The 115343-nt window shown below is 39.5% G+C and carries 93 protein-coding genes and 6 tRNA genes (1 of these 99 running past the window's edge); 43 read left to right on the forward strand and 56 right to left on the reverse strand.

Annotated features, from left to right (window positions below; translation table 11 throughout):
- The 10 genes from NU887_RS16315 to NU887_RS16360 form a co-directional block, all read left to right on the forward strand.
- The coding region (locus tag NU887_RS16315) for a T9SS type A sorting domain-containing protein (RefSeq protein ID WP_258424452.1) at positions 1–829 on the forward strand (829 nt) is incomplete at its 5' end.
- A 90-nt stretch (positions 830–919) separates the two neighbouring features.
- The gene (locus NU887_RS16320) at positions 920–1375 is read left to right on the forward strand and encodes a hypothetical protein (protein ID WP_258424453.1); all 456 of its coding nucleotides are present in this window, start codon (positions 920–922) and stop codon (positions 1373–1375) included.
- Positions 1376–1549: 174 nt separating this feature from the next.
- On the forward strand, positions 1550–2386 hold the full coding sequence (locus tag NU887_RS16325; protein WP_258424454.1) for an amidohydrolase family protein: 837 nt from the start codon (positions 1550–1552) through the stop codon (positions 2384–2386).
- 149 nt (positions 2387–2535) lie between these two features.
- Positions 2536–3522, forward strand: a complete 987-nt coding sequence (locus NU887_RS16330; RefSeq protein WP_258424455.1) for an SAM-dependent methyltransferase — start codon at positions 2536–2538, stop codon at positions 3520–3522.
- 243 nt (positions 3523–3765) lie between these two features.
- Positions 3766–4764 carry a DUF922 domain-containing protein gene (locus NU887_RS16335; RefSeq protein WP_258424456.1) on the forward strand — a complete coding sequence of 333 codons (999 nt, stop codon included), beginning with the start codon at positions 3766–3768 and terminating at the stop codon, positions 4762–4764.
- Between the two features lie 143 nt (positions 4765–4907).
- Complete coding sequence (locus NU887_RS16340) at positions 4908–6425, forward strand: serine hydrolase domain-containing protein (protein ID WP_258424457.1); 1518 nt, start codon at positions 4908–4910, stop codon at positions 6423–6425.
- An 87-nt stretch (positions 6426–6512) separates the two neighbouring features.
- A complete protein-coding gene (locus tag NU887_RS16345; RefSeq protein ID WP_258424458.1) occupies positions 6513–7028 on the forward strand; it encodes a hypothetical protein in 516 nt (171 codons plus the stop codon).
- Positions 7029–7261: 233 nt separating this feature from the next.
- A complete protein-coding gene (locus NU887_RS16350; RefSeq protein ID WP_258424459.1) occupies positions 7262–7729 on the forward strand; it encodes a GAF domain-containing protein in 468 nt (155 codons plus the stop codon).
- 279 nt (positions 7730–8008) lie between these two features.
- Positions 8009–8842, forward strand: a complete 834-nt coding sequence (locus NU887_RS16355; RefSeq protein WP_258424460.1) for a restriction endonuclease — start codon at positions 8009–8011, stop codon at positions 8840–8842.
- 155 nt (positions 8843–8997) lie between these two features.
- Positions 8998–10635: a M1 family metallopeptidase gene (locus NU887_RS16360; RefSeq protein ID WP_258424461.1), complete on the forward strand. Its 1638-nt coding sequence runs from the start codon at positions 8998–9000 to the stop codon at positions 10633–10635.
- A gap of 94 nt (positions 10636–10729) precedes the next feature.
- On the opposite strand, the gene NU887_RS16365 is transcribed toward NU887_RS16360, so the two are convergent.
- Positions 10730–13393: a VPS10 domain-containing protein gene (locus NU887_RS16365; protein ID WP_258424462.1), complete on the reverse strand. Its 2664-nt coding sequence runs from the start codon at positions 13391–13393 to the stop codon at positions 10730–10732.
- A gap of 77 nt (positions 13394–13470) precedes the next feature.
- Here NU887_RS16365 and NU887_RS16370 point away from each other — a divergent pair, with 77 nt between their 5' ends.
- A complete protein-coding gene (locus tag NU887_RS16370) occupies positions 13471–14355 on the forward strand; it encodes a sulfite exporter TauE/SafE family protein (RefSeq protein ID WP_258424463.1) in 885 nt (294 codons plus the stop codon).
- 18 nt (positions 14356–14373) lie between these two features.
- Here NU887_RS16370 and greB read toward each other — a convergent pair whose 3' ends face one another.
- The 6 genes from greB to NU887_RS16400 all read right to left on the reverse strand — a co-directional run bounded on the left by greB (position 14374) and on the right by NU887_RS16400 (position 25045).
- The gene (gene greB, locus NU887_RS16375) at positions 14374–14889 is read right to left on the reverse strand and encodes a transcription elongation factor GreB (protein ID WP_258424464.1); all 516 of its coding nucleotides are present in this window, start codon (positions 14887–14889) and stop codon (positions 14374–14376) included.
- A gap of 306 nt (positions 14890–15195) precedes the next feature.
- Positions 15196–16080 (reverse strand): glycoside hydrolase family 17 protein, encoded by an 885-nt coding sequence (locus NU887_RS16380; protein ID WP_258424465.1) that lies wholly within the window; start codon positions 16078–16080, stop codon positions 15196–15198.
- A gap of 2 nt (positions 16081–16082) precedes the next feature.
- Positions 16083–18425, reverse strand: a complete 2343-nt coding sequence (locus NU887_RS16385) for an MFS transporter (protein WP_258424466.1) — start codon at positions 18423–18425, stop codon at positions 16083–16085.
- Between the two features lie 62 nt (positions 18426–18487).
- A complete protein-coding gene (locus tag NU887_RS16390; RefSeq protein ID WP_258424467.1) occupies positions 18488–19753 on the reverse strand; it encodes a glycosyl hydrolase family 17 protein in 1266 nt (421 codons plus the stop codon).
- A gap of 44 nt (positions 19754–19797) precedes the next feature.
- Entirely contained in the window at positions 19798–21543 is a 1746-nt protein-coding gene (locus tag NU887_RS16395) for a glycoside hydrolase family 3 protein (protein ID WP_258424468.1), read from the reverse strand.
- A gap of 61 nt (positions 21544–21604) precedes the next feature.
- Positions 21605–25045, reverse strand: a complete 3441-nt coding sequence (locus NU887_RS16400; protein ID WP_258424469.1) for a hypothetical protein — start codon at positions 25043–25045, stop codon at positions 21605–21607.
- A gap of 383 nt (positions 25046–25428) precedes the next feature.
- Between NU887_RS16400 and NU887_RS16405 the strand changes: the two genes are divergently transcribed.
- On the forward strand, positions 25429–26895 hold the full coding sequence (locus tag NU887_RS16405; protein ID WP_258424470.1) for an SLC13 family permease: 1467 nt from the start codon (positions 25429–25431) through the stop codon (positions 26893–26895).
- A gap of 34 nt (positions 26896–26929) precedes the next feature.
- Here the strand turns inward: NU887_RS16405 and NU887_RS16410 are convergent, their stop codons facing one another.
- The 6 genes from NU887_RS16410 to NU887_RS16435 all read right to left on the reverse strand — a co-directional run bounded on the left by NU887_RS16410 (position 26930) and on the right by NU887_RS16435 (position 32308).
- Positions 26930–27418 carry a phage tail protein gene (locus NU887_RS16410; RefSeq protein WP_258424471.1) on the reverse strand — a complete coding sequence of 163 codons (489 nt, stop codon included), beginning with the start codon at positions 27416–27418 and terminating at the stop codon, positions 26930–26932.
- A gap of 5 nt (positions 27419–27423) precedes the next feature.
- Entirely contained in the window at positions 27424–27876 is a 453-nt protein-coding gene (locus NU887_RS16415; RefSeq protein WP_258424472.1) for a phage tail protein, read from the reverse strand.
- Positions 27877–27955: 79 nt separating this feature from the next.
- On the reverse strand, positions 27956–29503 hold the full coding sequence (locus tag NU887_RS21215; protein ID WP_258424473.1) for a phage tail sheath family protein: 1548 nt from the start codon (positions 29501–29503) through the stop codon (positions 27956–27958).
- Positions 29504–29630: 127 nt separating this feature from the next.
- Positions 29631–29703, reverse strand: a tRNA-Thr gene (locus NU887_RS16425).
- Between the two features lie 127 nt (positions 29704–29830).
- A complete protein-coding gene (locus NU887_RS16430; protein ID WP_258424474.1) occupies positions 29831–31684 on the reverse strand; it encodes a DUF349 domain-containing protein in 1854 nt (617 codons plus the stop codon).
- A gap of 54 nt (positions 31685–31738) precedes the next feature.
- On the reverse strand, positions 31739–32308 hold the full coding sequence (locus tag NU887_RS16435) for a YqgE/AlgH family protein (protein WP_258424475.1): 570 nt from the start codon (positions 32306–32308) through the stop codon (positions 31739–31741).
- A 90-nt stretch (positions 32309–32398) separates the two neighbouring features.
- Between NU887_RS16435 and pdxH the strand changes: the two genes are divergently transcribed.
- Complete coding sequence (gene pdxH, locus NU887_RS16440) at positions 32399–33034, forward strand: pyridoxamine 5'-phosphate oxidase (protein WP_258424476.1); 636 nt, start codon at positions 32399–32401, stop codon at positions 33032–33034.
- 21 nt (positions 33035–33055) lie between these two features.
- Here pdxH and bshB1 read toward each other — a convergent pair whose 3' ends face one another.
- The 8 genes from bshB1 to NU887_RS16480 form a co-directional block, all read right to left on the reverse strand.
- Positions 33056–33772: a bacillithiol biosynthesis deacetylase BshB1 gene (bshB1, locus tag NU887_RS16445; protein WP_258424477.1), complete on the reverse strand. Its 717-nt coding sequence runs from the start codon at positions 33770–33772 to the stop codon at positions 33056–33058.
- Positions 33773–33814: 42 nt separating this feature from the next.
- A complete protein-coding gene (locus NU887_RS16450; protein ID WP_258424478.1) occupies positions 33815–34849 on the reverse strand; it encodes a M23 family metallopeptidase in 1035 nt (344 codons plus the stop codon).
- Positions 34850–34858: 9 nt separating this feature from the next.
- A complete protein-coding gene (gene trxB, locus NU887_RS16455; protein WP_258424479.1) occupies positions 34859–35803 on the reverse strand; it encodes a thioredoxin-disulfide reductase in 945 nt (314 codons plus the stop codon).
- A 195-nt stretch (positions 35804–35998) separates the two neighbouring features.
- On the reverse strand, positions 35999–36862 hold the full coding sequence (locus tag NU887_RS16460; protein WP_113922161.1) for a sigma-70 family RNA polymerase sigma factor: 864 nt from the start codon (positions 36860–36862) through the stop codon (positions 35999–36001).
- A gap of 85 nt (positions 36863–36947) precedes the next feature.
- The gene (gene pnp, locus NU887_RS16465; protein ID WP_258424480.1) at positions 36948–39089 is read right to left on the reverse strand and encodes a polyribonucleotide nucleotidyltransferase; all 2142 of its coding nucleotides are present in this window, start codon (positions 39087–39089) and stop codon (positions 36948–36950) included.
- Between the two features lie 109 nt (positions 39090–39198).
- Complete coding sequence (gene rpsO / locus NU887_RS16470) at positions 39199–39474, reverse strand: 30S ribosomal protein S15 (protein ID WP_113922163.1); 276 nt, start codon at positions 39472–39474, stop codon at positions 39199–39201.
- Positions 39475–39539: 65 nt separating this feature from the next.
- Complete coding sequence (locus NU887_RS16475; protein ID WP_258424481.1) at positions 39540–41408, reverse strand: LptF/LptG family permease; 1869 nt, start codon at positions 41406–41408, stop codon at positions 39540–39542.
- A 76-nt stretch (positions 41409–41484) separates the two neighbouring features.
- Entirely contained in the window at positions 41485–41880 is a 396-nt protein-coding gene (locus tag NU887_RS16480; protein WP_258424482.1) for an START-like domain-containing protein, read from the reverse strand.
- 92 nt (positions 41881–41972) lie between these two features.
- On the opposite strand from NU887_RS16480, the gene NU887_RS16485 reads away from it, so the two are divergent.
- From NU887_RS16485 to NU887_RS16495, 3 genes are all read left to right on the forward strand, one after another.
- Positions 41973–42046, forward strand: a tRNA-Met gene (locus NU887_RS16485).
- 50 nt (positions 42047–42096) lie between these two features.
- Positions 42097–42351 carry a GIY-YIG nuclease family protein gene (locus NU887_RS16490; RefSeq protein WP_258424483.1) on the forward strand — a complete coding sequence of 85 codons (255 nt, stop codon included), beginning with the start codon at positions 42097–42099 and terminating at the stop codon, positions 42349–42351.
- A 102-nt stretch (positions 42352–42453) separates the two neighbouring features.
- Complete coding sequence (locus tag NU887_RS16495; RefSeq protein ID WP_258424483.1) at positions 42454–42708, forward strand: GIY-YIG nuclease family protein; 255 nt, start codon at positions 42454–42456, stop codon at positions 42706–42708.
- Positions 42709–43053: 345 nt separating this feature from the next.
- On the opposite strand, the gene rplT is transcribed toward NU887_RS16495, so the two are convergent.
- From rplT to NU887_RS16520, 5 genes are all read right to left on the reverse strand, one after another.
- On the reverse strand, positions 43054–43398 hold the full coding sequence (rplT, locus tag NU887_RS16500) for a 50S ribosomal protein L20 (RefSeq protein ID WP_258424484.1): 345 nt from the start codon (positions 43396–43398) through the stop codon (positions 43054–43056).
- Positions 43399–43509: 111 nt separating this feature from the next.
- On the reverse strand, positions 43510–43707 hold the full coding sequence (rpmI, locus tag NU887_RS16505; protein WP_258424485.1) for a 50S ribosomal protein L35: 198 nt from the start codon (positions 43705–43707) through the stop codon (positions 43510–43512).
- Positions 43708–43728: 21 nt separating this feature from the next.
- Positions 43729–44280 (reverse strand): translation initiation factor IF-3, encoded by a 552-nt coding sequence (infC, locus tag NU887_RS16510; protein ID WP_258424486.1) that lies wholly within the window; start codon positions 44278–44280, stop codon positions 43729–43731.
- An 86-nt stretch (positions 44281–44366) separates the two neighbouring features.
- On the reverse strand, positions 44367–46316 hold the full coding sequence (gene thrS / locus NU887_RS16515; protein WP_258424487.1) for a threonine--tRNA ligase: 1950 nt from the start codon (positions 46314–46316) through the stop codon (positions 44367–44369).
- 165 nt (positions 46317–46481) lie between these two features.
- A complete protein-coding gene (locus NU887_RS16520) occupies positions 46482–48962 on the reverse strand; it encodes a DUF5686 and carboxypeptidase-like regulatory domain-containing protein (protein ID WP_258424488.1) in 2481 nt (826 codons plus the stop codon).
- 160 nt (positions 48963–49122) lie between these two features.
- Here NU887_RS16520 and lhgO point away from each other — a divergent pair, with 160 nt between their 5' ends.
- Entirely contained in the window at positions 49123–50328 is a 1206-nt protein-coding gene (gene lhgO / locus NU887_RS16525) for an L-2-hydroxyglutarate oxidase (protein WP_258424489.1), read from the forward strand.
- A 309-nt stretch (positions 50329–50637) separates the two neighbouring features.
- On the opposite strand, the gene NU887_RS16530 is transcribed toward lhgO, so the two are convergent.
- On the reverse strand, positions 50638–52488 hold the full coding sequence (locus NU887_RS16530; protein ID WP_258424490.1) for a serine hydrolase domain-containing protein: 1851 nt from the start codon (positions 52486–52488) through the stop codon (positions 50638–50640).
- Between the two features lie 376 nt (positions 52489–52864).
- Between NU887_RS16530 and NU887_RS16535 the strand changes: the two genes are divergently transcribed.
- The gene (locus NU887_RS16535; protein WP_258424491.1) at positions 52865–54595 is read left to right on the forward strand and encodes an amidohydrolase; all 1731 of its coding nucleotides are present in this window, start codon (positions 52865–52867) and stop codon (positions 54593–54595) included.
- A gap of 266 nt (positions 54596–54861) precedes the next feature.
- On the opposite strand, the gene NU887_RS16540 is transcribed toward NU887_RS16535, so the two are convergent.
- Positions 54862–55833 carry a YheT family hydrolase gene (locus tag NU887_RS16540; RefSeq protein WP_258424492.1) on the reverse strand — a complete coding sequence of 324 codons (972 nt, stop codon included), beginning with the start codon at positions 55831–55833 and terminating at the stop codon, positions 54862–54864.
- A 94-nt stretch (positions 55834–55927) separates the two neighbouring features.
- Here NU887_RS16540 and NU887_RS16545 point away from each other — a divergent pair, with 94 nt between their 5' ends.
- Complete coding sequence (locus tag NU887_RS16545; protein ID WP_258424493.1) at positions 55928–57271, forward strand: amidohydrolase; 1344 nt, start codon at positions 55928–55930, stop codon at positions 57269–57271.
- Between the two features lie 198 nt (positions 57272–57469).
- Here the strand turns inward: NU887_RS16545 and NU887_RS16550 are convergent, their stop codons facing one another.
- The 3 genes from NU887_RS16550 to NU887_RS16560 are packed head-to-tail and all read right to left on the reverse strand — an operon-like array spanning position 57470 to position 59415.
- Positions 57470–58156, reverse strand: coding sequence for a TIGR04283 family arsenosugar biosynthesis glycosyltransferase (locus NU887_RS16550; protein ID WP_258424494.1), 687 nt, complete (start codon positions 58154–58156; stop codon positions 57470–57472).
- Between the two features lie 7 nt (positions 58157–58163).
- A complete protein-coding gene (locus NU887_RS16555; RefSeq protein WP_258424495.1) occupies positions 58164–58757 on the reverse strand; it encodes a DUF6134 family protein in 594 nt (197 codons plus the stop codon).
- Positions 58758–58815: 58 nt separating this feature from the next.
- Positions 58816–59415: a TIGR04282 family arsenosugar biosynthesis glycosyltransferase gene (locus NU887_RS16560; protein WP_258424496.1), complete on the reverse strand. Its 600-nt coding sequence runs from the start codon at positions 59413–59415 to the stop codon at positions 58816–58818.
- Between the two features lie 182 nt (positions 59416–59597).
- On the opposite strand from NU887_RS16560, the gene NU887_RS16565 reads away from it, so the two are divergent.
- Positions 59598–60233: a peroxiredoxin gene (locus tag NU887_RS16565; protein WP_258424497.1), complete on the forward strand. Its 636-nt coding sequence runs from the start codon at positions 59598–59600 to the stop codon at positions 60231–60233.
- A 114-nt stretch (positions 60234–60347) separates the two neighbouring features.
- Positions 60348–61424: a 3-oxoacyl-ACP synthase III family protein gene (locus tag NU887_RS16570; protein WP_258424498.1), complete on the forward strand. Its 1077-nt coding sequence runs from the start codon at positions 60348–60350 to the stop codon at positions 61422–61424.
- A gap of 7 nt (positions 61425–61431) precedes the next feature.
- Here NU887_RS16570 and NU887_RS16575 read toward each other — a convergent pair whose 3' ends face one another.
- The 3 genes from NU887_RS16575 to NU887_RS16585 form a co-directional block, all read right to left on the reverse strand.
- Positions 61432–62217 (reverse strand): PhzF family phenazine biosynthesis protein, encoded by a 786-nt coding sequence (locus NU887_RS16575; RefSeq protein ID WP_258424499.1) that lies wholly within the window; start codon positions 62215–62217, stop codon positions 61432–61434.
- A 155-nt stretch (positions 62218–62372) separates the two neighbouring features.
- Complete coding sequence (locus NU887_RS16580) at positions 62373–63368, reverse strand: bile acid:sodium symporter family protein (RefSeq protein ID WP_258424500.1); 996 nt, start codon at positions 63366–63368, stop codon at positions 62373–62375.
- A 19-nt stretch (positions 63369–63387) separates the two neighbouring features.
- Positions 63388–64134 carry an RNA methyltransferase gene (locus tag NU887_RS16585; protein WP_258424501.1) on the reverse strand — a complete coding sequence of 249 codons (747 nt, stop codon included), beginning with the start codon at positions 64132–64134 and terminating at the stop codon, positions 63388–63390.
- Positions 64135–64152: 18 nt separating this feature from the next.
- On the opposite strand from NU887_RS16585, the gene tamL reads away from it, so the two are divergent.
- The gene (gene tamL / locus NU887_RS16590; RefSeq protein ID WP_258424503.1) at positions 64153–66567 is read left to right on the forward strand and encodes a translocation and assembly module lipoprotein TamL; all 2415 of its coding nucleotides are present in this window, start codon (positions 64153–64155) and stop codon (positions 66565–66567) included.
- Positions 66568–66593: 26 nt separating this feature from the next.
- Positions 66594–66887, forward strand: coding sequence for a hypothetical protein (locus tag NU887_RS16595; RefSeq protein WP_258424504.1), 294 nt, complete (start codon positions 66594–66596; stop codon positions 66885–66887).
- A 50-nt stretch (positions 66888–66937) separates the two neighbouring features.
- Here the strand turns inward: NU887_RS16595 and NU887_RS16600 are convergent, their stop codons facing one another.
- Positions 66938–67894, reverse strand: coding sequence for an aldo/keto reductase (locus NU887_RS16600; RefSeq protein ID WP_258424505.1), 957 nt, complete (start codon positions 67892–67894; stop codon positions 66938–66940).
- 207 nt (positions 67895–68101) lie between these two features.
- Between NU887_RS16600 and NU887_RS16605 the strand changes: the two genes are divergently transcribed.
- Positions 68102–68326, forward strand: a complete 225-nt coding sequence (locus NU887_RS16605; RefSeq protein WP_258424506.1) for a DUF3820 family protein — start codon at positions 68102–68104, stop codon at positions 68324–68326.
- Between the two features lie 36 nt (positions 68327–68362).
- Here the strand turns inward: NU887_RS16605 and NU887_RS16610 are convergent, their stop codons facing one another.
- Complete coding sequence (locus NU887_RS16610) at positions 68363–69580, reverse strand: S8 family serine peptidase (protein WP_258424507.1); 1218 nt, start codon at positions 69578–69580, stop codon at positions 68363–68365.
- A gap of 316 nt (positions 69581–69896) precedes the next feature.
- On the opposite strand from NU887_RS16610, the gene NU887_RS16615 reads away from it, so the two are divergent.
- The 3 genes from NU887_RS16615 (at position 69897) to NU887_RS16625 (ending at position 73320) form a co-directional block, all read left to right on the forward strand.
- Positions 69897–72203 carry a TonB-dependent receptor gene (locus tag NU887_RS16615; protein WP_258424508.1) on the forward strand — a complete coding sequence of 769 codons (2307 nt, stop codon included), beginning with the start codon at positions 69897–69899 and terminating at the stop codon, positions 72201–72203.
- Between the two features lie 27 nt (positions 72204–72230).
- Positions 72231–72824, forward strand: coding sequence for a hypothetical protein (locus NU887_RS16620; RefSeq protein WP_258424509.1), 594 nt, complete (start codon positions 72231–72233; stop codon positions 72822–72824).
- Between the two features lie 70 nt (positions 72825–72894).
- Positions 72895–73320: a hypothetical protein gene (locus tag NU887_RS16625; protein WP_258424510.1), complete on the forward strand. Its 426-nt coding sequence runs from the start codon at positions 72895–72897 to the stop codon at positions 73318–73320.
- A gap of 28 nt (positions 73321–73348) precedes the next feature.
- Here the strand turns inward: NU887_RS16625 and NU887_RS16630 are convergent, their stop codons facing one another.
- The gene (locus tag NU887_RS16630) at positions 73349–73864 is read right to left on the reverse strand and encodes a hypothetical protein (protein ID WP_258424511.1); all 516 of its coding nucleotides are present in this window, start codon (positions 73862–73864) and stop codon (positions 73349–73351) included.
- 138 nt (positions 73865–74002) lie between these two features.
- Between NU887_RS16630 and NU887_RS16635 the strand changes: the two genes are divergently transcribed.
- From NU887_RS16635 to NU887_RS21220, 3 genes are all read left to right on the forward strand, one after another.
- A complete protein-coding gene (locus NU887_RS16635) occupies positions 74003–75595 on the forward strand; it encodes an ATP-dependent DNA ligase (protein WP_258424512.1) in 1593 nt (530 codons plus the stop codon).
- Positions 75585–78038, forward strand: a complete 2454-nt coding sequence (locus tag NU887_RS16640; protein ID WP_258424513.1) for a ligase-associated DNA damage response DEXH box helicase — start codon at positions 75585–75587, stop codon at positions 78036–78038. The genes NU887_RS16635 and NU887_RS16640 overlap by 11 nt, the downstream gene beginning before the upstream one ends.
- Before the next feature lie 180 nt (positions 78039–78218).
- A complete protein-coding gene (locus NU887_RS21220; RefSeq protein WP_258424514.1) occupies positions 78219–80126 on the forward strand; it encodes a tetratricopeptide repeat-containing sensor histidine kinase in 1908 nt (635 codons plus the stop codon).
- Here NU887_RS21220 and NU887_RS16650 read toward each other — a convergent pair.
- The 5 genes from NU887_RS16650 to NU887_RS16670 form a co-directional block, all read right to left on the reverse strand.
- Positions 80123–81574: a TrkH family potassium uptake protein gene (locus NU887_RS16650; RefSeq protein ID WP_258424515.1), complete on the reverse strand. Its 1452-nt coding sequence runs from the start codon at positions 81572–81574 to the stop codon at positions 80123–80125. The genes NU887_RS21220 and NU887_RS16650 overlap by 4 nt on opposite strands.
- 1 nt (position 81575) lies before the next feature.
- On the reverse strand, positions 81576–82922 hold the full coding sequence (gene trkA, locus NU887_RS16655; protein WP_258424516.1) for a Trk system potassium transporter TrkA: 1347 nt from the start codon (positions 82920–82922) through the stop codon (positions 81576–81578).
- A 100-nt stretch (positions 82923–83022) separates the two neighbouring features.
- Positions 83023–83682, reverse strand: a complete 660-nt coding sequence (locus NU887_RS16660; protein WP_258424517.1) for a tetratricopeptide repeat protein — start codon at positions 83680–83682, stop codon at positions 83023–83025.
- A 47-nt stretch (positions 83683–83729) separates the two neighbouring features.
- The gene (locus NU887_RS16665; RefSeq protein ID WP_258424518.1) at positions 83730–84980 is read right to left on the reverse strand and encodes a DNA recombination protein RmuC; all 1251 of its coding nucleotides are present in this window, start codon (positions 84978–84980) and stop codon (positions 83730–83732) included.
- Positions 84970–85983, reverse strand: coding sequence for an alpha/beta fold hydrolase (locus NU887_RS16670; RefSeq protein WP_258424519.1), 1014 nt, complete (start codon positions 85981–85983; stop codon positions 84970–84972). Before NU887_RS16670 ends, NU887_RS16665 begins: the two co-directional genes overlap by 11 nt.
- A gap of 131 nt (positions 85984–86114) precedes the next feature.
- Here NU887_RS16670 and NU887_RS16675 point away from each other — a divergent pair, with 131 nt between their 5' ends.
- The 4 genes from NU887_RS16675 to NU887_RS16690 all read left to right on the forward strand — a co-directional run bounded on the left by NU887_RS16675 (position 86115) and on the right by NU887_RS16690 (position 90912).
- On the forward strand, positions 86115–87206 hold the full coding sequence (locus NU887_RS16675) for a DUF2891 domain-containing protein (RefSeq protein WP_258424520.1): 1092 nt from the start codon (positions 86115–86117) through the stop codon (positions 87204–87206).
- Entirely contained in the window at positions 87203–88417 is a 1215-nt protein-coding gene (locus NU887_RS16680) for an Nramp family divalent metal transporter (protein ID WP_258424521.1), read from the forward strand. Before NU887_RS16675 ends, NU887_RS16680 begins: the two co-directional genes overlap by 4 nt.
- 403 nt (positions 88418–88820) lie before the next feature.
- On the forward strand, positions 88821–90236 hold the full coding sequence (locus NU887_RS16685) for a sensor histidine kinase (RefSeq protein WP_258424522.1): 1416 nt from the start codon (positions 88821–88823) through the stop codon (positions 90234–90236).
- A 1-nt stretch (position 90237) separates the two neighbouring features.
- Entirely contained in the window at positions 90238–90912 is a 675-nt protein-coding gene (locus NU887_RS16690; RefSeq protein WP_258424523.1) for a LytR/AlgR family response regulator transcription factor, read from the forward strand.
- 106 nt (positions 90913–91018) lie between these two features.
- Here NU887_RS16690 and NU887_RS16695 read toward each other — a convergent pair whose 3' ends face one another.
- Positions 91019–91777, reverse strand: coding sequence for a 3-keto-disaccharide hydrolase (locus NU887_RS16695; protein ID WP_258424524.1), 759 nt, complete (start codon positions 91775–91777; stop codon positions 91019–91021).
- 172 nt (positions 91778–91949) lie between these two features.
- On the opposite strand from NU887_RS16695, the gene NU887_RS16700 reads away from it, so the two are divergent.
- Positions 91950–94487 carry a M14 family zinc carboxypeptidase gene (locus tag NU887_RS16700; RefSeq protein WP_258424525.1) on the forward strand — a complete coding sequence of 846 codons (2538 nt, stop codon included), beginning with the start codon at positions 91950–91952 and terminating at the stop codon, positions 94485–94487.
- A 167-nt stretch (positions 94488–94654) separates the two neighbouring features.
- Positions 94655–96859, forward strand: coding sequence for a B12-binding domain-containing radical SAM protein (locus NU887_RS16705; protein ID WP_258424526.1), 2205 nt, complete (start codon positions 94655–94657; stop codon positions 96857–96859).
- Positions 96860–96981: 122 nt separating this feature from the next.
- Here NU887_RS16705 and NU887_RS16710 read toward each other — a convergent pair.
- The 4 genes from NU887_RS16710 to NU887_RS16725 form a co-directional block, all read right to left on the reverse strand.
- A tRNA-Glu gene (locus NU887_RS16710) sits at positions 96982–97053 on the reverse strand.
- 42 nt (positions 97054–97095) lie between these two features.
- A tRNA-Glu gene (locus NU887_RS16715) sits at positions 97096–97167 on the reverse strand.
- A gap of 39 nt (positions 97168–97206) precedes the next feature.
- A tRNA-Glu gene (locus NU887_RS16720) sits at positions 97207–97281 on the reverse strand.
- Positions 97282–97320: 39 nt separating this feature from the next.
- Positions 97321–97395 (reverse strand) — tRNA-Glu (locus NU887_RS16725).
- A 192-nt stretch (positions 97396–97587) separates the two neighbouring features.
- Here NU887_RS16725 and gap point away from each other — a divergent pair.
- Positions 97588–98583 (forward strand): type I glyceraldehyde-3-phosphate dehydrogenase, encoded by a 996-nt coding sequence (gene gap, locus NU887_RS16730; protein WP_258424527.1) that lies wholly within the window; start codon positions 97588–97590, stop codon positions 98581–98583.
- Positions 98584–98588: 5 nt separating this feature from the next.
- Here gap and NU887_RS16735 read toward each other — a convergent pair whose 3' ends face one another.
- The 4 genes from NU887_RS16735 to NU887_RS16750 all read right to left on the reverse strand — a co-directional run bounded on the left by NU887_RS16735 (position 98589) and on the right by NU887_RS16750 (position 102218).
- Positions 98589–98951 (reverse strand): hypothetical protein, encoded by a 363-nt coding sequence (locus tag NU887_RS16735; protein ID WP_258424528.1) that lies wholly within the window; start codon positions 98949–98951, stop codon positions 98589–98591.
- Positions 98951–100174, reverse strand: a complete 1224-nt coding sequence (locus tag NU887_RS16740) for a BaiN/RdsA family NAD(P)/FAD-dependent oxidoreductase (RefSeq protein ID WP_258424529.1) — start codon at positions 100172–100174, stop codon at positions 98951–98953. Before NU887_RS16740 ends, NU887_RS16735 begins: the two co-directional genes overlap by 1 nt.
- 2 nt (positions 100175–100176) lie before the next feature.
- Positions 100177–101718 (reverse strand): helicase HerA-like domain-containing protein, encoded by a 1542-nt coding sequence (locus tag NU887_RS16745; protein ID WP_258424530.1) that lies wholly within the window; start codon positions 101716–101718, stop codon positions 100177–100179.
- A 92-nt stretch (positions 101719–101810) separates the two neighbouring features.
- Positions 101811–102218, reverse strand: a complete 408-nt coding sequence (locus NU887_RS16750) for a DUF4332 domain-containing protein (RefSeq protein ID WP_258424531.1) — start codon at positions 102216–102218, stop codon at positions 101811–101813.
- Between the two features lie 367 nt (positions 102219–102585).
- Here NU887_RS16750 and NU887_RS16755 point away from each other — a divergent pair, with 367 nt between their 5' ends.
- Positions 102586–103275 carry a molecular chaperone DnaJ gene (locus tag NU887_RS16755; RefSeq protein ID WP_258424532.1) on the forward strand — a complete coding sequence of 230 codons (690 nt, stop codon included), beginning with the start codon at positions 102586–102588 and terminating at the stop codon, positions 103273–103275.
- 138 nt (positions 103276–103413) lie between these two features.
- On the opposite strand, the gene NU887_RS16760 is transcribed toward NU887_RS16755, so the two are convergent.
- On the reverse strand, positions 103414–104016 hold the full coding sequence (locus NU887_RS16760) for a tetratricopeptide repeat protein (protein WP_258424534.1): 603 nt from the start codon (positions 104014–104016) through the stop codon (positions 103414–103416).
- Between the two features lie 17 nt (positions 104017–104033).
- Entirely contained in the window at positions 104034–104852 is an 819-nt protein-coding gene (locus tag NU887_RS16765) for a 2,3,4,5-tetrahydropyridine-2,6-dicarboxylate N-succinyltransferase (protein WP_258424535.1), read from the reverse strand.
- A 36-nt stretch (positions 104853–104888) separates the two neighbouring features.
- Between NU887_RS16765 and NU887_RS16770 the strand changes: the two genes are divergently transcribed.
- The 4 genes from NU887_RS16770 to mnmE all read left to right on the forward strand — a co-directional run bounded on the left by NU887_RS16770 (position 104889) and on the right by mnmE (position 109258).
- Positions 104889–106013 (forward strand): glycosyltransferase, encoded by a 1125-nt coding sequence (locus NU887_RS16770; RefSeq protein ID WP_258424536.1) that lies wholly within the window; start codon positions 104889–104891, stop codon positions 106011–106013.
- A gap of 434 nt (positions 106014–106447) precedes the next feature.
- Positions 106448–107110, forward strand: coding sequence for a metal-dependent transcriptional regulator (locus NU887_RS16775; protein WP_258424537.1), 663 nt, complete (start codon positions 106448–106450; stop codon positions 107108–107110).
- Positions 107111–107423: 313 nt separating this feature from the next.
- Positions 107424–107873 (forward strand): thioredoxin family protein, encoded by a 450-nt coding sequence (locus tag NU887_RS16780; protein ID WP_258424538.1) that lies wholly within the window; start codon positions 107424–107426, stop codon positions 107871–107873.
- Positions 107874–107875: 2 nt separating this feature from the next.
- Positions 107876–109258, forward strand: a complete 1383-nt coding sequence (gene mnmE / locus NU887_RS16785; RefSeq protein ID WP_258424539.1) for a tRNA uridine-5-carboxymethylaminomethyl(34) synthesis GTPase MnmE — start codon at positions 107876–107878, stop codon at positions 109256–109258.
- 83 nt (positions 109259–109341) lie between these two features.
- Here the strand turns inward: mnmE and NU887_RS16790 are convergent, their stop codons facing one another.
- Positions 109342–110505 (reverse strand): ATP-grasp domain-containing protein, encoded by a 1164-nt coding sequence (locus tag NU887_RS16790; RefSeq protein ID WP_258424540.1) that lies wholly within the window; start codon positions 110503–110505, stop codon positions 109342–109344.
- Between the two features lie 508 nt (positions 110506–111013).
- Here NU887_RS16790 and NU887_RS16795 point away from each other — a divergent pair.
- A complete protein-coding gene (locus NU887_RS16795; protein ID WP_258424541.1) occupies positions 111014–113776 on the forward strand; it encodes an outer membrane beta-barrel protein in 2763 nt (920 codons plus the stop codon).
- Between the two features lie 28 nt (positions 113777–113804).
- On the opposite strand, the gene NU887_RS16800 is transcribed toward NU887_RS16795, so the two are convergent.
- Together NU887_RS16800 and NU887_RS16805 are read right to left on the reverse strand one after the other, a co-directional pair.
- The gene (locus NU887_RS16800) at positions 113805–115049 is read right to left on the reverse strand and encodes an FG-GAP repeat domain-containing protein (protein WP_258424542.1); all 1245 of its coding nucleotides are present in this window, start codon (positions 115047–115049) and stop codon (positions 113805–113807) included.
- Between the two features lie 6 nt (positions 115050–115055).
- Positions 115056–115343, reverse strand: the 3' portion of a protein-coding gene (locus NU887_RS16805) for a PVC-type heme-binding CxxCH protein (RefSeq protein WP_258424543.1). The gene runs 2781 nt beyond the window's last position; only the last 288 of its 3069 coding nucleotides appear in the window; its start codon lies off the right edge, out of view — the gene reads right to left on this strand; its stop codon occupies positions 115056–115058.

Consider the following 115343-nt stretch of genomic DNA (forward strand, 5'->3'; position numbering starts at 1 on the left):
ATTCAACTACAACAAAGCTTCTATCTTCTTCAACTTTGGAACTACAGGTGCTGTGGCTGGTGAAAAAACATATTACTTCGATGACATGGCTTTTGGTGCAGCAGTGGAATTAAAATCTCAGGTTATTACATTTCCTGCAATTGCATCCAAAACTCTAGGTGATGCCCCTGTTGCAATGAATGCATCATCCACATCCGGCTTAGAAATAACATATTCTAGCTCTGATGACAAAATTACTATGGATGGAAACATGGCAACTATGACAAAAGCAGGTAGGGCTACTATCACTGCTTCTCAAGCTGGTAACAATGAATTTTTACCAGCAGAGCCTGTTTCTCAAAGCTTCTGTATCAATCCTGCTAAGCCGACCATAAGTGTTTCAGGTACCAATACTGAATCTGTCACATTAACTTCAAGTGCAGCTGCAGGCAATCAGTGGTTCTTGAATGGAAATGCAATCACAGGTGCTGTTAGTCAAACTTTGGTAGTAACCACATTTGGAAATTATTCCGTACAGGTTAAAGTGGATGATTGTCTAAGCACAATTTCAGATGAGGTTTCTTTGATCATCAATAGCGCAGAAATCGGTAAAATCCAAGAAATGACCGTATATCCTAATCCTGCAGAAAATTATATCTACCTAAAAGGAATTAATGGTCCTATCCGAAGTGCAGAAATGATCGATATGGCAGGAAGATCAAACCCGATAGAATTTGAATTGTATGATGAAATCTATTCAGCCAATGTTCAGAATCTTTCACCGGGTATTTATGTCCTTTGGATCCAGCAAGGAAATAAGAGTTATCCTTTAAGAGTCATCAAAAAATAAGTGACAAGCTGTTTTTGCCCAATCATCGCCCATTGATGGCTTTGATTGGGTGAAAACAAAGTCTCAAATTTCAACCTAATCAAAGAAAAAATGAAGAAACAATATTTTCAAAAAAAGATAAGCAACATGGTTTTATCCATGATGTTTTTGATTGCCTTGTCACTTTCGGGTTGTGGAGATGATCCCACCCCTCAACCTTCCGCTCAGGATGTTGCTAGGGAAAAACTAACAGCAACGACCTGGAAACTTACAAAAGTAACAGTGGATGGAGTAGACCAGACCAGTGTTTACCAAAATTTGACACTGACTTTCACCAATACCGCTTATAGTTCGACAAACGGGAAGGTTATTTGGCCTGCAAGCGGCACATGGTTATTCAACAATGATCAGGCAACAGAAATGAAACGAAATGACGGATTGGAAATTTCCATTCAAAACCTGACAGATACTTCTTTGAGGTTAGGATTGGATTGGGAATCAACATCCATAGGTACAGGAAGAGTTTTGGCTATAGGAGGCCAACATGTTTTTGAATTTGGAAAGTAGGGTTTATTTGTAATGCATAGAAGCCGGAGATTTTCTTCGGCTTCTTTTTTTGTGTTTTTTGAAAGTTTGCCTATTCAAACTTTTTGCTTTTTATATAAAAATATGACCACCATTGTTTAACCGAGGATTTTGAAGTAATTATACAACTGTTATAATTCTACTTCAACAATCATAATGCGAATAGACAGCCACCAACATTTTTGGAAATATGATCCAATGGTTCATTCTTGGATGGATGATTCAATGAAATCAATCCAAAGAGATTTTCTACCCTACGATCTTAAACCAATTTTGGAGGAAACGGGATTTGATGGTTGCATTGCTGTTCAGGCTAGCCAAACGGAAACTGAAAACTCATTTCTTCTCTCTTTTGCTCATCAAAATAATTTCATCAAAGGTATTGTCGGATGGGTTGACTTGCAGTCAAATAACATTATTGATCGTTTGGATCATTATAGTCAGTTCCAAAAAATCAAGGGGTTCAGGCATATTCTACAAGATGAACCTGATATTGATTTTATGCTTCACCCTTCTTTCATTAATGGAATTAGCAAATTGAATCAATATGGTTTTACATATGATATTTTGATATATCCCGATCACCTTCCAAATGCTTTTACTTTAGCCAAATCTTTCCCCAATCAACTTTTTGTGATTGATCATCTCGCCAAACCCAAAATCAAAAAACAAGAAATTGCAAACTGGAGTAAGCAGATAAAAAAAATTGCAGCACTTGAAAATGTATTCTGCAAGGTTTCAGGCATGGTGACAGAGTCGGATTGGAATAATTGGAAAGAAGAAAACTTCAAACCTTATCTGGATATAGTTTTAGACGCTTTTGGGATAGAAAGACTGATGTATGGATCAGATTGGCCAGTTTGTACTTTATCTTCTTCATATCAAAATACTCTTAAAATTGTTAGGGAATACTTTTCAAAGCTGTCTTTTTCCGAACAGGAGTTGTTTTTTGGAGGCAACGCGACCTCATTTTATAATCTGGATGTTATGTGATTTTTTGCTGAAATCCCGGATTGCTTGGTTTATCCTAACTATTTTAAATTCCTTCATTTTGGAGAGTGATTTTTTTACCTTAACTTAAGGAAGGTATTGATTTCCAATACTTTATTTTTCAAATGATTCTTCACCAAAATTATAGCAACATGGAAACAAAAGAGGTATCTCCGGAAATTTTAAAGAAAAAATGGATCGGATCAAGTGTCGCCGAGCGCGAAGGTCAAGAGTGGGATAAGAAAAAGGAAATGGATTTTACCTATACCAACATAGACAAATTCATAAGGACAAGTCTTGGGGAAAATGCACATTTCAGCAATGCAATGTACAATGGGGATTATACCATGAGCTTGGAGCAAGCACAACTTAAGAAGTACGAATTTGTCACCAAGGAGCTGGGAATAAAAAAGGGAAGTAAAGTCCTAGACTTGGGATGCGGATGGGGCGGATGGCTGAAGTACTTGCGTGATGTTGTCGGTGCAGACGGAATAGGGGTAAATCTCTCAGACGGTCAGGTAAAGGCCTGTCGGGAAAATGGCTTAAAAGCCTTTATCAAGGATGCAAGATTTGTAAAGCCTGAGGATTTCGGGACTTTCGATGCAGTTACTGCCTTTGGGAGTTTTGAGCATGTGGCTTCTGTTAAAGACTATCTAAATGGAAAACAGGATGAAGTTTATGAAGATTATTTCAGACATGTAGCCAACCTGCTCAATCCCGGAGGTAAGTTTTACATGCAAAGCATGGTTTTTGAAAAAAACATGATTCCTTTTGACAAAATCGATATCAATGCACCCAAGGATTCCGACAGCTATATTTTTGCTTTACTTCTCAAGCATAATCCTGATTCTTGGATTGCATATGGGCATGAGCATATTATCAGAACTGCTGAACCGTTTTTTAAAAATACCTATTACAGTGACGGCAGGCTCGATTATATCAAAACCAACCGAGAATGGACCAAGCTGTTTTATAAATTCAATTTGAAGAAATACCTCTGGTTTGCATCCCTAGTTCCGAAATTGATCACAGACAAGGAATTCAGGCATCAGCTTGCAATTCTCAGGGTTAGACCGAATAGGGTTTGTTTCGAAAGGGAGATTATGGGCCATGCAAGATTGATTTTTGAAAAGAAGTGATTGGTGTTTAGATAGTTAAATAACAAGAAATTGTGGAAGTCATCCAAGAATATCCTTGGCTGACTTCTTCATTTTGTGAGGTGGTGATTGGACTTTTCTAAATCAGAACTGTTGTTTTTAGCTTTGCGTTAAGTGGTTATGTCTAGAAAATTCTCAGCCTTAGCTTTTTTACTTTTTACCTTATGCCGGTATTCAATTGCCCAAGAGAAAATTTTTGATTTAAACTCTACCAACAAGATCATATTGGAAAATTCAAGTTTCAATTTGTCTGATGTCATTTACGATCAGGATGAATCGGCTTCAATTGGGAAAATATATATCGCTCAAAATCAACCCAATAAAGCAATCATTAAAAATGGATTGGCAGGAGGAATCAGCATTTTTTACAAAAACTCAATCCAAAAAACTGATAATGATAGAACCATCCAATTGAAAGTTCTGGAATTTACCATTAATGAGAAACTGCAAAGCAGTAAGGTTGCATCAGGGGAGTTGAAAGTCAAATTTGGATATTTCCTGAAAACATCATTTGAACCTGTCCATTTGGTGGATTATGAAGCTGGGATTACTTACCAAAGGTCCATTCATCGAACTGATTTAGTAAATCAGATCTTAAGCAGGGGGATTTCAAATTCAATTGTGTTTATCAATGATTGGATAAATGAACATGCTACACACAATAGAAAACTTGCAAAAACTGTCCGGTTGGAAATAGTGGAAAAAATGAACAGAAGTGACAGGGATACAGTTTTTTATCATCCCGGTCGTAGACTTACTTGGAGTGACTTCAGGGAAAGTCCCAATCGGAACTCAGGATACAACGCTACTATTTTTACAAGTTTGGCTATGGAAGGTTCGCCCTTCATGGAGGATGGAGTTTTGGTACTTCCTGTAGAAGTTAAAGTTTATATGTTACCCGAATCTTCTTGGGTAAAAACCCAAGGGAAAAATGATTATTCATTGAACCACGAACAAAAGCATTTTGACATCACCCGAGTGGTTGGCAACAGGTTGGTCAACAAGTTGAAAAACCTCGAAGTTACTCCTGAAAATTATGAAGCTGAAGTGAATGAGGCTTTTTTTGACTCTTACAGAGAAATGAACAAGCTGCAGGAAATCTATGATGCAAGGACAAGACACGGCTTGGATAAGGAGGTTCAATCCCGGTGGAATGACATCATCGGTCAAGCTTTAAAAGGTGATATGGAAGAAATTGAAAGAGAATTAGAAAAAGGAAAGTAAGGAAATATAAATTTAAACTAATAATCAAAATCAAATTGTGGATGAGATATGGTTTGATTACCTTATTCATTCCCATTGAAGAAAATATGCGTATTTTTATCTCCAATACTTCAAAATCCATTAAAAACCGCTCAAACTTGACAATGAAAATAACCACGTTCTTCCTTATACTTTTTCTGATTTACCTTCCAGCAATTGCCCAAAGTTCTCTTCCCAGAAGTACTCCAAAAGCCCAACAAGTTTCCTCCGGAGGGATTTTGAATTTTATCGAAGCTATAGAGAAAAGTAACCATGAAGTCCACAGCTTAATGGTGCTGAGACATGGAAAGGTAATTGCAGAGGGATGGTGGGATCCATACAAGCCAGAACTTAAGCATACCATGTATTCGGTCAGCAAGAGTTTTACTGCCACAGCTATTGGCTTCGCAGTAGTTGAAAACAAACTCAAAGTAACAGATAAAGTCATTTCATTTTTTCCTGAATCTTTGCCCAAAACAATCAGTCCAAACCTTGCCAAATTAGAAATCAAGGATTTGCTTACTATGAGCGTGGGGCATGACAAAAGCTTTAATCAGGAAGTTTTTACCACTGAAAATTGGGTGGAAGCCTTTCTGAATATGCCGATTGCCAATGAACCGGGCACAAAATTCCTGTACAATACTTCGGCGAGCTACATGATGTCTGCTATCATCCAAAAGGTTACCGGACAAACCCTCTTGGACTATTTGGAACCAAGGTTATTGAAACCTTTGGGCATTTCAGGCTTGGACTGGGAGACGGATTTACAGGGTATCCAAACCGGGGGTTGGGGTATCCGTGTCAAGACAGAAGACATGGCCAAATTCGGTCAATTGTTCCTACAAAAAGGGAAATGGAACGGAAAACAAATACTACCGGAGTCATGGATAGAAGAAGCCACCACTTTGAAAATCTTGCAAGAACCCAATGCTTCCCCAGAAAAAATGGCTTCTAATGATTGGATTCAAGGATATGCCTATCAGATGTGGAGAAGCCGGCACAATTCCTACCGTGCTGACGGTGCTTTTGGACAATATATTTTGATTTTGCCTGAAAAAGATGCGGTCATTATCCTTACCTCAGAGACCAACGACCTGCAAGGTTTACTTGACTTGGTCTGGGAAAATCTCCTATCTGCATTTGATGATTCATCCGATCAGGATTCAGTGTTGAAAGATAGATTGGAGAAGCTTTCTTTGACTCCTTTGCAAAGCGAAAGCAATCCAGAGATGGAGAAAAAAATTAATGGAAAAAATTATACCATAACTTCAAATGTGGATAAAATCAGTTCTTTTTCTCTGAACTTTCAGGAGGGGGTTTGTCTTTTGAATTATGTTCAAGGCCCAAATACTTACAGGTTGATTTTTGGATCGGGAAGATGGATCAAAGATGAAACCGATAAAGTAGGACCAAATCTTTTTACTTTTGCTCAGAACCAACAGGTAGGCTTGGCTCCATTCAAAATCGCAGGAAGTTATGCTTGGATAGATGTGAATACTATCGAACTTCAGCTCAGGTATATCGAAAGTCCCCACACTGAAATCATCAGGATCACATTTGAAGGAGAAAATGCAAAGCTTACATTTATCAACAGCTTTGAAGGGGAAGGTAAGAAGGTGAATTTTGAGGCGAAAGTTTACTGAACGGGACGGAAGTAGGTGGTAAAAGGTGAAATTGAGAGTTACCAGTAATTCTATAGGACGACTCCAAGCGAAATAAAGTGAATTAAAATGAAAGACTTTATAAAAAAAATTAGACTTGAAAAATGGCATTTCTATTTGCTTGGATTTTTGCTTATAAATTTTTGCATAGGACTAGTATCAGGGTATAAACTAAATCAAAACCTGACATTCATTCTAAAGATAATTTTATACCTGACAGGACTAATTTTGTTCTTGACGACACTTAGACCATTTAAGAAAACAGCCATTTATTATTCTTTTTATGCTATTTCGGGCGTTTTGACAGGACTTTTCTTTTTGTTTGGTGGTATTTTACCTGCAATAATATCTTCACTTGTATTAATTCCAATTGTTCCAAAACAAACTGAGTATAAAACCGAGACAATTAAAATCTATAACAGATTTCAAGATTTTATGGCTAGTTGTTGTTCATATGAAGTTGTAGAACCTAAACTCTATATTTTTGAAAAACATTTAGGTTACATAATATTGAAAAGCCTATTGAAGCTGACAAGGACGAGTTTAGTTTTAAAAATAACACGATTATTTATAAGTACGAATTAGATAATTATGGACAAACAACAACAGTTAGAGACACGACAGAAATACTTAATTTTGAATAGAAGTTCTACCGCTGACAGCAGTATTGCAAAAGAGGGGAGGAGGGTGTAATTCTAAGAAAGTGAGATGCTAAATTCAAGTTTTATGCATCTATTGAAGTTTAGTGCTGAAAAACCCCCATTAGCAAAGCGGCAAAACGGTAAAGGAATTAATGATATAATTAGAAAAATAATCAAATGAACAAGACAGCATCAATCATCGAATCCATAAAAGAAACAAAAGGCGAAATCAATTGGCAGGAATTGTTGGAAAACATCATCTCAGCTTTTGATTGTACTACAGGAACTATCCACACCCTTGACAAATCGACCAATTTTCTGATGCTTAAATCCCAGAAAGGCATTCCTGATTTTTTGTTGCCAAAGATGTCGGTGATTCCGATCGGCAAAGGAATGGCAGGAATCGCTGCAGAAAGAAAACAGCCTGTCGAAATGTGTAACCTGCAGACAGATTCATCCGGAGTGGCAAGGCCTGCCGCAAAGGAAACCAAAGTCGAAGGTTCCATCGCTGCACCGATGTTACTTGATGGGGAATTGTATGGAACCTTGGGCATCGCCAAGCCTGTGCCTTATGATTTTACCAAAGAAGAGAGTGAGGCATTGTTAACAATTGGCGAGGAGATTGGGAAGTGGCTGAGAGGTTAAAATGAAAAAGAATTGACAGAGGTGAAAGGTTTGGTAAAAACCTTATAAATGTTATTTCCACTTTTGGAATTAATATTCATGTTTCTAGGGTAGAGTTGATTTTATTTAAAAACGATATGATGCAGATGAAGAAAATGGATTTCAAAAAATGGAATTTATTAGGAGAGATCATAGAAGATTTTTTTATCTAATCCTTTAAATTCAAAAGGTATTTTTAGTGGGTTTTTAGTTTCTTTTTACCAGAAGATTTATCTTGGGCTTGTAGAAAAATTTAGGACAATGTACCTCAGCAACCAAAACGAAAAACTAATCCGGAAATTTATTGAGCAGAATTTCCAAGAACTGAATAGTAATTCTATCAAAACAAAAATAGCAACTTGGGACAAAAACCCTGATAGGATTTTTGAGGAAATAGGAAAGCTAAAGGCAATTGTCGAAAACAACCAATTCTCTAAAATTAATCCATCAAAATTCGGAGCTTATATAGAAAAGGAATTGGCTGAAACTGAATTCAAAATCTTTGAAAAGAAAATTTTGTCTTCACGAGTCAGAACCGAAGAGAATTTTGCTAGGGTAATTTTAGATTATTTGGGTGATGATTATATCCAAAAGAAAGATTTGATTAAGCGGTTTTTTAGTGGAAAATACTTTTATACTTCTGAAAAATCTTTGTTAAAGCTTCTGAATGAAGTTAGCACCAAAATCAAGTTAGAAAAGCTAGAATCAAAACTCAAAAACAAAGACCCAAAATCAGGGAAAACTGCTATTGAGGATTTAGATAAAATGACAGGAGTCGAATTTGAGAATTTTTTAAAAACATTTTTTGAAAGAAGGGGATTCAAAGTCACAACCACCAAAATTTCAAATGACCAAGGGTGTGACCTAATTTTACAAAAACTTGGCGAAAAGACCAGTGTTCAGGCAAAAAGGTATGTAGGTACAATTGGAAATGATGCTATCCAACAAGTTGTAGCCTCTCTGAAATATTATAAATGCGACATTGCTTTGGTGATTACCACTAGTAAATATACTAAAGCAGCTGAAAAACTTGCAGAAGCCAATCATGTGGAATTATGGGATCGCGAGGCTTTAAAGAAGAAGTTGAAGGAATAAGTTAAATATTCCGGATGAAATTTAATTCAAAAACATTTTCATCCTATCCGAAATGGTCCAATTTTATAAAATAAACCAAATTATTCAAATAATTCCCAAAGACCATCTTAAATAAAATTATGGATATTCCAAAACCCTTTGCTAATTTCCATCCTATGAACCTATCCATAAAAATCCTTTCCACGCTGTTCCTTTTTTTAATAGCCTCTCTTTCTTATTCTCAAGAGACAAAATTTACCAGAGCAGATACGCTTCGTGGAAGTATCACACCTGAAAGGGAATGGTGGGACCTGAATTACTACCACCTTGCTTTGGAAGTATTCCCTGAAACCAAATCCATCAAAGGAACCAATACAGTCCGTTATCAGGTAAAGAAAGCACATCAAGTCTTGCAGATAGACCTGCAAGAACCTTTACGGATTATCGATGCAAAGCAAAATGGGCAAAAACTTGAAATCCGAAAGGAGGGAGCCGCCCATTTAATTAGCCTACCCAAAAAACAGATTGTGGGTGCATTTGAAGAAGTCATCATCTCTTATGAAGGCCAACCTAAAGAAGCTGTACGTCCGCCATGGGACGGAGGGATTACTTGGCAAAAAGATGAAAATGGAAACCATTTCATCGCATCATCCAATCAAGGAATCGGTTCGAGTATCTGGTGGCCAAGCAAAGACCATCCTGCAGATGAGGTAGACAGCATGCTGATCAGCGTGACGGTCCCAAAAAATCTGATGAACATTTCCAATGGCCGGTTGCGGAAAACAGAAACAAAAGGGCAAACCAAAACTTACCATTGGTTTGTCAGTAACCCCATCAATGATTATGGGGTGAACATCAACATTGGCGACTATGTCCATTTTTCAGAGAAATATCAGGGCGAAAAAGGCGTTCTCGACATGGAATATTATGTGATGCGGGACAATCTGGAGAAAGCCGAAAAACAATTTATGGATGCAGGACGGATGATGGAGGCTTTTGAGCATTGGTTTGGGCCTTATCCTTTTTATGAAGACAGCTACAAACTCGTAGAAGCGCCTTATCTCGGTATGGAACATCAGAGTTCGGTTACTTATGGCAACGGCTACCGAAACGGTTATCGCGGCACGGACCTTAGCGGAACAGGTTGGGGGATGAAATTTGACTTTATCATTATCCATGAATCCGGTCATGAGTGGTTTGCCAACAATATCACTTACAAGGATGTCGCAGATATGTGGATCCACGAGAGCTTCACCAACTACTCCGAGAGCCTGTATCTCGATTATTTTTATGGCAAAGAAGCCGGACAGGAATACGTGCGGGGCACGAGAACCCGTATAGATAACAAACTTCCTATAATAGGAAGGTATAGCGTCAATAGCCGGGGTTCAGGAGATATGTATTACAAAGGTGGGAATATCCTGAACACACTTCGGGAAATAGTCAATGACGATGAAAAATGGAGAAAGATCCTCCGTGGATTAAACAGCGAGTTTTACCATCAGACAGTCACGACGGCACAGGTGGAAGATTACCTTTCCATGGAAACGGGTATTGACCTTTCCAGCTTCTTTGACCAATACCTCAGAAACAGTTCTTTGCCCGTGCTCGAATACTTTTACTCAGATGAGCAGACACTCCAATACAGATGGAGCAATTGCATTGCGTCCTTTGACATGCCTATTGATTTGGAATTGGGAGAAAACAAAATAAGAGTAATTCCAAGTACCAAATGGAGTGAATTGAAAGTTTCCAAGCAAACCGATGTCAAAGTCGATTTGGATTATTATGTGGGAAGTTTTCGGTTAAGGTAATGCCTCTGATTAAAATTTTGGATGAAGGAGGAACAGCAATGTTGAATGGTTATTTACATTTATTGGAGAAAATTGAGTTTCAAATCCTGCCTAATCAGAAATTGTCCCTGACGATATAAGGTGATTTTCCATCGATTATCTCTAAATTTTGTTCCAAATGACCTTCTCCCGAAGTAATAATTACTTTGTAAACTCCCGCTTTTATAAATTGATCATAGTGAATGAAATATGGGTTGTCACTTGTTTCCTTTTTCACAATCAAATCCCATCGGTATTGGTTAAAACCTTTAAAACCAGTTAGATTGGTTTTCCATATTTCCGTATTTGACAGATCAACCACTGAAATAGTAACAGATTTTGATTGGCTTAGCCAAAAAGAAAATGTTGCTTTTTCAACAGTTCGATAATCAGGTTCACCGTGAGATGAATTAAACCAAGGTCTCGCTGTTTTACCGATTTCAAAAAAATGATCTTTGTCTTCAGGAAGGTTTTCGCTTACTATTTTCTGAATGGGAAGAAGGCTTGTTTTATAAATCCCCCGCCCATGGGTACCTACCACTAGGTCCATTGTAGGTAAATATATTTCCAAGTCAGCTACAGCCGTGGCAGGCATGTTGGTTCCAAGGTAGGACCAGTTTTTTCCCCGGTCTATAGATACATATACTCCACGTACAGTGCCTGCATATAAGATATTTTCATTTGAAGGATCTTCCTTCACCACATTAATTGGTTCATAGGGTAGGCCTGCGGCAATGGTTTTCCAGGTCATTCCAAAGTCTTCAGAAGCATAGAGATAACTTTTCAAATCATCATAATTAATTCCGGTCATAGCCATGTAAACACGTTGCACTTTGTGATTGGAGGGGGATATGCTCCGAATGTAGTTGTTGGCTATTCCCTTTGAATGCTCTTCCCAACTCTCACCATCGTTTTTTGAAACCCAAAAAGCCCCGTTATCGGTACCAGCATAAAGCAATCCTTTTTGTAAAGGGGATTCTACGATTGCCCCGGTGGCAAATGATTTCTTTTCTTTCTTTGAAGAATTACTAAGGTTGGGGCTGATTACTTTCCAGGTATCACCACGGTCAGTACTTTTTAACATGAAATTTCCTCCATGGTATAGTGTTTTACTATCATAAGCAGACAAAAAGTAAGGAGTCATGTAGTTAAAGACCAGTGTATCCTTCATTTCCTTGGGAAGTGTTGGCCTGATGGAGACTGCCACGTCTTTGGATTTGTCCAACCTCATTGCATCTCCATGTTGGCGGCTGTAATAAATAATCGATTTGTCTTCAGGGTCAATTTGAGTAACGCAGCCATCCCCACCATCCCATGCATCGATCCAGACATATTTCCATGGATCAGGAAATTTGGTATTCAATTCCTTTGCTGGTCCAGAAACAGTAGCATCATCCTGTGTTCCCCCATAGATGGTAAAATCTGATTGGTCAATGGTGATATCATAAAATTCACCTGTTGGAATGTTATTATAATGAATCCAAGATAATCCTTTGTCATAGCTCACATAGTATCCTCCATCATTGCCCAATGCCAAATGGTTGGGATTGGTTGGGTTGATCCATAATTCGCATTGGTCCAGATGTAAGCCTTGGGCTAAGCTTGGTGTCATGCGGGTAACCTGCCCCCCTATAAAAGAAAAAGTCTTGCCGCCATCGAGACTATGTGCAAGTCTGACTCCTAGACAAAATACTTCTTCGTCATTTTTGGGGTTGACATAAACATCGGTAAAATACCACCCTATGACGGAAAATATTTGGAAAGGTTCAGAATGGGTTTTGGTCCAGTTCAACCCACCATCGGTAGTTTTGTAAAGTTCTGCTGCATGTTCAGTTTCATTGTTCAAATTGTCTATAAGCGCATAAGCTTTGTCAGGATTGGTTGAGGAAACAGCAAGACCTATCCGTCCTGTTTTTGGACCTGAAGGTAATCCATTGGTACATTGTGTCCATGTTGTTCCTCCATCTATGCTTTTATAAATGCCGCTGTTTTTTCCGCTTATTCCAGGATATACTTCCCATAAAGAAGAATACATGATTTGAGGATTGGTAGGGGAGATGACCACTTCATTTGCCCCGGTCATCTCGTCTTTGTAGAGTACATGTTCCCAAGTTTTTCCTCCGTTCATCGTTCTGTATAATCCTCTGTTTGGGTTTTTGGACCAAAGGTGTCCCAGAACACACACGAAAACGATATCAGGATTAGTAGGATGAATTTCAATCTCAGCGATTGACCATGAATCCTCCAGACCAATCTTGTTCCAGGTAAGACCCGCGTCGTCAGATCGGTACATGCCTGTTCCGGGCAAAGTGAAGTTTCTGGGCTTCTTTAGGTTTTCTCCGGTTCCTAGATATATGATATTGGGGTCGGAAGGTGCCAATTCAACATCACCGATCCCAAGGGAAGACCGCTCTTCAAAGACCGAATTCCAACTCAGACCATGATTGGTTGTTTTCCACAATCCACCTGACCCAAATCCCGCATACATTGTTGCTGGATTTGTGTGATCCACCTGTACAATATCAGCACGGGCAGAGTTGACGGTAGGCCCCAAGGATATCCATTCCAATTTGAAACTGGTTTCTTCCTTCATCTTTTTATAGTCTTGAAAGGAAGCTTCCAAAGGGGAGAATGGCTGCTGTGCAAAAAGCTTATTGGAAGAAAAGAAAAATAGCATAAAACAAGCCACTAGGGCTATTGCAAAAGCTGAATTTCTTTTCAAATTATTGATATATTTCATAGAAAATTTCTTTCTTGGTAATGGTATGAAGGATTCGCCCGTTAAGCAATATAATTATTTCTAAGAAACTAGACTCCATGGTGGCATTTATTTGGATTTCACTCGCCATCCTTACGGTTTGGTTTACCCTTGTATTGACGAGGGATTTTCTCAGACATAAAAAAAGGTTGGAACCTAGCAGTTGGAGAAAAACTTCCGTGATCGGATTTGTGGTCAATTTTTTTGATGTGTTGGGTATTGGTGCCTTTGCTCCTCAAACAGCGTTGTTAAAATTCACCAAACAAACCGAGGACAAGCTTATTCCCGGTACAATGAATGTTGCCAACACGCTACCTGTATTATTACAGGCTCTGATTTTTATCACGATCATTGAAGTCGAGCCAAAAACCCTTATTCTGATGCTTGTCTCGGCTGCAATCGGTGCCATCGTTGGTGCAGGTGTAATTTCAAAACTTTCCGAACGTAAAATCAGGCTGACTATGGGATTTGCTTTGCTCATTACAGCCGGTTTTATGCTTGCCCGCAACTTGGATTGGATTCAGGGAGGTGGCGAGGCTATCGGCCTTGAAGGAGGTAAACTTCTGATTGCGATCGTTGCCAACTTTTTTCTGGGTGCGTTAATGACTGCCGGTATTGGTTTGTATGCCCCTTGTATGGCTTTGGTTTTTGCGCTTGGGATGTCGCCGCAGGTGGCTTTTCCGATCATGATGGGATCATGTGCTTTTTTGATGCCGCCCGCATCCATTCGTTTTATCCGTGAAGGAGCCTATAATAGAAAAGCTGCAGTAGCCATGGCCATTCCGGGTGTGGTGGCCGTGCTGATTGCTGCATTCATTGTGAAATCGTTGCCATTGGATATTCTCAGATGGCTTGTGATTGTCGTTATTCTTTACACTTCCACAGTGATGCTGAGAGCTGGATTGGTTCAAAAGGAATTGAGTATGGATTTGGAGAAAAAGTGAATTGGAATTATTTTGAAACTACTTTTGATACTCTATTTTAAGAATTTTCCATACAAAATCACCCATTTTTGTATTCACTATCACCTCATCTCCAACAGCTTTACCAAGAAGCGATTTAGCCATGGGAGAGTCCATAGAGATATAATCCTTGTTACCTATTAACTCCTCGTAACCAACAATACGAAAACGATTTTGAAGACCTTTCTTTTCGTTTTTAATTTCTACCCAAGCACCAAAATTCACTTTTCCTTCTTGGTTGGGGTGATAGTCAATAACTTTAAAGTCATCAATACACTTACGCAAGTAGCGTAGGCGATTATCAATTTCTCGGAGACGTTTTTTGTTATAATGGTAATCGGCATTTTCTGAACGATCTCCCAAACTTGCTGCCCATGCAACCTTAGCGGTAACGTCCGGACGTTCAACCCGCCATAAATGATCATGTTCTTCCTTTATTTTTTGTAAACCTTCGGAAGTAATAAATTGGGAGCGATTGAGTTTTGGTAGAGTTGACTCTGGGATTTTTCGCCTCATGATAAATGATCTTACTTTGAAAATTTTCACAAGATAATATAATGATGGGATAGGTTTGTATTCTCCTTGTATAGCTTTGGTTTTACACTTGGAATGTCACCTCAGGTTGCCTTTCCGATAATGATGCGTTCATGTGTTTTTTTTTGCCGCCTGCCTCAATACGATTTATTCGTGCTGGTGCATACAATAGAAAAGCAGCCATGGCTATGGCAATTCCGGGTGTGGTGACCGTATTGATTGCTGCATTTATAGTGAAATCGTTGCCATTCCTAAAAATTACATGGATATTTTCAACTCCTAAATTGATTAATATTTAAGCTTTTCTTCTTTATCCCAAAGCCCCCAATAAGCCCCAACATCTCCTTCAGCACCGACTTTCCATGACTCATCAAATGATGAAAAATAGAAAATTTCAATATTCTCCTCTTTTGACCACTTCTGTGAATTGATGAAATATTTGATAAAATTTTCATCAGAAGGCATGGCAGCTCCTAGGCTGGTTCCCTGGCTCGGCCAACCGGTTTCACTGATGACAACAGGTTTGCCTTTGGCGGCAAGTTTTGCCCTGTTATACATTTCCTTCATGTATAACAATGAATAGTCTATGTGACATCCTTCCCAATAAGGATAGCAATTGGCCAAGATAATATCACAGGCTTCAGCAATTTTTGGATAATCCTCAAATTCATAATAGGCATCTACATAACCAACTGGAATCCCCTTAATTGCAGATTTCACTTTTTGCATGAAGGTTAAAAGCTCGCCCTCGGTGAGATCCTCACGGTACATGACTTCATTTCCAACAGCGGCAATGTCAACATATCCTTCATTAGAGATCTTGATCAGATTTTCTATCTCCAACTGATTGATTTTGTCATCCTTGCCAAGCCATGCACCCACTAAAGTTTTCAACCCATATTCCTTGGCGATTTTTGGAATCAGCTCATTCCCATCCGTACAGGAGAAAGAGCGAACCCAAGATGTATATGGCCGGATGATTTCCAGTCTCCTTCTTATCTGTTCCGCCGAAATGATGTCTCCGGGTTTTTGTCCTTCTGTGTATGGGCTGAATCCAATCCCATGCATCCCAAAATCCAAGACCTTTCCATACAATTCCTTCAAGGTTTCAAAAGAAGCACCCTCAAATGAAACACCTGCCAACGATAATAATTTTTCAGCTTTTGAAGACATTCCTAGATGTATTTTAAGTTTTCATTCTTATCCCAAATTCCCCAACGTTGACCGACATCACCTTCATGGTGTATTTTCCATGACTCATCGAATGAGGAAAAATAGAACATATCTACCTTCTCTTGTTGGGACCAATTGTTGGCATTAATAAAGTACTTCATTGCGTTCTCTTCAGAAGGTTCGGCGTCTTGGACTTTATCTCCCTGATTCGGCCAACCTGTTTCTGTAACGATGATTTTTTTACCATTTGCAATGCCTTTTGTAGAGGTATACATTTGCTGCAAATGGGAAGATGCTTCTTCAATACTTTTTCCTTCCCAAAAAGGATAACAGTTTGCTAAAATGATATCACAGGCATCCACCAATAAGGGATGCTTTTGGTGTTGAAAATAGGTATCCACGTAGCTGACAGGCGTATTGGGTAAGGATTCTTTCACCTCCTTGATGTAATCTAATATTTCCTTCTCCGTCAATTCATTTCGAAGTAAAACCTCATTGCCAACCACGGCGATATCCACAAATCCTTGTTGTGCCAAGCTGATCAGATTTTTAATCTCCTGTTCATTTTTCGCTTTATCGACTCCAATCCAAGCGCCCACCATTGTCTTAAGTCCTTTTTCATGGGCTGCTTTGGGAATGTATTCATTTCCGTCTGTACATGAAAAAGAGCGAACCCATTTGACATGTTTTGAAACCAAGTCCATTCTCCTCCGGATTTGATTTTCGGATAACTGATCACCTACATTCTGACCTTCCAAATAGGGGCTAAAGCATAGGCCATGTATGCCCGAATCAAGTGTTTTGGAATAGAGTTGCTTTATTTCGGTGTTGGATTTAGTTGAAAAATCAATGTCTGTTTTGGGAGAAGTTGCATTTTGCACTTTGGCCAATACCGCTGAATTTTCATTTTGCGAATATGGGTTTTCAAGGTTTTTTTTGGCCTCTGCCCGCTTTTTTAATTCTTCACGGATTTCGTTGGCCCTTTTTTCATCCACATCATAGTCATGCATGAGGTACATGGCCGCTATGGTTCCCAACATCGGAAGCCCCGAGAAGAAAATCCTCAGACCATCCACAGCACCTTCAGGCTGAACCGCTGCATTTCCATCAAAACCTACTACGGTCAGAATCAATCCACTCAAACCGCCTGCAATGGCAAATCCGAATTTGACCATATACCAATAAATGGCGCCAAATACCCCTTCCCTTCGTTTTCCATAATTAAGTTCGTCTAAGTCGATCACATCAGCAGTCATAGACATCATCAACACAAAAAGACTCCCGATTCCAAAAGAATGTAATGGAAGGGAAAAGATGAACATCCAAGGCTTACCCGGTACAAAAAGAAACCACAAAGAAAGATATCCGACTAAGGCAATCCTTTGGGATACCATGAATGCGTTTTTCTTGCCGATTTTCCTAGACATCCTAGCTACCACAGGAATGACAATAAAGGTAGTGACCAACGCACCGATACTTCCGAATAAGGGCGTCCAATAGCCGGCTGCCCCAGCATCGCCATTAAACAAATGCCAAACCACTATAAAAAAGACAAAGCCTGCTACTGTATTAAAAGCGTTGAAGATAAAAAATGTGGAAATACACAATTTTCTAAATGGTGTTGAGGAAAAGGCCTGTTTGAAACCACGGATGATTTGGGAAAGACTGTCGCCTATTGCATTGAAAGTAAGGGGAGAAAAATTCTCATTTTTGGTGGATTTACTGGGAATGAAAATAGCAGGAACCATGGCGCAAACGGCAAAAATCACTCCGACCCAAATCGATAATTCACGTGTAGCAGCTTCCGGGGATGGGAACCAGCTAGGGTCGTACATGATGACCCAAAACCAAGGTGCAATCACCCATGCCCATTGACCGATCCATTGGGCAATGGCCATGATCTGTGTTCTTTCATGGAAATCCTCGCTCATTTCATAGCCCATGGCTACATAAGGGACACTGAAAATAGTAAGCCCGAGGTAAAAGGCAAAAGACCCAAATAGAAAATAGGTGAAGTTATAATTCACACTATTATCCCCATAAAGTTGCCACATTACCGAAAAGGTAATCCCCATTAAAATAGCGCCAATAAATACAAATTGTCTTCGCCTACCCCATCTGGATTTGGTATTATCTGAGACAAAGCCCATGATAGGATCTGTTACAGCATCGAATACACGCGGAAGGAAGTAAACGATTCCCCACATCCAACCGGGAAAACCCAGGTTTTGAACAAGGACCACCATGAATATTCCGAGCGAAGCAGGAAACATTTGGTTGGCTAACATACCTACACCGAAGGCGATTTTTTGGCCCATCGGGACTTTACTCGAGGTGGTTGACATAGTTATTAGGGTTTATAAGTGACTTTTTGATCGAAAATAATGTGGGTATTTATGGTTAAATTTTACTTTGCCGGTGGCACCAATACTTCCTTAAAAAGTGCTTCCTTGTCTCCACCATAGGTTTTTGTAATTGGGTTACCATCTCTGCCCAAACCCTCAAAAACACCTTTGTCTACCAATTCCCAAAGGGCAAATTTTGCTTCACCTTTGAGGGTGAAAAGCCCGAAATGATTTTCTGAACCGTTAGGATTTCCGGCATCTTTCCATTGCTCATTGAAAGCTTCAAAATAAAAACAGGAAATACCTGCAGCGGATGTCCACTCACGCATGTGTTTGTAATAGAGCCCTTGCTTGTATTCGTCAGTTGCCCTTGATCCTTCTGATCCATAAAACCCATCAGATTCAGAAGCCCAACCGGTCTCACCGATATGGATCGGTTTTTCAACCCCCAGACTTTTTACATAATTGGCGACAGAATCATACTGCATTTTGGCAAAATCTTTTGCCCTCAACATGGCTGCATCGATTTTTTCAAGATCCGACTTTTGGCTTTGGTCTTCAGGAACAAACCAAAAAGCAGGATTATAATGGGTATTATGGTAAGGATAGGTATGTAGGGAAATATAGTCTACCGCTTTGACCAGTTTAGCAAGGTCTTCGGTATGGTAGCTCGAGTCAGCACCTCCCCAGGATGAAAAATCATCGGAACAGGTAATCCATAATTCCTTTGGAAGTTTGCCTTCGGATTTCAATGATTGTAGGTGGTTTACCCATTTGAGTATGACTGAAGGTTGCACAAAATAACTGGTCGCCCATCTGACCATAGCTTCATTGCCTACTGCAAGGATCTTTACAATCTCAGGGTATTGATTGGCAAGTGCTACAGCCCTTTCGATTTCTCCCTCATTTTGTTCGCTTTCCGCATCATGGTCAGGTGTTTGATCCGTCCAGGCATTTTTACAATCTATCCAAGCACCCAACATCACATACATTTCAAAATCAGGGTTTTCGGTTTGAAGTTCTCGGATTGCCTTGAGCAAATTTGAAGCGTGGGGAAGTTGGACATTGTAGGTTCTCAATATTCTGATACCCATTGCGGACAAAATCTTTACGTCTTCTTTAAGTTCAGCTACGGTTGGCTGTTGCTCTCTTGATTTTTGACGATACCCCTCATAAGATATAGCCATGTAATTGGGATTGCCTAAGATTTCTTTTGCTGTCACTTCTTTTTTGGTTAGTTGATTTGTCTCTTCTTTTTGTTTTGGGCTACAATAAAAACAGGTAGTTAATACTACACCTACCATGATTAATTTCAATGATTTATCCATTTTATTTTCAGCTGTTTATGGTTTTACCAATTTTATTTATAAACCTATTTATTGCCTGCATACTTCAATCCAAAACCAATTGGAAAAAGCGGTTGGATTGCATTTCCCCAAAAATTGGGACCATACTTTCCTGCATAATCGTCTTCTGATTTAGGCCATGAGTGGGGAAGTTTCCCTTTAAAATCATGTTCACCGTAAAGGACCTCTGCTATACCATCACCTTCAGACCCCGGCAACCATGCCACTACGAAGGCATCTGAATGTGCAATTTCTGAGGTGACAACCAATGGCCTCCCTGAAATTAAGATGGTTATAACTTTTATCCCTTTCTGAACATAATTATTGATCAGCTGCCTGTGTGCTTCCGTAAGAGTCAATCGATAAGCGTTCATTTCACCACCGATATCCCCAAAAAACTCAGCGTAGGGAGTTTCGCCAACTACCACAACCGCAACATCTGCTTCATGATTTTCACTCCCGTCCCTGTCATAGGCAACTTCTACTTTTGAAATTTTCCTAAAACCTTCCAAAATGGTAGTCGCTCCTTTGTAATTTTCTTTGGTTCCTTGCCAATTAACGGTCCAACCACCTGATTGTAACCCTGAATTGTCTGCAAATTCACCAACCACCACTATTTTGGCATCCTTCCCAAGGGGTAAGATATTTTCTCTGTTTTTTAGTAAAACCAAAGATTCGCGCACTGCTTGCCTAGCTACTTCGCGGTGCGCTTTAATACCGATTTTTTTGGTTTGTTTTTTATCCGGAAAAGGATTTTCAAACAAGCTAAGCCTGAATTTTTGTCTCAATATTCTACGCACAGCATCTTTCACTCTCTCCAATGCAACAACACCACTTGCAAGAGCCTCTTTAAGACCATTTTGAAACCCATCCAAATCTCCATCTACAGCCATCACCATGTCTATACCGGCATTGATAATATCAGTTTCTCCAAACCTGGAGTATCCCTTCCAATCTGAAACCATGATGCCGTCAAACTTCAGTTCGCCTTTCAAAATATCAGTTATCAATTTTTTATGGGCATGCATGGACAGGCCATCCAATTGGTTAAAAGATGCCATCACCGCACCTACACCTTCCTCGACAGCTGCTTGGTAGGGTGGGAGCAACCGCTCCCGAACCTCATTCATTGACAATGAGGTGTTTCCCCCTTCGACACCAAAATCCGTCGCCCCATCACCGATAAAATGCTTGGCGGTTGCCAAAACATTTTTGCTTTTCTTCAATGAGCCTTGGTGTCCTCGGACAGATGCCCTTGTCAATTCCACGGTTATTTCCGTGCTTTCAGAAAAAGCTTCGTAAACTCTTCCCCATTTTTCGTTGTATGGAATGGCCACACAAGGCGAAAAGACCCAGTTAAAACCGGTTGCCTGCGCCTCCAATGCTGTAATTTCGGCAATTTGCCTGACCAAGTCAGGATTTGCTGTAGCCCCCAAACCAATATTATGTGGAAAAATCGTAGCACCTTCAAATGTGTTTTGGCCATGAATGGCATCTACGCCAAACAGCAAAGGAATTCCCAAACGCGTTGACAAAGCCTGCTTTTGTAATTCGAAAAATTTGGCTTGCCATTCAGAAGCATGCTGCCCAGGGACCGGACCCTGAGTATGGATAACTGACCCAATGAATTTTGTCCTCACATCATCTCCTGAAATATCATCAAAATGCCTTACTTGGGTCATTTGGCCGATCATTTCGTCAACCGACATCATTGCGATCAATGATTCGATTTTTTCCTCAATGATTTGAACATTTTTCAATTTTTTATCCATCAGTTTTTTTCAAAAGGACAAGCAAAAAGCCAAGACCAATTCAAGGATTAGGTGTTTTCTTTCAATCGAAGGTATTTTTATTGAAATGGGCAATTATTTGGACAATTTCTCCAGTTCGCCCAAATACATTTTTGCTCATTTCTAGGTCAAGGCTAAGACTTTCATTTTTCGAAATGGAGCCATTTCTCATCACTACCTCTAATTGGGTGATATCCCCAAGTTTATAAATGACCGGTACCTGACAAAATGAAAATGCAAGTGATCCGGGTTCCAAATTCAGGTGCTGAAATTCAGAATTGACATCTACATAGCTAAAAGCTTTCGGTTCTGTAAGAAACTCGCCCTTTCTCAACATAGAAGGATAAAAACCGAGTTTACCATCTTTTACAAATACCCCAAGCTCCCCAAATCGGCTTAAAATATCCTCTTTTACTTGACCTGTCATACCGGGTTGCTGAACTCCTTTGCTCATTGGTGTATGGGAATATGGGTCGGTCGGGAAAGCGCCGTAAAGGGTAGGGGACTTGTGGATCCCGATCCCCTCGTTGATTTCATAATAATGGTTCAGGAGCTGTTTGACCAATTCCTCATTTTCATTGGATTCGATTGCTCTGAGGCAACATTCCTGCACAGCCAATAAAAGCTTGGAAACCATGTGCCAATAAATCGATCCCAAACCTTCATAGCCAAAAAATGTTCCTGACCTTCCTGTAAAGGATTTATGGTTAAAAATATCCTCAAATATCTCCAAGACTTTAATTTTTTCGGACTCATTCAACCCTTTGAACCGGGTTTGATAAAGTGAATCCAATTCTTTTCGCAGGTCATTTCCATTTTTAAAACTTCCATTGAAATGGTAAGCACCTTTGACATCTCTTTCTACGATTTGGGTGTTACCTTCATCGATAAGTGTCTTCAGGATCAGTGAACTAGATATAGCTTCCTTTGGAATGTTATTTTTTTCAAGGAATCCTTTTAAATTTTTATTTGGATAAAGGATGTAGCTGTTTTGATCAGGTCTGTAAAGGGCGCTATTTCGCATGCTCTCCAATAATTTCAAAACCTCAGCGGACGACAAGTATCCTGAACTTAAAACGGCTACTTGTCCTTCCAACATTTCGCTCAGGTAAGAGACTGAAATCTCTTGTTGATTTTCAACCGTCATCAGGTTGTATCCATGGTAAAGGCTATCCTGTCTTTTATTGGCACGTATGGTATGTTCCAAATAGTCTAGGCTCAATCGGGTGAAAACCAGCAACTCTTTTATTGATACAGCTTCCTTCCTGTTGCTGAATGAATGTGCATAGATTTGGGTCCTGTATTTACTTCCCGACAATCCCAAGCCATCCAAAATCCTTTTTCTATCCTTGTTGGTGAATGAATGCGTCAATATTCCTTTATTTTCCAAAAGCAAATCGGACACTTCCTTAAAAAAGGTCAACAATTCCTCAGAAATCTTGACTTCTTGGATGGATGATTTTTGAAGAAGGTTTTCAAAAAATGTCAGGAACCTTCGGAGATAATATAATGTGACCATGGATAAACCATTGCCCACCAAAGCATTGTTTGCGTCATTCCATTCAGGTCTTTGGGTGTTCATCCAAATCCCGCCCTCAGGAATAAAATTGGATATTTTTGCCAAAACTGTAGCCAAAATCTTTTCCATGAAATTGACATGGTATATCGATCCTTGCTTATCTTTTAACAAAGCGCTGTCTGCACCTAAGGATGTCCAGGTTTCTTTGATTTTGGTATCAAGGGCATGGTCAAAATCAATGGTATCTTTGGGATTTTTTAATATCTCCTGATATTCTTTGATTTTATACGGGACATTGGCATATACAAAGTCATTGTTGTCAAAATAAGTTTCCAGCTTTCCCGGATGATGCATTTCACTGAATTCCAAGAACTTCAACAAGTAGATGATTTGATGGTCACCCCAATAACCAATGTAAGACCAAGGGTCATCTGGTTCTATCCTTTCCCAATCAATCCCGTTTTTGGTGACACGATAAGGATTATACCCATCAAAAGTGGAGGCATTCAAAAATTTGAAAATCATGCCATCTATGAAAAGAGGGTAGGAGTGTACCAATGCCTCCCAATTTTGAAAAATGTCCCGCCAATTTCCCTGATAATCAAGAATTTTTGACCCGTCCGATTCATTATATGTATTAATAGAAAACTGATTCCATGGTCTGCTAGGATCACCATGCCTTCGGCTAAACTTAAGGGGCAAATACTCCAAGCCTAACCTTCTGAAATCAGAATGTTCGGATTTTTTCACCAATTCCTTAAAACTGCTGAGCGTCAGTTTAGTGGGTAAGCTGTCACTGATTTTTTGCCAATAGGATAAAACCTGTCTGTTGGTTTTGGAGAAATAATTTTCAAGATCAATTTTCTCCAAGACATAATTTTCATCGAATATCCCACCCCTCATGACATTAAAAAGGGAATTGGCGAAATGCCGGGTATCTTTCAAAGAATCATTTGTCATTTGTATGCCATCGGCAGCGGCATTGAGTTTGATTAGCTGCTTGGTACCTGCTTCAATATCTGCGATTACTTTTTGACCAAATTGCTTGTCATTTTTTATGTTTTCTGCTATTTCAATGAGTTGGGATACGGAGTTATTTACATTGGCTACTATCAGCCATTCCTTTTGTTTACCCGGAGAAATTGACAAATCTGCATTTAAAAAGTAAGCCCCTTTTTCAGCTTTGATATCGGTTTCTTCATGGACAGGTAGTCCTTTTCTGAAATTTTCAAGTTGCAATGCAGAAAGCAGGTACTTACAGTTTTCCAAACCAAGAGACCAGGCAATATTTGCCTTTAAAGCTTCACTTGGTTCAGGTTTATCTACAATTATCACACTGAGTGCAAATATTCCCAGCCCACTTTCTTTATCCAATTCACTGCGCTTATATGCATCCACCAGGTTGCTTAATGAATTTTGGACAGAACTGCCCACACCGCAGGGTACAATGTTTTGGATTCCGTCTACCAAGGAAACCTCTACCGTTTTGGTATTGTGATTGATCAGCCTGCTTTTTTTGACAAAGCCATAAAGATGGCTTGTATTCCATTGGTATTGGAATGTTAAATTCAGGTCATGATTTATCTCCTCAAAGATTATTGAATTACCAAATGTGCTTTTATATAGATTTCTCTGTGTTTTGTATTTGTCTCCGTTTCTGACAGAAAAAGGTTCCCATACCAAAAATCCGTCTTCGGTTTTTACCTGAAAAATAGATTTGGATCCTGTGATATCGGCAGACTCAGTAATTTTATCATCTGTATAGTATGGAAATAAAGCAAAATCGGAATTTTTTCTTCCGGCACTAATCCCGCCATTGCTGCTAATAAAAAGCCAATGATTGGAACTGCTGACAATACTCATAAAGAATGGCCGCATTTGATCGACATTCAGGATTTGAAAGTATGTTTGGTTGTCAACTTCAACCATTCTCAATTCAGATTTTTCTTTTGAAACTGCCTGCATTTGATCTTGATTTCTTTTTTCTAATTCTTGGTTGGATTGTAATTTCCGGGTCTTTACGAAGATAATTGTATTTTATAAATTCAAAAAGATGAAATCAAGAGCAAAGGTGGTTTGTGTATTTTTGATGTAGTGGTAAAGCCGAAAAAAGACTACTTTAAATCTTTCATTTTTTTTTGAAATGGAAAAAATCAAAAGGTTTAAAGATTGAGCTGTAGGAAATAATATAATGATTTAATTTGTTATATAATTTACATTATGTTAAATAAAAATTGAGGACCAACTTAAACTACTATTCAGAGGGATATTGAACAGAATTCACCGCCCCAATGATTCTGATTTGATTTCCTTGATTTTTTTGGTAATTAGAAGTTTCAATTGCTGACATGAACCCGAACACTACTTCACGGATCGGTATCATTCTTGGACCGGTTTTATTTCTACTGATTTTATTTTTTGTACAACCTGAGGCAATGTCTGCTGAAGCTTTGGCAATGATGGCTGTGACAGTTTGGATAGCGACTTGGTGGATTACTGAAGCGATTCCAATTGCGGCTACAGCATTGTTGCCATTGGTACTGCTCCCAACTTTAAATGTATTGCCGATAGCTGAAACAGCTGCATCTTATTCCCATCCCATGGTCTTACTCTATATGGGCGGATTTATGATCGCAATGGCCATCGAAAAATGGAACTTGCACAAGCGGATTGCGTTGAGCATTATTTCATTTATCGGCACCGATATCCAAAAGATTATTTTAGGTTTTATGGTAGCGACTGCCTTCCTTTCCATGTGGATTTCGAATACCGCAACTTCCCTGATGATGTTGCCCATCGGCGTGGCTGTAGTGACGCAGTTGACTCCTGGTGCGGCCATCAAGGAAGTCCTTCCAAACAACCTCGGGAAAGCGCTGATGTTGGGAATTGCCTACAGCGCTTCTATAGGCGGCATGGCTACTTTGATCGGCACGCCTACCAATATCATTTTGGCCGGTGTCATAAAAGACATGTATGGCTATGAAATCAGCTTCTCACAATGGATGCTGTACGGCTTTCCCGTTGCAGTATTGCTTTTGGCCTTTTGTTGGTTTTATTTGGTGAAATATGCCTTCCCTTTTGAAAAAGACTTTAAGATTGAAGGCGGCAAAGAAGAAATTCAACGTCAATTGGCCCTATTGGGTCCAATGACAAAGGAAGAAAAGCGGGTTGCTTGGGTTTTTGGAACAGTCAGTTTTGCATGGATCAGCAGGACATTTTTGCTTCAAGATTTGATTCCTGCCTTAGATGATACGATTATTGCGATTGCTGGTGTTTTGATATTGTTTGTACTCCCCTCTTCCAAACCGAAAACTAAACTACTAGATTGGAAAACTGCTGAAAGCATTCCTTGGGGAATCTTGTTGCTTTTTGGTGGCGGTTTGTCTTTGGCAGAAGGATTCAAATCCACCGGATTGGCTTCTTGGATAGGCAATCAATTTGTATTCCTTGATTTTATAGCCTTTGGGTTGTTTTTGTTGGTAATCATAGCAGCAGTCAATTTCCTGACCGAGATCACTTCCAATGTCGCTACGGCTTCCATGATATTGCCGATTTTGGCGGCTGTCTCCTACTCTATGGGCGTTCATCCTTTTGGATTGATGGTCGGGGCGACGATGGCTGCGAGCTGTGCTTTTATGCTTCCTGTTGCCACACCGCCCAATGCCGTGGTCTTTGGTTCGGGTTACCTCCGGATTCCCGATATGGTCAAAGCAGGGTTGTGGATGAATATGGTTTCGATTCTTTTAATTACCCTATTTACTTATTATCTATTGCCACTGATTTGGGGGATTGATTTGAAGGATTTTCCTTTTTAGGGTTTTTAGAACATTCGAAAATTTGAAAAATAATCTAAAAGGTTTTAGTAAACTTTCTATATTTCAAAGTCAAGGTCTCTATCGTAAATTCATTTTTCTCAGATCCTATGGCTGCAAGTTCCCAAGAAATAGGAAATACCTGTTCAAAAGACCATACGGCCAGTGGAAAATTGGCTACACCTTCATTTGCTTCTGATTTGGAAGATACCAATCTCAAATTGATGTCGAATGGCTTGAATTCAAAATTCTCAATGGCATCCCTACACCATTTTTCAAGTTCCGTACTTTTTGTTAGGCATCTCTTGAGGACTAAGTTTTCATAATTGATGGATTTTGGAAGTTGGTGGGCAAAGAAATTGTCACCCCCTTCCCTCTTCTCCGGATTTTCCACTGTTACTTTCAATCCGGATACTTCCTGGAAAATACTTTTCATCTTTTCGTTGCCTTTCCCCAAGAAAACAACTTCAAAATAAAATACTTTTAGGGGAATATCACCTTGTTTAAAAAAACTTGTGGAATCCATCCTTTTTAACCGTTAGCAATAGTAAGCCCTTCGTGCGAAATCTCGATGGTTTCCACAGCCACTTCATTAGCATCAGATTTCATATCCGTTGAGCTGATTTTTGTTGGCCATGCGTTGGCTAATGTCCAGGTCATGGTTGGGTTGCCCCCTTCGTCACATAGTTTGATGACCACATTTTGACGTTCGACAGTATTTATTTTGATTTTGGCATACCAATCTAAGAACTTATTGTCCTTTGCAAACACGCCCTTTTTCAATGTCACATTGTTGTTTTTGACAATTCCGGGCATATTGATGGTTGAAAAAACCGGGCTATTGCCATGTCTATATTCTATCGGCTGTGCTGTAACTTCCAATCCACTAACTTCCTGAAAAGGTACGTCTGTGGTACTTCCTAAATCTACTTTGAAGTAAAACTTGGGTAAAGGCCAATTGCTGTCTTGTTTATCTCCTGCCATGATATTAGTATTTTAAGGTTTTGATTAAATTTTTAAATTTCGCTTTGAAGAAAAATTGATAATATCAACTTTCCAAAAATTAAGATTTCTGCATTTGTTGTTGGAAAGTGACCACGATGAATTCTGCCGGTCTGACAATAGCCAATTTGACTGAAACCAGCATTTTGCCTTGTAAAATGTCCAATCCTGTCATCGTAGCACCCAAGCCGATCTGCACCTCAAATGCATCCTCGGGAGATGAACCTGCCAATGCACCTTGCTTCCACTTTTCAGTCAAGAAACTGACAATCATACTCTTGACAGTGGTCCAGGTATTGGCATCATTGGGTTCAAAGACATAAGACTGAAGTGCCAACTTGATCGATTGCTCGAGCATGATGATGGTTCTTCTGACATTGATATATCGCCAGTCGAGGCTGTTACCATCTAGGGTCCTTGCACCCCAAACCAAAGTCCCTACACCTGGAAAAGTCCTGATAGCATTGATTGATTTTCCTGAAACATGTACATTTAAATTCTCCGGCCCTTCAGGGGATATCTCCACAGCAGGCTTAATCACGGCATTCAGGGAAACATTAGCCGGCGATTTCCAAACACCTCTGTTATTGTCTACCATCGTATATACTCCTGCCAAAGCAGCTGCAGCTGGCAATAAATTCACCATACACCTTATTTCTTCCAAAATTGAGCCATATGTTGGACTTGTTGCCATCAAGCCAAAGTGTAAGTGGACTTTCTTCTGATTGACAAAGTCATTGAAAGTAACCTCAGGTATTTGGGAAATATTGGGAAATTCCTTTTGAAAGGCAATTCTAAATTCAGCTTCATTCTTTGGAAATTCCATTATCAATTTTTTTGCATTTGGCTCAGGTAGAATTGATTCCAAATCTATTTCAGGATCAAGGTTTCTAAAACTCACTTCACCTTTTTGGACCAATGTGGTATGAAGCCAAGGATAATAAGCGGCAGCATAACTCAAAAAATCCGTACCTATATTCTCTCTGAAAAAATCTATCGGATCGTCTTCTTCTACTCTACTTTTGTACCCATCATAAAGGTCAAAAATCCCGATTCTGTTTTGCATTTCCCCACAATGTATCAAGACTTGCTTGTAGACCTCATAGCATTCCTTTCCCAATAAAACCGCCTCCGGTATAACTACCAGAGTAACTTCCTGTTCCTTTTCCAATGAGCGCAAACCCTTTCCCAAAAGTTGATCTTTATGGATTTTTAGAGAGCCTGTGACCTCATATGTACCAACTGAGACTATATAGCAAGTTCCTCCCCCATTGGCATAAAACAGCCTGATGCTGTTATAAAAAAGTAGATGGTTGTCCTCCGCATATTTTATAGCAAATTCAGTATCTCCAATAATAATTTTACTTCTATCTCCATCATATGGTGTTTCAAGTTTGAATAATGGATTAAAAGCACCTCCAAATAATTCTACATATTCCGCCAAAGACGTAATCCTTGTGGGGATATTTAAAAGCGATTTACCGTTGCGGGAGGCCTTTTCGGTATACCCGATAAATGCGGGTATGGCTGTGGCGACTTCTACAACAGAACCGAGGAAGACGTTTTTTTCTTCAATGTAAATTCCCGGAGTTTTAAGATTTTGAGGCACGACAGATTTGAAATTGGATGGTTGAAAAAACTTTTAGTTGATTTTTTACCGGCATTCAATATATCAAATATCTACAAAAAATGAAATAGGCCGAAATGAAAAAAGGGTAGCTATTGCTACCCTTTTGAGCCCCCTGCCGGGATCGAACCAGCGACCTACTGATTACAAGTCAGTTGCTCTACCAGCTGAGCTAAGGAGGCCTTTTATTTAACTTTTCAAGACCGTTGTCTCAAATCGTGGTGCAAATATAGATTTATCATGGAATCGAGCAAAAAGAATTTCAAAAAAAATAAGGAGACAATTGTTATCTCCTTATTTATGAGTGTATTAAAATTCTTTGAGTATGGTCAGTTTTTTCTTTAGCTTCTCGATTTCACTCTCTGCCTTTTGAATTTTCTCATCAAATTGGTTTTTGAGCTTGTCGGCAGTCTTGGATGACGCAAAAAATTCAATGTTATTTTTCCACAAAGTCACATTATTTTCCAAATCTGTGATTTGTTTTCTAATCCCATGCTCTTTTTTGTTGAGGACACGGTTACTGTTAGGGTCAGACTGAAGTTTGTTCAAATTCAATCTGAAAAGAAAATCGTCTTTTTCCCCACCTGCAAAACCAAGATTTTTGACATATTCATCGACTGCCTCATTGAATTTGCTGAGAATTTCCTTCATGTTTTTTCTTGGGACAAATCCTAAAGAATTAAACTTCGAAATATAACCTTCTAATGAACTTTCAGAGACAGAATCACTCTTGGCCTCTTCTTTTATTTTTTTGATAAGTTCTTCCTTTGCAGAAAGATTTTGCTCAAATTCTTTATTCACCTGCTTGTTTGAGTTTCTTCGGTTCTCAAAGAAGGCATCGCAAGCTAATTTGAATCTTTGGTATAGTTCGTCCCTAACTTTTTCAGGTGTAGGTCCTATTTGTTTCCATTCCTGTTGAAGGGAAATCATCTGGTTAGCAGTTTGCTGCCAATCTGTATTTTCCTTTAAGGATTCAGCTTTGGCTATAAGCTCTTCCGCTTTGATTTTATTTTTATGACGGATTTCGTCAAGTTCTTTGAAGAAGTGATTTTTGTTTTGGAAGAAATGTTTGAAAAGACCCCAAAACTGCCTGTTGATCTCTTTTCCATTTTCTCTTGGAACCGGACCAATTGCTTCCCAATCTTTTTGAAGGGCTAAAATTTCTTTCGTTTTACTATTCCATTCTTTGATCTTGGTTCCTTTATATTCTGAGTCAGCCTCTAATTTCTTAATCAGGGCTTCTTTCTTTTGAAGGTTTTCCTTCAAGCTTTCTTTTTGCCCGTCATAAAACTCTTTTCGTCTTGAATATACCGCATCAGAAGCTGCTTTGAACCTATTCCAAAGGTTTTCCTGTTCTTCACGCGGAACAGGTCCCATATGCTTGAATTCTTCGTGAAGATCATTTAGGATTCTTATAGCATCCTTAAGGTCTTCCATGTCAACCAAAGCTTCCGCTTTTTCACATATTTCAAGTTTTTGCTCAAGATTTTTCTTCCTGTCAAGTTCTTTTAACTCAAAGTAGATACTTCTATTGTCATAAAACCTATCCATCAAGGCATTAAAGGACGCCCAAAGGTTTCTATTCTGTACTGCAGGAACAGATCCTATTTTCTTCCATTCTTCTTGTATATGCTTGATGGTATTTATACTGTGGGTAGTCTCTTCGCCATCTACAAGTTCTCTGAGTCTGTCAAGAATCGCATTCTTTGCCAAAAGGTTTTTTTCCTTATTTTTCTCCTGTTCTCTAAGAAATTCAGATTTTTTTTCTCTGAATTCATTTAATCCAGCAAATAGAGAACGGTCTTCTTCTGAAGGTCTATATTCAAAATCATCAGGAGAACCACCATTAGAAGTAAATTCTTCTAAGGCAGAATCTTTTTCCTTGTGAAAAATCTCTTCAAAATGTGATTTGATTTCTGCTATCTGACTGTCTATCTTCAGATATCTGCCTGTTTCTAAAAGCTGTTTTAAAGCAGTTAAAAGTTGGGATTTGGAGAAATTTGAGTAATCGACAGATTCTGAAATTTCCTCTTCAGAATCATGGTCTGTTGTTTCAGTCTCTGAAACTTTATCATCGATAATTACACTACCCTGAACTTCTTGAATTACTTCATTGGTTTGGGTCACCTTGTCTTCTTCAGACACTTCTTTTTCATTGCTCATAATAAAACTGATACTTTTTTGCAGGACGTCTAAAACAAAAGTAATAAAATTGGATCAATTTAGCCTCGGATCAATAGGATAATTTGCCAATAGCTGAAATTCCCCTCCCATGTTTTTTAAGATATTTCTCCATAATTCTACAGGTGAATTATTGAAAATATTCTCGGGTTCAATTTTTTCACAAATGATCCATGTTTTATCCTCTAATTCCTCATCAAGCTGTCCTTCAGTCCACCCTGAATACCCAATAAAAAACCGGATATTGCCATCGTTTAACTCCCCATTTTTGAGTTTTTGAGTCAATGCTTCAAAGTCTCCTCCCCACCACAAACCTTCTCCAAGTTGGATACTCCCGGAAAGTGCTTCTTCTCCTGAGTAAACAAAATGAAGGGTATTCTGTTCGACGGGCCCTCCCACGTAAACATCAAGGTCTAAAAAAAACAAATCTTCAACAAGCTCACTGATTTTTAATATCGAAAGCTTATTCAATACAAGTCCAAAAGACCCCTTCTCATTATTTTCACAAATAAGAATGACAGATCTTACAAAATTCTCATCCTGTAAAAATGGCTCAGATATCAATAGCTGACCGGCGGAAGGCGTTTTTTTTAAACTTTGGCTCATAAAAAATGTCTTTGATAATTTTCTTAAGTTATATCTAAATTTTATAAATGCAATAAGTCTGGTAATTTTAGAATAAAATTTAAAAACCCTATGAAACTGGCAGATATCCGTATTGACTATACATTAAAATCCCTCGATGAAAAAGATGTAAAACCGTCCCCTATAGATCAATTTAAAATCTGGGTTGAGGAAGCGCACCAATCCAAAGTTCATGAGTGGAATGCAATGAACCTTTCAACAGTAAGACCTGACGGAAAGCCAAATTCAAGAATCGTTCTCTTGAAAGAGGTGGATACAGGTTTGGTTTTTTTTACCAACTATAATAGTGCCAAAGGAAAGGAACTTGAAAACAATCCATTTGCAGCGATTACTTTTTTTTGGCCGGTTTTGGAAAGGCAGGTCAGATTTATCGGGGAAGTAGAAAAAATCAAAATAGAGGAATCTGATGCCTATTTCTTTTCAAGGCCTTTCGCCAGTCAGATTGGAGCATTGGCATCTCCTCAAAGTCAGGTAATACCTAACCGTGCATTTCTGGAGGAAAAAGAAGCTGCGCTTCTGAAGAAAACCGATGAAAATACAATCAAAAGACCAGAGCATTGGGGAGGTTATAGGCTGGTTCCTGAGGAAGTGGAATTTTGGCAAGGTAGGTCAAGCAGGCTTCATGACAGGATCCACTATCAAAGAGAAGGTGAAGCCTCGTGGAAAATCGAAAGACTTGCTCCTTAAATTCAACAAAGAATCACGGATTTATTTTAGGTCAAATAAATCTGTGATTCCCAAAGTTCTTTCAACTGTGAAGCCTTCTCCGTATTTGACCATTATACTGTGACCAAACTCCCTAGAACGGGCCTCTACAAAGTCTAAAAATTCGGCAGATGAAATAAAACTTTGAGGTTCCTTGTTATTTGGATCATAAAACTGGGACCTGAAAGCTTTGATACTTTCTATTTTTATACCCCAAAAATCAGTAATATCCACGACGAAATCGGGCTTTATGTAATTGTTTTGGATGTAATGATAGACATATTTTGGTCGCCAAGGAGCTTGATCGATCCCATCAAAATGGGTCTCAATTTTCCTTAACCCACTCATAAAACAAGCATTGGAAGCCACAGCACCACCTTTCCCATGATCCGGATGCCTGTCCGTTACGGCATTTGCCAATACTATCTCGGGCTTATATTTTCTTATTATTTTTACTATTTCAAGTCTGTGGCTATCATCGTCTCTGAAAAAAATATCTTTAAACCCAAGGTTTTCTCTTATTGAAACACCTAAAATTTTAGAAGCCTCCTCAGATTCCTGCATCCGGATTTCAGGAGTACCCCTTGTCCCCATTTCTCCTTTGGTAAGGTCTAAAATTCCAACCTTATACCCTTTGGCAACCTGTGCGGCAATAGTGCCAGAGCAAGCCAATTCAGCATCATCGGGATGTGCTGCAATAACAAGGATATCCAATTTCATAACTTCAGAATTTAATTGTATTGTAGGCAAAATACCAAATGATTATTTCACTCTTAATCTTCTGCCAACCTTAAGAATGGTATTTGTCGAAATTCCGTTCAATCTTGTGAGGGTGCTTACCCTTACCCCATATCTTCGGGCTATGGAACTCAATGTCTCCCCGCTCCTCACCCGATGATAAATCGCTTCCTGTGTTTTGATTACATGATCAAAACTTGAGGAAGTAACATCATAATATTGACCTTTGATACTTCCGATATTAAAATCAAATACTTCTGTAGGATTGATAGAAAGTCCTTGGAACCTGATCTCGAAATGCAAATGGGGGCCGGTACTTCTTCCCGTATTTCCACCTAAGCCGATTAATTCACCTGCTTTTACTTCCTGACCAACTTCTACCCTAAACTTAGATAAGTGGCCATAAAGTGTCTCAAGCCCATTTTTATGCCTGACTACCACATAGTATCCATACCCGTTTCTATCATAAGACCTAATTCTGACTATCCCGTCAAATGCACTATAAACAGGGTCGCCCACATTCAACTTCAGGTCTGTACCATGATGCCACCTATATCTCCTAAATCCAAACTCTGATGTAATTCGGGTCTCATCCAAAGGCATTTTCCAATCAGTCCCAAAAAATGGATCGAATAACTTAATTTGGACTGTATCCTTAAATTCCTTTGGGTTAAAATCGTATATATTAATTTTCTTGCTGTCCCAAGAGGAATAATATTCAAAAGCAGTCACCCAAATGCTGTCAATCAAAACCTGTTCAGAAACCTGAACTAATTGATTTGTCGGAGCCCAATCAAGCGAAATTGTGTCCTCGGCTACGATACTCAGCCTTTTCTTTAATTCCACATAATCTTTGAAAAGAAGAGAATCCGTGGTTTTGGTAATATCCTGTAGATATTTGTCAGGATCAAAAAGTCTTAAATCTCTTAATAAAGGATTGGATTTGGGCTGATCGATAGACTTTTTCTTAATGATCTTTGGAAAAATTTGGGCATGGGATTGAATAGATCCCATGCCCAAAAGTAAAGCTATCAATATCCAAAGACCTTTTATTTTCATTTTTCCAAATTAAGCAGATTCTTTAGCAGCTAGGTATCTCTCTGCATCTAAAGCCGCCATGCAACCGGTTCCTGCGGCAGTTACCGCCTGTCTATAAATATGATCTTGGGCATCGCCACAGGCAAAAACACCTTCCTTATTGGTCCATGTACTTCCCGGGATTGTCTTGATATATCCGTTCTCATCCATATCAATAATATTTCTAAAAATATCTGTATTGGGATGGTGACCAATTGCCACAAAAAAACCAGATACTTTAAGTTCTTTGGTTTCTTTGGTTAGGTTGTTAAATATTCTTACTCCGGTGACTTCTTCTTCACCTAGGATTTCATCCGTTTCGGTATTCCAAAGTACTTCGATTTTAGGATTATTTAATACCCTTCTCTGCATTATCAGCGATGCCCTCATTTCACTTTTTCGGACAATCATGTAGACCTTGTTACAAATATTTGCCAGATATGAAGCCTCCTCACAAGCGGTATCACCCGCTCCTACTATTGCAACATCCTGACCTCTAAAAAAGAACCCGTCACAAACCGCACAGGCTGAAACCCCTCTCCCATTCAATCTTGTTTCACTTTCTAAACCAAGCCATTTTGCAGAGGCGCCAGTAGAAATAATCACTGTATCCGCATGAATTTCGGACTGGTTATCGACAATAACTTTATGCGGAATGGTATCGAAGTCTACTGAAGTCACTACTCCATACCTAACTTTAGTCCCAAATCTTTCAGCTTGTTTTCTAAAATCCTCCATCATCTCAGGTCCCTGAATCCCTTCAGGATACCCGGGGTAATTTTCTACGTCTGTGGTGATAGTCAGTTGGCCACCGGGTTGTCCCCCCGTGTATAGTATTGGATTCAATCCGGCTCTTGATGCATAGATTGCCGCAGTGTATCCTGCGGGTCCCGAACCAATTATCAAGACTTTGATTCTTTCAATTTCGGAAGTCATTTGGTTGAAATTTTGAAGTTGGCAAATTTTGTTAAAATACCCTTCACAACAAAGTTAATGGGTGTTAAAATTCCCTAATTGTGGTCTATGCCATGAAGTTCAGTGAGTTAAATTTTCCGAACCCTTCATTGTGGTAAATAAACAAAAAAAGGGGACAAATCCCCTTTAATTATTATTCTTATTCAGCCTCAGTAATTAGCCAAGATATGGTTTTAATGTTTTACTTCTTGAAGTATGTCTTAATCTCCTGATAGCCTTCTCTTTAATTTGTCTAACCCTCTCTCTGGTCAAATTAAATTTTTCACCAATTTCCTCTAAAGTCATCGCATGCTCTCCGTTCAAACCGAAATAAAGTGTAATCACATCTGCTTCCCTTTGGGTCAGTGTTGAAAGTGCTCTTTGTACTTCTTTCCTCAATGAATCGGTCATCAAGCCATCATCAGGCTTTTCATCTCCATCATTTTCAAGAACGTCCAACAAACTATTTTCTTCTCCCTGTACAAAAGGAGCGTCCATAGACACATGTCTTCCAGAAATTTTCATAGTATCCACGACCTCAGCTGCGGTAACTTCAAGGACCTCAGCCAATTCTTCAGGTGAAGGCTCTCTTTCAAACTTTTGCTCAAGTTCACTGAATGTTTTACTGATTTTATTCAATGAACCAACCCTGTTCAATGGAAGCCTTACTATCCTCGATTGTTCAGCCAATGCCTGAAGGATAGACTGTCTGATCCACCATACCGCATAAGAAATAAACTTAAAACCTCGCGTTTCATCAAATCGTTGGGCTGCTTTGATCAGCCCGAGGTTTCCCTCATTGATCAAGTCACCCAGCGAAAGACCTTGGTTTTGATATTGCTTGGCTACAGAAACAACAAATCGGAGGTTGGCTTTTGTAAGTTTTTCTAAAGCCAATTGATCACCTTCTCTGATCCTTTTTGCAAGAACCACTTCCTCATCGGCTGTCAATAGATCTACTTTTCCAATCTCCTGTAGATATTTATCAAGGGACTGACTCTCCCTGTTGGTGATCTGTTTGCTAATTTTTAGCTGCCTCATTCAAGAATATAATTTTCAGTTAAGATTCAATTAATAACAGGAATCCAATTAAACAAAGTTCAAAATAGCAAATACGCTATTGAACTTAATCGTTTTTATCAGATTTTTCTGGTTTTGGCAATAATACTTTTCTGGAAAGTTTAAATTTTCCTGTTTTTTTATCAACATCAATCAGTTTAACCATTATTTCTTCTCCTGGTTCGAGGACACCTTCCATATTTTCAAGTCTTTCCCACTTAATTTCAGAAATGTGAAGTAAACCATCTTTTCCAGGCATGAATTCCACAAAAGCTCCAAAAGGCATGATGTTTTTCACTTTGCCGGTATAGGTCTCTCCTATTTCAGGTTGAGCAACAATCGCCCTGATTCTTGAAATAGCAGCATTCATAGATTCTTGATTGTTTGAGAAAATGTTGATTTTTCCCATATTATCTTTTTCTTCAATGATGATGGTAGCTCCGGTATCTTTTTGGATTTCTTGGATGACTTTTCCTCCAGGACCGATAACTGCTCCGATAAGTTCTTTAGGAATACTCATCATGAATGACCTAGGTGTATGAGGTTTAAGATCCGGCTTAGGTGCTGAAATGGTCTTTTTGATTTCATTCATGATATGTAATCGACCTTCTTTGGCTTGGTACAACGCTTCTTTCAAAACACTGTAATCAAGACCCTCGACTTTCAAGTCCATTTGACAGGCAGTAATCCCTTTTTCTGTACCTGTAACCTTGAAATCCATGTCTCCCAAGTGATCCTCGTCACCCAAAATGTCAGAAAGAATAGAATATTTTCCTGTCTTTGCATCAGAAATCATTCCCATAGCAATTCCCGTTACAGGAGCCTTAATCTGAATACCTGCATCCATCAATGCCAATGAACCTGCGCAAACAGTTGCCATAGAAGATGATCCGTTTGATTCCAAAATGTCAGATACAATACGGATTGTATATGGATTCTCGTCTCCTGAAGGAAGAACTTTTTTCAAAGCTCTCATGGCAAGGTTGCCATGGCCCACTTCTCTTCTTCCTACACCTCTATTCGGCTTAACTTCACCGGTAGAGAAGCCAGGAAAGTTATAATGAAGGTAAAACTTATTATAACCTGAAATCATCGCGCCATCGATCATTTGCTCATCCATCTTGGTACCAAGGGTACAAGTGGTTATAGATTGGGTCTCACCTCTGGTGAATACTGCAGATCCATGAGCAGAAGGTAAATAATCAATAACCGACCAAATAGGCCTGATTTCATCCAATTTTCTACCATCCAATCTCTTTTTTTCATTCAAAGTTAAATTTCTGGCAGCTTCTTTATGGATTTTTGAAAAATATGGTCCGATTAAACTTGTCTCAAAACCATGTTCTTCACCCAATGACGCAACAAACTCTTCCTTTACAGCTTTGATGAGATCATATCTTTCAGATTTGTTGGCAATTAGCTTGGCAACAACATCATAACACTTTCCATAAAGCTCAGTATGCATTTTTTCGTACAAGGCAGGGTCTAATTTTTCATGGTTGTATTCTCTTTTCTTTTCTTTTCCAACGGCAATAGTCAGTTCTTTCTGGATTTTGCAGTGTTTCTTTATCTCCTCATGGGCAAACTGAAGAGCTTCTACCATTTCATCCTCAGATATTTCATTAGCTTCACCTTCCACCATCAAAATATATTCCTCAGAACCTGCAACTATAAACTCCAATGAAGCTAATTCTAACTGAGCAGGTGTAGGATTAATAATCAACTTTCCATCAATTTTTCCGACCCTAACCTCAGAAATCGGGCCATTAAACGGGATGTCGGAAACAGCTAATGCAGCAGAAGCTGCAAGTCCGGCCAAACAGTCAGGAAGGACTTCAGAATCTGCAGACATCAAAGTAATTCCAATTTGGGTGTCAGCATGATAATCATCAGGAAAAATAGGTCTGATTGCCCTGTCCACTATTCGGCTGATCAATATTTCATAATCGGAAAGTCTACCTTCCCTTTTCAAAAAACCTCCGGGAATCTTTCCGGATGCAGCAAATTTTTCTTGGTAATCAACTGACATTGGGAGAAAGTCAACTCCCTCGCCTACTTCTTTTTTGGAAACAACAGTGGCTAGCAACATGGCTTTACCCATACGGACTACCACCGCTCCATCAGCTTGTTTTGCCAATGCACCTGTTTCAATAATGATTTCTCTACCATCTTCAAGGACAATAGATTTAGAAATTACGTTTGGTAACATACAATTTTGTAAATAGTAATAGGTGTAGAATAGTTATAAAAGTAAGGCTTAATATCAGGGGTAAATAAAAAAGTAAGGTTCTCCCATGAGAACCTTACAATGAATCGAGTTATTTTCTAATTCCTAATTCGGTGATAATAGCTCTGTATCTTTCGATATCGTTTTTAACAAGGTAATTGAGAAGGCTTCTTCTTTTACCTACTAATTTCAAAAGACCTAATCTTGATGAGTGATCTTTTTTGTTTGTTTTCAAGTGGTCAGTCAAATGCTGAATTCTGAAAGTGAATAACGCGATCTGCGATTCCGGAGAACCTGTATCGGTTTCAGCTTTTAACCTGCCATGATTTTTAAACAACTCCGCTTTTTTCTCTGATGTTAAATACATGCCTAGTTAATTAATTATATTTTAAAACAGGTACAAAGGTAAAGCTTATAATCGAATTTCAAAAATCAGTTCTGAGTTTTAGCAGTTTTAAACCCAAATTTGGCTTTAATCTTTTTGAAAAATTCAATATATGTCTCCGGTTCAAACAATCTCGCATCTTTCCTTGCCTGTCTGAGAAAAAAGAAGCCAAAAGGCAACAATACCAAATTGGAAAACCATGTTCCAAATACAGAGTTGGTCACTCCTTCTTTAGCCCATTTCTCTCCTGTAATTGTAAGCATGTAAAACAAAATGAAGAAAATGATTGACATCAAAACAGGCATACCCAATCCTCCCTTTTTAATAATAGCTCCCAAAGGTGCTCCAATCATAAACATCACAATACACGCAAAAGCGGTAGTGTATTTTTGATACCAGGCAATCTCAAACCTTCTGAATTCCCTTTCCAAAGCATCAATTTGAGTCAGTTTGGTACTGAAGTTATTCTTTATAGTCCGGGCATTGTTCATTCCGACTGTAGCTGCTTTTGATTTGTAATCTCCTTTGAGGATTATTGAATCCAAAGCAGCCTTTTTTTCAATGGTAAAAGTGGAAGTTAATTGGGGAGAATTTGAGGTTTCAATGTTTTCCTCTCTTGAAACCAAGCTGTCATTTTCAGATTTTTGGAGGATTGAATCTACATTGCTGATCTGTTTATTCAATTTTAAAACTTTTCTATTGATCTTCTTATTTGGAACGACTGCATCATTTGCCAATGATTCCATTGAAGTAGGAATATTAACATCTGCAAGTAATTGATTTGGATCAGAAAGGTTAGGAATGGAATCTTTTTCAAAAACCAATTCTCTTTCAATTACATTAACTGAATCAAATCCACCATTAAAAGCTTGTTGATTTAATGAATCCTGCGGTTTAGAAGCAGTCAAATTCATACTGAGATCTGCTTTATTTTGTAAAGCTGCCTTGGCTATTTTGAGAGAATCATCTCTTTCTTTTCTCCTTACAATTTCTGCAGGAGGTGCCAATTTCCTGTCTCTCGTAAAATATGGATAAGAGGACTCAGTATTCAGGTAGTTAAAATAAACAATCTGATTGATTTCAGAATTCATAGAATCAAGCCCGAGTTTGAGTTGCGCAATATTTTTTATGGATCGGTTTGTTGACCATAAATCCTCGGGTGTCCTATTTAACTGAAAAGAGGCAAGGTCAAATACAATCTGATTCTCTGAAAAAGTTGTCCTGCTAAGGTCTACAGGTTTTTCATTGATACCCCTTTGGGATCTTGATTCTTCATAACTGACTCCATGATATAAAGTCAATTTCATATAGTTGTCATTAAAAAATGGTTCCATCCTTCCTGAATCCGCCATTATTACATTGATATTTCCTTGTCCTTCAGAATGGTTGTAAATGATGATATCGTTAAGCCTTACTTCATCGAGTTTTTTATTCACTTTGATGCTGTAATTTGGAATCCCATTGTAAAAAACACCCTCTTTAATATCAAGGGCAGGTGACTTCATCCTGATATCATACAGCAATCCAAATGTTTTAAGATTTACTTTTGGTACCAGATAATTATTGGAAAGGAAAGCAGCAACAGTAAGGAACAATACAAAAACACCTATCGGCAATAGTGCCCTGACCAAGGATATGCCTGCACTCTTCAAAGCAGTAAGTTCAAAATGTTCTCCAAGATTACCAAAAGTCATCAGAGCGGAAAGGAGAACCGCTAATGGTAAAGCCATGGGGGAAATACTAATAACAAAATAAGAAAAAAGCTCCATGTAAATCCAAAAACTTAAGCCCTTGCCAAAGATTTCGTCAAAATATTTGAGCATATTTACTGTGAGAAGGATAAAATCCACCACCACAAAGGTCAAAAAGAAGGGGCCTATAAAAGACCCCAAAATCAATTTATCTATTTTTTTCATTAACAATTAAGTCCTCTACAAAGGATTCTAACGGCAAAGGTTAAAAATATTTTCAAAAGAAAAGAAAATACTCCAATTAACCCCCGATAATTTCTTTGAGCGTATGGATCAGACTTTCCCAAATTGACTCCAACTCCTCATCATCATAAGAATCACTGTAATCTATGACTTTCAAAAACATGGTTTGAGTCAGTTCGTTTTCATCCACTTTAAATTCAATAAAAGAATTGTCCTTTTCCTCCGGATTTGTAGGATCAAAAAATTCAAACTTCACATGAATATTTGTCCTAAGTGCTGTGATTCTGGCGTAATGATCTTCGCCATCAAAATGAAACCTATAAGTCTTATCCTCATTGATGTTTACATCATCCGCAAACCATTCAGCCAATCCACTTGCTGTACTTAAATATGGAAATAAAATTTTCCTCGAAGTATTGATTTGATAATCAGCAACAAACTTATTTTTTACCATTATTACATTAATTTAGTTAACAAAAAGTCACTTTTTTTGGAGCATTTTGTTTGCAATTCAAGACTTAAGACCTCATATTTGCAATCCGATTTGGCGAGGTAGCTCAGTTGGTTAGAGCGCAGGATTCATAACCCTGAGGTCAGGGGTTCAACTCCCCTCCTCGCTACATAAAGCTTCTCCTTTGAGAGGCTTTTTTTATTTCTATTATTTTTAAATATGTATACTGTATACGTCCTATATTCTTTTTCGGCCTCCCGATTTTACACCGGAATGACCTCAGATCTCATAACCCGTTTCAAGTTTCACAACGAGAAAGGAATCAAAGGTTTTACAACTCGATTTAGGCCTTGGTACTGCATCCATGTGGAGTTTTTTGAAGATAAATCAAAGGCACTTCAAAGGGAAACAGAACTCAAATCAGGCAAGGGAAGAGATTGGATTAAATCAAATATTCTTCCACTTTATATGTAGCAAGGATTCATATCCGCCGCGGCGGACAGCGGTTCAACTCCCCTCCTCGCTACATAAAGCTTCTCCTTTGAGAGGCTTTTTTTATTTCTATTATTTTTAAATATGTATACTGTATACGTCCTATATTCTTTTTCGGCCTCCCGATTTTACACCGGAATGACCTCAGATCTCATAACCCGTTTCAAGTTTCACAACGAGAAAGGAATCAAAGGTTTTACAACTCGATTTAGGCCTTGGTACTGCATCCATGTGGAGTTTTTTGAAGATAAATCAAAGGCACTTCAAAGGGAAACAGAACTCAAATCAGGCAAGGGAAGAGATTGGATTAAATCAAATATTCTTCCACTTTATATGTAGCAAGGATTCATATCCGCCGCGGCGGACAGCGGTTCAACTCCCCTCCTGGCTTCATAAAGCTTCTCCTTTGAGAGGCTTTTTTTATTTATTCCTGTTTCAGTTTTATCCATAAATTTTAACACCAAATTGACATAATCGTTTCCAAATTTTTTGATTGCAAACTAATCCTGTTTTCTTACAGGCCTATTATGGTAGGCATTCTGTAGATTTTTGGGATTGGTTTTTTGAATTATAGGACATTTGTAATATAGCAAAAAATCCCAAATTGACCTTGTCCAATTAAAAAATAGCCATAAAAAAAGCCCCGGTTTGGGGCTTTTACAATTAAAATAAGAAAGTGCGTTCTTATTTTACTTTTTCAACAACAGCTTTGAATGCCTCAGGATGGTTCATAGCCAAATCTGCAAGAACTTTTCTGTTCAATTCGATATCTGCTTTTTTCAACAATCCCATAAATTGAGAGTAAGAGATGCCATATTCTCTGGCACCTGCATTGATACGCTGAATCCATAAAGCCCTGAATTCTCTTTTCTTGGCTTTTCTGTCTCTATACGCGTATTGTAAACCTTTTTCGTACTTGTTTTTGGCTACTGTCCAAACGTTTTTACCTCTTCCGAAGTAGCCTTTTGTTGCTTTAAGGACTTTCTTTCTTCTTGCTCTTGAAGCGACGGAGTTTACTGATCTTGGCATAATTTTTTGATTTTTTGACCCTTGGTGCCAACCTTTTTCTCAGTTGATCTTGTAGACCGAAGCGCCTGGTGAATAAATAAACCTAATTTTCAATAGAAATAAGATAACGGATCAACCGATTCTCAACATTGCTTTTACTCTTCCTTCATCTGATTCATGAACCATTCCCATTTTAGTAAGATTTCTCTTTCTTTTGGTTGATTTTTTGGTCAGGATGTGGCTTTTGTAAGCATGCTTTCTTTTGATTTTACCGGTTCCCGTTAAGGCAAACCTTTTTTTTGCACCTGATTTTGTTTTTACTTTAGGCATAACTGTGTTTGTTTGTTGAAATTATTTCTTTGATGACTTCGGAGCCAAGAATAGAAACATTCGTTTTCCTTCCAATTTGGGAAGCTGCTCTACTTGGGCATATTCCTCAAGCTCCTGCGCAAATCTCAATAACAACATCTCTCCTCTTTCCTTAAATACGATAGACCTTCCCACGAAATGAACATAAGCTTTAACTTTTGCCCCTTCCTTTAGAAAGTTGATCGCATGTTTCAATTTAAAATTGAAATCATGATCGTCAGTATTCGGTCCAAATCTGATTTCTTTTAGAACAGTCTTCGCAGCATTGGCTTTGATTTCCTTTTGCTTCTTTTTCTGTTCGTATTTAAATTTCGCATAGTCAATCACCTTACATACAGGTGGAGTGGCATTTGGAGAAATTTCTACGAGATCAAGTTCATTCTCTTCAGCTACTTTAAGGGCCTGAGCGAGCGTCAAAACAGCGTTTCCGCCTTCTACGTAGTCTCCTACAACTCTGACTTCCCTTGCTCTGATCCTGTCGTTAACCTTATAAGGTTCTTCTTGTCTCTGTCTGAACGGTGGTTTTCCTTTCAAATTCTTATTGTTATTTAATGAAATTGCGTGCAAATATCGGAATTAATTTGAGATTTAAAAAATCTGCTTGATTAATACCGATTAAATTAATTTTTTATAGACTCTCCTATTATTCCTTTGAAATAGGATACAAACTCAACCGGAGATAAACTTCCTATATCGCCTTCCCCGTGCTTCCTTACAGAAATTTTACCTTCCTGTTGCTCTTTCTCCCCTACAATCAACATAAAAGGGATTTTCTTAACTTCCGCATCCCGGATTTTCCTTCCGATTTTTTCATCCCTATTGTCAATCAACCCGATGATGTCGCTTTCTTCAAGAATTGCCTTGACTTCTTCCGCGTATTCAATGAATTTCTCTGAAATCGGAAGAATCGTAATCTGCTCGGGAGAAAGCCAAAGAGGGAAATTTCCTGCACAATGCTCAATCAAAACTGCAACAAATCTCTCCAAGGAACCAAACGGTGCCCGGTGAATCATCACAGGTCTGTGCTTCTGATTATCCGAACCTATATATTCCAACTGGAACCTTTCTGGAAGGTTATAATCAACCTGAATAGTTCCCAATTGCCATTTTCTTCCCAAGGCATCTTTGACCATGAAATCAAGTTTCGGGCCATAGAAAGCGGCTTCGCCCAATTCAGTGACAGTTTCCAATCCTTTCTCAGCGGCTGCTTCTACAATGGCAGATTCTGCTTTTTCCCAAGCTTCGTCTGTTCCAATGTATTTTTCCTTTTTCTCAGGATCTCTCAATGATATCTGCGCAGTATAGTCATCAAATCCCAAGGCTTTGAATACATATAAAACTAAGTCAATGACTTTAATGAATTCCTCCTTGACCTGATCAGGTCTGCAGAAAATATGTGCATCATCCTGTGTAAATCCACGAACTCTGGTCAATCCATGCAGTTCCCCGCTTTGTTCATAGCGATAAACAGTTCCAAACTCAGCATATCTAATCGGAAGATCCTTATATGACCTTGGCTTGTGCTTGTAAATCTCACAATGATGGGGGCAATTCATTGGCTTCAACAAAAACTCCTCTCCCTCATTAGGAGTATGGATTGGCTGAAAGGAATCCTTCCCGTACTTCTCATAGTGACCGGAAGTTTCATAAAGTGCCTTATGTCCAATATGTGGTGTCACCACTTGTTGATACCCTGATTTATCCTGGGCCTTCTTCATGAAGTTTACCAACCGCTCACGAAGCAGTGTTCCCTTTGGCAACCAAAGCGGTAAACCCATTCCCACTTTTTCAGAGAAAGTAAACAGCTCCAATTCCCTTCCCAGCTTCCTGTGGTCACGCTTTTTGGCTTCTTCAAGCATAAAAAGGTAATCCTGCAGTTCTTTGGCTTTTGGAAAAGTAATGCCATAAAGACGGGTCAGCATCTTGTTTTTTTCATCCCCTCTCCAATAAGCTCCCGCGATATTGAGCAATTTTACGGATTTGATAAAACCCGTGTTTGGAATATGCGGACCGCGGCAAAGGTCTGTGAAGTTGCCCTGCTCGTAGAAAGTAATTGAACCATCTTCAAGTCCTTCCAACAAATCAAGTTTGTAGGGATCATTTTTTTCCGTGAAATAGGCTACTGCTTCTTTCTTAGGAACTTCCTTTCTGATAAAGTCGCTTTTCAGTTTGGCCAATTCCATCATTTTGGCTTCAATCTTTTCGAGTTCAGTACCATCGATGGATTTATCCCCAAAATCAACGTCATAATAAAAGCCGTTTTCCAAAGGAGGACCGATTCCGAACTTTGTGCCTGGGTAAAGCGCTTCCAATGCTTCTGCCATCAAGTGGGCTGAGGAGTGCCAAAAAGTATTCTTTCCTTCCGGGTCATTCCAGGTCAATAATTGAACTTTGGAATCTTGGTGAATGGGCCTTCCAGCATCCCAAATTTCACCATTTACTTTTGCTGCAAGTACGTTTCTGGCTAGACCCTCGCTGATACTAAGTGCAATTTGTAGCCCCGAAACTCCTTTTTCATACTCCCTGACAGAACCGTCGGGAAGTGTAATGTTGATCTGTTGGTTAGACATTTAAAATTTTAACTTGATGAAACATCACACCTTTACAAACAGGTGTGTTTTTGATTTGCAAATATGCGAATTGATGTTGGCTTTTTTTTAGATATAAGGAACAAACTCCATTATTTTTTTGAATTCAGGATAGGCTTTCAAAACCCCAATCCAGATGTTTTTTCCTTAAAGAATAATCTGCGCGCTTACTTTAACCCCAAACGAATTTGCACCCGGATTATCCAAATAGGTTAGTCTATGGAAAAAATCCACCCTAAAGAATTTGAAAATATTCTCAATACCATACCCCACTTCAATGTAAGGCAGATCCTGATCTAATCTTCCAAAAGCAGGAATCGGATTTCCCTCCTCGTCCAGATCTGAGGAATTCATCAGGTTCTTATCACTTACGCTTCCCCAAAGTACGTTTGCGTTGGCCACTGCTCGCCATTTGAGTTTCTTGATCAAAGGGATCCAGTTTAACCCAAATCCCTCAAAAGAATGTCTGTAACTCAAACTTGCAAACCGATCACTTGCAAATTCATTGAAATTCATCAAGTTAAAAGCCACAGTGGTATAAAAGATGGTCTCGTTTCCGATGTGGTTTTCAAGCAATGGATAAGGTACGGTCCCACGGACAAAACCCGACCTCAATTCATACCTAGAGACTCCTATCAGCCCCAAGTTGAGTTTTTGGTACACACTCAAGACATATTTTTGATAATTGATATCCCCGCCAAGGCTATTCAGTCCCTGCGTAAACCTAAAATCAAAAACCGGCCATTTTACCGGACCAAGAGAAACCCGGTAATTGTCATTAATGATGTTTACCTCATCTTTTCCATACCTGATTCCAAGGTTGACCTGTGCAAGGTCAAACCTACTTTGGTATGTTCCTGTAGTTTCATCCAAATAATTGAAATCAAAAACCGGATCAAATTCTTTCCTTGTAAATCCGGCAGTCAGGTTAAAACCTTTGAATACTTCACGCTGTGTGATCAGCCGATAATATTTGGCATAATAGGGTTTATTTAAAGTTCCAAACCTCGAGGCAGCAAGAAATATACTGTTGAGTGAAAGGTTTTCGATTTCCAATCCCACCTGATCTATTTCCCTTTGGGTATTGAGCTGAATGGTTGTCCACCTCTTCCGGTCTAGTATTTTGGTTCCTGAAAGGAAGTATTTGACCTGATTGTCTGCAAAACCATAGGCCAAGTAACCCGACAAAACATATTTATTGCTGAATTTTAGGTTTGTCCGGAGTCCCGCACCCAATCTGAGGCCTTCAACATTGTTGTAATTCAACAGACCTGTCCAAGGTCCAAGGTCAACTTTCCCGACAGGCAAAAACCCGGTTCCCAAAAACTTGATTCCCTCTGAATAAAACCTGATTACCGGAATCCTGCTCAGCGTATCCACCATCTGACGGGAAACAATTTCCTGATCTGAAAGCTGCTCAGGTCTAACACTTTGCCAAAACTCCTCAGTACCCTTGCCAAAATCTTCTTTGAGCTGTATGGCTTGAAAATAGAAACTTGGAGGCTTTGGGTTATTTACGATAAAATTTTGGCCTGAATTGTAGAATTTGGCAAGCAGACCAACCGTATTTTCTGTGATTTTGGAGATTTTGATTAGTACACGGGTTTTGGATGGAAGCAATGGTCCTGCATCGGTGGCTACCAATTCCTGTTGGATTTTAATCCTTTCTATAAAGTTAAGGTTAGCCGATTTTGGGATCGTCAAATCCACCTGCTTCAATGCATAATCTTCCTTTTTGATCCAAATGGTTCCTGTAAATGCCAAATCCTGTTCCCTGAGCGGATAAACTTTCAGCATGTAGCAAAAATCCTCTCCGACCATCACTGAATCCATCAGGTCGTAATCGTAAAAAGTCTTCCAACCATCTGCAATCGGCGAGACGAATTCCTTTTCTACGATGGTTAACCAGTTTCTATAAAAATTATATTCCTGAAATGCCGAACCCGTGATTTGAGATACCGTCGTCCCATCGGTAATTCCCACTCCGCTTAATTTTGAGTTTTCGATGACTTCCTTTTTCAACAAAGGATCCGTGCGGAAATAGAATTTGGAGTAGGTTTCTGAAAAGAAAACAGGAAGTATTTTTTTTCCTTCATCATTGGTCAGCTGCTTGATGCTGTCCATTACGGCAATGACTTTTTTGACTTGGTTTCTTTCTTTGAAAGCACCTTCGACCTCATCCAAATCCAGTTCTATTTTGGTATAGTTTTCTGATTCGTAGGCTGTTAGGTTTCTCTTGTCAAACTTCTCTTTCATCTCCACAGCTTTTCGGATGATAGGAAAAGCCGGGTTTTCACCTGATTCAAAGACAAACTCTGAGAGGTTGAAAGTAGAAGGAACCAATTGGAAATTGATGAGGATAGTTTGGGAATAGACCACAGGTTTGCTTTGCGAAATGTACCCGACATAACTTACCTGAAGGCTATCCGCTTTGACGGATGTCGAAATGGTATAATTTCCTTCAAAATCAGTGGTAATCCCCACTTTGGTTCCTTTCAGAATCACACTTGCAAAAGGAATTGGATCGCCTGTTTCTATGTCCGTTACTTTACCTTTAATGACATATTGGGCAAGGGAAACACTCAAAAAGCCAAAAAAAATAATCACTGATAAAAGTATACTTTTCATAATGGTTTATAGGTACGGCTCAAAACACGCAAAAGTCTTGGAAAAGTTCTAATTCTGTTGTTTTTGAAATGGAAAAAGAACGCTTCATAGTTTTATGCCCCAAAATTATACTGTTCAAAAATAAATCCCATCCTTATATTTGTCTGCAATTATACAGAAAATGACATACGATATCATCATTGTAGGAGGAGGAATAGTAGGCTTGGCCACGGGCTTAAAAATCAAGCAACAAAAACCTGATCTGAAAGTCGCAATTCTAGAAAAGGAATCCGAAGTAGCCAAGCATCAAACAGGCAACAACAGCGGGGTCATCCATTCGGGACTTTACTATAAGCCGGGTTCTTTGAAAGCCACCAACTGTATCAATGGCTACCATGAACTGATTAAATTTTGTGAAGAGGAAAATGTTCCTTTTGAGCTGACAGGAAAGGTCGTTGTCGCTACCAGACATGAACAGGTTCCGATTTTGAACGGGCTTCTGGAAAGGGGATTACAAAATGGATTGACAGGAACACGGGCAATATCTTTGGATGAGTTGAAGGCTTACGAACCTTACTGTGCCGGGTTGGCTGCCATCCATGTCCCCCAAACAGGAATCGTCGATTACAAAGTCGTGGCGCAGGCATTTGCTGCAAAGTTTGAAGCAATCGGCGGGACCATTTTTTTCAACCATAAAGTAAAAGAAATCAAAACCTTGAACGGGATCTCTTACGTCAGGTCGGCATACCATGAATTTGGCTGCAAACTTGTGATCAACTGCGCAGGCCTGTATTCAGATAAAGTCGCCCAAATGAACCAAATAGAAGAGATTGATGTCAAAATCATCCCTTTCCGCGGTGAGTATTACAAAATCAAAAAAGAAAGAGAATACCTGGTCAAAAACCTTATCTATCCTGTTCCCGATCCAAATTTCCCTTTCTTAGGCGTCCATTTTACGAGAATGATGAAAGGCGGTGTTGAGGCCGGACCCAATGCAGTTTTGGCATTTAAGAGAGAGGGATATAAACGCTCTGACATCAACTTATCAGAGTTGGGAGAAACACTTGCATGGCCGGGATTCCAAAAAGTAGCGGCAAAATATTGGAAAACCGGAATGGGTGAAATTTACCGATCATTTTCCAAAGCCGCATTTACCAAAGCATTACAGGAATTGATTCCCGATATTAATGAATCAGATTTGGTGGATGGTGGTGCAGGTGTGCGTGCCCAAGCATGCGACCGAACAGGTGGCTTATTGGATGATTTCAGCATCAAAGAGAGTGAGTTTGCAATCAATGTACTGAACGCCCCCTCCCCTGCTGCAACGAGTTCTTTGTCGATTGGCGGTACTGTCTGCGAATTGGCTTTGAAGAGATTTGGGAAATAGCATTTTTGGTCCTGCCCCCTGAGTTTTCAACTTAATAAGAAATGTTTAGAAAAGGCAGTGACATAGATTTAAAACCCCCAAAGGGGGTTGAATCATGATTAGCCCCGGGTTGAAACCCAGGGGTCAGGGCGAAACGATATTCAGGCCAACCCCAGAGGGGTTGAATATCGTCCAATGAATTCAATTCTGTCAATGGTAGTTAAGAATAGAAGAGCCTCTAATGCTTAAAGAAATTCTTCACCTCCGCAAGCTCCGGTTCAGAATGACGCAACAATATTCTTCATCCCCTTTTCTTTAAATGTCAATTTCCTACTTCAAGGCAGGCAACAAGTGTTTCCAGATTAAATTGATTTCACCCTGCATGTCCTGAATGTTTGCCGTTGCGACAATGACAGCATCTTTTTCAGGAAGAACCAATACAAACTGACCATTGGCCCCATCAGCGCGGTAGGAATTGTGGCGGCTTCTCCAAAGCTGGTAGCCATAGCCCTGAAGCCAATCGCTGTCTTTGGCTTTCACTTTTAGGTTTTCTCTTTTGACACCGGCTGGCAGTGAAGGAACTTGGGCGGTGCTTGCCTCTTCTATCCAAGCTTCTGAAAGCAACTGTTTGCCATTCCATTTACCTTTTTGGAGATAAAACTGTCCCAACTTGGCCAAATCTTCAGTTTTCAAATGAAGTCCCCAACCACCGACAGGAATTCCCTGCGGACTTTCTTCCCACCTGGCTGCCACGATTCCCAAAGGTCTGAACAACCTCGGCTGCAGGTAATCTATCACCCTTTCCCCTGTGGTTTTTTGAAGTATGGCAGACAGGACATAGGTCGCAAGGCTGTTGTAAACATACATCGTCCCGGGTTGATGATCGACAGGGACCGCTAAGAAAGCTTCCACCCAATCCTTTTCTGTTTCGCTTCTAGTGGCCCTTGTAGGATCGGTATCATGTCCCGTAGTCATGGTCAAAAGATGCCTGATTTCCATGTTTTTGAGGTTCTCACTGACATCGGAAGGCAGTTTATCAGGAAAAAATGAAATTACTTTGTCATTGACTTTGAGCAGTCCTTCCTGAACGGCAAAGCCTATTGCAGTTGAAGTAAATGTTTTACTGACTGAATGAAGTACATGGGGTTTGTTAGCAGCATTGTCTCCAAACCAATACTCTGCCACCACTTTGCCATGCCTGATTATCATCAAGCTGTGAAGTTCCTGTCCGCTGGCTTTTACGGCTTCCAGATAATTGGCAATATTTTTTGGATTTACATTTTCCGCAGCCGGATCACTTCTAGGCAATGCTTTGACCAAGGAAGGGAAATTGACCAAAGCAATCCCTTTGCCAGAGATGGCTTTTTTGACTTTTTCACTCGTCCAAGTGTCGGTGACACCTTGACGGTCCTCAGCTACATTTTCATAACCGATATGGCCCACACCCTGCATTTCGACGTTATCGTAGGAAGGATGGTCTACAAACATGTAACTTTTGCCCGGCTCAAGCTTGTCCAGCATACGGATAAATGCAGCTTCTTTTTCGGCAGAGGTGATTTTAGCTCCCTCATAAGTCGCTCCTGAAATCCCCAAACCCTGCATCACAGCCCTACTCATCACCGGCAAATCATATTCTGCAGAGAGGCGGTCTACCATTTCAGCCACCTTGGGGTCAAAACCTGTCGAACCCATATGCCCTGAAAGATGGCTGATCTGAGGAACATGCTTCAATGCAAACTCAATCTGTGCCCTGAATTCCTGTTCAATTTCTTCCAGATTCCATTTGTTTTCAGAAATGGCCAAACTGGGATAGTTCTTATTTGGCCCCATCATGGGTAAAAAGTAACCGTCCGCATCCACAAGACTCGGCGCCTGGGTCAAAGGCCTCCACTTGATGCCATCCCATTCGGAAGTGATAACCAAGTGCAGTCCCACATCAATTGCAGTGTTTTTTCGGAGCAATTGTGCAGCTTCGGGAAACCATGGCGTGACGACCATCAGCTCAATGGAGGTCTCTATGCCATTGACAAAAGTCTCTATGCTCGCAAGATTGGCAGAGCGGCTCGAACCCATGTCATCTCCCCTTACGATCAGCTTTGGACCACTGACTTGCTGTCCAAATACCGAAAGGGAGACTAAAAGAAGAAATCCTAAGAGCGCATGTTTTTTGAAAAACTTCATAGCAGAAAGGTGTTTTTGGGTAAAATAGGTTTATTGAAAATCAATTTTAAAACCTTTCCAATTAACTGGAAACGATCTACACACCGAAAATAAAGCCAAAAACAGGAAGGATTGTTACCGTTCAAAGCATTTGCAAAAACAAGTTTGAATATTCTGGAAAGAAAGAAGACCGGCCCGAGATATCCTCAGACCATAAGTCGAAAGGTTGATTTAACCTAATCAACTAGAAAAATAATCCGAAGGAAAAATTAATCTCACTTTTATACAGGTTAACCCAACATTGATTTTCTATAAAGACGTATCGAGCAATTGCCATCCAAAGTCGGTTTTTGGATCAAAAAAACATTTTGTAGATTACAATACAAATTGTGATCTTATGAAATTCAACGCATCATACCTCTCAGTTTTCTTGCTTGTCTGCATTTTTTTTTCATGTAACAGACCTCTCGAAAATTCCCAAATGGAAAATGTCACACTATATCATGGAGGTGATATCCTGACGATGGTCGGTGACCAGCCACAATACATTGAAGCACTTGTAGCCAAGGATGGGAAAATCGCTTTTACAGGTAGTTTAATTGAAGCTAAAAAGAATTACCCTAGCCCTGCCTTGGAAGTAGACCTGAATGGAAAAACACTCCTTCCCGGGTTTATTGATGCACATGGCCATATTTTCAACACAGGAATACAGGCACTTGCAGCCAATTTATTGCCTCCACCTGATGGTGAGGGACAGGACATCCAATCCCTTTTGGATATCCTGGCAGATTGGAAAGGTAAAAACCAGGATGTAATCGATAAATTTAATTGGATCATCGGTTTTGGGTATGACGATTCCCAGCTTAAAGAAAAGGTGCATCCCACCGCTGAAGATCTTGATAAGGTTTCCAAGGATATTCCTGTGATCATTATCCACCAATCGGGACATTTGGCCTCTATGAACAACAAAGGCCTTCAACTCATGCGCTATGTTGAAGGAATAAAAAACCCTCCGGGTGGGGTTATCCGTCGGATTGAGGGAACCACAATCCCAAATGGCGTATTGGAGGAGATGGCATTTTTTGTTCCTATTTTCAAAATATTTGGAAGTCTTGATTCAGAAGCCAATCAAAGAATCGCTTTGGCCGGTCAGGACTTGTACATGGCATTTGGTTTTACCACAGGTCAGGAAGGTCGGGCCAACAAGGATGCTACCGAAATACTAAAAAGCCTGGCTCAAAAAGGTCAGATTTTGATTGATATCGCCGTTTTTCCTGATATTCAAACTCAATTGGATTATATCAAAGAGGTTGGTGTAAGCGATACCTATCAAAATCATGTCAGGGTAGCAGGGGGCAAAATCTCTCTGGATGGATCTCCCCAAGGAAAAACAGCATGGCTTTCAAAACCATATAAGATCCCTCCAACAGGTCAGGATAAATCTTACAGGGGGTATCCTGCCATTCAGGAAGATTCAATTGTATTCTCTTTGATAAATGCGGCTTTCGAAAATAACTGGCAGATATTGGCCCATTGCAACGGGGATGCTGCCGCCGACCAATATATTCGTGCAGTTAGCAATGCCGCTGCCCTTTTTGGAAATGAAGACAGGCGCCCGGTCATGATCCATTCCCAAACAGTGACCGATCCACAACTTGATCAAATGAAGGAACTTGGGATAATTCCATCTTTCTTTGGGCTGCATACTTACTATTGGGGGGATTGGCATGTCAACGAAGTTTTGGGAAAAGAGCGTGGCTTCAAGATTTCCCCTGCGGGTACCGCCCTGCGCAAAGGAATGATATTCAGTCAGCACCATGACTCCCCCGTCATATTGCCAAATAGCATCATGATCTTACACACTGTGGTAAACAGGACTAGCCGTTCAGGCCAAATTATCGGGCCGGATGAAAGGATAAGTCCCTACGATGCTTTGAGAAGTATCACTGTTTGGTCGGCATTCCAATATTTCGAGGAAAAATCAAAAGGGACATTGGAAGTGGGCAAACTAGCTGATTTTGTTGTTTTGGATAAAAACCCCTTAAAAGTGGAGCCGTCTACCATCAAAGACATCAAAGTAATAGAAACCATTAAAGAAGGGAATTCGGTCTATCAAAAGAAAGATTAAGTTTTAGAACAAAATAATCCAAAGTGATCATTCAGAACCCCCAAAAGTCCACCCCGAGATGCAAGGATCGGGTTAAAATGCGCAAGGTTGGGAATTGTATTGGAGGGAAAAATAAATGAAAGATAGATGGCAACGACCCGGAATAAGCTAAACTTTTTTGAATCAGGATTTCAAATACCGAAAAAATAAATGGGTGTTATTACGAATTCCAACCAGTTGAATTTTCTAATCAACATCCGAAGGGGGTTACCGAATTAGTCAAGAACCTACCCTACCGGCAAATTCAAAAACTCCAAAAACCTGTACTCCGCCCATGTAAATTCCTGACCGGGAACCAAAAATCCGGTGTGACCTCCCCTATTGGGCATTTCAAGAAAAATATGGGGATGGGTTTCGGCAAGCTTGACGGGAAAGCAGCGGTCCATGATCAGCGGATCATTGAGTGCATTGATGATCAAAGTCGGGATCTGGATATGCTCCATCCAATTGTCGGCACTGACGCTTCGGTAAAAATCCTGCGCATCCCTGAATCCATGCACTTTGGCGGTAAAGTGGGTATCGAATGTGTCAAAGTCTTTGACTGATTTGAGCAAATCCAAATCTACCAATCCCGGAAACTGTTCCCCTTTCACCTGTATTTTAGCTTTCAGCTTACCGAGAAACCTGTTTTTATAAAATGCATTTCTCTTTTCTCTCAATGTTGCTGCCGAGTCAGGCAGGTTGCAGGGAGTGGAATAAACGGCCGCTCTTTTGATTTTTGAATTGAGGTCAAGTCCGTTTTCTCCCAAATATTTCAAAGTCTGTGCTCCCCCCATGCTGATTCCTGCCAGATAATAGGATTCGTAAGTAAGGGATTTTTCGACATGGTCGATGACAGTTTTTAGGTCATATGAAGCACCGTGATGGTAAAGAATTGGACCTTTGTTCATCTCTCCTCCACAGGACCTGTTGTTCCAAGCCAAGGCATCGAATCCATGTTGGTTAAACAGTTTGGCCAATCCCATGGCATAATGCCGGTCAGAACTTCCTTCCAATCCGTGAGAAATGATCAGTAGTTTTTTGCTTCCAGTTTTGGACCAATCCAGGTTCAAAAAATCCCCATCAGGAGTATTGATCTTTTCCCTCGAATATTGGATCCCTTGAATTTTTCTAAAAATACTGGGTATGATCGTTTCCAAATGCCCGTTGAAAAGGAATTTAGGAGGTTTACCATAAGTGGATTTTCCAATCAAAGGCATAAAAAAGGAGAAGTTAAGAAGGCGAAAATAAAAACATATCCACAAAACAGGGAAATATTTGTTTTATTTGGTTTACAAAAATAAATCAATCCCGATGAAATTGATAAAAAACACCCTTTTCCTTCTTATGATGTCTCTATTCCTTACCGATATGATTATCGCCCAAACTGTCGATACCTTCATTGACAAGATTTATCCAGAGCTAGACGGATTATACAAACACCTGCACCAAAACCCTGAGCTTTCACTGCAGGAAAAGGAAACTTCGGCAAGAGTAGCCAAAGAACTGAAGGCCCTAGGCTACACCGTTACAGAAAACATTGGCGGATATGGGGTTATAGGTGTTTTTGAAAACGGTCCAGGACCTGTTTTACTGATCCGCTCTGATATGGATGCCTTGCCTATGGAGGAAAAAACAGGTCTGCCATATGCTTCCACTAAAAAAGGAATTTCCAATGATGGCAAGGAAACTTTCATCACGCATTCCTGTGGTCACGACATCCATATGACGGTTTTTATTGGGACTGCCAAGATGATGATGGAATATAAAAACTCTTGGAGAGGAACTTTGCTAATGGTGGGTCAGCCCGCTGAGGAAAATGGCATGGGGGCTTGGAACATGATGAATGATGGTTTGTACAAGCGGTTTCCCCATCCGGATTATGCCATTGCACTCCATGATGATCCATTTCTTCCCGCAGGAATGTTGGGTTACAAGGAAGGTGCTTTGATGGCAGGCGTCGATATGATGAATGTGACGGTCAATGGTGTCGGTGCACATGGTGCTGCGCCGCATACCGGAATTGATCCGATTGTATTGAGTGCGCAGATGATTCAGGCTTATCAGACAATAGTGAGTCGGAGAATTGCCCCAATGGAACCTGCAGTCGTCACTGTGGGATCGATTCACGGCGGTACAGTGCACAATATCATTCCCGATCAGGTGGTCATGCAACTGACTTTGAGGTCATATTCGATGGATGTGCGGGAAGAGATGATTTCCAGTGTCAAAAGAATTTCAGAAAACCTTGCCATAGCAGCGGGAGTTCCGGAAAACAAAATGCCGACTTATTGGATCAGGGAACCGCATACACCGGCCTTACTCAATGATTCCAAACTGACCAAACAAATGGTGGAAGTGTTCAAAAAGAATATCGGGGAAGATAAAGTCGTAGAAGTAAAAGCACAAATGATCGGTGAAGACTTCAGCAGGTTTGGGATGCAGGAAAGGAACATTCCAATCACCATGTTTTACCTTGGAGCAAGTGATCCAAAATTTTTAGAGGAAGCAAGAGAAAAGGGATTGGAAATTCCTGGATTACACAGCCCCTTCTTTGCACCATTACCCGAACCCACCATCAAGACAGGCATAAAAGCCATGAGTCTGTTTGCGATGGATATTTTGAAAAACCAGGAAGTGATGATGGAAAAAAAGTAACATGGTCAAGGTTTGTTTTTTTGAAGACACAAAACATGGCGTAAAAGAAGCCTAATAGAAATAATTTAACATACTGCAAGGATATGTTCACAATGGCTTAACCAAGTTGAAATTTTGATGGTATACTTTTGTGGCAGTAAGTTTTCTTCATAGGTATTGATGATATTTTAAACGGAACGGCCCTGCTGTTCCGTTTTCTTATTTCAATAACCGGGAATACAAAACCTTGAGTTTTGAAGGTGGATGGTTTAGAAAAAAAAGACCAAATACAATCAGATTTGCCACCTGAACCCTGAACCAAGAATTTTTTTCATACTTACGGGCGGAGACCAAAATCCTTTTTTGAATTACTTTAAAGTTGTACTTTTTCTTAATCCTCCTGACCAGTTCAAAATCCTCCATCAGGCAGTATGTCTCATCAAATCCCCCCAATTCCCAAAAAACATCCATTCGGATAAAGAGGGTCTGATCGCCTCCTCCGGAAAGCAATCCGTTGAATTGCGTAAACCATGCATTGACCTTTAGTAATTTCATAGTTGAATCAAAATCATAGGCAAAACAGCCCACCGGAAAACCTTCTTCCAAACACGCTCTGATTTCATTCATAAATGTCGGCAAGATCCTTACATCGGCATGGACAAAATATAATACATCCCCTTTCGCGACTTTAGCACCCAAATTCATCTGAGATGCCCTGCCTCTGATCGGACTTTCCAAAAATCTGAAACCGGCCTTTTCTACAACTTCTTTGGACCTGTCTGTACTCCCACCGTCCACTACTATCACTTCCAGTAACCCTGAATTTATATCCTTGGGAAACAAAAGCAGCAATTCTTTGAGGTTCTTCTCTTCATTTATTACCGGAATAATGACACTTAATTTCATGGGAACATCAAGGGTCTTTCCTCTTTACGACAAAGTTTTTGATCGGGAATTCCATCACTGCTTTGTCTAATTTTCCATTGATGTAGTAAAACCTGTTTTTGTTTCCATTGACATTGACTTCGTAATGGTCCTTGTGTTTGGTCACAGGGCAAACCAATCCATATCCTTCAGCAAAAAACTCTTTTACATTTTTGGGTTCTTCGAAATAAAAGGAAGCGGAACTGAAAAAAACCTTTTTCCTAACCTCAGTATCCAACTCGTATTTGTAATTGCGTGAATTCACTATATAATGGTCATTGATCCAGATGATGATTGAGCGGAAGTTTCCTTTGTTTGTCTTGGAATTGACTTCACTTTTGACAAAATGATTGCCTTTAAAAACCGATAGGGTATGGTAATCGAGTTCGATTTTTCCAAAAAACCAAAATCCGACCTTACTTCTGATGTCAATTTGGGAATCTTCACCTGTAACTTTTTTTGAAGCAGTCATCTCACCGATTGATATTCCCGCTATGGATATGTCGTATTTTTGGACATTCTGGGCAAAAAGTCCCACTGGGAGAAAAAACAGGATCAGGAATAATCTAGTGATGGATTTCATGAATTGATTGGTTCTGGCAACGCCAAATTCCAAAATTAAAATGACAACTTGAAATGATTTATTTGGGGAATATTGCAATCAGGTCCTCCTCGGTATCTATATCGCGCAATGTTTTCAATAAATCAAAGCTGATTTGTCGGCTAATTAGTATTTCCTTGGTCTTGGCAGTTACTTCAGAAGAGCTCCAAGGGATATTTTGAAAAAGGAATTCATGGAATCTGCGCATTCCGAGTAAATAATACCCCCCATCCAATGCAGGGCCGATACAAACTTCATTTTTTTCCAAAGAGCGAAATGCGGCATCAATGTCGCTGCTCTGGATTTCCGGACAATCTGTTCCGATAATGACTACTTTTTTGTACCCTTCTTGAAAAAGTTTCCGAAAAGCGTTTGACATTCTTTCTCCCAAATCCCCACCCACTTGGATTTCTTTGTATTCAGCCTTGTATGCTGATTCTGAAGCAAATTCAATAAAATCTGAATAAAAGATTGAGGTATCGATTCCATTTATCTTACTGATTTCACCAAATGTGTGCAAGAGCAATGATTTATATATTTCCAAGGCCTTTTCTTCCCCGATTGTAGCAGCAAGCCTGGATTTCACTTTTCCCAATACTGCGTTTTTTTGAAAGACGATCAACGCATTTTCATTATTCATACTTTTCATTTCGTAGCAAACTATCAAGATTAATGGAATATCCTCCAATTTTTAAGCTCGGCAATTTATAAATAGGTTTAAAATCTCTTAAAAACCTTATTTTTTTTCAAATTCTGAACTTTTAAAGAGAAGGACAAGTTAATACCCTATATTTTCTATAGACTTTAAATCAAAAACAAACCATGTCACTAAGATTAGGAGATTTAGCACCGAATTTTGTCGCTGAGACGACCGAAGGAACAATTGATTTTCATGAATATTTAGGCGATGGTTGGGGAGTATTGTTTTCCCATCCTGCAGATTATACGCCTGTTTGCACCACCGAGCTTGGTGCTGTCGCAAAATTGAAATCCGAATTTGAAAAAAGAAATGTCAAGGTAATGGCCTTGAGTGTGGATGGATTGGTAGACCATGCAGCATGGATTAAAGACATCAATGAAACCCAACATACGACGGTCAACTTTCCTTTGATCGCGGATAAGGACAGGAATGTTTCACAACTTTATGACATGATCCATCCGAATGCGAATGAGAACTTTACCGTCAGGTCGGTATTTGTGATCGGGCCTGATAAAAAAATCAAACTTATCATCACTTATCCCGCAAGCACAGGCAGAAACTTTGATGAATTGCTCAGGGTAATTGATTCTTTGCAATTGACTGCAAAATACTCCGTTGCCACCCCTGCCAATTGGAAACATGGGGAAGATGTGGTCATCGCACCTGCTATCAAGGATGAGGACATCCCGGAAAAATTTCCTAAAGGGCATACCAAAATCAAGCCCTACCTGAGGACTACCCCTCAACCGAATATTTGATACTGATCTAAAAAGCCTTGGCAAATCCAAGGCTTTTTCTTTGCTGTTTATTGATTGATTTTAATAATTTATTGCTTACTTGGATTCTTAATCCAAGAGCCAAAAATCACCACCATGCCAACCTATACCGTAATCAAAGGTTCAGGTTCTTACCTGCCGGAAATCATTGTTAAGAATGAGGATTTTTTGAATAATGAATTTTTGGATGCCTCAGGGCAAAAAATCCAAAAAGAAAATTCAGCCATCATAAAGAAGTTTCAGGAAATCACTGAAATAGAAGAAAGAAGGTATTTGGAACCTGGATTAAATACTTCTGATATGGCATTTATTGCTTCGCAAAGGGCCATAGAAGCTGCAGGAATAGATCCTGAGACTTTAGATTATATCATCGTGGCCCACAATTTTGGTGAAATCAGGCATGGTAATAAAAAAAGTGACTTGGTTCCGACGATTGCATCAAGGGTTAAGCATTTGCTCAAAATCGAAAATCCGGACTGTGTGGCCTATGATCTGCCTTTTGGCTGTCCGGGATGGGTTCAGGGAGTGATCCAAGCAAATTATTTTATCAAATCTGGCGATGCCACACGTGCCCTGATCATTGGTGCGGAAAACCTTTCAAGAATCGTCGATCCGCATGATATTGATACCATGATCTACTCCGATGGTGCAGGAGCGGTGGTGGTTGAAGGAATAGAAAGTGAAAAACCTGTGGGTATCATTGCACATAAGACCAGAACAGATACCTTGACTCAAGCCCATTACTTGAGAATGGACGTATCATACAATCTTAATTATGAAGATGATACACTTTTTATGAAGATGAATGGCCGAAAGCTTTATGAATATGCACTGAATACCGTTCCGGTATTGGTAAAACAGGTCATTGAAAAAGCAGGGTTTGGAATAGTGGATGTAAATAAAGTCCTGATTCATCAGGCCAATGCCAAAATGGACCATGCGATCCTTGAAAGGACTTTCAAACTCTTTGAAAAAGAAGCAATGCCTGAACAAATCATGCCGATGATCATTGCCAAAATGGGAAACAATTCAGTGGCTACAGTTCCGATCTTATACGACAAGATTGTCAGAAACGAACTGCCAGCTCATCATTTCAATTCCGGTGATGTCTTGGTATTTGCCTCTGTTGGTGCAGGGATGAATGTCAATGCTTTTGTTTATATCCAACCATAAATGAGGGTCAGATAAAAATCCTTCCGATCAGAAAAGTCACTGCATTTCCGGTCAGGATCACCCTGTCTCCGACCAATTTACAGCCCAATTTACCTTCCCTTGGTGAAACCTGAACGGCAGTCAATTCATTTTTTCCTAATTTCTCAGCCCAGATCGGAGTCAAACTTGTATGGGCAGAACCTGTCACCGGATCTTCAGGTACTCCCACCTTCGGCCCAAAAAACCTGGAAACAAAGTCCACATGATCTCCTTTTGAAGTGACAATTACTCCCCTGACTGGTAGCGTGGCAATTTGAGCAAGGTCAAAATCAAGGTTCCTGATTTGGCTTTCATTCTCAAAAAGCAAAATATAATCCGTTTTCCCCTTGAATGCCTGAAAAGGTTTGGGAGAAAAAGGATTGGTCATGAGGTCTGTCAACTCAATTTCCTGAATAGTATCAAGTGGAAAATCCATCACGAGTTGGCTTCCCTCCTTTTTAACCTTTAAAATCCCTGATCTCGGTGATAAAAAGGTAATCTCTTCTCCTTCAAATCCTTCATGTTCAAATAATACATGCGCAATAGCAAGAGTAGCATGACCACAAAGATCTACTTCTGTGCCCGGGGTAAACCATCTGAGAATGACCCTATCTCCGTCGATCACATAAAAAGCAGTTTCGGAAAGGTTGTTTTCTAAAGCGATTTTTTGGAGAATTTCGTCTTCCAACCATTGAGTCAAGGGTACGACAGCGGCGGGATTGCCTCTAAAAACCTTCTCTGAAAATGCATCGACTTGGTAGATCTTAAGTTCCATAGGGTAAAATGGCTATAGTTGTTATATTTGTTGTAATGGTCGTAATTGTTGTAAGGTTGTCAATGTTGTCTGGATTTGAGATTTAGAGAAAACTGAGACTGATAACTGAAATCTGCCTTCTGAGACTGCCTTCTGCGACTGAAAACTGCCTGTTGCTATTGACCACTGCTCTTGCCATCTCCCAACTTTTGAGCAATAGCAGATCCTACCATCAACTGTTGGGCGTGATAAATCATCAAAGGTAAAAGCATAACCCCAAAAACCACCGGGTCAGGAAACATCACCCTACCCATCACAGCTCCCTGGATCATGGATTTTTTACTTCCGCAGAATATTACAGTGATCATATCTTCTCTTGAAAATTTCAAAGCTTTGGACAAAAGGTACATCACCCCCATCATCAGAAGGAAAAAAGCCAACATCAAAACTCCCAAAAGAACCAATTCCGCAACTGAATGTCCGTCAAACATATTTGCTAAAAATGACTCAGCAAAAGCAGTAAAAATGATCAAAAGAATGATAGCTTGATCAATATTCTTCAAAGTAGCCTGGAATTTATTGACAAAATTCACCAAATACTTATGAAAAAATAAACCCAAAATCACCGGTACCAAAACCTGAAAACTAAGCTTAAAAATTGTATCTGTCAGGTCAAAATCTACTGCAGTCTCGGGCAACATCAGGTCCATCCAAAGTGGTGTAATGAAAATCCCTACGATACTAGAAATGCTAGCATTGAAAATTGCAGCCGGAAGATTTCCTCCTGCAATCGAAACCATGACTACAGAAGAAGAAACTGTAGAAGGTAAGGCTGCAAGGTAAAATGTGCCGATCCAAAATAGGTTTGCCTCGTCTCCCCAAAAGTAATACAGTAGCAACACTACCAATGGAAAAATCAAAAATGTGGTGGATTGAACCAACACATGAAGCTTCCAGTTGGATAAACCTTGTTTAAGTTTTTCCGGACTTAGTTTGACACCATAAAAAAAGAAAATGAAGGAAATGCCTATTCCTGTTATTGTTTTCAATGGATCGAGAATAGCTTCGGCACCCCAATCCGGAAAGGTACTTGCCAAAAAAATCATTCCAATAAGTAGGAAAAAGAAGGTATTCAATCCTACACGGTTTAGAGTTTCCCTCAGTTTGGCCATCCTGATTCAGTGGTTGATTTTAAATTGAATTCCTTTTCATGTTGTCACAGAAGATGGCTGTTGCCACAGCGACATTCAATGATTCGGCATGTCCAAATCTTGGGATGGTGATTTTATGACTCACATAAGGCTCAAGTTCTTTAGAAATGCCATTGGACTCATTTCCCATCAGGATAATACCCCCTTTACCAAATTTTGAATCATAAATTGATTTACCTTCCAAATAAGCACCGTAAATGGGCAGGTCAGATTTTTCGAATAGCTTTTTCAAATCTGTGTAAGAAAACATGATTCTGGAAAAACTTCCCATACTTGCATTTACGACTTTAGGATTGTAAAATTCTGCTGATTCTTCGCTCAAAAACAATTTTTGGATCCCGTACCAATCTGCAATACGGATTATCGTCCCAAGATTCCCAGGATCTTTGACATCATCTAGGGCAATTGCCCATTCGTCCGAAGCCAATCCGATGGGAATATTGGGTTTGCATTTGGCCACGGCAAGGACTGAATCATTGCTTTGGAAAGAGCCTACTGATTCCAATGTAGACTGACTTACTTCAAAAATTTCAGCTTTGATAGCATTTAATAGAACTGAATTGTCCTTGCCAAATTGTGTGGTAAACAATACCTGAGTTACTTCATAATCTGATTGAAGCAATTCCGTTACGTTTTTACCTCCTTCCACAAAAAATAACTGTTCTTGTTTTCGGAATTTTTTCTGTTGCAAGGATTTAATAAACTTAAGCGTATTTTTGCTTAACATTCGGTTAATTGCCTAATTGTGAATAAAGCCAAATATATAAACTTTCTTTTTCTGCTTTTTTTAATTTCTTCCTGTTCTTTGACCAAAGGGCTCAAGGAAGGTCAATATTTGGTTTATGATGTCAAAGTGGAAGGCGTAAAAAAAAGTGACAAATCCGACCTTTCGGGATTGATCCAGCAAGCCCCAAATACCAGAATACCCCTTCTCAACACCTCTGCGGGAATTTCAATTTACAGGTTTGGAGAATGGATTTATGACAGTACAAGGCATATCAGAAAACAGGATGAACTGCTTATGGAAAGAAATGAATTGAGGGAAATAAGTACTTCAAAACAGCTCAGCAAAAAGCAGATCAAAAGGCTAAACAAAATCAATGACAATTTAGCTTCCGTCGAAAAGAAACTTGAGTTTGGAAATTTTTTCATGAGAACGGGAAATCCTCGAGTCATTTTTGACAGCGCATTGACCGAAGAAACAACCAGGCAAATGAAGTACTACCTGGTAAACAACGGTTTTTTTGATGCAGAAACTAATTTTGAAGCCTCCTTCAAAAACAAAAAAGCAAGAATCACCTATCTCATCAAAGAGCATGAACCTTATGTGGTAGATTCCTTTTATACCAAATCTGACGATGAAGGGATTTTGGAATTATTGACCCAAAATCAAAATGATAACCAGATTAAAGTCGGTAAAAATTACAATCAAAATTCCATAACCCGGGAAAGACAACGGGTGGAGGATTTATTAAAGGATAACGGCTACTACACTTTTTCGAAGTCCTATCTTGAATATAATGTGTACAAAGATACTGTTGAAAAGAAAGTCAACATCGAAGAAGTGATCCGAAATCCATCATTTTCGGAAATACACAAAGTCTACACTTTGGATTCCATCTATTTTTCAATTGATCCACCTTCGGACGCATTTATTGACAATGCCTACCAAAAAAAACACAGGGACATAGTTTTCGAATTATATGATGACAGGTATTCAGAAAAGATCATTTCCTCCAGGATTTTTCTTGAAAAAGGTAATTTGTACAATAGGACCAATGTGATCGAAACGCAGAGGCAACTTGCTAACCTTGACCTTTTTAGGTTTGTAAACATCGCCTTTGATACTTTGGGGAATGTGCTCAGACCAAGGATTTATACCCAATCCAACCAAAAATATCTCATTACCAATCAGCTTGGAGCAACCATCACGGAACAGGTCCCAGGTCCATTTTTTAGCCACTCACTTAGAAACAGAAACTTATTTCGAGGCGCAGAGATTTTTGAGTTCTTTTTTAGAGCGGGTTTGGAAGGTGTGGTATCAGCGACAGGAGAAGGAGGCGTTTTCAGAAGCAGAGAATTAAATACTTCTGCGTCAGTAATTTTTCCCCAGTTTTTACTTCCGCTCAGCGTCAATTCCCTGGAAAAATTCGGCAGGTATAATCCCCGTACCAGGACTTTGATCGGTTACAATTATATCAACCGCCCTGAATACATCAGGGAAAGTGTCAACGGGGTCATTGCCTATAATTGGAATACTCGGAATCTAAAGAAACAATATACAGTCAATGCATTGGACGCGAATTTTATCCGGTCAAACTTAAGTGATGATTTTAGGATACTTTTGGAAGACCTTCAAAATCAAGGAAATAACCTAATCAATTCTTTCCTTCCTTCTTATGTCAGCAGTATTTCAGGGCAGGTAATTTTTAATTTTAACCAATACGGTGCCTTTCAAAAAAACAAAGCTTCACTTTGGCGCTTATTCTTTGAAAGCGGCGGTACTACTCTAAATTTTGTTAACAGCAATTTCGTTGAAGGTAGAAACCTGGCTTATTTCCAGTTTTTGAAATTTCAATCTGACTATAGGAGGTACATACCCATCACCAAAGATCAAACTTTTGCGTACAGATTGAATCTGGGAATAGCAAAACCTTACGGTGTAAGTAATGGCGTCTTGCCTTATGAAAAATACTTTTTTGCGGGAGGCAGTACAGGAATCAGGGCATGGCAACCGAGGCGATTGGGTCCTGGTTCATTTGCCCCCGATACACTTAGTGATGGCTCTTTCGATTACCGATTTGAGCAGCCTGGTGAAATCTTGTTTGAAGGAATGTTTGAATTTCGATCAAAAATTTATGGCTACTTCGATGGCGCATTTTTTGTTGATATTGGCAATACCTGGACTTTTGTAGCCGATGATTCAAGACCCGGTGCAAATTTTGAATTCAACAGGTTTTATAAGGAGATCGCTGTGGGAACCGGAGTTGGTTTGAGGATGGACTTTGATTTTTTGGTAGTCAGGTTGGACATGGGAATCAAGGCAGTCGATCCTGCCCGACAACCCGGACAACGGTATATCCTGAATAGCTTCTTTAGGAATTTTCCAGGACAAAGGGGACAGACTGTATTTAACATAGGAATTGGATATCCATTCTAAATCATAAATAGCCAAAATTGACTAAAATGACATTGTCTGAATTCAAATCATCGCTAAATGAACCAAACCCACCAGAAGGACTAAGTACACAATTGGAAGCTTTGTGGTATGATGGTAAGGGAGATTGGAAAAGCGCCCATAACCTTGCAGATGGTCCTTCTGATAAGCTCTCAGCCAGAGTCCATGCTTATCTCCACAGAAAAGAAGGTGATATTTGGAATGCGGATTATTGGTACCGCCGTTCCGGAGAAACCAGACCTGAAATCAGCTTGGAAGATGAATGGGAAATGTTGGTAGAGAGAATATTAAAAATCAGGTAAAAAACATTTTGCCCGATGGTTTCATCAGGCAAAATGGTAGATAATTATATTTATTCTTTTTCCCAAAGGTCAGTCAGCTTGTAAGGGCTTTGCGTTCCTGTGAAGAATGAACCATCAATAAAGCGATATGAAGTTCCAATATTTGCCAGTTTTTCCATATCGTTTTCATCTAGTTTGACTTCAATTGAAGCTAGGTTTTGTACAATTCTGTCTTGATTGACAGATTTTGGAATGACAGCGATATTTCTATGTACTGAATAAGAAATCAGGATTTGTGCAGAAGAAACACGGTGCTTCGAAGCTATTTCCTTTACCACTTCATTTTCGAGAAGGCTTGGTTCGTTTGCTTTTTTATTGGCAGTTGCCCTATCTCCCGAACCTAGGGGCGAGTAGGCTGTCATTAAGATATTCTTGGACCTACAGAAATTGACCAATTTATCCTGTGGAAGAAATGGATGCATTTCTACCTGATTCATTTCAGGAGCAAACTGACTTGATTTGATTATTTCCTCAAGTTTGGTAATGTTAAAGTTGGAGACTCCTATATGTTTAGCCAATCCCATTTTCTTTACTTCTTCCATTCCTTCCCAAGTTTGAGACAAAGGGACATCCCCATAGGTGTAAAACTCTTCCCTGGTCTGGGCAAATAAAACCCCTTTTTTAAAACTTATCGGCCAATGTATGAGGTATAAATCAAGGCATTCGAGCTGAAGGTCTTTGAGTGTTTTTTTTAATGCAGGCACCACATCATCCAAGCGATGGTTGCTGTTCCAAAGTTTTGAAGTAATAAAAAGCTCTTCCCTTTTTACAACACCGTCTTTAAAGGCTTTATCTAGCGCATTACCCACTTCTTTTTCATTGTCATAGATGGCAGCACAATCAATATGCCTATATCCAGCTTCAATTGCCCATAGAACAGCCTGATAGACCTCTCCAGGTTTAGATTTCCAAGTGCCAAGACCTATTATCGGCATTTGGTCTCCATTACTAAAAGTGATTGATTTCATGGTATTTGTTTCGGTTTTTTGAACTACACGAAGTTATTAGCTTATATCTTCATTCGGAATGAAAACCTCATTTTTTTGATGGATGTTTTAAAATTTGTTTTTTAAATCAAAATGGACCTACTTTTCAATTGGAAATATAAAAATGGTCTGCAAAATGAAATACCGGCTGAAAGTCAAATTTTATATCTAAAAACCTACTTTTGGGACATGGACAGACAAATACTTTTAGACTTGGTTTCGAAAAAAATGCCTTTTGGAAAATACAAGGGAAAGTTGCTTTGCGATATTCCTGAGGATTATTTGATTTGGATGCATAGAAAGGGTTTTCCTGAGGGAAAACTAGGCATGTGGCTTAGTACACTTTATGAAATCCGGCTGAACGGCCTGGAGGATATCTTAAGGGAATTAAAAAAAATAAACCGCCCACAATGAAGCAGGCGGTCTAAAACCTAAATATTACTTTTTAAATTATCGTGAAATAATTGCATCAGGACTGTTGTCTTTGTCACCTGTTACAAATCCTGATGTTTTTGCAGTACCCAAAAGCAATACACCTGCTGCATGTGGTGAGGCCATTGAAGTTCCACTGATGGTATTATATGCCCCACCCTTCCAAGTAGATTTAATGCTAACACCAGGAGCACAATAGTCAATCGGAGGATTTCCAAAATTTGAAAATGAGGCAAATCTATCTCCACTGTCAGAAGCAGAAATCGTATAAATATTCGAACCGTTTACTCTTGCAGGGGAATAGTTATTTGCATTAGCTGCGCTGTTCCCCGCAGCAACCACAAACTTGATTCCTTTGCCTGCTGCAACTACAATAGCATCATCCAATGCTTGAGAAACAGGGCCACCCAAACTCATATTGGCTACATCTCCTGATTTTCCTTTGGCTGCAACCCAATCTACTCCGGCAATTACCCCGTCATACGAGCCTGAACCTCTAGAATCAAGTACTTTAACAGGTACGACCTGAGCTCCGGCTGCAACACCTACCACGCCGATTGAATTGTTGATTGCAGCAATGGTACCTGCTACGTGTGAACCATGTCCATTTCCATCATTGAAATTGGCATCTTTCCCGGATGTAAAAGCAGTAAAACCGTTGGTGGCATTTACATTTAGATCAGGATGTGTCAAATCAATTCCTGTGTCAATTACCCATGCGACGTTTGTTCCTGTATAATTAACCGAACCACCCACTCTGGTGATTCCCCAAGGTGTTTCTTGTCCTGTGGAGCCACCGCCACCGCCCGGTTTACCTTTTTGGGCAATGGACATTACTCTGTTTGGTTCTATATAACTTACTGAAGGATCATTTTTCAATAATTCGATTTGACTTTTATCAAGTTTCACTGCAAAGCCATCTAATGCAGCTGAATATACCGCCCCTAGATTTTCATCTGAGATTCTGTATTTTGCCAAGATACTTGAAACACTTTTTCTCATCGAAGACTGTGTGTCTTCATAGGATCCATCTTTTCTAAAACCTATAGATTGAGGTTTTAATACTACGATATAGCTATCAGGAATAATATCTCCATTTTGATATTTCATAATCTGGTCTTGCGATTCCAAAATTGGAGATTCCGCATTTTCTTGACATGAAAATGTCACAAGGGCTAGGGCTAATGAAGCAATTCCTGCAGGTTTGCCCATAAATCGATAGAATTTTTTGATCATAATAAAGAAATTTTAAAGTGGTTTTAATTCCCAAATAGAATTTGGTTTTGATAAATTAAATCAAAATAAAATTGAAATTCAAAAAGTATACAAAAAATTATTAGAAAGTGGTTTTAATGAAATTGTTATATTTTTAATGTTTAAAAAAATAATTTTTTGGTGTTTTTATCAAAATGTCTTTACCAAAAGTTTGAATTGGATATTTTTAGCAGAAAAAATTTTTTATTTTTTATTTGAACTTCAGAATTGAAACAAAGTTGCATTAACGTTAGGTCAAAAGGATGGCTTTGATTATTTTTGCAACATAGTTTCATTTATGTCTAAACCAATTGTCTTTCTCTTTTCCTTTCTTTTGATAGCTGCCAATTCATTTGGGCAGGAAGAATGCTTGCTTGTTCTTCGTGGAAAGGTAGTTCATGAAGAAAACAATGAGCCTATTGAAGGTGCATATGTTTGGCTAATTGATTCAGAAAAAGGTGCTGTCACCGATTCCCAAGGAATTTTTAGGATATCGAAAATCTGCCAAGGTGAACAGACTCTAAAAGTCCAATATCTCGGTCATAAAGACAATTTAGAAAAAGTCAATATCCAGTCAAATATGAGTATCACCATCAGGTTGATGGCAGAGGATGTCCAGTTGGAAGGAGTTGAAATCCACGGGCATGAGGATGCTTTGTTGACAACAAATACTGTCTCGGGTATCTATGGAGATGAGCTGAGGATTTCAAGAGGTCAAAACCTAGGGGAAACCTTAAGAAGAATCCCAGGTGTAACGACATATTCTTCAGGATCGAGTATCCAAAAACCTGTAATCCATGGACTTCACAGCAATAGGATTTTGATTCTTAATAATGGAGTCAGACTCGAAGGCCAACAATGGGGTGCAGATCATGCTCCAGAAATCGACCCATTTGTAGCAAGAGAAATTTCTGTAGTCAAAGGTGCCGAAACTGTCCGGTTTGGTCCTGACGCAATGGGAGGTGTGATTTTGGTAAATCCTGCACCGCTACCTGTCAAAGGTGGTCAAAGTGGAGAAATTGACCTGATTGGATTTTCAAATGGGCGCGGAATCACAGGTTCAGTGGGTTTACTCGGCGGTTCGAAAAAAATCAAAGGTTTGGGTTATTGGATTCAGTCATCTTCAAGAATTGCAGGAAACCTGCAAACCCCCGATTATATGCTTGATAATACAGGCGCGAGAGAGTTTAATTTTTCAGGAGCCTTAGGTTACAGTAATTCAAAGTTGGGTACGGAAGTTTATTTCAGTCATTTTCAGACTACTATCGGTATTTTGACGGATTCCCATACGGGCAATCTCTCCGACTTGGAAAGTATCATTGAAAATGGAAGGCCGTTTCGGACGCCGGATTTCACATATGACATCCAAAATCCGAAGCAAAATGTCGACCATCAGCTTTTGAAATTAAAAGGACATTATCATTTGGCTGACGGGGCAAAGCTGAACATCCAATACGCTTTTCAGAGAAATCATAGACAGGAATATGACAGAAGACGGGGAGAGCTGAACAGCAGACCTTCCCTGGATTTGGTGCTTTTTACCAACACCCTAGATCTGAGCTATAACCACCAAACAAGGAAAAACTGGAATGGGGCCATAGGATTTCAATTGATTCAACAGGCAAATTCAAATATCCCCGGAACTGGTGTAGTGCCATTGATTCCCAATTATGACATGTTTAATGTCGGTTTTTTTGCCATTGAAAAATTCACAAGCGGGCCTTTGGAAATAGAAGGCGGTCTTCGGTATGATTTCAGACATGTGGAGTCAGCAAGGGTCAACAGAGGAGGCGTCCTTCAAGAAGATGTATTTGATTTCAATAACTTCTCTGCTTTTATCGGTGCCATGTACCCGATTTCACGAAATCTCACATTCAATACCAACTTTGGAACAGCTTGGAGACCGCCTAGTATCAATGAACAGTTTAGTCAAGGACTTCATCATGGTTTGGCGGCGATCGAAATCGGAAACCCTGATTTTGTATCTGAACAATCCTTTAAATGGATGAATACCCTTAATTATTCAGGAAGTAAGGTCAACGTTGAACTGACCGGATATACCAATACCATTAAAAATTATATTTACCTCAATCCTACTGAAGACCGTTTTGTTTCTCTCCGAGGTACATTCAATGTCTTTGAATACCTTCAGACCGATGCTTTTTTTATGGGGACTGACCTGAGCGCAATTTGGACAGTTACTTCCCATTGGGAATTATTTTCAAGGGGTTCAATTGTCAGAGCAACCAATACGACTGAAGATACTTTTCTTCCATTTATCCCTACTGACAGGTTGGAAACGGGTTTGAGTTATAATTTTCAAACCGGCGTATCCGAAAATAATTCCAAAATTTCCTTCAGTAATCTTGCTGTGGCAAAGCAACATCGCGAACCTGATTTTGACCTTGCCCCTGCACCACCGGCTTACATGATTTGGAATTTAGGATTTCAAACATCTTTCAAAATGGGAAATGACAAGCTCAATTTTGGCTTTCAGGTTACAAATTTGTTCGATAAAGCTTACAAGGATTATATGAATCGATTCAGGTACTTTTCACATGAATTGGGAAGGAATGTATTGATCAAACTCAATTATGAATTTTAAACCAATTACATATACAATTAAATTATCATGAAAAACTACAGCTATTTAATGACCTTATTTGCAGCGGTTGCCTTGACCTTTTCATCTTGTAAAAGTTACGACCCCGTACCGGAAAATGAAGGCGAAGTAATCACAGATGTAATCTTAAAATTCACAGAACTAAATTCAGCCGGTTCTCCTACAGGCACTCCAATTGAAGTAAGGGCAACAGACCCTGATGGGCTTGAATTAGGAAACGGTCCAACTATCGAAACAATCACGCTTGCAAGGGGTAAAACCTATCTTATGGAAGTTTCCCTTTTCAACAGCATTGAAAATGAAGATATCACAGTTGAAATCGAGGAGGAAAAGGAAGAGCATCAGTTTTTTTTCCTCGGGACGGCATTTCAGGGAACAGCGATTCTGACCTATGCTTATGATGACGAGGATATCGATGGTAATCCGGTAGGTTTGAGAGGCATTGTACAGACTATTGGTTTTAATACAGCGCAGATGAGGGTTGTTTTAAGACATGACCTCAACAAGAATTTTACTGGGGCAAACAATCCAAATTGGGAAAACTTTGTGCAGGCAGGGGGCGAAACAGACCTTGACATTACTTTTCCTGTAGTGTTGAATTGATAATACTAGACAGGCGGCTTTTTTTAAAAAAGTCGCCTTTTTATTTATATTGGCATAAAAATTCAACTCTATGAAAAATTTATACCACCTTTTGTTATTCAGTTTTGTAATTTCTTTTGCACTTTCCTGTTCAGGAAAAAAAGAAGTGGAAGGAGATCCGAAAATATATGCAGAAGCCAACGGATATCTCCAAAAGTCCCTTGACTTAAGAGAAGAAATCACAGGATTCGAAAAGCAGCTGAAGGAATCTGGATCAGATTACAGTGAGTTAAAAGAGGAACTTAAGACATGGGACAAGGACATCATTGAAGTTCCTGGATTTGAGCATTCCCATGATGATGAGCATCAAAGAGCGTATCACGTCCACAATCCGATGAAGCCATTTAAAGACACGGAGCACCTTGATTACCAAAAAGTGATGCATGCTGAAATCGCACAATTACATGAAAAATTCAAAAGATTGACTCTTCCTGAGGTAATGGAAGAAAATAAATAAAGAAAAGGTCATCCGAAGATGACCTTTTTTAGTTGAGATAAGGTGAACAAACCGTCATGTCCTCTTTTTTAAATGCCTGTGAGCTGTTGTCATTTGCCCCGATATTTCCCACTGATAAAATTACCTGATATTCAGGCCCTGAATCAGCCAAGTGAACTTTTATATGTCCATCGAAATTGCTTAAATCCTCAAATTTCAATTTGGTCCCATCCGAAAGCTGTCCTAAGACAGTAACACTTTTCAAAGTTCTGATGTCAATGGGGTCAAGCTGGAAAGCTATCGGAGAATCAGGGCTGTCATATGGACCGAAATGAAGATGGGCAGGAAAATAATAAGGAGACGTGTCCTTGTTCCCATTAAGTTCCAAAGTAAGCTCCAAGTCACCGTTGAGCAATTCCTTAATTTGAACTTTGCCGGTATAATTGAAGTCAGAACCTTGGTAAAGGTTGTAAGTCAGTTCATTGGTGGTATAAACAGGATCCTTTTGCTGATCACAGGAAAATATGATCAAGGCATAAAGAAATATAATCGCCAACTTTTTCATAGCTGTTTGGTTTTTAATGTAATTACGCTGAATATGGCTTTAAGTTCCATACAGAGATAAAGATACAATTTTAAGTTTTTTCTTGATGTGAACCTTGTCACATTGTTAAAAGTTTGAAATGAAACATAACGTCAATAAATGAGAGATTTTGCAAGTCTATTCATGCGTCTGGACCAAAGTAACAAAACCTCCGATAAACTCGAGGCCTTGAGGACTTATTTTTTGTCGGTCTCGGATGAGGATAAACTTTGGACTATAGCCCTTTTTACCCACCGTAGACCCAAGAGACAGGTAAATACAAGGCAACTACGCGAATGGTGCTGCGAATGGTCAGGAATTCCTGATTGGCTATTTGAAGAATCATATCAGACAGTCGGTGATCTGGCCGAAACAATCTCCCTGCTTTTGCCAACCAAAAAAATTCACCAGGATAATTCTCTGAGTTTTTGGATCGGGTATTTAATTGATTTGGAAAGTCTTGAGGAATCTGACAAAAAGGAAAAAATATTGACGGCATGGGAAATGATGGCGAAAGAGGAACGCTTTATTTTCATTAAACTGATGACGGGTGGATTTAGGGTCGGAGTAAGTCAAAATCTTATTACCCAAGCTGTGGCTGAAGCATTTGAACTTGAAAAAACTGAAGTAGCCCATAGGATAATGGGGGATTGGAACCCCGTCAAAACTTCTTTTGAGGGATTGGTTATGACCAAAGAAAATAGTGGACATATTTCCAGGCCATATCCATTTTTTCTAGCCTATCCTCTGGAAAAGGAATTGTCAAGTTTTGGAGAAATCTCAGATTGGCAGATTGAATGGAAATGGGACGGAATCCGGGGACAGGTGATCCAAAGGAATGGTGAGGTCTTCATATGGTCAAGAGGCGAAGAATTAGTAACTGAAAAATTTCCCGAACTTGTCGAAATGTCCTTGCAATTACCCTCAGGGACTGTATTGGATGGGGAGATCATTGCGTTTTCCAAGGGGAAACCCCTACCCTTTTCTTTGCTTCAGACTAGAATCGGAAGAAAAAACTTGAGTAAAAAAATCCTTCAGGAAGCTCCTGTCAGTTTTATCGCATATGATATTCTTGAATATGACGGAAAGGATTTAAGACAAAATTCTCAAAAAGACCGAAGGCAGTTATTGGAAAAACTTTCAAAAGAAATCAATAACAGTAGATTTGAAATTTCACCTCTGGTTGAGGCAAAGAATTGGAATGAACTTTCAAGACTTCAATCCCAATCCAGAACAAAGATGGCAGAGGGATTTATGCTGAAAAAAAATGAGTCTATCTATGAAGTAGGAAGAAAAAAAGGTTCTTGGTGGAAATGGAAAATTGAACCACTCACCATCGATGGAGTGCTCCTCTATGCCCAAAAAGGGCACGGGAGAAGGGCTGATCTCTATACTGATTATACCTTAGCGGTGTGGGAAGGTGATAAACTTATTCCCTTTGCCAAAGCATATTCAGGACTGACTGATGCTGAGATTTTGGAAGTTGATAGATACGTGAAGCAAAATACGCTTGAAAGGTTTGGACCTGTCCGAACGGTTAAACCAGGCTTGGTGTTCGAAATCGCATTTGAAGGAATTCAGGAAAGTCCCAGGCACAAATCAGGAATTGCACTGAGGTTTCCAAGGATTCAAAGGTATAGAAAAGACAAACCAATAGGAGAAGCCAACACTTTAGAAGATTTAAAATCCCTACTTTCAGTATATGGTCAGTAATCATTTATCAGTTGCTGTTGATTACTTCCAAAAAAAAGGCTGGTCACCTTTTGAATTTCAGTTAGAAACATGGCGAGACTTTATGGCTGGAAAGTCAGGATTGCTCAATGCTCCAACAGGAAGCGGAAAGACATTTGCTTTGTTTTTCCCTGTGATTTTGGATTATATACGCAGGCATCCTGAAGATTGGCAAAAACAAAGGAAAAATGGAATCCAGTTGATCTGGATCACTCCTCTTAGGGCTTTGGCGCAGGATATCCAAAAAGCCATGCAGGAAGTCTGTGAAGAGATCGGGCTGCCGTGGAAAGTTTCTGTAAGAAACGGAGATACAGAAAACAAAGAGCGTGTTTCACAAAAAAAGAACCCACCCGAGGTTTTGATTACCACTCCTGAGACCCTGCATATCCTTCTCACCCAAAAAGAAAATCAATTGTTTTTTAATTCTTTGCAGGCCATTGTTATCGATGAATGGCACGAACTTTTGGGAAACAAAAGAGGAGTTCAGGTTCAGTTAGCCCTTTCATACATTCGCCATATCTGCCCGCAGGAAATAAGACTTTGGGGGATTTCGGCTACCATTGGCAATCTTGATGAAGCTTGTCAAATACTTCTCGGTGAAAGACATCCTATCCACATTGTCAAAGCCAAAATTGAGAAAAGAATTATTCTCAATACAGTTTATCCCGATGAACTGGAAAAATACCCATGGTCAGGCCATTTGGGAATAAGGCTTATTGATAAGGTCATTCCCATTATTGAGAATCATAATTCCATTTTACTTTTTACAAATACCCGTGCCCAAACAGAAATCTGGTATCACTACATTATGGAAAAAAAACCGGAATGGGCAGGCTTGGTGGCGATCCATCACGGTTCTTTGGATCAATCGGTAAGAACATGGGTGGAAGAATCCCTGCATTCTGGTAAACTCAAATTGGTGGTATGCACCTCAAGTCTCGACTTGGGAGTGGATTTCAGGCCTGTTGATGCCGTAGTACAGGTTGGAAGCCCAAAAGGTGTGGCGAGGTTTATCCAAAGGGCAGGAAGGTCAGGCCATCAACCAGGACTACCAAGCAAAATTTATTTTGTACCGACTCATTCTTTGGAGCTGATAGAAGCTGCGGCATTAAGGAGTGCCATGGAAAACAATGAATCAGAAAATCTTCTTTGTCCGACAATGACTTTTGACGTTTTGATCCAGTTTTTGGTAACACTCGCAGTGGGTGATGGTTTTTTTGAGGCCGAATTGCTGCCAATACTGAGAGATACTTTTTCCTTCCAAAAACTGACAGAAGAGGAGTACCGTTGGACTTTGTCATTTATTACCCAAGGTGGAGAATCCTTGCAGGGTTATGAGGAATTTTCCAAGGTGGAAAAAGATGAAAAAGGAAAATACCAAATCAAAAATAAAAGAGCTGCTATGATTCATAGGCTGTCGATGGGCACCATAGTCAGCGAACCGATGCTCAAAGTTCAGTTCAAAAACGGCACTTTTTTAGGCATGGTGGAAGAATTTTTCTTTTCAAAGCTCAAACCTGGAGATCGTTTTTTCTTTGCAGGAAGAAACCTTGAATTCGTAGCCATCAAAGACATGAGTGCCATTGTTCAGCTTTCCAAGAAAAAAAGTACAAATACGCCTTCTTACATGGGAGGAAGAATTTCACTCTCCTCTAAACTTGCCTCGAAAATCAGGGAAATTTTGGAGAAATCTACCCTTGGTATTTATGAATCCCAAGAGATGTCCTATGTCGCGCCACTTTTAGATTTACAAAACAGAATTTCAATTGTTCCAGCCAAGGAGACCTTGCTGATTGAAAAAATCATTTCCCGGGAAGGTTATCATGTGTTCATCTTCCCTTTTGAAGGAAGGATGGTCCATGAAATCCTTGGTGCTTTAATAGCTTACAGGATCAGCGTAAGTTATCCAATGAGTTTCAGCATCGCCATGAATGATTATGGATTTGAATTACTTTCGGATATGCCTATTCCGATTGAGGACATTTTGGAAGAGGATGTTTTTTCGGAAGTAAACCTTGCGGAAGACATAAAAGCTTGCATCAACGAAAGTGAAATGGCGAAAAGGAAATTTAGAGATGTAGCCACGATTTCAGGACTTATTTTCCAAGGGTTTCCCGGCAAACCGGTGAAATTTAAACACCTTCAATCCAATTCGGGCATACTTTTCGGGGTTTTTGAAGATTATGATCCTGATAACCTTTTACTCAGTCAGGCACACAGAGAGGTATTGGATATGCAGATGGAAAAGGACAAAGTCCTTGAAGCAATCAGAAGAATAAATTCAAATAAAATCATTCTTAAGACTCCCGGACAATTCACACCATTTTCTTTTCCGATCATGGTTGACCGTTGGTTTAGGGCATCAATTTCCTCAGAGTCTCTCGAGGACAGGATCGCAAAAATGAAAGCCCAATTGATTGAATGATTTTAAAAAAGGTTCTTATAAAATCATTTTCCTTAAAACAAACAAAAAAATCTATTTGATAATTAATTATATGTTTTGTGCACATAATGAGGTTTTCTGTATAATAAACATTTTGTAATTAATTGGAATAAGGCTATTTTCGATCGATTTTTATTGTTTTAAGTCGAAAATAATTGCACTGTGAAAACTTATCATTTACCACCATTAATTGTATTTATTTTTATTTTTTTACTTTTCCCCAAAGGTTCATTTGGAAATATTCTAAATGACAAAATAAACGTAGCCGACAGTTTACTTTTCCTATACCAAGATGCTGAATCCGACAGAGAAAAACTTAATTTTCTTTCGGAGCTTGTCAAGGTGATTCATTACTCTGATTCAGCCCAAAAATATTACCCTGAAGCCATCAGACTTGCACACAAAATTAAGGATCACGATTTAGAAGCTCAAAACCTAAATAGATTGGGGGTTTATTACCGAAACATGAACCTACAGGAAGAGGCACTTAAACTGTATGAGGAGGCATTGGAGATAAGTAAAAAAAACAATAATCCTGTACAAATAGGCCATTCTTTAAATAATATCGGCCAGATATACTTTTATAGGGATCTTTTTGAAGAGTCTTTAGAATATTATAAGGCAGCCGAATCCCAGTTTTTGAAAGTGGGTAACAAAGAAGGCTTGGCTTATAATTACACCGGAATGAGCCCTGTTTTAGGGGCTTTGGGAAAAAATAAAGAGGCACTCGACATCATTAACAAAGCCATTGAAATACGCCAAGAACAAGGAAATGAAAGACAATTGCTAGTCTCAAAATTCAATAGATCTGTGCTTTTAATGTCAATGGGAGAATTCAATTCGGTAGAGGATGACATCAAGAACCTCTATCAATATGGCCTCACTTATGATATAATTAGGGCGATCCATGCGCTTGAAAAACTTGTAGAGCTCAACATTGCCACAAGAAATGTAAATCAAGCCATCAAGTATGCTGAAGAAGCTAAAATCCTGCACCAACAGCGTCCAAACTCAGAATCAATGATTGAGATTTATGAGATGATGTATCAGTTATATTTTGATCGGGGAAATACCACAGAATCGAAGAAATATCTGGCGCTTTTGGATCAGGAAAAAGAGATTTTAAGTGCGGAAAGAATTAAAAATTACCTTGCAGGGCTTACTATCAAAAAACAGAAGGATGAAATTGCTGCTTTGAGCAGAGAGAATGAACTGATGCAGGCTAATCAGAAATTCAAAATGTACATAACCTTTGCTCTGATGTTATTGGCATTTTCGCTCTTCATTGCATTTTCGATCTATTACAGGTCATACAAAAAAGAAATCCACAATATCCGTGTCCTGAAAGAAAAACAAAATCAGATCGAATGCCAAGCTGCAGAACTGAATCGTTTAAATATCGAAAAAGACAAAATATTCTCTATTCTCGCCCATGATCTCAAAGCACCTTTGGATTCACTTTGGGGAATGGTTAAGTTGATGAATGAAGAGAACCTAAGCCAAGAGGAATTTGAATCCTATTTGCCGATTTTATCCCAAAATCTTGGAAACAACTCCATGTTACTTGAAAACCTACTAATATGGTCTAGAAGCCAAATGAGGGGCATGAATACAGAATTTTCCAAGTTCAATCTATTCAAAGTAGTGGAACAAAGCCTCAGTTTCCTATCAGGATCAGGATATTATAAAGGACAAGTTTTGGAAAATTATATTCCAAAATCCATTGAGATCGAAGCTGAGAAAACGATGCTTGAAATCGTAATCAGAAACCTACTCACCAACGCGCTGAAATTCACTAATGAAAATGATAAAATCACCGTCACTTTGGAAGAAGAGGAAAATTTCTATACCATTTCCATTTCTGACCAAGGAATAGGCATGACAGAAGCCGGCCTAAGCAAATTGTTTGGCAATGATTTTTACAGTACCTCCGGAACACATAAGGAAAAAGGAACCGGTTTGGGACTGTTGATATCCAAAGAACTTGTAAAGAAAAACAAAGGCGAAATTTGGGCAAAAAGCCAGATTGGCTCAGGATCCACTTTTTGTTTTACACTTCCAAAATCTTAATTGGCTCTCCAAAAATACGGGGTAAACAAAACGAGGATTGTAAACAATTCCAGCCTGCCCAATAGCATCAAAAAGCTGAGAATCATTTTTGAATAAGGATCAAAGAAGGCAAAATTATAAATCGGTCCTACTTTACCTATTCCCGGTCCCACATTGCCCAAGCAAGTGGCTACTGCACCAAATGAGGTGAGAATGTCATATCCCATCAGGGAAATCACCACAGATCCTGTCACAAAAATCATAAGGTAAATCAACAGGAAATTCATGATATGGGTAATGATTTTTCCTGTAACCCTGTCACCGTTTATTTTTAAAGGAACCACTGCCCGTGGATGTACAATTCTTTTGAATTCAAGCCAACTGTTTTTGAAGAAGGTTAAGTGCCTGACAAATTTGATCCCACCTGCGGTAGAACCGGCAGATGCACCCAAAAACAATAACATAAAGAAAATCAAAGTAAGTCCATCATGGTAGGAAGTGTAGTCAGCGGATACAAATCCCGTAGTCGTGATTAGGGATACAATCTGAAACAAAGTATCCCTAAATGCTTTTTCCAAATCTTGACTTGAATAAAAATAAACAGGAACAGTAATGAAAAAAGCAAGGACAATTATGGTAGAAGCATACGCTTTGAATTCATCTGAACGCCATACTTTATCAAATTTTCCTGTAAGTCCAAAATAGATTACAGTAAAGTTAGTACCTGCCAAAAACATAAAAATTATAGCAGAATATTGGATAAAGGCTGAATCATAAAAAGCCATACTCGCATTTTTGGTAGAAAATCCACCTGTGGCCATCGTAGTCAATGCGTGATTGACAGCGTCAAAAAATGTCATCCCACCAAAATAATACAATACACCAAGGGTAAAGGTAAGCCCTACATAAATCAGCCATAACCTTTTGGCTGTCTCTTGAATCCGTGGATGTAGTTTATCTGAGGTAGGTCCTGGTGATTCTGCCACAAACAACTCAATGCCACCTATACCCAAAAGTGGAAATATGGCCACTGTCAAAACGATAATTCCAAGTCCTCCTACCCACTGGGACATGCTTCTCCAAAAAAGAATTCCTTCAGGAACCACTTCTATGTCGGTCAAAATACTTGCACCGGTAGTGGTAAGTCCTGAAACAGTTTCAAATAAAGCATCGCTGAAGGTAGCTGTTGTCCCGCTCAGCATATATGGAAGCATTCCAAATACAGACATGAAAACCCAACTCAGCGTGACTATCAGGTATCCCTCTCTTTTTCTGATATTCTGATCTTGCTTTGCAAAAGAAAAAAACATGATTGCACCCACTATCAGAGAAGCAGAAGCGGACATTAACAACGGGTAATGGTCTCCACTTTCGAAGTATAATGAAAATCCAAGTCCCGGAAACATCAAAAGTGATAAAAGCATCAACAATGCCCCCATTACTTTTCCAATAGCCCTATAATGAATCATATCAATGGAAAAGTTTCTCTAAAGCTGCTTTGGCTGCTGGCAAGGCAAGAACAATAGCCTTATCATCTACATGAAGCATAAAATCTCCATCAGGTATAAAAACTTCTTCTCCCCGGATTACGCCTGCAACAATGGCTGTATCAGGGAAATGAAGTTCTTTTAAGGATTTTTTTGTCAATCTATTTCCTTTTGTGATTACGTATTGGATGATTTCTGCATCTACCCCATAGATTCCTGATACCGCTTCCACTTTTCCTTTTTTTAAAAAACGGGTTATTTGATTGGCTGCAACTAGTTTTTTATTGATAAGGGAATCCACGCCTATACTATGCGAAATATGGATATACTCTCTGGTATCTACATGGGCAATGGTTTTGTAAACACCATGATTCTTTGCACTGAGCGAGGTGATAATGTTAGTTTCTGAAGATTCTGTAAGGGAGATGAAAGCTTCCATTTGTTCCAATCCCTCTTCAATCAAAAGTTCAATGTTTTTGTAATCCCCATTGATAATCAAGGTATTATTTAGCCTTTCAGAAAGCCATTTACATCTTTCCTTATCTCTGTGGACCAAAGTCACACGGAATTCATCTTCAAGCTTCAAGGCTGTAGCAAATGCCATATCATCACCTCCAATGATCATGATATTTTTGATGCTTATTTTTTTCTCCCCAAGAAGTTCAATGATGGATTCAACAGCTTTTTTATTAGAAATGAAAAATACGTGATCGTTGTTTCTGATGATGGTATTGCCTCTCGGAATGATCGTCATCTGATCTCTGACTATTGCTACGATCCTGATATCCCCAAATAAAGGGATGTCTTTCATGTCAGCTATTTTTTTGTTGAATAATGGACTGTATTGATCCAATGAAATCCCGACAATATTGAGTTTACCTCCTTCGAATTCAATAACTTCCGTAAATGTAGAATTTTTGATCATCCGGTATATTTCACCGCTACAAAGCATGGTGGGTGAAATAATATTGTCTATTCCGATGTTTTTGAAGTAAACCTCGTGTTCAGGTTCTAAGTAATCATGGTTTCGTACTCTCGCAATCACCCGTTTTGCACCCAATTGTTTTGCCAAAGTAGCTGCCACAATATTTGTCTTTTCTGAAGTGGTAACAGCCATAAACATATGCGTATCCTTCAGGTTGGCATTATTGAGCACTTCGAGTGAAGTCGCATCTCCCATGATGGTCATGACGTCAAGATGTGAAGCCGCATTGTCCAATGCATCCTTATCTACATCAATCAGGGTTATATCCTTGTTTTCATAACTAAGTTGCTCCGCTAGATGGTAACCCATATCTCCGGCACCTGCAATGACAATGTTCATTCCCATTTGAAATATCAATAAGAGTCAGGGGTGTAAAAGCTTATCCTGTCCAAATCGGGCAAAAGGTATGATGTTTTGCACCTAAGCGCAATAAGAAATAAGTTTTTTATTTACAGAAGGATTGGAGATACTTTTCTGTCTGGGTGTTTCCGAGTCTTTTGGCTTCATTCCAGTCTTCGCAAGCGGCAGAATTATTTCCTGTTTTATAATGACAAAACCCCCTGTTGGTCAAAACGTCTGCATTAGACGGGCTGAGTTTCAATGCATAATCATAATCAGGTATGGCCTTGGCGTGTTGGTTTGATTTAAGGTAACAATTCCCTCTGTTGAAATGGTAAGCCCAGACCAACTCAAATTCTTCTCCATTAATTTTACTGAACTTAATGGCATCTGTATAGGCAGCTATCGCTTCTGTGAGGCGGTTTTCCCTTTGAAGAATGTTTCCGAGATAATACGCCATCTCATCATCTTCCTCAAAGATCAAAAGCCCTTTTCTTAAGGTTTCGATCACTTTTTCCTTTTGGGAAGCCACCTGCCCTCCTGCTCTATAAAAATTCAAATAAGCCGGGTGGAATGATGGATCATCCAAAATCACCTGTTGCAGAATCCGTGCAGCACTTTCAAAGTTTCCTTTGGAAATCATGTCAACAGCAGTATTGTTGATTTCTATTGAATTCTCCCGATCTTCGGGTTCCACATCAAAAATCTGCTGTGCTGAAGAAAATGAGACAATCAAAAAGAAAATGACCGAATAGTAAAATTTCATAGGGGATTGATTTTTCTCAAATTTAAAAATGGAAATTAGTTTAACAATCATTCAAGAAGTTTTCTTCCCTCATCTTCCGGCATAATTTCTACCTCTTTCAATTTTCGCTGAATTACCCTTGTCCTGGTTCCTACCAATTCATCCAAATCGGTATGTGCTTCAATAATTTTCTTTTGAGCTTTGCTGATCAAATCCCCGAATTTTGAAAATTCAGACTTGACGGCTCCCAATACCTTCCAAACTTCGCTGCTCCTCTCCTGTATAGCCAATGTCCTGAATCCCATTTGAAGACTGTTCAACATCGCGGCTAAAGTTGTCGGTCCGGTAATGATGATTTTGTAATCCTTTTGCAGGGATTGCGCAAGATTGGGTTCACGGAGAACTTCTGCATACAGACTTTCCATGGGAAGGAAAAGCATGGCAAAATCGGTGGTAAACGGGGGATGCAGATATTTTTGGCTGATATCCTGAGCGGCTTTCCGGATGGCTTTGAAGAGATCGGCCCTTGCCAAATCTATGATAAGCTTGTCTCCGGTATCATAGGCATCCTGAAGTCTGTAAAAAGTTTCTTGCGGAAATTTGGCATCAATCGGCAGGTAAACCGGCCCGTCTTCCTTGCTTCCGGGCATTTTGATGGCAAATTCTACCCGCTCCGAATTCCCTTTTTTGACGGAAACATTACTTGCATACTGTTCGGGGGAAAGGATATTTTCCAAAATCCCATGCAATTGGTATTCTCCCAACACTCCCCTGCTTTTGACATTGCTCAGCACCCGCTTGAGGTCACCCACTCCGGTTGCGAGGTTCTGCATTTCTCCAAGTCCTTTTTGCACAGCCAAAAGTTGGTTGGTTACCAATTCAAAAGATTGACCCAATCTTGCCTCTAAGGTCTTCTGCAATTTTTCATCGACCGTTTCCCTCATTTTGTCCAATCGCTCTTCGGTAGATGCCAACATTCTCTCCTGTTTGAAGATCAGGTCTTGGAATTTTTCTCTTTGTAGTTCATTGAATTCTTTGACATTTTCTCTGAAAATCGTCCCAAAATCCTTCAAAACCTCAGACTGTTCTTTTGAATTTGCTCGAAGGGAATCGAAAACCAAGCCAAACTGCCTAAGCAATCCCTCTTGTATTTCAGTCCTATTTGCAGCCATTTGTTGGGCAAATTCCTGCTTTAACTGACTAATTTCCAATTGATTGAAATCCCTTTCGGACTTTTGAGATAGAAACTTAATGACTAAAAAGATGATCAGTAAAATCTGAATTACTGAAAGAGAAATCAAAATGGTTTCAATAGACATGGCTGAAGAATTTGGGGGTAGAAAAGTAATCTCTTTCAACCTGAATGCCCAAAAATGACAGATATTCTGAGACAGTCTCCGTCGGTATTTCTTCCATAGGCACATGTCCTGCATTTTCAAAAACCTTCAATTTGGAGCCGGGAATGGCTTCTGCGAGCCTTTCTCCGTTTTGTAAAGGAATCCAATTGTCATGTTTTCCCCACATGATCAGAACCGGCATATTCAGTTTTTCAAAATCTACCTCATAAGGTTTTCTGGTAGTCAGCCTGTCCAATGTTGCCTGCCTGTTTCCTTCCATTCTCAACAGTTCGTAATACCTGGTCAACATCTCGTCTGTGATTCTTGAATTGTCATAGAAAACCTGTTTCAGGTTTAGGCCAAAAACAAATTTGGGAGTGCATTTGAGCAAAAGCTTGTTGAAAACCGGGTTTTGGGCCACTTTGAAAATCCAAGCACCTGAGTTATACGATTTGCTTTGGGCAGAATCTGTTCGGGTTTTCGGTCTTGCACCCGATGAATCGATGAGGTTTAAAGTCAATATCCTTTCTGGTTGGTCTGAGGCCATTTTTAGCGCCACTCCTCCACCCATACTGTTGCCGGCCACATGAAATTCTCTCAAATCCAACTGGTCTGCGATACCGAATACAAGTTTGGAATAGTCCTCAATTCCATAACGTTTTTGCAAATCGGGACCTGTAAGGCCGTGACCCGGCAAATCCATGGAAATGGTCATAAAAAATGGACTCAACTCATTTTCCCAAGCTTCCCAAGTGTGAAGGGAAGAAAAACTCCCATGGATCAAAAAGATCGGTTCTCCTTCTCCCCTGACCTTCACATGAACGTTCACACCATCTACCATTAAAAAAAATGAATTTTCATCGCCGTATTTTCCGATTAGTTCATCAGGTGCAATATCACCTCTATAGCAAGCCAATAAACCAATAATCACAATCAAAACAAGGAATAATATGACCTTAAGCAACTTGAGAATAAATCTTTTCATGAATTTGTGTCGGAATAATTATAGGCAAAATATCAATTATCAAGCTATTTATAACTCCCTTAAGCCAAATAAAAGAGCCTTCCTGAAAAAATCACCATTATCCCTTATATTCAAAATCCAAAACCATCGACATGATCAGATCTTTGTTCTTATTGATTTTCCTGACAGGCTTTCTTTTATCCTGTCAGCCTAAAAAGGAAACCCCCGAAATCCCCGACCCTATTCGCCTGACAGAAGCTGAAGCCAACAGACTTTCAAAACTTCCGCTGGATTGTATGCAAACCGAATATCCCAATAAGCTCAACCAAACTTTGGGAAATGAATCTGAACTGAAAGGCCCAAAAGCACTTCATCCAGCTTTTTATGGCTGCTTTGACTGGCATTCAAGTATGCATGGTCATTGGATGTTGGTGAGTCTTCTGAGACAATTCCCCGACTTAGAAAATGGAGAAGAAATCAGAAGGAAATTATTGGAAAATATCAGCGCAGAAAACATTGCTGTAGAGGTCGCCTATTTTAAAGGCCCCTCTGATCCGGGTTTTTCTAGGACTTACGGTTGGGCTTGGATGCTGAAACTCGCAGAGGAAATCCATCTTTGGGATGATCCTTTGGCAAGGGAACTGGAAAAAAATCTCCAGCCATTGACAGACCTCATGGTGGAAAAGTACCTTGAGTTTTTGCCAAAACTCATTTATCCCATCAGGGTTGGTGAGCATACCAATATTGCTTTTGGATTGTCGTTGGCTTATGATTATGCCAAAACATTGAATCACGTTGGCCTGCAGGAATTGATTAAATCCAGGGCTTTGGACTGGTTTTTTAAAGATGGAAATTGCCCTTTGGTCTATGAACCGAGCGGTTTTGACTTTTTGTCTCCATGCTTTCAGGAATTGGATATCATGAGAAAAGTGATGACCAAAGAAGATTTTCAGAAATGGATAAAGCAGTTTTTACCCCAATTGACAAATACTGACTTTGCTTTGGAGCCGGGTAAAGTCAGTGACCGGACAGATGGTAAATTGGTTCACCTTGACGGACTTAACTTTAGCAGGGCTTGGGTTTTGTATGGTTTGATCAAAGAATATCCTGAAGAATATGGACACCTGATGCAGGTAGCCAATGACCATATCAATTATTCCCTTCCTTCCATCGTGGATGACAATTATGAAGGAACGCATTGGTTGGGCAGTTTTGCCGTTTACGCATTGCAGCAGGCACCATGAGTTGGAGGAAATACATCGGTCCCGGGCCGATTGTTGCAGCCGCTTTCATTGGGCCGGGGACGGTTACTGTTTGTACGCTTGCGGGAGTAAATTTTGGTTTTGACTTGCTGTGGGCAATGGCTTTATCCGTCATTGCTACGATTGTCCTTCAGGAAATGGCAGCTAGAATCGGATTGGTTACCCAAAAAGGATTGGCTTCGGTCATTTCAGAAACCCTTCAAAAAGGAATCCTTCGTTACTTCTCCATTTTCCTTGTGATGATTGTCATTGTTTTGGGAAATGCCGCTTACGAAGCCGGAAATATCAGCGGAGGCGCATTGGGCGCTGAGTTATTTGTCAAAACTCCAATATGGAACCTAGGAAAACTTCAGTTAAATATCTTAAACTTAATTATCGGTTCACTTGCATTAATTCTTTTATTAACAGGAAGTTATAAAACCATCAGTACTTACCTGACCGGATTAGTAATTTTGATGAGTATTGCTTTCTTAGGAACGGCAGTTTGGTCCAAGCCCAACTTTCTGGAATTGCTTTCAGGCTTTCAGCCCACCGTAAATGCTGAAAATATCTTTACCATCGTCGCATTGATCGGTACGACCGTGGTTCCTTACAATCTTTTTTTACATTCTTCTCTGATTTCCCAAAAATGGAAAACCATCCAAGACCTCAAATATATCAGGGTTGATACCCTAATTGCTGTCATTTTGGGAGGATTGGTTTCCATGGCCATCATCATTACTGCCAAAGCAGGATCTGCCACCGAAGTCAACTCAGCGGTTGATTTGGCTATAGGTTTAGAACCTTTGATGGGAAAAATGGCCAAATATTTCATGGCTTTCGGGTTATTTGCTGCAGGAATCACCTCTGCGATCACATCACCGTTGGCAGGTTCCTTGGTCGTAGCGGGAAGTTTTGGCTTATCCACTGACCTCAAAAGCTTACCCATGAGGATCAGCATCATGGGAATCTTGGGATTAGGAATTGTTTTTTCTTCATTAGGAATCAAACCGATTCAACTGATTCTCTTTGCGCAACTGGCAAATGGCGTTTTGCTTCCCTTATTGAGTGGCTACATCCTTTGGTTAGTCAATAAAAAATCTGTAATGGGAACTCACACCAACCGACTTGGGATGAATGTTTTGGCCTTCGCAATCTGGCTGATCACGTTATTGCTTGGGGGAATGAGTGTTTGGAAGGTTCTCGGAAGTTAAAAGGTTAAGAAGGTTTTAAAGTTGGAAGGTTATGGGATTGGAAAGCCTTAAATTGGAAGATTTGAAAATTGAAAAATTGGAAAATTTGACTGAACACAGCCTACTGAGACTGAAAACTGACCCCTTTTAAATCTCCCAAAATCCTTATCCACCCCAAATAGCGTCTCCTTCATCACATTTTTTTGTGTCATTTTAAGATCAGGCTTATCCTTGTCAAAGAATCGACGACCTATTCCATGAAATCCAAGACGCCTTATTTCATTCTACTTATAGCAGCCATACTTTACAACATTTGGCTTATCGGTAAAGCTGAAGATGAAAAGCGAAAAGAAAAATCAAAACCCGAGATTTCTGTTTCAAAATCAAATCAAACCCAACCTTAAATCATTAAATTCAAATCCCAATGAAAGAAAAACCACTTCCCTTTAGACAAATAGAATGGTGGGTGATGACAGTTTTGTTTGTCACCATCATTTTAACAAACATTTTCCAATCCAACTTCTACGATTTTGAACCGAATGGATTGGAACTCGCAAGATATTTTGCCAAAATCCTGATACCTGCCATACTTTTCCTTTCTTTCTTCCTGCACCATCAGATATTGATTCCGAGCAAAGAAACCAGAAAACGAAAATCCACCTACTACATTTATTCCTTCCTGATCCTTTTGATCTCCTTCCTTTTTGTGGGCGGATTTTCAATGATGGGTGAACTTGTCCAAAACTTCGCGGCACCCTACTATTTCAGCACTGTAGGCCTTTATATTGGATACCTTTTGCTTAGTGACGTGATAGAACAGATTTTCCCTAGTTCCGAAACGAAAGACTTTCAGCCTTACAACGTTGTCAAATTAATCACGGTCTTCGCCTTTGCGATGTTATTTCTGTTTGGTTTGCAAGATATCATCGAACGGTGGATTCCGCTTAGCTATACGATCGCAATCCCTGTGATGCTTGGCATTGTGCTTTACAATTACTTTTTCATATACCGAAACAGAAAGAAAGAACGGAACAAACTTGCCAACTCATTATATGTTTTGTTGATTTTGGCCTTAGGGTTTTTCTTTTTCATTTTGGCAATTGAAAACGAGAATGTCGGTATTTTGGTGCTAGGATTGGCTGTGTTGATATTTGTTGTAGGTCTACTCATCCCCTTTTCCAACCTGATGTTCAAAAAATATGATCACCTTCTAGGTAAGATTAATACGCTGAGCTACAGAGTGGACGAAGGTTCAGCCAAACTCTCCTTACTAAGGATGCAGATCAATCCCCATTTCCTTTTTAATATCCTAAATACCCTGTATGGAACGGCCTTGCAGGAAAATGCCGAAAGGACCTCTGAGGGTATCCAAAAGCTTGGAGACATGATGCGCTTTATGCTTCATGAAAACAACATGGATAAAATCCCACTTGCAAAAGAAAAAGAATACCTGATCAATTATGTGGATTTGCAGGTACTCCGCATCAAATCCCATGACAATGTTGACATTGATTTTAGGCATAATCCTGAAAATTGTACAGGGGATATCGCTCCCATGTTGCTTATACCCTTTGTAGAAAATGCATTCAAACACGGAATCAGTTTCCAAAAGAAATCATGGGTTAAAATCAGCCTGCGTTGTACGGATGGAACCATCCATTTGGATGTCAACAACAGTATCCACCGAAGCCACGAAGATGACCCTGAATCCAAGTCAAACGGTATCGGCTTAGACAATGTCAAACAGCGTCTCCAACTCCTCTATCCGGGGAAACATGAACTTGTCATTCGGGAAAACGAAGTGGAATATTTTGTACATTTAACCATAAAACGCTCCTGATATGCTCCATGCCATAGCCATAGACGATGAACCGATGGCCCTCGAGGTAATCAAAGCCCATGCAGCCAAAGTGCCTTTCTTGGATTTGCGTAAGGTTTTCACAGATGGAATCCTTGCCTTGGATTATATCAGAAGCGAGCAGGTGGACTTGATTTTCCTTGATATCAAAATGCCCGATATCTCAGGGCTCGAGCTCGCGGCTTTGATTCCGAAGGACACCATGGTCATATTTACTACAGCTTACTCAGAGCACGCTGTGATGAGTTTCGAATTGGATGCGAAGGATTACCTGCTCAAACCTTTTAACCTTGGGAGGTTTTTAAAAGCCTGCCAAAAAGCGCAGGAATGGCATGAACTCAAAAATGGAAATGCCTCAGGGACCATTTTTGTCAAAACAGGCTATGAGCAGATAAAGGTCAATTTTGACGAGTTACTCTTTTGTGAAGCAAATGGCAATTATGTGAATTTTCAGCTTCCGAAAGAAAAAATTCTCAGCAGGATGACCTTGGCAGAAGTAGAAAAAATCCTGCCTTCCAATTTTGTCAAATCCCACCGTTCTTTCTTGGTGAATATCCAACATGTCCAAAAAATCGAGAGGCACCAATTGACTATTGGAGATAAACTCGTCCCAATCAGTGTCAGTTATCAGGAAGGATTGATGGATAGGTTGAAGTAAGGAATTCTGAAGTTAAAAGTTAGAAGTAAAAAAAAGACAGAAGACGTAAGGATGTGTATTGCCTTCCATCTTCTGTCTTCCGTCTAAAATTGAAAATTGTCCTCAATTACAACTTCCTCACCCAGATATTCCTGAAGCTTACCAAATCCCCGTGATCTTGGAGTTCTAGCGGCATTTCGGCAGCATGTGCTTTGTAATTAGGGATTCCAATATACTCTGTAGGACCTTTAAGTTCAACATTATTTTGAACCAAAATCCCGTTGTGAAGCACAGTGATTCTGGCAGGAGTAACCAACATGCCGTCGGCATTGAATTTTGGAGCAGTAAAAATCACATCATAAGTATTCCATTCTCCCGGTGCTTTCATCGCATTAACCAAAGGAGGATGTTGCTTATAAATACTACCTGCCTGTCCATTGGAATAAGTTCTGCTTTCATAAGAATCCAACACCTGCAATTCGTACAAAGACATCAAGAAAATTCCTGAGTTACCACGTCCCTGACCTTCACCTTTGATCACCGTTGGCGCTGACCATTCGATGTGAAGCTGCATGTCACCAAAACCTTGCTTGGTTTTGATTGCACCGGTTCTTGGGACTACTGTAAATGCACCGTTTTCTACTTTCCATTGTGGGGCACTGCCATCCTTTGAACTGACAAAATTATCAAGGTTTTTTCCGTCAAATATGACAATCGCATCAGAAGGTGCTTGTCCCATTTGGGCAGCAGGAGTTACTTTTCGGGGAACAGGTTCCCAAAATTCCGTCGCTTCAGGTGGAAGTTTGATGTCTTTTTGTTGTGCAAACAGCGGCATCGCGGCCAACAAGGCAATCATTGTCAAAGAGGCTTGAAAAAGCTTTTTCATAGGTTATTTGGTTTATTAATTGTTATTGATATTCTGTGATCCAAGGATGGTTTCAATTCTAGAATTCTTTCAAGCTCCAAATTAAATCAATTCGCAAGCTTTCAAAAGCCGTTGATGGATTTTTGGTTTTCCATGTCATACCTTACAGGTAATTTCCTCCAAATTTAAACCTATGCAAAAGAAACTGCTACTGATAACTTTGCTCTTGCTCCATATATATTCTGCAAAAGCCCAAAAGGAATATTATTTTCCAGGAGAAACTTTCTCCAATGACATTCCAAGTCCTTACTCCTATTTGGGTTACCACGTTGGGGAATGGCATACTAGGTACGACCGACTTGTAGGATACTTTCAGCTTTTGGCTGACAAATCGGATATGGCAAAGCTCGTCACCATCGGCTATACCAATCAGCTGAGGCCATTGGTTGTCCTGGTTATCAGCAATAAAGAAAACATCTCCAATTTGGAATCCATAAGGACAAACCACCTCAAATTGGTAGATCCAACCTTTCCCATGCCTGATGTCAGCGACATGCCGGCTATTGTCAACCTCGCCTACAGCGTCCATGGGAATGAACCTTCTGGCGGAGAAGCTTCCATCTTGACAGCATATTGGCTTTTGGCTTCACAAAGTGAACTTGCCAAAGAAATCAGAAGCAATGCCGTGGTCATGATCGATCCGGCCATCAATCCTGACGGAAGGGACCGACATACCAATTGGGCAAACATGCACAAAGGTTCGCCGCCTGTTGCAGATCCTTTGGACAGAGAACACAATGAAATATGGCCTTCCGGACGCGTCAACCATTATTGGTTCGATTTGAACAGAGATTGGCTGCCATTGGCACAGGTGGAATTGCAAAACAAAATCGCATGGTACCATACCTGGTATCCAAACGTGGTGGGGGATTTTCACGAAATGGGAACCAATGCCACCTACTTCTTTGAACCGACCAAACCCTTTGGCAGTGAAAATCCTGTCATTCCAAGAAAAAACTATGACGAAATCAACAACAAGTTTGCGACCTATTTTGCAAAGGCATTGGATGATATCGGCAGTTTGTATTGGACCAAGGAAGTTTTTGACAACAGTTATCCGGGATATGGTTCGACCTATCCGGATATTCAGGGTGGATTGGGATTGGTTTTTGAACAGGCAAGTTCAAGGGGTCATATCCAAAGCTCTCAGCGTGGCGATATTACCTTTCAATTTACGATCCGGAACCAACTCAAAACATCTATCGCCACCATGGAAGCCGGTGTCAAGGAAAGGGAATACATGCACCGATACCTGCGCGAATATTTCCAGACTGCTATCACCGAAGCAAGCAAAGACAAAGCCAAAGGATATATTTTTGGAGATGAGTCAGATGATTCCCGTAATAGACTTTTCTTAAAGTTATTATTGGATCATAAGATTAAAGTACTTGAAAATGATAAAGATATAACCTCAGAAGGAAAGTCATTTAAGAAAGGAAAATCCTGGATTGTTCCTACATCCCAACCACAATACAGGATGGTGAGATCGATGTTTGAGAAGGTGACGACATTTGCAGATTCGGTATTTTATGATGCTTCATCCTGGACCATGGCCTTGGCTTATGGCATGCCTTACGCCACGCAAACAGTTGTTAGCGGAAAAAAAATCGAGAAACTCCCAAGCCAAACTTTGACCTTCCCGGCTGATGGGAAATATGTGGCTTATTTGGTGGATTGGTCTGATTATTTTGCTCCAAAATTTCTACACCATATTCAATCAGCGGGGGTCCATGTTGAAGTAACAGCACAGCCTTTTACTTCGAATACTGATCAAGGTTCCAAAGAATTCACTGCAGGTTCATTGGTCATTCCAACGGCTTTCCAAAAACTTTCTGCGGAAGAATTGAGAAAAGCATTGAAAGAAGCAGCTGATTTAGCAGGCCAAAATGTATTTGCAAGCACCACAGGGTTCAGCCTGAAAGGGATTGACTTGGGTAGCGGCAGTATTTCAGCTATCCAAAAACCGAAAGTCCTCATGCTTGTCGGGCAGGGAACATCCCAATATGAAGCCGGGGAAATATGGCACCTGATGGATACCAAAGTTGGAATGCAGATTACAAAAGTGGACTTGGGATTGTTTGGCAGGGTGAATCTGTTTGATTACACCACTTTGATCCTTCCTTCAGGAAATTATTCCAGCCTTTCAGCGCCTCAAATAGCCCATTTAAAAGATTGGCTTTCAAGAGGAGGAACCATCATTTCCATGCGCACAGCAAGTCAATGGCTCCAAAGTAAAGAAATCATTCAGGAAGAATTTGTTACTGCCGAAGCAGCAAAAGGTCCTGAATCCGTACCCTTTGCAGATGCAAGGAACTTATCGGGAGCGCAAGAAATCGGCGGAAGCATTTATTTGGGGAAATTGGACACTACCCATCCTTTGGGATTTGGGTACAAAAACTCAGAAATTCCTGTTTATAGAAATACCACCCTTTTCTTCAAACCATCCAAAAACAAGTCCCAAACTCCTGTCATATATACTGCCAATCCATTGCTTGGAGGATATGTTTCACCGGCAAACCTTGAAAAAATCAAGCAAAGTGCAAGCTTATTGGTTTCAACCGTCGGTCAGGGAAGGGTAATTCACTTTATCGACAACCCGAATTTCCGGGGAACATGGTTTGGAACAAACAAGCTGTTCTTCAATGCCATCTTCTTTGGGGATAAGATTTAATTGATTTTGAACCACAAAAGAAACAAATGAGGACAAAGACCTAAGCATAAATATTTAAATGTTAAGTTTCTTTTGTTTTTGTTGGATCTTTTTGTGGTTCATTCATTTTAAGATTCTTTAGTGGTTATCTTTAAAAATTGCCGAAATTTGAAGCAAATCATTTTACTGTGTTCAAGTCAATCCTTCTAATTACCCCACCCTTTACCCAACTCAATACCCCTTACCCGGCGACAGCTTATATCAAAGGGTACCTGAATACGATAGGGAAAACAGCATTTCAAAGTGACTTGGGCATTAAAGTTATCCTGAGAATTTTTTCAAAAGAAGGTTTAACCAAAGTATTTCAATCCATTGAAAATAAAGGAGTTAAAAATTATTCCACTAACATCCAAAGGATAGTCAAATTACAGAAAGACTACCTGCATACCATTGATCCTGTCATCCATTTCTTACAGTTTGACAATCCCACGTTGGCCTACAATATCTGTGACGGGGACTTCCTGCCACAGGCCTCCCGGTTTGACCAGTTGGATGATTTGGACTGGGCATTTGGGACGATGGGCATCCAGGACAAAGCAAGGCATTTCGCTACTTTGTACCTGGAAGATATCGGGGATTTGATCAGTGAAGCCCTGGATCCGCACTTTGGTTTTAGCCGGTATGCAGAGAGGTTGGGAATGTCGGCGACTTCATTTGATGATTTAAATGATGCATTGGAAGGTCCCGAATCTTTTACCGATCAGTTTTTAATGGAGGAATTGGAAAAACTGATCCAAGAAACCGATCCTTATTTTGTATGTCTTTCGGTACCTTTCCCCGGAAATCTTTACGGCGCTTTGCGGTGTGGAAAATTTATCAAGACTAATTATCCCCATATCAAAGTGGCTATGGGAGGCGGCTATCCCAATACTGAACTCCGGTCAATCAATGAGCCTAGGGTATTTAACTTTTTGGATTTCATCACTTTAGATGATGGAGAAAGGCCCCTCACCTGCCTGTTGGAGCATTTGGATGGTGAAAGAAGTCTTGACCAACTCAAAAGAACCTTTGCCTTGGTCGATGGGAAAGTCACCTACCACAATGGCGCCAAAAACACCGACATTCCCTTTAGCCAAACAGGAACGCCTGATTATTCGGGTTTGCCTCTGAACAAATACTTGTCAGTCATCGAGATTGCCAACCCCATGCACCGCCTTTGGTCGGATGGCCGGTGGAACAAGCTGACGATGGCACATGGCTGCTATTGGAAGAAATGCTCCTTTTGTGATGTGACCTTGGATTATATCAAAAATTACGAGCCGATCAGCGCCAACATCATCTGTGACCGGATTGAGGAATTGATTGCACAGACTGGAGAAACGGGCTTTCACTTTGTGGATGAAGCAGCCCCCCCTGCCCTGATGCGGGAATTGGCGATCGAAATCCTTAAGAGAAACCTCAAAATCACTTGGTGGACCAATATCCGTTTTGAAGAAAGATTTACATATGACCTGTGCAGGTTACTGAAGGCTTCCGGATGCATTGCCGTTTCAGGGGGGTTGGAAGTAGCTTCAGACAGGTTGCTGCAGATGATGCAAAAGGGTGTCACTGTCTCCCAAGTAGCCCGTGTGGCAAGGAATTTCACAGAATCAGGAGTGATGGTTCATGCTTACCTGATGTACGGTTTTCCGACGCAGACTGCGCAAGAAACCATTGACAGCCTGGAGATGGTCAGGCAACTCTTTATGAACAATATCCTGCAATCGGGATTTTGGCATTTGTTTGCGATGACATCCCATGCGCCAATCGGGATTGACCCTGGTGCATTTAAAGTAGTCCGTACCGGACCTGAAAAAGGCCTGTTTGCCGACAACGACCTGAGTCATGAGGATCCCGATGGTGCTGACCATGAACTTTTTAGCGAAGGCCTCAAAAAAGCCCTTTTCAATTACATGCATGGGATCTGTTTTGATTTTCCGCTTCAGGAGTGGTTTAGTTTCAAAATCCCAAAAACATCCGTTTCTCCCAATTTCATCTACAATGCCATTCAGATCGAAACAGGAAATGTTATGAAACCCAATGCCAAATTAATTTGGTTGGGAAATGAACCTGAACTGGAGAGAACTGCTTTTGTGAAAAAAGGTAAAAAGACAGAAATGTGGCCTTTGGTGATCGAAAACAAAAATGGAACAGATGAAATCCTCGTCAGACAGGAAGAAGGAGAATGGCTTGAAACAATCCTTCGGGATATCACACCCAAACTTGGAAAAAAAGAGATGACCTTTGCGGAGTTTGAAGAGAAATACGTGGCAGCAAATTTAGGAGATTTTGACCGCTTCCTAGGATCCAAAGTCTGGAGAGGCTTATTGGAATTTGGATTGGTATTGGTTTAAATAAGAAAAACCCGGCCTAGAAGACCGGGTTTTCATTCACTTTAACCACTAACAACCATAAAACAAATTCTTCATGCATACTTTCGTATGCAATCCGAAAGATGAAAAACATCAATTTGTTGTAGTCGATACGGGAATCGAACCCGTGTTTTATCCGTGAAAGGGATACGTCCTAACCCCTCGACGAATCGACCATGCAGTCAAAAAGAACACACTGGATTTTTCCAGTTTTTTGTTAGTCGATACGGGAATAGAACCCGTGTTTTATCCGTGAAAGGGATACGTCCTAACCCCTAGACGAATCGACCATGCAGTCAAAAAGAAAACACTGGATTTTTCCAGTGTTTTGGTAGTCGATACGGGAATCGAACCCGTGTTTTATCCGTGAAAGGGATACGTCCTAACCCCTAGACGAATCGACCATGCAGTCAAAAAGAACACACTGGATTTTTCCAGTGTTTTGGTAGTCGATACGGGAATCGACCCCGTGTTTTATCCGTGAAAGGGATACGTCCTAACCCCTAGACGAATCGACCATTTTTGTGGGTTTTGACCTCTTTTTTGAAAGGTGTTGCAAATATAGCGGGTTAAAACAAGAATGCAAAACAAGACAGAAAAATATTTGGTTTTGGAAGTCAAAACATTGATAACTAACCTGAAAAATTATTGGCAAGCTTTGCGCTCAAATCCTTACTTTCGCCTTTGATATAAAGTCCCAATAAGCTGACATGAAAAAAATAAGAGTGGCCATCAATGGTTTTGGCCGAATCGGAAGGTTGACTTTCAAGCTTTTACTTGAAAAAGAAGATATCGAACTCATCGCTGTCAATGACCTTACGGACCCTGTTACCCTTGCCCACCTGCTTCAGTATGATTCTGTTCACGGGAAATACCCCTTTGCTGTCAAAGCGGTATATGGAAATATTGTTGTGAAAGGAAAAACCATCCGGATATTTGCCGAAAGAAATCCGGAAAATATTCCATGGGACGATCTTGACATCGATATTGTGTTGGAGTCCACGGGCAAATTCACAGAAAAATCACTTGCTGAAGGCCACCTCAAAGCAGGTGCAAAAAAAGTAATCATCACTGCTCCTTCACCAAGTAAAGAAATACCAACCATAGTTCTTGGTGTCAACGACCATATCCTTTCAGGTGAAGAGAAAATCATCTCAAACGCCTCTTGCACAACTAACTGCCTTGCACCGATGGTTAAGGTTTTGGAGGATCATTTTGGGATAGAAAAAGGATTTGTCTCCACCGTGCATTCCTATACCAATGACCAAAACCTGCATGATGCCCCGCACAGGGATTTAAGAAGGGCTAGGGCTGCGGCATATTCCATCATCCCGACCACCACCAATGCAGCAAAGGCGATGGAAATTGTATTGCCTGCACTAAAAGGGAAAATCGAAGCTTCTGCGATGCGGGTTCCTGTTCCTGATGGTTCGCTCACTGATTTGGTGGTATTGCTAAAAAAAGAAACCACAACAAAGGAATTGAATGCTGTTTTTAAAAAAGAGTCTGACGGTGATATGAAAGGAATCATTGAATTTGAAGAAGCGCCAATTGTTTCTATTGACATCATTGGAAATCCTCACTCATGCATATTTGATTCGGCATTGACATCAGTCAAAGGAAACCTGGTCAAAATAGTAGGATGGTACGACAATGAAGCAGGCTATTCAAATCGATTGGTTGACCTGATCCAAAAAATAAGATAGCTACTCTAGCTTTTTTCCACATCCAAATGCAACGCAACCTGATCTATGGCGTCTTGGACAGCATCAAGGAAACGCTCAAGGTGTGCAATAAAACCCTCATTGAATCCCTTATCTGTAAGAATATCTTTTCCTTCTTGAATCACTTCGTTCAAAACATTGATTTCGAACAAGGCTAGCGCAGGCTTTACCTTATGCCGGATCTGAGAAATGATCTCAAGGTCTTTCAATTCAGAGCCTTCGAGATACTTTTCCTTTAGCTCCGAAAGTGATTTATATAAAGCACTTACCAGTTCTGCTCTAAATTCAGCATCACCTTCAGCCATTTCTTCTATTCTGTCAAAATTGACAGGGAGTTGTTTTTCGAGCATTATTTTTCTGGTTGACCTGCACTTACTCCTGCAACATATCCGGTACTCCAGGCGGCCTGAAAATTGAATCCTCCTGTTATCCCATCTAAATTCAATACTTCACCTGCAAAAAACAAACCATCAATAAGTTTGCTTTCCATAGTCTCAGGGTCGATCTCATCTAAGACCACCCCACCGGCCGTAACGAATTCTTCCTTGAAGGTAGTCTTTCCATCTACACATACAATATAGCAAAAAAGATTTTGAACCAATTTATTGAACTGTTTTTTTGGCAAATTTTGCCAAATAATGTCAGGCTCCATCTCTGATTTTTCACAGAGATGTTCCCATAATCTACCCGGTATCCCAAACAAGGGATTGGTACTGATTTTCTTTTTTGGGTGATTTTTTTGAAAAGAAAGAAGCTCCATGACAAGCCACTCTTCGGACCAATCATTTGACCACCTGATATGTGCCTTGGCTTTATATTGTTGGTCAAAAAGCCATTTTGCACCAAAGGCTGATAATTTCAAAACTGCCGGTCCACTCAATCCCCAATGTGTAATCAGCAAAGGGCCTCTGTAGGCCATTTTAGTACCTTCAAGTCGGACGAAAGTATCAGGAAGTGAAATACCCATCAATTTTCTGATTGGTTCCTGTGGTGTATTGAAGGTGAATAAAGAAGGAATCGGCTGTTCAATACTGTGTATAAAACCTGAAAGAAAATCAAACCCTTCCAATTTTGGATTTCCTCCAGAACAGACGATGATCCTGTCAAAATGAAGCTTTTTGTCATCTGACCAAAGTTCAAACCCTGGGTTTTTGGTAATGATTTTTTTTACATTAAAGTTAAAAAGTACCCTAACTCCTACCCGATTGGCAGCATGTTGTAAAGCATCAATAATGGATTGTGAATCATCCGAAACAGGAAACATCCTTCCATCTGCCTCGGTTTTCAAAGTTACTCCATTGGATTCAAACCAGTTGATGGTATCATTAACAGCAAAAAGGCGGAATACTTTCTTAAGAAATTTTTCACCTCTTGGGTAGTTTTTTGAAAGGGAAGAGATCTCAAAGGCAGCATGGGTGACATTACACCTACCGCCTCCCGAGATCTTCACTTTAGCGAGTGACTTGGAAGTCTTCTCGATGATAGTCACTTCAGCATCCCATTGGGCGGCATGAATGGCAGCAAAATACCCTGCCGCACCGGCTCCAATGACACCGATTTTTAGCCTACCCACCCTTATCTTCTTTTACTTCCCGAAAATGAACCCAATATTCCCCTGGTCAATTCCCTGAAGATACTTCTACCGATTTGTCTTACCATGGTGTTTTTGCTGAGTTCTTCGATGATGGAGGTTTCCTGGATAGGCTTTCCTTTGGATTTTGCACTTGGAATAGATTGGTTTTTGGAGGCTTCTGCCGCAGCTTCTGCCCTGCTGATCTTTTGATCCAAAAGTTCAAAAGCACTTTCCCTGTCAATTTCAATATTGTATTTTTTGACAAGAGACGATGACCTGACCATACTGTCAATTTCACTTTCAGTCAAAATATCCATCCTCGAAACAGGAGGACGCAAAAGTGTATGTGCCAAAGGGGTCGGGATTCCTTTTTCATTCAAAACTGTCACCAATGCCTCTCCAATCCCCATTGAAGTCAAGACTTCATCAGTTTTGTAGAATGCTGACAATGGATAATTTTCGGCCGTTTTGGTAATGGCTTTTCGGTCTTTGGCAGTAAAAGCTCTCAATGAATGTTGGATCTTTAAACCCAACTGTCCCAATACGTTATCAGGTACATCTGTTGGTGTCTGGGTACAGAAAAAAACCCCTACTCCTTTTGACCTGATCAGCTTTACTATTGCTTCGATTTTATCGATTAGGTCCTTAGAGGCCGTGGAGAATACCAAATGAGCCTCATCTATAAAAAGGCAAAGTTTTGGTTTATCAGAATCACCTTGTTCAGGAAAAGTCTCATAAATCTCTGACAATAAGCTTAGCATAAAAGTTGAAAACAACTTGGGCTGATTTTGGATATCTGTGAGGCGGATGATGGAAACAACCCCTTTGCCATCTACGGTTCTAACAAAATCCTGCACGTCAAAAGATGGCTCTCCAAAAAAATTCTCTGCCCCTTGTTGTTCAAGTTCAATGATTTTCCTCATGATGGTATTCACTGTTGCAGATGAAACAGCTCCAAATTCTTTGCTGATTTCATCTTTACCTTCATTGATCACAAACTGAAGGACTTTCTTGAGGTCTTTCAGGTCTAGCAAAGGCAAATGATGCGTGTCACAATACCTAAAAACCAATGCAATCACCCCTCTTTGTGTATCATTGAGTTCCATTATTTGCGAAATCAGGACGGGCCCAAATTCTGAAACGGTTGCCTTGAGTTTCACTCCCTTTTCATGGCTGATAGACATCAATTCTACAGGTAAACCGATAGCCTGATAATCAATCCCAATTAATCCGGCTCTCTTTTCAATATGCGGATTCATACTCCCGGATTGGGCAATTCCTGATAAATCCCCTTTCAGGTCCATCAGGACAGAGGGAACCCCATTGAGTGAAAGCTGTTCTGCAATCACCTGAAGGGTTTTTGTTTTTCCCGTTCCTGTAGCGCCGGCAATCAAACCATGCCTGTTTAAAGTTTTTAGAGGGATTTTGACCTGAGCGTGTGGAATAGGCTCATGGTTCAAAATTCCGGTTCCGAGAATAATTGAATTCCCTTTGAAAGTGTAGCCTTGTTCTAAGTGTTGTTTAAAATCCTCTGCTTTACTCATGGTAAAAATGAATTGGGTTGAATATTTCAGCTAAAATAAAAAAACCTGAATACAAATAGCTGTATCCAGGTTTTTATTGGAATGAATTGATATCAATGGGTAACCATTGGCTCAAGATGTTTGGCTTGACCGATAAAATCCTCAATTTGGGAAAGTGCTGGAACAACCCTTGTCAGGTTTTTTTCAGCATTGGTTTCAGTCAAAGCTTTGTGAAGGTTTTCAGCATTTCGGGTTCTAAGTTCTTTGACTGTATCTACCCCCGCAGCTTTAAGCAATTCTGCGAACTGACTTGCTATTCCATTTATTCTGAACAAGTCAGCCATATTGACCCAGTCCAGAATTACCCCTTCTCCAATTCCGCTTGCATCAGCAATTTCTTTGCGTCCTTTTTTGGAAGCTCCTTTTTCCAAAAGGCCTTCAACGGTGGTAATTCCTGCTGCTGCAAGTTTTTCTTTGTTTGCGGGACCGATTCCTTCGATCGAAGTGATGGTTTTTGCCATAAAATTTAAATTTTTAAGTGAAAGGAATAATTAAATAAGCCAAATGGATTAATATAAATGAACGTCATTAATTCATCCCTACAAACGATTTTTTGCCATCTTTCCAAGGATCCTAATAGCTAGTATTCCGATATAAGGCGACTCTATTTGGGTGATAAATTCAAAGTTCTTAAACAATTTTTCTCAAGATTTTGATTTTTTTTAAAAATTCAAACAGATTTTTACCATTGTTTTGTTGATTAAAGGTATTTACTTTGTCTGTAGTAAAAAAAGTAAGATTCCCAATTAGCCAATGGTTTTCCCCCAGCCTGTATTGAATCCAAATCCTCTTTTCAAATTTATAATTACTGGAATATTTGTCATCTTCATGACCAATTCAGTTTTTTCCCAGGTTAAACCTAATCTTGGGGGATCTACTAAGTTGATGAACAGTGCCTTGGCAGAAATGGAAAGAAAGGATTACGAGAAAGCCAATGCTTACTTTAGGCAAATCATCGAAAGCAACCTTTCAATTCCTCCCGAAATGTCTTACTTTTTTGCTGAGACTCTTTTTGAACTTGGCCAATATGATAATAGTCTCAATTTTTTGAATAAATACCTTGAGATCAACGGATTCAAGGGAGATAATTATGAAGCTGCCAAAGATTTGGAAGTTAAGTTAAAATCCAATATGGCAAGTATTTACAATTGTAAGTTATGTGACAACCGCGGCTATCGTTACTTAAATTGTCCTACATGTGAAGGTGAAAAACAGATAGAACAAGCCTGTATGTACTGTAGAGCAAGGGGTGTCGTAGGGTGTATAAAATGTCGGGGCTCGGGTTTGGTCACCAAAAAAAATGTATTCAATATCATAGAATACTATGAATGTGAAAAATGCTCGGGAGAAGGAAAACATACCTGCCCAAAATGTATGGGAAGTTTGAAGGAATTGAGCGATTGCAGGACTTGTAGGGGTCAAGGCAGGTTATTATCAGAAGAAATCTGTGACCATAAGCCTATCAATCAACCGAGGTATTTCAATGGATTTGAAAAATTAAAGGAAATGAGCCATTGAGGGGTGGTTATTTGGTTAAGTGTTAATTGTTTATTTGATTAATGGTAAAGGGTTATTTTACTATTGGGTAATGGGTATAAATAGAAAAAACCTGATGGAACCTCAGGTTTTTTTGATAAAGTGTATCAAAAAGATTTTTTACTTACAATATTTTTCTAGGGCCATTTGAGCTTCTTTGAAATCCAACTTAAGCGCCGCTTTGATGTCTTCACAACCTGATTTTTTCTTATCCGTTGCGATTTTCAGCATTCCTCGATAGTAATACGCCTGCCCAAAATTCTTGTCCATTTGGATGGCTGCACTGTATTCCTTCATAGCTTCACCTGTATTGCCGATTTGATGCAATGCCCTGCCTTTTAGAAAGTAAGCCATAGCTGGAGCGCCAGGAACCTGCACGGCATAATCAGCATAAAGAAGTGCCGAATTATGGTTTTTTTGTTTTTGATAAATATTGGAAAGGCTCATCATGACTTGGGTATTTTTGCTGTCAATGGCAAAAGCAGCAAGAAAATCCTTTTCTGCCTTTTTGAATTCCCCCAGTTCCTCATAGGCCCTACCTCTGTTATAAAGGCCTTTAAAGTATTTGGGATTATTTTTCAAAACCCTGTCATATTCAGCCACAGCTTCTTCATATTGCTTTTGGCTAAATAAAGCATCTCCCTTATTGGAAATATTTTCCGAACAGGATGACATCAACATCATGCCAATAAGGGAGGCAAAAACCCAATTCTTTACTTTCATTTTGGTAATGATAATCTTTAAACGGCTACATTATTTTCTCTCAATGCATCGTTAAGGGACGTTTTTAGGTCGGTGGAAGGTTTTCTTTGGCCAATGATCAAGGCACATGGAACCTGAAATTCGCCTGCAGGAAATTTCTTTGTCAAGGATCCCGGAATCACCACAGATCTTTCAGGAACAAAACCTTTATATTCTTTTGGCTCAGAACCTGTAACATCAATGATCTTGGAACTCGCAGTAAGCGTTACGCCTGCTCCTATTACAGCCTCTTTTCCAATCCTTACTCCCTCTACGATGATTGCTCTTGAGCCGATAAAAGCTCCATCCTCTACAATGACAGGTGAAGCCTGAACGGGCTCTAAAACCCCTCCTATTCCGACACCGCCACTGAGGTGGACATTTTTACCTATTTGGGCACAAGAACCAACAGTCGCCCATGTATCAACCATCGTGCCACTATCTACATATGCCCCAATATTTACGTAAGATGGCATCATTATTACGCCACTTGCCAAAAATGCACCATACCTAGCCACGGCATGTGGAACCACCCGGACACCCTGCTTGGCATAATTGGTTTTCAAGGCCATTTTATCATGGAATTCAAAAGGCCCAACCTCAATAGTATGCATTTTTTGGATCGGGAAATAAAGAATAACCGCCTTCTTGACCCAATCATTGACTTTCCAAGAACCGTCCTCTAAAGGCTCTGCAACTCGAATTCCGCCGCTATCCAATTCACTAATGACTGTTTTGATTGCTATTTCAACCTCTTTTTCTTTAAGTAATTCCCTGTTTTCCCAGGCTTTTTCGATAATTGACTTTAATAATTCCATATTTTTGATTTCTGTCTTTCTAATTTTTACCCGATTATGTCGCAAACCCAAATTGTGATTGCCTCTGTGCTTAAACCGCTAAAAGACCCGAGGCTATATTACAGGTTTGCCATTTCGATGCGTGAAACAAATAAATACCTTATTAACATCATAGGATTTTCGATAAAAAAAGAAACCGATGAAAAAAACATCAGATTTCATTCTATTTTTTCCAAAAACAGAAATGACTTCTCAAGGGCAGTGCTTGGTCTGAGGTTAATAAAAATCTTAATTCAGGTAAAGCCAAAATTAGTCATTATTACCACTTTCGAGTTATTGCCTGCAGCATTATTGGGGAAATTGTTTTTCAGGTATAATTTGGTCTATGACATACGCGAAAATTATGTCCTAAATCTTGAACAAAACAAAACACTCAGAGGCTTGAATAAAAGCCTTTCCAAATTACTCGTAAGATTTATTGAATGCTGTTCAAATCCTTTTATCGAGCACTATTTTTTTGCAGAGAAAGTGTACCAAAAGGAATTTCCAAGGATTAAAAACTACACTGTTCTTCAAAACAAATATTTTGGCCAGATACAGGATGTCAAACCAGTAAAATTGAATGAAAAGAGGAAACTAAGGTTTCTAATATCCGGTACCTTGACAGAAGTATATGGAATCATAGAAGGCATCAAATGGTTCCAAACCATTTTGAGACATTTTCCACAGGCTTCTTTGACAATATTAGGCCATATCACTATGATAGATTATGGCGAAAAACTTCGAAGAATCTGCCTTGACCAAAAGTCAATCCATCTCCAAATCTCCGAAAATCCCCTGCCCTATTCTGATATCTTAAAGGGGTATCAGGAAACAGATATTGTCCTTCTTCCATACCATCAGATCCCTAGCATAAGCCCTAAAATTCCAAGCAAATTATATGAAAGCATTGCTTTGGGTAAGCCCTGCCTCTTTCAAAAAAATACCTTGTGGCATTCAATCTGTTCTGAATATCCTGCCGGAATTGGGATTGATTTCACTGACACAAACCATGCCCAAGAAAAACTTGAAGGTTTTTTGGATACTGAATTTTTTGTAAAAAAACCCGGAGAAGAAATATTGTGGAAAAGTGATGAAACTCTTTTTTTGCCAATAATCGAACAGTTGGCCTATAGAGATTGAACTTTTGAGTTGGATTGCTTTGTCCTGATTCTTAGGTTTTAACCAATTTTTATTATCAAAAGAGGGTTAATTTAACCTATATGTTCCTAATTCTTTTTTACGAATCAGGATTCTCTTCCCTACCTCAAGCATAAAAAAATCTCTTAAAACCAAAAAAGTTATCCACGTTTTGGCCTTCTTGGAAACCCTTTTTGAGAATATGGAAACTCTGTAATCCTGAACAAATCCATAATAAAATAGAAATAAAATTGAAATTATATTATTGTATAACAGCAATTTAAGATTATATTTTTGCTTATCTAATATTATTTTTAGACTTATCTAAATCGCTAATCACGATCCATATTGAGTTATCCACACCTGATTTAGCCTGTATGAAAATATTTTTAAGGCCAATCTAAATTTCTATCTTTACACCTAAACCAACTAGAACTATGATTACCCTTACCTCTGCTGAAGAAAATTATTTGAAAGCCATCTACCACCTGTCCGATGGTGGAAAAAAAGGAGTGTCAACCAATGATGTATCCGCGGAAATGAAAACCAAGCCTGCCTCGGTTAGTGACATGCTTCGGAAGTTAGGCGAAAAAGAAGTAATTGAATACCGCAAATACTACGGTCTCCACATTACTGAAGAAGGTAAAAAAATGGCCCTTCAAACAATCAGAAAGCACCGCATATGGGAAGTATTTTTGGTTCAGAAATTAAAATTCTCTTGGGATGAAGTTCATGAGGTAGCGGATGCTTTGTCCCATGTCAAATCAAAAAGTCTGATTCAAAGATTAGATGAGTATCTGGGTTATCCCAAGTTCGATCCACATGGAGATCCTATCCCAGATGAATTTGGGGATGTAAGGGTAAGGCCACGTCTCCCACTGAATGAAATTGAATTAGGTTCAACAGGTCAGATAGTAGCAGTCAAAGACAGCAGTCCTGCGTTCTTGAGGTATTTGGACAAAGTGGGTGCCTACATTGGTGCAAGGATCAAAGTCATAGACAAAACGGAATTTGACGGTTCAGTAGAAATATTGGTAGACAACAAAAAATCAATTTTCATGTCAAAAGACGTGGCGGGTAATATTCTGGTTATGGTGTAAAGAAGGGTTGAATGTTGTAGTTGTTGTAATGGTTGTAGTGGTTGTAGTTGTTGTCATTGTTATCTGCTTCGCGTTTTCGGTGTTGTCGGGTTGGGGAAGTTTAAGGTTAAAGGTTAAATGGTTATTTGGTTATTTGGTTAACTGTTTCTGTCGCAATCCTGAATTATTAATTCATCATTCTTAATTCTGAATTTCCCAAAATCTTGGGACTTGTGTCTCATGTCTCATGTCTTGTGTCTTGATACTTTAATCAAAGAAATTGAACTTCAAACCAAAGCAAGTCGTTAAATTTGAACAAAATAAGATTAACCATATGAAAAAGTTATTTGGCGCTTTGCTGATCACCCTATTCAGCTTCCAAATCGCAATGGCACAGGACAAAATCACTTGGCTGACATTTGAGGAGGCTGCTGCCAAAACTGCTGAAGAACCCAAAATGATCTTTGTGGATGTATACACCGATTGGTGCGGATGGTGCAAGAAAATGGATAAGGACACTTTTACCGACCCCGAAGTCATTGGATTTATCAACAATAACTTCTATGCTGTCAAAATGAATGCTGAAGACGTCAAGAGGAAATTCAGTTTCAAAGGCAAAGAATATACCGAAGCCACCATGGCAAGAGCGATGAGGGTAAGTTCATATCCAAATTTTGTAATCATGGATGCCGCCATGGAAAACATCGCCCAATTCCCAGGTTATAGAGAACCTGTTCCCTTCCTTACAGGTATGGAAGACCTTCTAAACAAATTCGGAAAGTAAGTATGTCATTTTCCCTTCACGAAAAAGAAGATACCATCGTGGCATTGGCCACCCCTCAGGGAGTTGGTGCCATTGCGGTCATCCGACTTTCGGGAAAGGATGCAATCAAAATCACAAACAGGATTTTTAAAGGGAAAGACCTTGAAAAGCAGGCCTCCCATACCATACATTTTGGAACTATCCGCGATGGAGACAAAATCATAGATGAAGTCTTGGCTTCCGTTTTTGTCGCACCGAAATCCTTTACCAAAGAAAACGTGGTGGAAATATCCACGCACGGGTCTTCCTATATTGTCAATCAGGTCATCAAGCTTTTGGTTCGCCATGGTGCCCGACCGGCCAAACCGGGAGAATTTACCCAAAGGGCTTTTCTCCATGGGCAGTTTGACCTGGCACAGGCTGAGGCAGTAGCTGACTTGATCCATTCAGATTCTGAGACCTCCCACCAAGCAGCCATGAATCAAATGCGCGGTGGCTTCAGCAGCGAGATTCAAAAACTCCGAAATGAGCTGATCCATTTTGCTTCGATGATAGAGCTTGAACTTGATTTTGGGGAGGAAGACGTGGAGTTTGCAAACAGGAATGACCTGAAGGTCCTGGTGGAAAAATTGCTTCGCGCCGTTGAACTGCTGATATCAAGTTTTGACTTGGGCAATGTGATCAAAAATGGTGTTCCCACGGTCATCGCCGGCAAACCCAATGCTGGGAAGTCCACATTGCTCAATGCCTTGCTCAATGAGGAAAAAGCAATTGTGTCAGAAATTGCTGGCACCACCCGGGATTTTATCGAAGATGAAATCAATATCGGCGGGGTAATTTTCCGCTTTATAGATACCGCTGGACTGCGGGAAACAACGGATATCATCGAAGCAATCGGAGTCAGCCGGACTCAGGAGAAGATGAAAACAGCATCTCTTATTCTGTACCTTTTTGACCTGACAGATACGGATATGGTCGAAATCAATCGGGATATCAATAGGTTAGAAAATCAGGGAGTTCCTTTTATCAAAGTTGCCAACAAAATCGATAAGGCGTCACCGGATTTTGTAAGGGAACTGAAGGCAAAGTATCCAGATACCATTTTTATTTCCGCAGGGCAAAAGGATAATCTTGAAGTGTTGAAAAGCCGCATTTTGGAGTTGGTCAATCTGGATAAATTCCGGACGGGAAACACCATCGTGACCAATATCCGTCATTATGATTCTTTGGTCAAAACAAGACATTCGTTATTGGATGTGTTGGAAGGTTTGGACAGACAGATTACCAATGATTTTTTGGCGATGGATATCCGCAGGTCTTTACATTACCTAGGAGAAATCACGGGAGAGATTACCACCGATGACCTTTTGGCCAATATCTTTTCGAAGTTTTGTATCGGGAAATGACCAGATTATTCTAATTGCTTACTTTTCAATAAAAAAAACCGGAAGTTTATTTTTAAAGGATCAAAAAGTCACTTATTAAAAAATCAAACCTCCTTCCTACCAAATAGCTTGTTAATTTTTACCAAGATTTGTTTTTTCGTTTTCATCACATATTCATAAGCCAATGGACCCGGATCTTTGATTTTATATCTTATCGGAGTACTATTCCAGATAAATCCTAAATCATAAATCGAAATTTTATTTTTTCTACAATATTCCTTAAGTCCATACAATACCACATATCCCATTCTTTTGTAATCTTGCGGTTCAATTTTTTCTCCGATAGAAAGGTAAATTAAGAGCTTAGGAAAATTTATCCCGGCCAAAAGTGATGCTGTAATAGAACTCCAAAATCTCGGATTTATCTCTAAAATATGGAAAACATCATTTTTTGGATCAAAAATCAGGTCAATATTCGCTACACCGTTCCAATTTAAGGACTTCATCAGTTTTTTTACTGCTTGAAACAAGTCTTCATTATAAACAAAATCCAATCCTATTTGAGCTGAGTAAGGCTTTGAGCCCCAAAGGTTTCCTTTTTGAATGGTATATGCCAAGATTTCACCGTTAAGACATAATACGTTGCAACCGTAATCCTGACCTTGAATATACTCTTGAAGGATATAGGGTTCATTAAGTCCAATAGTTTCAAAATGATCCTTCAATGATTTATGGTCTTCAAATTTAACTATTCCCCTTCCGCTTCCTGACTTAAGTGGCTTAGATAATACGGGGAATTTTAACATCAAATTAGTCTCTTCATTGATGATATCTGAGGTTAAAGGAGCAGTTTTTGGCCCTGACAAACCAATATTGTCAAGATGGACTGCCAATAAAGCCTTATTGCTAGCCACATTAAAATCATGTAATGAAGGTAAAGGGACTAGTTTGGATGAATTATGCAAAAGTAGAGGTTTATTTTCAAGAAGGATTTTAATACCCGTCTCGAAAATGGGCATAATCAGGTCAACACCATATTTTTCTGTTACAGTATTTATAATTTTTATCCAATCTCTTTTATCATTTTGCTTAGGAAAAAACAGGAATCTATGGACATACCTTGAATATCTTAATGGAAAGTCTTTCTTTGTTGACATTACAATAAGTCTAAAATTTCTGATTTCTGACAAACTATGGAGAATATAGGGAAATGCAAATGTCTCTCCATCAGGAATCAAAACATAAAAGGGTTTTGTTGTTTTTTTCATTAAAGAATAAGATTAATCATTTTTCCATCTTTTCTTTAGCCAATTGGGTGAAAGCCTCGTTTAGACGGTATTCATTAAAATATTTTTAGGCAATTAGAAAGAATAATTTTTATTAAAACCAATTTAAAATAACAACCTAAAAAAACAAAGTTAACACAGATTGTTTGAATTGTTACAAATTGTCTGCTTAGATAACGAACAACACATTAGTTTGTTTCATCTAAAAAGAATAAAGAAAAATCATTGAACAAAACTAAGTAATCCCAACCACATCCTTACGGAGTTTAAATGATTGAATTATAAACATCATTTCATTTCAAATAATGGCGATCCAGAAAATAAACTGATATCCTAAATAAGTCAGACGGCAGTTCTTCGAGAAAATATACCACTCAGCAAATTAAACCTTCATCGGCGAACAAGAGCCCTTTAAGTTTGCTTTTAGGTTTGGCGTAGTTCCAATGAACCTATCCATTTGAATTATAAAAAGTTACCATAAAATATTTCAATGAAGTACATATTTTCAATTTTCATTTTTGGTTTTTTTACCATTCAAAGTTTTTCTCAATCGTTCTATATTAAAGGTGTCGTCATTGTTGAAGGCAAACAGGAGGCTTTGCCTTTTGTCAATGTACTATTATTGACCGTAAGTGATTCTTCCCAGGTAACCGGAACGGTTTCTGATATAGATGGAAATTTCACGTTTTCAGGAGTAAGGCAAGGAGATTACATCCTTAAAGTTCAGTATTTGGGATTTAGAGACTTTTTTCAGACTTTAGAACTGACCTCAAACCTCGATCTCGGAAATATTTCGGTAAGTGAAGTTGCGACAGATCTCAATGAGGTAATTATCGAAGCAAGGCGTTCTACCGGAACCCAAAAAGGTGACACAACCCTATTTAATGCGGATGCCTTCAAAACGATGAAGGATGCAAGTGCGCAGACTTTAATAGAAAAACTTCCGGGAGTGAGTTCTGAGGATGGAATATTACAGGCCCAAGGAGAGGCAATTGCCCAGATCCTGGTAGATGGTAAACCATTTTTTGGTACAGATGTGAAGACTGCACTTCAGAATCTTCCCGCAGAAGTAATCCAAAGCATCGAGGTTTTTGACCAAAAGAGTGAAAAATCACAGTTAAGTGGTTTTGATGATGGCGAAAGGCTCAAAACCATTAACATCATTACCAAAGCCAGCAGAAGGAAAGGCCAATTTGGAAAAACAACTGCAGGTTATGGGACTTATGACCGCTATTTGGTAGGTGCAAGTATCAATGCTTTTGACGAAGAAAGAAGAATCACTTTTACAGGATTGACCAATAATGTCAATATCCTAGATTATACAAGCGATCCAAATGCCCAAGACAATAACAACCCTCAACAAGGTGTCATCACTACCAACATTTTGGGATTGAATTACACAGATTTGTGGATGGACAAAATCAAAGTGACAGGAAGTTATGTGTTTACCAAAAGGAAAAATGTTGGCGTAGTGGACAGATTCAGGGATTTTGTCACAACTGATGATTCTGACAAATTTTATAGGGAAAACAGTACTGATGTAAGAATCAACAACCAACATCAGGCAAACCTTAGATTGGATTATAACATTAATGACAAAAACAGAATCCTTTATATCCCAAGGTTTTCGGCGCGGTATGAAACCGAAAACTCAGGTTTCATAGGAGAAACTGATAATGGTTTTGACCTGATCAATTCGGTTAAAAACCTCAAAACCGGAAAGTATCAAGACTTTGATTTATTCAACCGACTACTATACAGCCACAAATTTGACAAACCTGGTAGGACCATTACCTTTAGGACCAATTTTGCAAAAGGTTGGAATGAAGATTCATCTGATAGAAAAGCAGAAAATACTTTTTATGAGGAAAGCGGAAACAGGGAGGAAATCATCGACCAAAGAACAACAAGAGAAAGGACTGGAGACTTTTGGCAAAGTCGTGTTTCATATACAGAACCTTTGGGTCAAAGAGGACAAATGGAATTGGAATATCAAATCGGAAACAGGTTAAATGATTCAGATAAACTTACATTCAATGTAGAAAACGGGGATTTTGAATCAGGGAATCTTTCTCTAGACACAGCTTTGAGCAATACCTTTCAAAGCAAATACCTCACCCAGGAATTGGAATTCGGATATCAATTTCTCTCCGAGAAATTAAAAGTCCAAACCGAATTGGAGTATCAGGATGCACGGCTCAAAAACGATCAGTTCTTTCCAAATCCTGATATTCTGAACAAAACTTTTCAAAATTTCACCCCGACAGTGAGAATGGAATACAAATTCTCAACGAATACCAATCTGCAGTTTGATTACGATACGTATACCAATGAACCCCAAATATCCCAGCTTCAGGCTGTGATTGACAATACCAATCCGCTTCAGCTGCGGACAGGAAATCCCGATTTGGATCAATCCTACACCAACCAAATCAGGTTTAGGTTCCGAAGCAACAATCCCGACACAGATAAAAACTGGAACATTTTTGCCCAATCAAGGTTTGTCGACAATTTTATTTCCAATAGCACTTTGATCGCAAGTGAACCTACAGAAATTCAGGACGGCATCATTTTGGAAACAGGTTCGCAGTTGAATAAACCGGTAAATTTGGATGGATTTAAAGATTTCAGGTCTTGGTTCAGTTATGGGATGCCTTTGGGATTTATCAAATCCAACTTCAATATCAATGCAGGATTGGGATTTACCCAAAGGCCGGGTCAGGTCAATGATCAAATAGGATTCAACAATTCCAGCCGCTTGAGTACAGGGTTTTCGCTTAGCAGCAACATCAGTGATCAGGTAGATTTCAATATCTGGTCCAGGTCGTCTTTCAACGAAGTAAATAACAGCCTCAATTCCAGCCTCAACAGCAAATTTTTCCAACAGAGATTTAGGGTGAATTTTAACTGGATCATTTGGGAAGGGATTATCTACCGACTCGATCTCAACCATCAGATCAATTCGGGATTATCCCAAGGATTTGATACCAATTTTTCGCTAGTCAATATGAGCGTAGGTAAAAAAATATTCAACAACCAACGTGGCGAAATCAGCCTGATGGTTTATGACTTATTTGGTGAAAACGCCAACGTAAGGAGGAATATAACCGAAACGTTCGTTGAAGATATTCAATCAAATGTGTTGCAGACGTATGTAATGCTGAGTTTCACTTACAATCTCAGAAGGTTCAGCAAAGGAATGGATGAAAGTGATTATGCTGAAAGATATCAGAATGATGAGAGTTCCAATTGATAGAATATTCAGTAATTCGAATGTGGCATCAATCTCTTTTTTGAACAAATACAAAAACGCCTTTTTTATTGGAAATGATGATGTCAGGTAATCCGTCTTTATTTATGTCTTCAGAAAGCACATGTACCCCAACTCCCGAGTCTTCATCTATTTTGTGTGGAATCCATGTTGGTTTGGCACCCGGAACAAATTCATACCAATAAAGAAAAGGAGTATCAAACTCTCCCGGATCTGATCCCATATGCGCAAAATACCGCTTGCCGGTAACAAAATCCGGCAGTCCATTGGAATTGATATCCACAAAAGCAACTCCATGGGTCTGGGTATAGGTATCATCGATGAGGTTTGTTTTCCAGGTAGGATTCCCGCTAGAATCCTTTCCCTTCTTATGCCACCAAATCCCCAATTCATGTGCAGATGAAGACAACACATCATTGAAACCATCACCGTTGAAGTCGTAAGCATACATCTGGGCTGCGGGTTCACCAAGATTCGCAGGGTGGAATTTCCAATTTGGAGTCCGGGGATCCTGTGGTGCTTCCCACCAACCATCACGGATGATTACATCTTTTCTGCCATCTCCATTGATATCCCCAAAACCTAGTCCATGTGAATAAGGCTCAGAACCTCGTTTTTCATTTTGGCTGATGGTATATTCTTTCCATTCAATTCTTCCGTTGTAATTTAATGGTTTAAGCCAAACCATCTGACCCGTGGCGGAATTTCCTCCCAATATCTCCAACTCCCCATCGCCGTCGATATCATAAAATCCTGCAGATTCGTTTCCCAAAGTGGGATGGATAACATGCCTTTTCCAATGACCTCTTTCATTTTTTGGGTTTTCAAACCAGAATACTTCTTTTCCCGGAAATCCGATCCGGACAAAATCCACCCATCCGTCTTTGTTGACATCCATGCCATGGCAGATAAAGGCATTGCTGTATCCTTTGTCATATTCAAATTTTTGAGGTTGTGTGATTTCATGCTTTTTCCAATCCGGTGCTTCAAACCAATAGGCCCCTGCCATCACATCCATCCTTCCATCATGATTAACATCCCCCACTCCCACGCCTTCTGCTAAAAACTCGGAAGTCAAAACCTGCCTTTGGAATGAAATTTTATCTCCTTTTATGGTTTGATTTTGGGAAAAACCACTTTGAATTATGGTCAAAACCATAGAACCCAATATGATTGATATCCTATAATTTTTGTTCAATAAGCACATTTTGAATGTTTTATAAACGGTATGAATGGAATTATTGAAAATTTTCATGGTTTCTTATTTTGTGTTCAATAGGTACACAAGCAATGCGTTGAATTCTTCTTTAGAAATTGCTGTATTAAAATTGTCAGGCATCAAGGTATATTTGGAAGGTATCATTTCTTTGATTTCAGGTTTCGAAACTGAAAATTCTTTCCCTGTTTGGTCTGCCAAAACGATTGTCTGTCCTTCCTCTCTTCTATATAGTCCCGAGACAGTTTGACCATTGTTCAGGGAAATATTGTAGGTTCTGAAATTCTCCGTAATGTTTCTGTTGGGGTCAAGGATTTTGGTGGCCAAGGCTGT

It is taken from the genome of Aquiflexum gelatinilyticum (assembly GCF_024741135.1).
Taxonomy (GTDB): domain Bacteria; phylum Bacteroidota; class Bacteroidia; order Cytophagales; family Cyclobacteriaceae; genus Cognataquiflexum; species Cognataquiflexum gelatinilyticum.

Coding starts and splice junctions, on each gene's coding strand:
- NU887_RS16320 (WP_258424453.1), top strand. CDS start 920: ATGAAGAAACAATATTTTCAAAAAAAGATAAGCAACATGGTTTTATCC.
- NU887_RS16325 (WP_258424454.1), top strand. CDS start 1,550: ATGCGAATAGACAGCCACCAACATTTTTGGAAATATGATCCAATGGTT.
- NU887_RS16330 (WP_258424455.1), top strand. CDS start 2,536: ATGGAAACAAAAGAGGTATCTCCGGAAATTTTAAAGAAAAAATGGATC.
- NU887_RS16340 (WP_258424457.1), top strand. CDS start 4,908: ATGAAAATAACCACGTTCTTCCTTATACTTTTTCTGATTTACCTTCCA.
- NU887_RS16345 (WP_258424458.1), top strand. CDS start 6,513: ATGAAAGACTTTATAAAAAAAATTAGACTTGAAAAATGGCATTTCTAT.
- NU887_RS16350 (WP_258424459.1), top strand. CDS start 7,262: ATGAACAAGACAGCATCAATCATCGAATCCATAAAAGAAACAAAAGGC.
- NU887_RS16355 (WP_258424460.1), top strand. CDS start 8,009: ATGTACCTCAGCAACCAAAACGAAAAACTAATCCGGAAATTTATTGAG.
- NU887_RS16360 (WP_258424461.1), top strand. CDS start 8,998: ATGAACCTATCCATAAAAATCCTTTCCACGCTGTTCCTTTTTTTAATA.
- NU887_RS16365 (WP_258424462.1), bottom strand. CDS start 13,393: ATGAAATATATCAATAATTTGAAAAGAAATTCAGCTTTTGCAATAGCC.
- NU887_RS16370 (WP_258424463.1), top strand. CDS start 13,471: ATGGTGGCATTTATTTGGATTTCACTCGCCATCCTTACGGTTTGGTTT.
- greB (WP_258424464.1), bottom strand. CDS start 14,889: ATGAGGCGAAAAATCCCAGAGTCAACTCTACCAAAACTCAATCGCTCC.
- NU887_RS16380 (WP_258424465.1), bottom strand. CDS start 16,080: ATGTCTTCAAAAGCTGAAAAATTATTATCGTTGGCAGGTGTTTCATTT.
- NU887_RS16385 (WP_258424466.1), bottom strand. CDS start 18,425: ATGTCAACCACCTCGAGTAAAGTCCCGATGGGCCAAAAAATCGCCTTC.
- NU887_RS16390 (WP_258424467.1), bottom strand. CDS start 19,753: ATGGATAAATCATTGAAATTAATCATGGTAGGTGTAGTATTAACTACC.
- NU887_RS16395 (WP_258424468.1), bottom strand. CDS start 21,543: ATGGATAAAAAATTGAAAAATGTTCAAATCATTGAGGAAAAAATCGAA.
- NU887_RS16400 (WP_258424469.1), bottom strand. CDS start 25,045: ATGCAGGCAGTTTCAAAAGAAAAATCTGAATTGAGAATGGTTGAAGTT.
- NU887_RS16405 (WP_258424470.1), top strand. CDS start 25,429: ATGAACCCGAACACTACTTCACGGATCGGTATCATTCTTGGACCGGTT.
- NU887_RS16410 (WP_258424471.1), bottom strand. CDS start 27,418: ATGGATTCCACAAGTTTTTTTAAACAAGGTGATATTCCCCTAAAAGTA.
- NU887_RS16415 (WP_258424472.1), bottom strand. CDS start 27,876: ATGGCAGGAGATAAACAAGACAGCAATTGGCCTTTACCCAAGTTTTAC.
- NU887_RS16430 (WP_258424474.1), bottom strand. CDS start 31,684: ATGAGCAATGAAAAAGAAGTGTCTGAAGAAGACAAGGTGACCCAAACC.
- NU887_RS16435 (WP_258424475.1), bottom strand. CDS start 32,308: ATGAGCCAAAGTTTAAAAAAAACGCCTTCCGCCGGTCAGCTATTGATA.
- pdxH (WP_258424476.1), top strand. CDS start 32,399: ATGAAACTGGCAGATATCCGTATTGACTATACATTAAAATCCCTCGAT.
- bshB1 (WP_258424477.1), bottom strand. CDS start 33,772: ATGAAATTGGATATCCTTGTTATTGCAGCACATCCCGATGATGCTGAA.
- NU887_RS16450 (WP_258424478.1), bottom strand. CDS start 34,849: ATGAAAATAAAAGGTCTTTGGATATTGATAGCTTTACTTTTGGGCATG.
- trxB (WP_258424479.1), bottom strand. CDS start 35,803: ATGACTTCCGAAATTGAAAGAATCAAAGTCTTGATAATTGGTTCGGGA.
- NU887_RS16460 (WP_113922161.1), bottom strand. CDS start 36,862: ATGAGGCAGCTAAAAATTAGCAAACAGATCACCAACAGGGAGAGTCAG.
- pnp (WP_258424480.1), bottom strand. CDS start 39,089: ATGTTACCAAACGTAATTTCTAAATCTATTGTCCTTGAAGATGGTAGA.
- rpsO (WP_113922163.1), bottom strand. CDS start 39,474: ATGTATTTAACATCAGAGAAAAAAGCGGAGTTGTTTAAAAATCATGGC.
- NU887_RS16475 (WP_258424481.1), bottom strand. CDS start 41,408: ATGAAAAAAATAGATAAATTGATTTTGGGGTCTTTTATAGGCCCCTTC.
- NU887_RS16480 (WP_258424482.1), bottom strand. CDS start 41,880: ATGGTAAAAAATAAGTTTGTTGCTGATTATCAAATCAATACTTCGAGG.
- NU887_RS16490 (WP_258424483.1), top strand. CDS start 42,097: ATGTATACTGTATACGTCCTATATTCTTTTTCGGCCTCCCGATTTTAC.
- NU887_RS16495 (WP_258424483.1), top strand. CDS start 42,454: ATGTATACTGTATACGTCCTATATTCTTTTTCGGCCTCCCGATTTTAC.
- rplT (WP_258424484.1), bottom strand. CDS start 43,398: ATGCCAAGATCAGTAAACTCCGTCGCTTCAAGAGCAAGAAGAAAGAAA.
- rpmI (WP_258424485.1), bottom strand. CDS start 43,707: ATGCCTAAAGTAAAAACAAAATCAGGTGCAAAAAAAAGGTTTGCCTTA.
- thrS (WP_258424487.1), bottom strand. CDS start 46,316: ATGTCTAACCAACAGATCAACATTACACTTCCCGACGGTTCTGTCAGG.
- NU887_RS16520 (WP_258424488.1), bottom strand. CDS start 48,962: ATGAAAAGTATACTTTTATCAGTGATTATTTTTTTTGGCTTTTTGAGT.
- lhgO (WP_258424489.1), top strand. CDS start 49,123: ATGACATACGATATCATCATTGTAGGAGGAGGAATAGTAGGCTTGGCC.
- NU887_RS16530 (WP_258424490.1), bottom strand. CDS start 52,488: ATGAAGTTTTTCAAAAAACATGCGCTCTTAGGATTTCTTCTTTTAGTC.
- NU887_RS16535 (WP_258424491.1), top strand. CDS start 52,865: ATGAAATTCAACGCATCATACCTCTCAGTTTTCTTGCTTGTCTGCATT.
- NU887_RS16540 (WP_258424492.1), bottom strand. CDS start 55,833: ATGCCTTTGATTGGAAAATCCACTTATGGTAAACCTCCTAAATTCCTT.
- NU887_RS16545 (WP_258424493.1), top strand. CDS start 55,928: ATGAAATTGATAAAAAACACCCTTTTCCTTCTTATGATGTCTCTATTC.
- NU887_RS16550 (WP_258424494.1), bottom strand. CDS start 58,156: ATGAAATTAAGTGTCATTATTCCGGTAATAAATGAAGAGAAGAACCTC.
- NU887_RS16555 (WP_258424495.1), bottom strand. CDS start 58,757: ATGAAATCCATCACTAGATTATTCCTGATCCTGTTTTTTCTCCCAGTG.
- NU887_RS16560 (WP_258424496.1), bottom strand. CDS start 59,415: ATGAATAATGAAAATGCGTTGATCGTCTTTCAAAAAAACGCAGTATTG.
- NU887_RS16565 (WP_258424497.1), top strand. CDS start 59,598: ATGTCACTAAGATTAGGAGATTTAGCACCGAATTTTGTCGCTGAGACG.
- NU887_RS16570 (WP_258424498.1), top strand. CDS start 60,348: ATGCCAACCTATACCGTAATCAAAGGTTCAGGTTCTTACCTGCCGGAA.
- NU887_RS16575 (WP_258424499.1), bottom strand. CDS start 62,217: ATGGAACTTAAGATCTACCAAGTCGATGCATTTTCAGAGAAGGTTTTT.
- NU887_RS16580 (WP_258424500.1), bottom strand. CDS start 63,368: ATGGCCAAACTGAGGGAAACTCTAAACCGTGTAGGATTGAATACCTTC.
- NU887_RS16585 (WP_258424501.1), bottom strand. CDS start 64,134: ATGTTAAGCAAAAATACGCTTAAGTTTATTAAATCCTTGCAACAGAAA.
- NU887_RS16595 (WP_258424504.1), top strand. CDS start 66,594: ATGACATTGTCTGAATTCAAATCATCGCTAAATGAACCAAACCCACCA.
- NU887_RS16600 (WP_258424505.1), bottom strand. CDS start 67,894: ATGAAATCAATCACTTTTAGTAATGGAGACCAAATGCCGATAATAGGT.
- NU887_RS16605 (WP_258424506.1), top strand. CDS start 68,102: ATGGACAGACAAATACTTTTAGACTTGGTTTCGAAAAAAATGCCTTTT.
- NU887_RS16610 (WP_258424507.1), bottom strand. CDS start 69,580: ATGATCAAAAAATTCTATCGATTTATGGGCAAACCTGCAGGAATTGCT.
- NU887_RS16615 (WP_258424508.1), top strand. CDS start 69,897: ATGTCTAAACCAATTGTCTTTCTCTTTTCCTTTCTTTTGATAGCTGCC.
- NU887_RS16620 (WP_258424509.1), top strand. CDS start 72,231: ATGAAAAACTACAGCTATTTAATGACCTTATTTGCAGCGGTTGCCTTG.
- NU887_RS16625 (WP_258424510.1), top strand. CDS start 72,895: ATGAAAAATTTATACCACCTTTTGTTATTCAGTTTTGTAATTTCTTTT.
- NU887_RS16630 (WP_258424511.1), bottom strand. CDS start 73,864: ATGAAAAAGTTGGCGATTATATTTCTTTATGCCTTGATCATATTTTCC.
- NU887_RS16635 (WP_258424512.1), top strand. CDS start 74,003: ATGAGAGATTTTGCAAGTCTATTCATGCGTCTGGACCAAAGTAACAAA.
- NU887_RS16640 (WP_258424513.1), top strand. CDS start 75,585: ATGGTCAGTAATCATTTATCAGTTGCTGTTGATTACTTCCAAAAAAAA.
- NU887_RS16650 (WP_258424515.1), bottom strand. CDS start 81,574: ATGATTCATTATAGGGCTATTGGAAAAGTAATGGGGGCATTGTTGATG.
- trkA (WP_258424516.1), bottom strand. CDS start 82,922: ATGGGAATGAACATTGTCATTGCAGGTGCCGGAGATATGGGTTACCAT.
- NU887_RS16660 (WP_258424517.1), bottom strand. CDS start 83,682: ATGAAATTTTACTATTCGGTCATTTTCTTTTTGATTGTCTCATTTTCT.
- NU887_RS16665 (WP_258424518.1), bottom strand. CDS start 84,980: ATGTCTATTGAAACCATTTTGATTTCTCTTTCAGTAATTCAGATTTTA.
- NU887_RS16670 (WP_258424519.1), bottom strand. CDS start 85,983: ATGAAAAGATTTATTCTCAAGTTGCTTAAGGTCATATTATTCCTTGTT.
- NU887_RS16675 (WP_258424520.1), top strand. CDS start 86,115: ATGATCAGATCTTTGTTCTTATTGATTTTCCTGACAGGCTTTCTTTTA.
- NU887_RS16680 (WP_258424521.1), top strand. CDS start 87,203: ATGAGTTGGAGGAAATACATCGGTCCCGGGCCGATTGTTGCAGCCGCT.
- NU887_RS16685 (WP_258424522.1), top strand. CDS start 88,821: ATGAAAGAAAAACCACTTCCCTTTAGACAAATAGAATGGTGGGTGATG.
- NU887_RS16690 (WP_258424523.1), top strand. CDS start 90,238: ATGCTCCATGCCATAGCCATAGACGATGAACCGATGGCCCTCGAGGTA.
- NU887_RS16695 (WP_258424524.1), bottom strand. CDS start 91,777: ATGAAAAAGCTTTTTCAAGCCTCTTTGACAATGATTGCCTTGTTGGCC.
- NU887_RS16700 (WP_258424525.1), top strand. CDS start 91,950: ATGCAAAAGAAACTGCTACTGATAACTTTGCTCTTGCTCCATATATAT.
- gap (WP_258424527.1), top strand. CDS start 97,588: ATGAAAAAAATAAGAGTGGCCATCAATGGTTTTGGCCGAATCGGAAGG.
- NU887_RS16735 (WP_258424528.1), bottom strand. CDS start 98,951: ATGCTCGAAAAACAACTCCCTGTCAATTTTGACAGAATAGAAGAAATG.
- NU887_RS16745 (WP_258424530.1), bottom strand. CDS start 101,718: ATGAGTAAAGCAGAGGATTTTAAACAACACTTAGAACAAGGCTACACT.
- NU887_RS16750 (WP_258424531.1), bottom strand. CDS start 102,218: ATGGCAAAAACCATCACTTCGATCGAAGGAATCGGTCCCGCAAACAAA.
- NU887_RS16755 (WP_258424532.1), top strand. CDS start 102,586: ATGACCAATTCAGTTTTTTCCCAGGTTAAACCTAATCTTGGGGGATCT.
- NU887_RS16760 (WP_258424534.1), bottom strand. CDS start 104,016: ATGAAAGTAAAGAATTGGGTTTTTGCCTCCCTTATTGGCATGATGTTG.
- NU887_RS16765 (WP_258424535.1), bottom strand. CDS start 104,852: ATGGAATTATTAAAGTCAATTATCGAAAAAGCCTGGGAAAACAGGGAA.
- NU887_RS16770 (WP_258424536.1), top strand. CDS start 104,889: ATGTCGCAAACCCAAATTGTGATTGCCTCTGTGCTTAAACCGCTAAAA.
- NU887_RS16775 (WP_258424537.1), top strand. CDS start 106,448: ATGATTACCCTTACCTCTGCTGAAGAAAATTATTTGAAAGCCATCTAC.
- NU887_RS16780 (WP_258424538.1), top strand. CDS start 107,424: ATGAAAAAGTTATTTGGCGCTTTGCTGATCACCCTATTCAGCTTCCAA.
- mnmE (WP_258424539.1), top strand. CDS start 107,876: ATGTCATTTTCCCTTCACGAAAAAGAAGATACCATCGTGGCATTGGCC.
- NU887_RS16790 (WP_258424540.1), bottom strand. CDS start 110,505: ATGAAAAAAACAACAAAACCCTTTTATGTTTTGATTCCTGATGGAGAG.
- NU887_RS16795 (WP_258424541.1), top strand. CDS start 111,014: ATGAAGTACATATTTTCAATTTTCATTTTTGGTTTTTTTACCATTCAA.
- NU887_RS16800 (WP_258424542.1), bottom strand. CDS start 115,049: ATGAAAATTTTCAATAATTCCATTCATACCGTTTATAAAACATTCAAA.